Here is a 114461-nt window from a genome sequence, read left to right as displayed (position 1 = left end):
GGCTGGACGCCTACGCGCAGTCCGTCGACCAGCGGCTGAAGATGTCCGCCTGGCTGGAGCTGTTCGCCGAACGCGGCGGCCGGGTCGAGCTGCGCCAGGTGACGCCCGCCGACCTCCAGAACCTGGCCGGCTCGTACGACCTGGCGCTGGTCGCCTCCGGGAAGGGCTCGCTGGCCTCGCTGTTCGAGCGCGACCTCGCGCGCTCCCCGTACGAGCGGCCGCAGCGCGCGCTCGCCGCCAGCTACGTGCACGGCCTCGGGCCGCGCCCCGAGCACGACTTCCCGGCGGTGCGCTGCAACGTGGTGCCGGGCGTCGGCGAGTTCTTCGCGGTGCCGGCGCTGACCGCGACCGGGCCCTGCGACATCCTGCTCTGGGAGGCCCGGCCCGGCGGGCCGGCGGACGCCTTCGACGGGATCCGCGATCCGGCCGAACACCTGCGGGTGACACTGGAGTTGATGAGGACCTTCATCCCCTGGGAGTACGACCGCACCCGCTCCGGCGTCGAACTCACCGACGCGGGTGCCACGTTGGCCGGGCGCTTCACCCCGGTGGTCCGCCACCCGGTCGGCGAACTGCCCGGCGGCGGCGCGGTGCTGGGCGTCGCGGACGTGGTCGTCCTCAACGACCCGATCACCGGCCAGGGCTCGAACAACGCCGCCAAGTGCGCCGCCGACTACCTGGACGCGATCCTCGCCCACGGCGACCAGCCCTTCGACCGCCACTTCCAGCAGGCCGCCTTCGACCGCTTCTGGCGGACCGCGGGCCCCGCCACCACCTGGACCAACGCGATGCTCGCCCCGCCGCCCCCGCACGTCCTCCGCCTGTTCGGTGCGGGCGGCCAGGTACCGGCCGTGGCCGACCGCTTCGCCAACGGCTTCGACGACCCGGCCGACCTGGACGACTGGTTCCTCGACCCGGCCAGGGCGGCCGCCTACCTGGCGTCGGTCACGGCGGGCCGCTGAGGCCGCGACGGGTCGGCGAGGTCACGGCGACCCGCCGAGGTCACGGCATGGGGTCGGCGAGGTCACGGCAGATCACCGAAGGGTCAAACTCTCCCCAAGTCCCGTACGGCCACCCGTCGATCATGGTGGGTTCTTCTCGCCCCCTCACGGAGGGGGCCACCCGCCCCGGGGCAACGGGCCGGGGGAGCGATCCGGACAACAGGAGAAGAGCAGTGGCGGTCGACGGGGGCAACATGGCCCAAGCTGTGATCGATACGGCGTACAACGAGCGCAAACGGCTGCACACCGGCCGCAGCCGGACCGTCGCCGTGGTCTTCTTCGGCCTGCTGATCGCACTCGGCTTCTTCCTGGCACTGGTGGTCGGCAAGTCGGATCCGGACACCCCGCCGACCTGCGACGGCAAGACGATGACCCGGCACAGCGAGTGCCGGATCTGGTCGAGCCGCGGCGGCGGGGGCACCTACTCCTACGACGAGATGATCGACCGGCGGGAGTCCGGCAACGGGGTGTGGCGGATCGTCGGCTTCGGCGGCGCGGGCCTGGCCGCCGTCCTGATGGTCGTCTCCATCGCCAAGCTGAACCCGAACCGTCCCTGGGGCCAGCCGGTCGCCGCCGCCTGCCCGCGCTGCCGGGAGCTCAACCTGCGGGAGAAGCACACCACCCACAGCGTCACCCAGGGCCGTACGACCTACCGCTACAGCGGCATCGTCACCCTCTGCACCCCGGCCTGCGGCTTCTCCGCGATCCGCCAGCGCTGACCTGCGGCCGGCGCCTGTCCCAGGGAGGCCCGAATAGGTCCGGCCGCTCCCACCGACTACGCTCGGTCCCCGGCGAACAGGCGATGGGGTGGACCGAGTGGGCAGGTGGGAGCGGGCGCTGGACGCGGCCGGCGTGCGGGAGGCCGGGCTGCGGGCCGACTACGCCCGGCAGCGGCAGCAGATGGCCCGGTACCGACGGGAGGCCGCGCTCGCCACCGAGCTGCTGCTGCCCGCCCGGATGGTCCCGCACGTGATCGCCGCCGCCGCCTTCATGCACCGCACCGACACCCTCCTCGACAGCGGCCCGCCCGCCGAACGCCGGGCGGCGTCCGCCCGCTGGCAGCGGCAGGTCACCGACAGCCTCGCCACCGGCCGTACCGACGACCCCGAGCTGCGCCCCCTGCTGCACAGCATCGACGCCCACCCCGTCCTGCGGGACCGGGTGCTGGACTTCCTCGCCGCGACCGCGGCCGACCTGGACTTCACCGGGTTCGCCACCGAGGAGGACTACCAGGCCTACGTCGACGGGTACTCGCTGCCCGGCTTCATGGTGGTCGCCGGCCTGATCGGCCCGGACGGCGACCAACGCGACTACCGCGCCGCCTGCCGCACCTTCATCGACGGCAGCCAGCGGCTGGACTTCGTCAACGACCTCGCCGAGGACCTCGCCGACGGCCGGCTGACCATCCCCGCGCAGACGCTGGAGGAGCACGGCGTCACCCGCGCCGACCTGGAGCAGGGCCGCGACCTGCCCGCCGTCCGGGCGCTGCTCGCCGCCCTGCTCGACCGGGCCGACCGCGCCCTCGCGGATGGCCGGGCCGTCGTCGACCGGGTGCCGCCCGCCCACCGGCCGATGGTCCGCTGCATCGTCGGCGTGGAGGAGCTCACCAGCGCCGCCGCCCGCGCCGGGCTGGGCGCCCTGCTGCGCCGCTCGGCGAGCCCGGCCAAGCCTGCCGCGCTGCGCCTGCTGGCCCGTGAGTACCTCCGGGCCCGCCGCCTGCGCGGCTGACCTGATCGGATTGCGGCCGGCTGACCGGATCGCCGCATCCGGCCCGGATGACCGGCCCGGATGACCGGCCCGGATGTGGCGATCCCGTGTGTGCCGCCCCGGTGAGGGCGGGCGGAGCCGGCGTCCACAAACGGAACCTCCCTTTGTCGTAGGCGATCCGGCGGGTCCGTCAGCTCCCTGTCCCCGGCCGGACGGTCTGGCTAGCATGAGCCCGCTCAGCGAGAAGGACCCATCAACCCCAATCATTGGGAGGACCCCCATGAGTGCCTTGATGACCGCCATCCGCGACGCCGGCCCGCTCGAGATCGACGAGGACGCCATCGTCTTCGAGGACGCGTTCGACGCCGACCTCACCCCGGTCGCCTGCCTCGCCGACCCGTGGGTGACCTACGTCCCGACCCGCTTCCCCTGTGAGGTCGACTTCTGATCCCTACGGATCCGGACGAACTGACCACGGCGGGGCCGGGGGAGGACGGAAACCATGAGCACACCGCCCGACCCCGGCTCCGCCGCGGTCCCGGGACACGAGGAACTCCGGCGCCGGGTCGAGGAACTCGCCGCCCGGGCGCCCGGCCCGCACCGCCCGCCGCGCACCGACGGCCAGTGGTGGTACCTCCGGGATCCCCGGATGCCGGAGCTCGCCCACGGCTGGAAGCTGCACCTGTCCGCCCGCCCGGAGGGGTTCGCGGCGCTGCTGGACACGGTGCTCCCGATCCTCCTCCGCCGGGTCTGCGACGTGAAGTTCGCGGTGAGCACCGAGACGCTGTGGGAGCTCAACAGCGGCCGGCACGGCGCCGCCGCCGTGGGCAAGGCCGTCACGGTCTACCCCCGGCCGGAGGAAGTCCGCACCCTGGGGCTGGAGTTGGCGCAGGCGCTGGCCGGCCGGGAAGGCCCCGCGGTGGTCAGCGACCGCCGGGTGCGGCCGGACGCCCCGGTGCACTACCGCTACGGGCCGTTCCGCGTCACCGACGACGAGGCGCAGGCCGGCATGACCGGCCCGGACGGCTCGCTGTTCCCCGGCCTGGCCGAGGCCCGCTACCGCCGTCCGCCGTGGGCGGACGACCCGTTCGAGGCGCCCGGTGCCCCCGCCTGTCCGGCGACCACCCGGGTCGGCGCCGGCCGCTACCGGATCACCGCCGGCATCACCCGCGCGCCCAGCGGCCACGTCTACCGCGCCGTCGAACTCGCCACCGGGCGTGAGGTCGTGGTCAAACAGGCCCGGGCCTTCGTCGCCGAGGACGGCGCGGGGACCGACGCGCGCGGCCGGCTGCGGCACGAGCGGCGGGTGCTCGACGCGCTGGCCGGGGTGCCCGGCGTGCCCGCGCTGGTCGACTACTTCCGGCACGGCACCGACGAGTACCTGGTCAGCACCGCGTGCGGGGTGACCGACCTGCGCCGCGAGCTGCTCACCTCCGGACCGTACGGTGCCGGTGCCGGTGCCGCCCCGGCCTCCGGTGCCGCCCCGGCCGAGGGCGGACGGGACTGGTGGACGCTGGCGCGCCGGCTGCTGCGGGTGCTGGACTCGGTGCACGCGCGCGGCGTGGTGGTCTGCGACCTCAAGCCCGCCAACGTGGTGCTCGACCGGGACGGCCGGCCCGCGCTGGTCGACTTCGGCGTGAGCGCGCTGGCCGGCGACCGCCCGCCGGGCGCCACCGCCGGGTACGGCCTGCCGGGCGCCACCGGGCAGGACCCCACCGAGGACCTTTACGCGCTGGGCGCCACCCTTCACCACGCCCTCACCGGCCTCGACCCGGTGGTGATCGACCCGGACCCGGCGACCAACCGCGACCGCACCCTGGCCTGCCTGCGCGCCGCCCTCCCGGAGCCCGGGCACCCGGCGGCGGAGCTGGTCCGGGGCCTGCTGAGCTTCGACCCGGCGCGGCGCGCCGCCGCGGCCGCGCAGCTGCGGGACGGCACCGCGCCCGCCCGACGCGGCGCCCCCGTCGGCCGGCCCACGGGCCGGCCCGCGGAGGCGCTCGACCACACCGTCACCACCTGCGTCCGGATGGCCCGCGAGCTGGTCGGCGCCGACCCGGGCGCGGAGCGGCCCCGGACCCTGCTCTCGCTGTACGACGGCGCGGCCGGCCTCGGACTCGAACTGCTCCAGCACCCGGACCGCCCGGACGCCCGGGCCGCCGCCGCCGAGCTGGCCCGCTGGACGGCCGCCCACCCGGCCCTCGACCACCTGGACGGCTCGCTGTACCAGGGCCGTACGGGCGTCGACCTGTTCCTCGCCGAGGCGGCCGCCGCCCTCGGTACCGAGCCCCCGGCGCACCGCCGGTACCAGGGGACGGGCGTGGACCAGATCGCCGGCACCGCCGGGATCGGCACCGGACACCTGCTGCTCGCCGGCCTCGCTACGGCGGCTCCTGGGTCGGCGGTCCTCGGGCCGACAGCGCCCGGCCCGACAGCCCTCGGCCCGGCGGCCGAAGCGCACCGCGCGGCCGCCGCCGACTGCGCCGCCGAGCTGGCCGGCCGTCCGCTGGACGACCTCGGGGAGGAGCCCAACCCCGGCACCGCGGCCCTCGCGGAGGGCTTCGCGCACGGCCGCGCGGGCGTCGCCCACTTCCTGCTCGCGATGCCCGACGAGGCGTCCCTGCGCACCGCCCGGCACATCGTGGACGGGCTCGCCGCCGACCTCCCGGGCATCATGGCCGCCGCCCGCGCACCCGGCGCGACCCGCCGCTACCTCGCCTGGTGCCGGGGCCTGGCCGGGCTCGGCACCCTGCTGGTCCAGGCCGGCCGGCAGTACGGCGACGACGACCTGCTCGCCCTGGCCGCCGAGGCGGCCGGCACCTGCCGGACGATCGCGCCGAGGACCGCGCAGGTCTTCCGCTGCTGCGGCCTCGCGGGCGTCGGGGACCTCTTCGTCGACCTCGCCGTGGCCACCGGCGAGGCCCGGCACTGGGCGGCCGCCGAGGAACTGGCCGGCCTGATCCTCACCCGGGCCGGCGGCCCGCCCGCCCGGCCGCTGCTGCCCGGCCGCCGGCCGGACGCGGAGGCCCGCGCCTGGGCGGTCGGCACCCCCGGCGTCACCACCTTCCTGCGCCGCCTCGCCCGGCGCGGCGGGCCGGTCCCGGGGCAGCTGCCGCTGACCTGAGCAGCCGTACGGATCGGGCGGTGGCTCCGCCCGGCCCGGGGCCGCCCTGTACCGTGCCGCCCATTAGCGCGCCGCCCTGTAGCGCGCCGTCGGCCGAACGCGTGAGGCGCCGGAGGCACCGGAGGTGACGCCCCGCCAGGCCCGTGGTGCGGCAACAGGATGGGGTACGACCCGCGCCGTCGAGGCCCGGGCGGACCCGAGGAGCGCGCATGACCACGGAGCAGTCCGAACCGATGACGCCCCAGGCGGCGATGACCCTCGCGGCGATCGCCGCGACCGCCGCCACGACCCGGCCGTCGGGGGAGCAGGTGGCGCAGCAGTGCAACCGGGCCTTCCTGGGCATCAACCAGTTGCTGCCCGACTCCTCCCTCGCCACCGGGGGCACCTGGATCCTCAACTGGATCGCGATGAGCCCGGCCAACGCCAACCTGGCCTACCTGGCGCAGAACCGCGACGGCTCCAACCAGTTCGCCGTGGTCCTGCGCGGCACCGTCGGCACGGTGACCGACCTCCTGGAGGACCTGGACGTCGGCACGGTGGTCCCGTTCGGCTTCGCGGGCTCGCCGACCGACCCGGCCTCCGCCTCCAAGGGCGCGATGACGGCCTTCAGCCAGGTCCTCACCATGGACTCGGTCGGCGTAACCCTCACGCAGGCCCTCACCGGCGCCCTCGCCAAGGCGCCCGCCAACCCCACCGTCTACGTGATCGGGCACAGCCTGGGCGGCTGCCTCGCCACCATGGTCGGCGCCTACCTCCAGGCGCAGTCCTGGCCGGGGGACCCGCGGTTCGGCCTCTACACCTTCGCCGCCCCCAGCGCCGGCAACGCGGCCTTCGCGAACCACCTCACCGACGAACTGTCCTGGGTCGTCAACCAGCGCTACGTCAACAGCTGGGACATCGTGCCGCTGGCCTGGACCAGCCTCGACGACGCCAAGAAGTGGTACCCCGACGAGGGCCCGAAGGCGAACGAGGACGTCCGCGCCGTCATCTCGGCGCTCGCCGGACTGCCCGGGCCCAACGTCTACGCCCAGCCGGGCCCCGCCGTCCCGCTGAACCCGCACTACGTGACGCACGACCCCGCCCTGGTCAAGGAGTCCCTGCAGGACTTCCTGGGCCAGGTCGCCTACCAGCACGCCAACGACACCTACCTGGGCCTGCTCGGCGCCCCCGTCGTGCCCTCCGGGCCGGTGGTCACCGGCGTCAGCCCCGACACCGGCGGCAGCGGCACCCAGGTCACCGTCACCGGCAAGGGCTTCAACCCGGGCCAGGGCGTGGCCCTGGACTTCGGCACGGTCGCCTGCCCCCGGATCGCGGTCAGCAGCGACGGCACCACGATCACCACGTACCCGCCCGCCGGGGTCGGCGTGGTGCCCGTCCGGGTCACCACCTTCCTCGGTACCTCGCCTGCCGTCCCCACCGCGCAGTTCGCCTACGAGGGGACCGCCCCGGTTCGGGTCACCGCCATCAGCGAGGACCACGGCCGGACCGGCACCCCCGTCACCGTCACGGGCGTTAACTTCGGAGCCGACGCCAAGGTCTTCTTCGGCGACGACCAGGCCGTCGGGCAGGTGACCCCGCCGGACACCATCGCGGCCACCGCGCCCGCCCCGACCAAGGGCGTCGGCAAGCCCAGGACCGTCGACATCACCGTGCTCTCGAACGGCTGGTCCTCCCCGGCGGGCCCCGCCGACGAGTTCACCTACGAGGAGCCGGAGGGCCCGCGGAGGGGGTGACGCCGGCGCCGGGATCCCCGGCGGCCGTGGGAGCGCCGGTCGAGCCGGACCGGTCCTGAGCCGACGGGGAACGGGATCCCGGCCAAGATTCCCGAACCCGTATCCCGCCCGCCGCCCGCGGGCTAGAGTCATCCCCGGGCGGCGCGAGCCCGGGTCGTAGCGACCCGTCGGCGGCGCACCCACGGGGGGCCCGGCACATCCCGCAGTAATCGCTTCGCAGGCACACCGTTCCGTTCCGGCCGGCACGCCTGCCGACTCAAGGGAGAACGCCATGTCAGACACCACCGCGTCCCGCACCGAGGCCCTCGACCTTCAGGACCTCGACCTCAGCGACCTGACCGTCACCGCGCTGCGCGACACCGTCGCCCTGCCCGAGAACGGCGCCTCGTGGGGCTCCTGCTCCTGCCAGGCCTCGTCCTCCTGTGCGCAGCCGCAGGACTCGATCGCGCCGATCGTCTGACGATCGCCACTCGGGCCCGGCCCTGGGCCGAGCCTCCCGGCCAGGCCTTCCGAGGCCGACGCCACCGCACCAGGACGGGCCCGGCGCGTCCACCCGACGCGCCGGGCCCGTCCCGCCCGGCCCTCGCCCGGGCCCGCGCCGCTGGACCTGCCCCGACCGTCCCGCGAGATGCGCCCCGCCTCGGGCGGAGGGGGATCCCCGGCCAACGACCTCAGGGCCCTGCGGCGGCTGTACGAGGCCGGTCACCGCTGACCGCACCCACGGTTTCGAGCGCACCTGGGGTGACTCGGCCTCAGTCCGCGAGCCCCAGCGGGTCGGGGGCGTCGGCGAGGAGTTCGGGGCCGTTGTTGCGGACGCTGTTGACGGTGGTGGGGACGGCGCGGACGCGCAGGTCGCCGTCGGCGGGGCGGCGCAGGAGGTGGTGGAGTTCGGCGCGGTCGGTGTGGGCGGGGGAGAGCCAGGTGGCGACGTCGTCGGGGGCGATGGTGAGGGGCATCCGGTCGTGGACGCGGCCGGCGGAGTCGGTGGCGTCGGTGGTGATGACGGTGGCGGTGGCGAGCCAGGCGAGCGGGTCGTCCTCGGAGAGGGTGCGGTCGCGCCAGAACTCGTACAGGCCGGCCATCAGCATCACGCCGCCGGTGCTGAGGAAGTACGGCTGCTTGTACTTCTTGTGGCCGGCGCCGGCCGGGACCTCGCGCCACTCGAAGTAGCCGTCGGCGGGGATCACGCAGCGGCGGGCGGTGAAGGCCTTGCGGAAGGCGGGTTTGGTGTCGACGGTCTCCGAGCGGGCGTTGATCATGCGGGCGCCGCCGGACGGGTCCTTGGACCAGGACGGGACCAGGCCCCAGCGCAGCGGCCGGAGTTGGCGCAGGATCTCGCCGGTGTCCCGGTCGACGCGTTCGAGGACGGCCGGGACGGGGTCGGTCGGCGCGACGTTCCAGCTCGGCGCGAAGGTTTCGGCCGGGTCCCATCGGAGCTCTCCGAGCAGTGAGACGAGGTCCTGGGGCGTGGTGGTGGAGACGAAGCGGCCGCACATGGCCCCAAGCCTCCCATGCCGCACGGCCGAAGGTGCGGCCGACGCCGTTCAGCGGGGCGCCCGCGCCCCCGGGGTGTGGCCGAAGGCGCGGCGGAACACGTCGATGAAGGCGCTGGCCGAGGCCCAGCCGCAGCGGTGGGCCACGGCGGTGACCGGCAGGCCCTCGGCGAGCAGTACCAGGGCGTGGTGCAGGCGCAGTTGGGTGCGCCACTGGGGGAAGGTCAGGCCGAGGTCGGCGCGGAACAGCCGGGAGAGGGTGCGGTCGCTGGCGCCGACGGCGCGGCCGAGTTCGGCGAGGGTGCGGCCGTCGGCCGGGTCGGCCTCCAGCAGCGCGCACAGCGCCCGCAGCAGGGGCGTGGCGGGGGTGGGCAGGTGGAGCGGGCTCTGCGGGGACGCGCGCAGCCGGTCGAGCAGGACGGCGCGCAGCCGGGAGCGTTCGGGGCTGTCCTGTCCGGGGGTGCGGGTGTAGGCGACGATCAGTTCGCGCAGCAGGGGTTCGACGGCGAGGACGGTCGGGCGGTCGAGGCCGAGCGGGTTGTCGGCGGCGGGCAGGCCGACCAGGTGGAGTTCGAGTTCGCCGTGGGCCTGGTGGGCGTGGACGGTGCCGGCCGGGATCCACAGGGCGCGGTTGCCGGGGGCGACCCACGATCCGGCGTCGGTGGTGATGCTCAGCACGCCGCGGGCGGCGTAGGCGATCTGGTGGTCGTCGTGCCGGTGGGCGTCGATCTCGCCGCCTGAGGGCAGCAGTTGGGCCCTGGTCGGGGCGACGGGGTCGTGGCGGATGTCCGGCATCGCCTGGCAGGTTATCGGAAGTCCGACACGGGGTGTGGCCCCGAGCATGGGCGGCATGCCGAAGCGAACCTCCGACCGCGGGTCGATCCTGCTGCTCTCCGTCGGGCACTCCTGTGTGGACGTCTACCAGGGCGCGGTGGCGGCCCTGGTGCCCTTCTTTGCGGCCGAACGCCACTACGGCTACGCCGCCGTGTCGGGGGTGGTGCTGGCGGCCTCGCTGCTCTCCTCGGTGGCGCAGCCGCTGTTCGGGGCGCTCACCGACCGCCGGCCGCTGCCCTGGCTGCTGCCGGTGAGCACCCTGCTGGGCGGTGCGGGCATCGCGCTCAGCGGGGTGAGCGGCTCGTACGGGCTGACGCTGGCGTTCGTGGCGCTGTCCGGGGTGGGGGTGGCGGCCTACCACCCGGAGTCCGCCCGGGTGGCCCGACTGGCGGCGCAGCGGTCGCGGGACGGGCAGGGCGGTCCCGGTCCCGGTCCGGGTGTCCATCGGGGGATGGCCTGGTTCTCGCTGGGCGGCAACCTGGGCTTCGCCGCCGCCCCGCTGCTGGTCGCCGCCGTGGTCGGGACGGGCGGACTGCGGCTGACCCCGCTGCTGGCCCTGCCCGCGCTCGCGGGCGCCGCGCTCTGCCTGCCGGTGCTGCGCGAGCTGGAGCGGCGCCGGGCGGCCGGGGTGGTGCGGGCGCCGGGGCCGGTCGCCGACGACCGGGCCGCCTTCCTGCGGCTGTCACTGGCGGTGGTCTGCCGCTCGGTGGCCTTCGTCGGGCTGAGCACCTTCCTCCCGCTGTTCACCGCCCAGCGCCTGGGCGGTGGTCCGGCGGCGGGCACCGCGGCGCTGGTGGTGCTGTACGCGGGCGGCGCGGTGGGCTCGGTGCTGGGCGGCGCGCTGGCGGACCGCTGGGGGCGGGTCGCGGCGGCCCGTCGGTCGTACCTGGTGGCGGCGGTCGCGGTGGCCGGGGTGCTGCTGGTGCCGGGCCCGGTGCTGTACCTGTTCGTGGCGCTGACCTCGGCGGGGCTGTACGTGCCGTTCTCCCTCCAGGTCACCCTGGGGCAGGACTACCTGCCGTCGCGGGTCGGCACGGCGAGCGGGATCACCCTCGGGCTGACGGTGAGCGTCGGCGGCCTGGCGAGCCCGGCGATCGGCGCTCTCGCGGACGCCACCTCGCTGCGTGCGGGGCTGCTGCCGCTCGTGCTGATGCCGGTGCTGAGCTGGGCGCTGTTCCGCACGCTGCCGGAGCCGGTGGTGCCGGAGGTGCCGGAGGTGCGGGACACCGACGCCGATGCCGAGGCAGGCGGCCCGGCGCCGGTCAGCCGGTGACCGCCGCGACCACCTCCGCGTAGGCGTCGAACAGCCGGGGCGCGCCCGGCGCCGGGTCGGCGAGCAGCAGGGCCCAGCAGCGGGCGACCAGTGCGCGGGCCTCGGTGCCGGGCCAGGGCTGCGGCAGCAGCTCCGGGGGCAGCAGCGGGTCGGGCTCGCAGGCCTCCGTGAAGACGGCCGCCAACTCGACGGCCACGGTGAGCAGTTCGGTCTCCGACAGGCCGCCCGCGGTGAGCCGGTCGAGCTGTTCGGCGGCGAACGCGGCCAGGCGGCGGTGTCCCTCGGCGAGCTCGTCCAGCGGCCACCAGCGACGGGCGAGTTCCCGGGGCTCCGCGGTGTCGCCGCTGTGCGGGTCGCGGGTGCTGAGCAGGGTGAGGTTGCCGAGGACGCCCAGGGCGCCGGCCGCCTCCCGGACGTCCGGCTCCCAGGGGTGCGGTGAGACGTAGAGCCCGTTCTGCACCGGGGCGCCGCCGAGCCGCAGCAGGGTCTCGCGCAGCCCGTCGCGGGCGGTGCGGTCGCGTTCGGGGACGGCGAATCCGGCCAGGTGCCAGACGCCGTCCCAGGGCGCCTCGCCGCGGTCCTGGGCGTACATCAGGGCGAGGTACCCGACATCCGGCTCGATCTCGCGGCGGGTCGCGGCGGTGGCGCGCAGCAGCGCCCGGCGGCCGCGGCCCTCCTGGACGAAGCGGCCGTCGGCGGTGAGGCGCTTGATGGTGAGCCGGACCTGCTGGTCGCTCATGCCGAGCCGGCCGGCCACGGCGTAGAGGTCGCCGCAGTCGACCGTGCCGTCGGCGCGGACCATCGCGTCCACCAGTACCCGGGTCGGGATCTCCTGCATGACGGTCATCCTAGTGCGTTCATATCTGCTACGGTCGTTTTCAGAACGATCGATTGAAGGGTGAGCGATATGCGGGTGTTCGGTAGGCGCCGATGGCTCTGGGGCTCCCTGCTGTCCGTGGCCGTGCTGCTCGTCGGCGCGGGCGGCTGGGTGGTCCACCAGAACGAGTACGACCTCCAGGAGGAGCGCGTCACCGTCACCGGCGGCAGGCAGCCGCTCCAGGGCGTGCTGGCCAGGCCGACCGGCGGCCGCGGACCGTACGGACTGGTGGTCTTCGTCCACGGCGACGGACCCGTCGACGCCACCCACGACACCTTCTACCGGCCGCTCTGGGAGGCCATGGCGAAGGCCGGGTACGCGACGCTCTCCTGGGACAAGCCCGGCGTCGACGGTGCCCCCGGCAACTGGCTCGACCAGAGCATGCAGGACCGCGCCGACGAGACCCTCGCCGCGATCCGCTGGGCGAAGACCCAGCCCGGCGTCGACCCGGACCGGATCGGCCTCTGGGGAGCCAGCCAGGCCGGCTGGGTGATGCCCAAGGCCGCCCGGCAGTCGCCGGACGTGAAGTTCGTGATCGCCGTCGGCCCCGCCGTCAACTGGCTCCGGCAGGGCCGCTACAACCTGCTCGCCGAACTCAGGGAGCGGCACGCCTCGCCCGAGGAGACCGCCGCCGCCGTCGCCCGCAGCGACCGCAACCTGGCCGCCCTGCGGGCCGCTTCGACCTTCGAGCAGTACCGGGCCGCCGGCGGCGACACCGAGGGGCTCACCCCGCAGCGGTGGGCGTTCGACAAGCGCAACCACCTCTCCGACGCCACCGAGGACCTCGCCGCCCTCCGGGTGCCGGTGCAGCTCGTCCTCGGCGGCCGGGACGTCAACGTCGACAGCGACGACACCGAGGCCGGCTACCGCCGCCTCGTCACCCCCGGCCTGCTCCGGGTGCTGCGGTTCCCGGACGCGACCCACAACCTCGTGCCCAAGGACGTCGAGGACTCCGAACTGCGCAGCACCTTCCTCGCCGTCGCCGCCCCGCGCTCGCTGTTCACCCCCGGCTACCTCGACGGCATGCGCGACTTCCTGACCTCGCTCGACCACGGAAGGGCCGACCCGTGATGAAGCCGCCCGCCCTCGGCGGCGCCGGAGCGATGGGCCGGGTCGCCGCCCGGGTCGCGGCCGCCCTGCCCGGCGTCACGAACTGGTGGTCGCCGGCCGGACTCCGGGACCTGGCGCGCGCCTGCCCGGGGGTGGAGGTGGTCGAGGAGTCGCAGGGCGGCTAACGGGGCTCCGTCGCCGTCCACGGGCGCAGCTTCTCCGGGTTGCGGACCGCCCAGATGCGGGCTATCCGGCCGTCCGCCAGGTCGAACGCCGCCACCGTCGCGGTGACGCCGCCGTGCTGGGCGACCAGGCCCGGGCGGCCGTTGACGGTCCGTTCGAGGAGCGCCAGCCCGGGGGCCCGGTCGGCCATGTGGACCAGGTACCGGGCGATCCGCTCGCCGCCCACCACCGGGCGCAGGGCCGCGCCGGCCACGCCGCCGCCATCGGCCGTCATCGTGGCGCCGGGGGCGAGCAGGCCGACCAGGGCCGCGATGTCCCGGGCCTCCCAGGCCTCCCTGAACTGCCGCACCAGGCCGGCCTGCGCGCCCCTCGGCACCGCCGGGGCCCGCGCGGCCCTGACCCGGCGGCGGGCGGAGCTGGCCAGCTGCCGGCAGGCCGCCGGGGTGCGGCCGACGATCTCGGCGACCTCGGGGAACGGGTAGCGGAACACGTCGTGCAGGACGAACGCCACCCGCTCGGCCGGGGTCATCGCCTCCAGGACGACCAGGAGCGCCATGTCCACCGACTCGTCCAGGGTGACCCAGTCCGCGGGATCGGCCGGTCCGGCGCTGCCGCCGCCCGGCCCGCCGGCCCACTCGCCGCGGTCGGGCAGCGGTTCGGGGATCCACTCGCCGACGTAGCGCTCCCGCCGGGCCCGGGCCGAGCCGAGCAGGTCCAGGCAGACCCGGGTGGCCACCGTGGTCAGCCAGGCGCCCGGCGAGACGACGGCCTCCCGCTGCCGCCGCGACAGCCCGTACCAGCGGGCGTACGTCTCCTGCACCGCGTCCTCGGCCTCGGCCAGCGAACCGAGCAGCCGGTAGGCGAGGTTGATCAGCTGCCGCCGCTCGCCGACGATCACGCTCAGTTCCGCTTCGGTGGTCATGGTCGGTGCCGCTCCCTGGTCCTGTTCGTCCGTCACCCCGCCGGCCGGCCGGTCCACCGCGGTGCGGGTTCCGGCCCGGGACGGAACCGCGCCTCACACTTCGCCGGCCTGTGTCGTCGGATCAGCGGACACTACCGACCAACCGCCGCGAGGCAGAAGAGGGGACCGCATCATGGCCATGCAGACCACGGCAGGACAGCCGGTGGAAGCGTCGTCGAAGGCGGTGGTGGAACAGCGCACCCGCGCCTACCTGCGGGGCGCCGTCGCGCTCCAGACCGCCGCGATCTTCTTCCAGGCGGCCACGGCCGGCCTGCTGCTCTCCACCTCCTACGGCGAGACGCTGCACAGCGTCGGCGCCCGGGTGATGTACGGGGCGTCGATGCTGTACCTGCTCGCCGCCGTCCTGGCCTGGCGGCCGGGCGGCGGTTCGCCCCGCCCGATCCTGTACGCCACCGGGTTCCTGGTGCTCGCCTCGGCCCAGGTCGTCCTGGGCGTGGCCCACGTTCCCGCGGTCCACGTCCCGCTGGGCGTGCTGGTCTTCGGCCTGAGCCTGGCGGTGCTGGTGCGGATGCCGGCCGCCCGCCTCGTTCGGCGGACGGCCGGCACCCCGGAGCGGTGAGGTCTCTCAGGAGCCCAGGGCCCAGCTCTGGCCGGCGGCCGGGCGGGTGGTGACGGGCGTTCCGGCGGTGCCGGCGCCGGCGTCCAGGGCCAGGCCGGTGGCGACGTTGGTGATCGTGACGCCGCCGGCCGGGTCCTGGGTCAGCCGCCACTCCTGCCAGGGGTTTCCGGGCGACAGGTCGAGCAGGTAGGCGCTGTCGCCGGCCGAGGCCCCGGCGGAGAGCACGGTGTGCCGGTGCGGGCCGGTGGCGCAGTCGTCGCTGATCCGGACGGTGCCGTCGGGGTTGGAGGTGAAGGTCCACCGCTGTGCCGGGTCACCGCCGCGCCGCGGCTCCAGGTCGGTGGTCGAGCCCAGCGGCGCGGTGCACGAGCCGAGCAGCGACAGCGCGAGGCCGCCGCTGGTCAGCGTGTGGTACCCGCCGTCGTCGACCACGCCCGACGAGCCGCCCGCCGACTCGGGGGTGAGCCGGTACAGGGCCGCGCCGTGCGCCGGGAGGGCGGCGCCGAGCGGGCCGGTGACGGTCGAACCCGCGCCCGTCCACAGCTCCTTGGCCCGGTAGGCGGAGCCGCCGAGGCCGAGTTCGGCGAGGCTGGTGGCGACGGTGCGGCCGGCCGAAGGGTCCTGGTTGACCAGCAGCACGGCGGTGTCGCCGTTGGCGAGCTGCCGCTTCAGCACGAGCGGCGCGCGGCCGTCGGCCGGCTGGGCGCCGACCAGGGTGGCGGGCCGGGCCAGGCTGTCCTGGTCGACGGCGATCACCTCGCGGTTCTTCAGGATCGCCAGGCTCGCGTCGCTGATCCCGGTGGACCAGGTGTAGCCGTCCGCGCTGTGCCGGGACTGCGCGGCGGTGCGCAGGTCGGCGCCGGAGATCAGCGGCGCGGCGAGCATCGCGAGGATCGAGGTCTCCGTTCGCGACTCGTCGTCGGTGAAGGGCTTGTGGCAGGGGCAGGTGTCGGTGGTGCCCCACAGGCCGTACGGGTCCTGCCACCCGGTGAACATCATGTCGAGGTCGTTCCAGCTGCCCGGGCGGACGTTGCCCGGGTACTCCAGCGCGGTGCGCAACTGCCCGTTCCAGAGCACCCCGTCGAGCTCGCTGCTCCGGTCGCCGCCGATCCGGCACAGGTGGGCGACCTGGCCGCACCAGATGCCGGTGGGCGCGTAGCCGGGGGCGTGGAACGGGGCCGTGCCGGCGGCCTGGACCACCGGGTCGGTACGGGCCGGGTCGTCGGCGGCGAGGAGGTACGGGACGCCGGTGTGGACGGGCTGGGCGGAGACGCTGAGGGTGACCTTCGGCCTGCCCTGGGCGGCCGAGGCGGCGTCCAGGGCGCGCTGGAAGGTCCGCACCCGGGTGTAGACGGAGCGGGTCAGCTCCTTGCCCTCGCCCTGGGTCCCGTAGTCGTGGCCGTCCGGGCCGGTGATCGCCGGGCCGTACGGGCAGTCGTCGTACTTGACGAAGTCGACGCCCCAGGAGACGAAGTCGGCCGCGTCGGTGGACTCGTGGCCGAGGCTGCCCGGGTGCATCTGGCAGGTGAGGTAGGTGTCGGTGGCGTAGAGGCCGAACTTCACGCCCTTGCTGTGCGCGTAGCGGGCGAGGTACTCGACGCCGTTGACGGTGCGCCCGTCGACGACCCGCGCGGGGAAGTGGTCGGGGCGCGGGACCAGGTGGCCGGAGGTGGGGTCGTTGCCGGTGCCGTCGGTGCCGCTGACCGGGTTCCCGGCGTCGTCGTACAGCTGTAGGCCGCCGTCGGCGTTGCGGACCAGGTCGGTGGTCTGGCCGTCGCGGTGCCACAGCGACCAGCCGTCGTCGACGGTGACGGTGTCGTAGCCGGCCGCCACCAGCCCGTTGGCGGCCATGAAGTCGATGGTCTGGACGACCTGCTCCTGGGTGACCTCGGTGCCGAGGGAGTTCCAGGAGTTCCAACCCATCGGCGGGGTCAGGGCGTTGCCGTTGCCGAGCGCGGCGGCGGGGGCGGCCGTACCGAGACCGACGGCTCCCAGGCCGGCGGTGGCGAGGACGAGGGCGAGCAGGGAGGCCGCGAGACGGCGGCGGGGTCGGCGCATGTGCGCACTCCTGAGGATGTGGGGGACGTGGTGGTGCGTCAGGATGGTCTCCGGGGAGAGAACGCGGCCGGCCGGGTGGGGCCGGCCGGCCGCGGGTGGGGCGGTGTGGGGGTCAGTCGGTGACGGCGGCGGTCGCGGAGCGGCCGGGGGCCAGGGTCACGGTGGTGCAGGTGTAGGCCACGCCGTCGACGGTGGTGGTGCGGACCTCGCGCTGTTCGCCGTCGACGGTGAGGCCGGCGTGCCGCCCGGGGAAGCGGGCCTCCCAGGTGAGCGGCTCGGTGCCGGTGTTGGTGACGGTGCTGCGCCGCGCGCCGTCGTGGCGGACGGTCACCGTGCCGCCGCCCACCGGGATGCCCGCGACCTGGAGCCAGCCCATCGCTGCGGGCAGCTGCGGGGTGGTGGCGAGTGCGCGGCCGGCGGCGTCCGGGGTGACGCCGAGCAGGCCCTGGACGGTCTGGGCGAGCAGGGTGAACGGGACCTCGGGGTAGTCGCCGTTCAGCATCGCGCCGCTGACGTGCGGCTCGCCGACGCTCTCGTAGACGTGCCGCATCCACTTCCAGGCGGTGCCGCCGTCGTGGTTGGCGAAGAAGGCGTCCGGCAGGTAGGTGTAGGCCTCCAGGTTGGCCGAGCGCTCCGGGCCGGAGTCGGCGGCGTCGATGGCGGCGAGGTGGGCGTCCCGGCGCGGGCCCGGGTCGAGCAGCTGCTTGACGGGCATCAGCACGCTGGCCTCGTAGCCCCAGCCGGTGATCGGCCTGCCGGTGGTGTCGTAGCCGTGCACGACCTCACCGGGCTGCGAACCGTCCACGCTCCAGGTGGAGTTGACGTACGAACGGAGGGCCTCGGCGGCCTTCCGGTAGTCGGCGGCGGAGGCCGCGTCGCCCCGGGCGTCGGCCAGTGTCGCGGCGGCGAGGTAGGCCTGGTACTGGGCGCCGACCGCGTCGCCGGCCTCGGCGTAGGTGCGGGTGGCGTTCTCGGCGTAGCTGGCGGTGCCCGCGAAGATGCTGCGGCTGGTGGCCTGGGGGATCGGCACCCCGCCGTTGTCGACGGGGCCGGGGTGGCCGGCGATGAACGGGCCGAGGGTGTTGCGGACGTAGCGGCCCAGGCCCGGGTCCTCGGCGTAGTCCCGGTCGCCGGTCCAGCGGAACGCCTCGCCGGCCTGCTGGACGAGTTCGAACGGCGCGGGCAGCTCGCGGACGAAGCGGTCGGGGCCGCGGTAGTCGATGGCGGCGTAGCTCCGGGCGTCGAGGTTCAGCGCCCAGACCGGGTAGAGCCGGTTGGCCTCGGTGGCGGAGGCGGCGAAGCCGCGCAGCATGGTCTTGTTCTCGGCGTCCAGGCCGAGCAGGTGGGCGCCGACCAGTTGGTGGGCGAAGTCGCGGCTGTAGAAGGCGGAGCGGAACGGGTAGCCGGCCCAGTAGGTGGCGTCGTAGGTGGTGGTGCCGGTGCCGCCGGGGTGGTTCTCGTCCTGGTCGAGCACACCGGTGGCGCCCGCCTGCTGCACCCAGCTGTTGGCCTTGGCCTTCGCCCAGTCGAAGAGGGCGACCACCTCGGGGTCGGAGGAGCTGACCACCGGGTCGTTGGGGGCCGCCGGGGCGACGGCGGCGTCGTCCACGTTGACCCAACCCGTGGGGGAGGAGCCGATGGTGAGGGTCAGCCGGTCACCGGGGGCGACCTCGACCCGGGGGAGGGTGTACTTCGCGTAGAGGGGCTGTTCGGGCAGCGGGAGGGAGCGCACCACGGTGCCGTTGACGCTCACCGAGAGGCTGCCGCCGGCGCCGCCCGTCGCGATCCAGGCGGACAGGTCGTAGGAGCCCGCGGAGACGGCGGTCACCTGCTGGCTCACCGCGTGGCCGGGGCCGGCGTCGAGGTAGGCGAGGCGGCTGCCGCCGTGCGGGTTGTTGGTGGCGGTGCCGGTGTGCGCGGTGAAGGTCCAGCCGGCGGATCCCTGTTCGAGGCCGGAGCCCTGCTCGAAGCCGGGGTCGGCGAGGACCAGCGGCTCGGTGCGGGTGAGCGTCCAGCGGTGGGCGGGGCGGTTGTCGCAGTGGTGGTTCACCGGCGCAGGGTCGGCGGTGAGGCAGCCGCCGGTGCCGCGGACGGTGAGGGTGTAGGTGCCCTGGGGCGCGCGGGAGACGGTGAAGCGCTCGGCCTCGGGGGAGCTGCCGCAGTCGGCGGTGGCGGGGCGGCGGTCCGGGCCGTCGGGGGTGCCGAGGGTGAGGCAGCGGCCGCTGGCGGCGTTGACCAGGAGGTAGTCGCCGCCGGTGCGGCGCAGCTGCCAGCGCTGGCTGAGCAGCCGCCCGCAGGCCGCGCCGACCACCGGGGTGCCGGGGGCGGGCTGGGCGTACTGCGGGCCGAGGCAGCTGCCGTCCAGGGCGGAGCCGAGCCGGTAACTGCCGCCGTCGACGAGCGGTGCTCCGGCGGCGGCCGGGGCCGGGGCGGCGCCGAGCGCCTGGGCGGCGAGGACGGCCAGCAGGGCGAGACCGGTGGGTAAGGCGCGGTGGCGGGGCGGCATGGCGGAGCTACCTCCGGTCGTGAGGGGGCGAGGGCGTTGGAACGTTCAAATCAGGACGGCTGGGAAGCCAGGGTTATGATGCATCGCATGTGATGGGTGACATTTCACATGGTGGGTTCGGTCACGTCAACGGGACGCGCGGTGTCGGCTTCCGGGAGAGGGTCGGGAGAAGGGGTGAAGGTCCCTGCCCCACGGGGGTGGGCAGGGACCTTCACATACGGGGGCGGGGTGCGGGGTTCAGCCCTTCAGGGTGGCGAGCGTCTCGTCCAGGCCCGGCGCGCCGGGGCGGGGCCGGTTGAACGGGAGCCTGGAGAGCATCGAGCCCATGGCGCAGGTGTTGGTGAGCGCGGAGAACGCCAGCCCGCCGCCGACGGCCGCGGCGACCCAGCGGGCGCCCGGCAGGGCGAGGTCGATCAGCACACCGGCCAGCACCAGCGATCCGGCCACCATGCGGACCTGGCGGTCCAGCGCCCACACCCGGCGCGCACCGGCCGCCCGGTCCAGCGGCCGGCCGGCGCTCGCCCAGGCGTTGGTGCCGCCGATGAGGGTGAGGGTCGGCACGCCGGCGTCCGCCAGCTGTCGGCAGGCGTTCTCGGCGCGCGGCCCGGCGGCGCAGACCACGGCGATCTCGCCCTGTCCGGCGGCCTCGCGCAGGGTGGGCAGGGCGCGGTCGAGCTGGTCCAGCGGGACGTTCAGGGCGCCGGGGATGTGGCCCGCGGCGTACTCGCCCGGGGAGCGGACGTCGATGAGGGTGAGCTGCCCGAGGCGGGGCTGGAGCTGCTCGACGGTCAGCGTGGTCATGGCGTATGGGGTCCTCTCGGAAGGGGCGATCGGTGGGGGGTGGGGGACAGGGGTCGGGAATGCTCCGCGACCGGCTCGGCGCGGTGATCAGCTCAGCGTCGTGAACAGCATCAGCGCGGCGACGCCGAGCAGGGCGACGGCGAAGGCCTTCTGGAGGGTGCGCCCGCTGAGCTTGTCGGCCAGCCGCTTGCCGTCCCAGGCGCCGAGGATCGCGGCCCCGGTGAAGGGGGCGGCCACGGCCCAGTCGATCGCGCCGGTCGCCCCGAGGCGGGGCAGCAGGGCGGCGAGCGAGTTCGCGGTGATGACCAGCAGGCTGGTGCCGACCGCCTCGGCCATGGTGAAGGCGAGCACCGAGACCAGGGCCGGTACGGCGAGGAATCCGCCGCCGACGCCGAGCAGCCCGGTGACGGCGCCGAGCCCGGCGCCCGTCGCGGTGGAGCGGCCGGGACCTGCGGCGGAACGTTCCCGCGTCCCGGCCTTGGGCGGTACCAGCATCCGCCAGGCCGCGAGCGCCGCCAGCACGGCGAAGGCACCGGTCAGCAAGGCGCCCGGCAGACGGGCGGACAGCGCCCCGGCGGCCATGGCGGCGGGCAGTCCGGCGGCGGCGAACAGCGCGCCGGTGCGCCAGCGGACCCGGCCCGCCCGGGCATGGGCGAGCAGTCCGGTCAGCGAGGTCGCGGCGACGATCACCAGGCTGGCCGTGGTGGCCAGCGCCGGGCTGAAGTCCAGCAGGTAGACCAGGGCGGGAACGGCGAGCATGCTGCCGCCGCCGCCCAGCCCGCCCAGGGCGAGCCCGACCACCGCACCGGCGGCGAGTGCCAGCAACAGCGTGGTCATATCACGTGCCCGGCAGCGCCGGCGGTGGTGATGACCGGCAGCCCGGACAGCGCCCAGGCGTTCATGCCGCCGGTCACGTTCAGCACCTGGACGCCGCACCGGGCGAGCAGTTCCGCCGCGTGCTGGGAGCGGCTGCCGGAGCGGCAGATCGCGAGTACGGTCCGGTCGGCCGCCGCCGTCGGCAGCGGGACGCCGGCGACCAGTCCGATCAGCGGCTGGTGCAGCGCGCCGGGGGCGTGGCCGGCGGCGAACTCGGCGGCCTCGCGGACGTCGAGCAGGACGGCGGCGCCGGTGCGGGCGAGCTCGTGGGCCTCGGCGGGACTGGTCTCACCGGGCGTGTTCGGTCCGTGGGCGTTCGGACCGTGGGTGTGCGGCAGCAAGGGCATGGGGTGTCTCCAGTGGTGCAGCCCGGACCCGCAGTGGTCCGGCGAATCGGGGGCGGCGCGGGCGTCCGTGCGGGCCCGGTGGCCCGGAGCGGCGGCGTGGCCCGCGCGATCGGCGCGGTCGGCTCGGCCTCGGCCCCGCCCGTACCAGGAGCGGTGGCGGCGGCCGTCCCCCTCGATGCCCACCATAGTACCCCGGGGGGTATTATTGAAATCGTTCGGCATACCCCCACCCGTATCGGCCCGGAAGGCCGTATGCTCGCAAATATACCGAGGGGGGTATCAAGACGGCGCTGTGGCGCCCGTAGCCGCCCAGGAGGGTTCCCCGTGTACTTCGCCCAGTTCTACCTCGACTGCCTCTCCCAGGCCTCGTACCTGATCGCCGACGAGCGCACCGGTCGCGCCGTGGTGGTCGACCCGCGCCGTGACGTGGACGAGTACGTCGCCGACGCCGAGGCGCGCGGCCTGACCGTCGTCGGGGTCATCAACACCCACTTCCACGCCGACTTCCTGGCCGGCCACCTCGAACTGGCCGACCGCACCGGCGCCTGGATCGGGTACGGGCGGCGGGCGGAGACCGAGTACCCCATCCGCAAGCTGGCCGACGGCGAGCGGATCGAGCTCGGCGACGTCACCCTGCAGATCCTGGAGACCCCCGGGCACACCCCCGAGTCGATCAGCATCCTGGTCTTCGAGCAGCCCGACGACACCGTCCCGTACGGCGTGCTCACCGGCGACGCGCTGTTCATCGGCGACGTCGGCCGCCCCGACCTGCTCGCCTCGGCTGGCGTCACCGCCACCGAACTCGGCGCGATGCTCTACGACAGCGTCCACCGCAAGCTGATGGGCCTGCCCGACGAGACCCTGGTCTTCCCCGCCCACGGCGCCGGCTCGGCCTGCGGCAAGAACCTCTCCACCGAGAAGAGCTCCACCATCGGCGCGCAGCGCCTGACCAACTACGCCTGCCGGCCGATGGACCAGGACGAGTTCGTCCGCATCGTCACCGCCGGGCAGTCCGCCGCCCCCGCCTACTTCGGCCACGACGCCGACCTCAACCGCCGCGAGCGTGAGCTCTTCGACCGGGCGAACGCGGCCCGTCCGTTGTGCCCCGAGGGCTTCAAGCAGGCCCGCGCCGCGGGCGCCGTCGTCCTCGACGCCCGCAGTCCCGAGGACTTCGGCGCGGGGCACCTGCGCGGCGCCGTCAACGTCCCCCTCGACGGCCGCTTCGCCGAACAGGCCGGCACCGTCCTCACCCCCGACAGCACCATAGCGATCATCGCCCCGCAGGACCGCGAGGACGAGGTCGTCATCCGCCTCGCCCGCATCGGCTTCGACCACATCGCCGGCTACCTGCGCAACCCCGGCAACGCCCTGCCCGCCCTCGCCGACGACCTCACCCCCGCCAGCCGCCTCACCGCCGACCAACTCCGTAGCGCCCTCGCCGGCGGGCAGCCCCCCACCGTCCTGGACGTGCGCACCTGCGGCGAACGCGAAGCGGGCTCCGTCGAAGGATCCCTGCACATCGCCCTGGCCGAACTCCCCGCCCGCCTCGACGAGATCCCGACCGACCGCCCCCTGGTCGTCCACTGCGCCGGCGGCCACCGCTCCTCCATCGCCGCCAGCCTGCTGCGCCACCACGGCCACCCCGACGTCTCCGACCTCCTCGGCGGCTACGCGGCCTGGCACACCCTCACCCACCCCGCCCAGGGCTGAACCCCACCGCCCCGGCTCACCTCCGGATGGCCGCGGGAGTTCCTGAAGGTTGCCCCGCGGCCCTCAGGCCGCCACTCCCGGCGCGCCGTTCAGGGGGCGAGGTACCGCGACGGCCGGCGCGGTGGTCGTGACCCTCGGGGGCGGTCTGTGCAGCCCGGCGATGGCGCCTTCCAGGGTCAGCAGTCCGAGCGAGCCGCGGTAGTGCGCCCGCCCGATGTGACGGGCGCTGGGCTGCGCGCCGCCGGTCGAGTGTCGCGCTGGACGGGGACGTCGAAGCCGAGGCTGATCAGTCTTGCAGCCGGTCGGGGGTGGCTGCGGAACTGTAGACCGCTGGTCTCCTTCTCGAGGTGGCGCAGCACTTTGGTGGTCTGTTTCCAGCGGTGTTCCAGCGCGTCCCAGCTGGAGTCGAGGTGGTTGAGTTCGGCGATCTGTGTGGCGGTCAGTCGTGCCATGGCCGATCCGCTCCCGGGTGCCGGCCCCCGGCGCGCGGTCGCGGGCGAGGCCCCGGCCAGGGCGCGCGAGGCGGCCATGGCAGGTCCCCCGACGGGTGACGCCGGGCTGCTCACCGCGGTTCCACGATGAGCAGCCCGTCACGAGGGAGCGTCCGCCGGCCCGGTCACCGCTCGGCCGGGACCCCCGGTGGGGAGGCGCCGGCCGGGACCGCGAGTGAGCCGAGGAGCTGCGCGACCGGGTCGGCGCTGCCCGAGGCGCTCAGCTCCTGCACGAGCTCGCAGTTCCTGGCGACCCTGCTGGAGACCCAGTCGCGCAGCCACTCGGACAGCTGCGGGAGCGGCAGGTCGGACGGGGCCAGCCCGGTGAGCACGCACCCGGTCGCCGCCGCCCCGCCGACGTTGACGACCACGTCCGGCAGGACGGTGTGGCCGGCCTCGCGCAGCAACCGGCGGGCCGGTGCGGTGCAGCTCAGGTTTCCGCCCTCGACCACCAGGCGGGCCCGGACCGCCGGCACCGCCTCCTCGTCGATCGCGGAGGCGGACGCCGCCAGCACCAGCACGTCGGCGTCGACGTGTAGCCACGCCCGCCCGGCCCCGTGGGCCGTGACCCGGGCGGGCAGCCGGCTCCGGTCGATCGTGCCGTCGCTGCTGGTGAGCGCGGCGAGTTCGGCGACGGGCAGTCCGCGCTGGTCCTCGACGGTGCCCCGGACGTCGGCCACCGCCACCACCAGGTGGCCGTGGGCGGCGAGGTGGCCGGCCACCGCGCGCCCGACGGTGCCGAAGCCCTGGATCGCGACGCGCTGAGGGGTCCGCGCACCGGAGGCCCGCAGGGCACCGAGCACCGCGACGGCCACGCCGAAGCCGGTGATGTCGGCCATGTGGTCCCACAGTTCGGCCCAGCCGACGGTGAGGCGGGTGGTGCCGGGGCGGCGGGTGACGTCGTACCCGGCGGCCTCGAAGGCCAGCCGCCGGTCGGCGTAGGTGGTGCCCTGGTCACAGCCCAGGTACACCCCGCCGTGCAGCAGGGGGGCCGCGGCGCGGCCGAACCCCCGCATCACCGACTGCCGTTCGACGGCGGCATCCGGATCGGGGGCGATGCCGGCCTTGGCGCCGCCGATGGGCAGGCCGACCAGCGCCAGCTTGTGGGTCATCGCCCTGGCGAGCCCGGCCAGCTCCTGCTCGGTCACCGTCGGGGTCATCCTGGTGCCGCCCATGGCCAGGCCGTCGACCATGGAGTCGACGACGATCCAGCCGCGGGCCCGGCACTCCGGGAGGTTCAGGGTGGTGGAGAGCACGGGCCCGGTCGCCGGGCGCGCACCGTGCGGTGCGAGCGTCCGGCTCACCGCGCACCCTCCTCCGGGACGGACCGCAGGCGCAGGCTGCGGGGGCGCATGTCGGTCCACACGCGTTCGATGTGCGCGAGGCAGTCGTCCTTCGCGCCCCGTACGCCGGTCTCGTGCCAGCCCGCCGGCGTCTCGCGGTCGGCGGACCAGATCGAGTACTGCTCCTCGTCGTTGACGACGACCTTCCACTGCTCGGGTGCTTCGCTGGTCATGCCGTTACCTCCGGATGTCGGTGCTCGGGGGGTCCGCCGGGCGGCGGAGGGGTGGAGCCGGTTCGTGGCCGGCGTCGGGGCGGGTGCCGCGACGGGTGGCGAGGCGGGCGTCGAGGCCGTCCAGCCAGGCCGGCAGGCTGGGGGTGCGCAGCAGGCCCGTCCCGATGAGCACACCGGCGAAGCCCTCCTCGACGAGACGGGCGGCATCGTCGGGGGAGCGGATGGCCCCGGCGCTCACCGGACACCGGGTGCCGCTGCTCAGCACCGCGGGCAGGAGTGACGAGCTCCGTCCGAGGTCGCCCGCGCCGCGCTCGCGGTCGGCGATGTCCTTGTTGTTCACCGCGATCACGCACTCCTCGGCACGTGGCACGCGGCTGATCTCCTCCTCGGTGGTGACCTCGACGAACGGCGTCAGGCCCAGGCGCAGGCCGTGCTCGACCAGGTGGCCCAGGGTGGCGCGCGGCAGCAGCGCGGCGGTCAGCAGGACCGCGGACGCGCCGCTCTCGCGGGCCTCGTGCAGTTGGCCGCGGCGGGTGATGAAGTCCTTCTGCAGGACGGGCAGGTCCGTCGCCCGCACGACCTCGCGCAGCAGGTCCGGGGTGCCGCCGAACCACCGCCCGGTCACCACGGACAGGCAGGGGGCGCCGGCGTCCCGGTAGTCGGCGACCAGCCGGGCGGCGGACCTGCCACCGAACAGGTCGTGCCCGGCGGAGTCCTGGCGCTTGAGCTCCATGATCACCGGTCGGCGGGCGTCCAGCAGCGCCTCGATGAAGGCGGCGGTCATCCGGGACCTCCGGCCGCCCCGGGGCCGTCCGGCACCCGCCAGCCGCGCCGCACGGCCGTGATCCGGTCGGTGCTCAGCCGTCCGTCCGGGTCCCTGGCCGCGGTGTCCACGTCGATGCCGAGGAACAGGGGGTGGTCCACGACCGCCCGGTAGTCCTCCCGGTTGTCGGCCGAGATGCCCCCGGCCAGCAGGAAGGGGCGGGAGAGGCGGTCGGCGATCCCGAGGACGGCTTCGCGGTCGGCCGGTCGCCCGGTACTGCCGATCCGGCCGTCCCCGGCCACCGCGTCCAGCAGGAAGAGGTCCGTTCCCGCCCGCTCGTAGGCCGGGATCAGGGACCGCTCCGCGCGGGTGTCCGCACCGAGGTGCAGCACCTTGACCACGGTGAGGTCCGTGGTGCTCTTCAGGGCGCGGACCAGTCCGGGCGGCTGGTAGCCGTGCAGTTGGACCCACGGCACCCGCCCGGCGGCCGTCGCGGTGCGGATCGCCTCGGCGTCGTCGAGGAAGGTCACGAGGACCGGGCGCAGCCGGACGGTTCGGTGTACGGCGTCCGCGATCAGTGCGAGGTGACGGAGCGTCAGCTCGGAACGGCCTCCCGGAACGCCGTGCCACAGGCCGACGAGGTCGGCTCCGGCCCGGTCGAGCGATGCCACGTCCTCGGCCGAGGCGGCTCCGCAGATCTTGAGCAGCATCGGGCGTCACAGCCCCAACATGGCGGCGACGCGGTTGCGTTGGATCTCCGACGTGCCCGAGTAGATCGGGCCGGCGACCGCGTCGCGCAGGTCCTTCTCCAGCCCGTACTCGGCCAGGTAGCCGCTGCCGCCGAAGATCTGCACGGCGGCCAGCGCGGAGGAGAGGTTGCTCTCGCTGGCGAGGAGCTTGCTGACGGCGATGTCCCTCGTGACGTTCTCGCCCGCCGTCAGCCGGACCGCCGTGTCGTAGAGCCACTTCCGCGCGGTGTCCAGCCCGATGCTCATCTCCACGAGCTTGTGGGAGACCGACTGGTACGAGCCGATCGGACTGCCGAACTGGACGCGTTCCTTGGCGTACTCGACGCAGCGGTCGAGCCGGTACCGCATCTGTCCGGTGCTGATGACGAAGGAGCAGAGGATCTCCCACTTCATCACGTGGTCCAGGACCAGGAACCCGGACCCGACCCGGCCGATCACGGCGGACGCGGGGATCCTGCAGTCGTCGAAGTGCAGTTCGCCCAGCGGCGCGGTTCGCAGGCCCATGGTGGCGACGGGCGGCCCGATGACGAGGCCCGGGGTGTCCCGCTCCACGACGAAGGCGGTGATGCTGAGCGGGCCGCTGCTCGGGTGGGTGCGCGCGTACACCACGAACACGTCGGCCACCGGGCCGTTGGTGATGAAGGCCTTGCCGCCCCGCAGGACGAAGCCGTCGCCCTCGCGGGTGGCCGTGGTCCTCATCGCCAACGCGTCGGAGCCGCTCTCGGTCTCGCTGATCGCGTGCGCCCCGATCGTCGCTCCCGAGCAGATCCCCGGCAGGTGGCGCGCCTTGAGCTCCGGCGAGCCGAACCGCTGCAGCGGGACCCCGACGCCGACCAGGTGGGTGGCGACCGAGAAGTTCAGTCCGCCGTCACGGCACCCGGTGCCGAGTCGTTCGAGCACGTGCATGGTGGTGAGCAGGTCCTGGCCCAGACCGCCCCACTGCTCGTCGAAGGGCAGGCCGAGGATTCCGGACCTCCGGATCAGCTTCCACTTGTCCCACGGGAAGGCTCCTTCGGCGTCCCCTTCGAGGTGGCCGGAGCTGAGCTCCTCGCACCACCGGGCGATCCCGTCGCCCAGGGCGACCTGGTCGGCGTTCCACCTGATCATCTGTGAGTCCTGTCAGTATTCGGAGAAGTCGGCCGAGTCCAGGTCGTGGCGTTCGTCGCCGCGCAACGCGGGCGAGAACACGCACACCAGCCGGAGGTCCTCGTCCGGGCTCGCGATCAGGAAGTGGGCGTCGTTCCGGTCGAGCGCGTACAGGGTGCCCGGTTCGAGCGGGTGGGACGTGCCGTCGGTGTCCACGACCTCGCCCTTCCCCTCGATGCAGTAGCACGCCTCCAGGTGGCGGCGGTACTCCAGCCGCGACTTGGTGCCGGCGCGGACGGTGGTGTCCGTCATCGTGTAGCCCAGGCCGTCGGATTCGAGAAGGAACCTGCGGCTGAGCCCGTTGCCCCAGTCCACGGTCTTCACCTCGGCAAGGTGTCGGACGATCATCGGGTGTGCCTCCTAGCGGCTTGGTGAATACGGCGAAACGGTCTGAACGAAGGTGTGGAACTCCTCGACCACGTCGGCCCCTTCGGCGAGGGCGTGCTCGATCCGGGCGACCCCGGCGCTGCCGACGACCGCGGCGTCGGCGCCGAGGCCGTGCAGCAGGTCGACGTCCGCCCTGGAGCGGACGCCGAACCCGACGGCGATCGGTACGACGGTCCTCGTCCGCAGTGCGGTCAGCGCGGCGGCCAGCTCCCGGTGGTCGGCCGTGAGCCCGCCGCCGCTGCGGCCGTAGTGGGCCACCAGGTACAGGTACGCGGTGGCGCACTCGGCGGCGGCGGCCTTCACCTCGGGCGCCGACGCGGCGTAGCAGGTGGCGACCAGGGGCAGCCCCGCCTCCCGCACCGCTTCGAGGCAGTCGGCCCGTAGCCGCGGCGGCAGGCCGTGGACCAGCAGCCCGTGGACGCCGGCGTCGGCGACCCGCCGGACGAAGCCCGGCACGGTCAGGTCCCTGACCGTGTGGCTCCAGTCGGCCAGCAGTGCCACCCGCAGGTGGCGCAGCCGGGGCAGGACCCCGCCGAGGAAGTCGAGCACCTCGTCGAGTCCTACGCCGTCGGCCAGGGCCCGCTGGGCCGATCGGCGGATGACGGGCCCGTCGGTGACCGAGTTCGGAAAGGGCACCGCCAGCTCCAGGCAGTCCACCCGGCAGTCGTCGAGCATCCGCAGGACGTCGGCCAGGACGGGCAGCGGTGGATCTCCGGCGTTGAGGAACACCGCCAGGCCGGGCCGGTCCGGTGGCCGGCGGGCGAAGAACCCGCTCACCGCGCTCGCGCCGGTCGGGCGCGGAGGCGGTCGACGAGGTCGCGGGCGGCGCCGCCGCGGAGGGCGTCTTCGGCTGCCCGGATCGCCTCCGGCCACCCGTCGATCAGCCCGCTCGCGACGGCCAGTGCGGCGGCGTTCAGGCAGACGGTCCGCGTGGCGAGCGCCTTGCCCGCTCCGGAGAGCACACCGAGGAAGTGGTCGACCACGTCCTCCCCTCCTGCGGCCGGTCGTAGTTCGGCGATCGTGCCGGTCGCGGTCGCGGTCGCGGTCGCGGTCGCGGTCCTGGGGCCGGAGCCGGCAGCCTCGGCCGGCAGCCGGATCGCGTCGGTGCCGTCATTGGTGAGGACGAGGTTGTCGACGGAATCGACGAGCTCGTCGATTCCCAGCTCGTTGGAGCACAGCCATATCCTCCGGTCGGCGACGGTGGCGGCGACCTGGCCCAGCGCCGGCAGCATCGAACGGTCCGAGACGCCGACGAGCTGGGCGGAGACCGGCACCGCGGCCAGGAAGGGGCCGACGGAGTTGATGAACCCGCCGATCATCCGCAGGTCCATCGGCACGATGCTCCGGGCCAGCAGCGCCACCTCCCGCGGGTAGACGAAGTTCCCCGGGAAGGCGATGCCGAAGCGTTCCAGCTGGGCCTCGGTCCGCTCGTACGAGGCGGTCCTTCCGATGCCGAGACGGTCGAGCAGATCATGGGAGCCGCAGGTGCTCGTGTAGGCGCGGGATCCCGTCTTGACGACGCGGACGCCCATGGCCGCGGCGAGGAAGGCCGCCGCGGTGGAGATGTTGAACGTGGCCGGCCCGCCTCCGGTGCCGACGATGTTGGCCGTGCCGTCCAGCCGCGCGGTCACGGCCGGCCGTCGCTCGTCCAGCGAGCGGAGCATCGCGACCAGCGTGTCCCGATCGGGCATCCGGGTGGACAGCGAGGACAGCAGTGCCACCGACTCGCCGGGCCGGAGCGCGCCGTCACGCAGCTGGTCCCAGAAGGACCCCCACAGCTCCTGGTCGACGGCGCGGTCCCGGCGGATCAGCGCTCGCAGCACCTTGTGCATGACTAGGGGGCGTCCGTCCGGTGCGGCTGGGCCTGGTCGATGAACCTGCTGATCGAGCGGACGGAGCGGAAGCTGTCCGGGTCGAGGTCGAACTCCTCGACGCGCACGTCGAAGCGGTCCTCCAGCCAGGCGATCGTCTTGAGCAGACCGAGGCTGTCGATGACCCCGCCGTCCACGAGGTCGTAGTCGGAGTCCAGCTCGTTCGCGCCGACGTCGGGCAGGAACTCCTCGATGATGAACTGGGTGACTACCGCGGTGTGGTTCACGGGGCCGTTCCTTCGGTGGGCTGGGACGGGGAGCAGGCGCGCTCGACGGGCGCGCGGTCGATCTTTCCGGTGGACGTCCTGGGCAGCGGGTCGTCCACGATCTGCAGGGTCGAGGGGACGGCGGTGAGCGGGAGGCGTTGTGCGCAGTGCCGGCGCAGCGCCAGCGAGTTCAGCCGGCTATCCGGGGCGCGGCGGACCACGCTCCGCAGCAGGCGGCCGGCCACCGGGTCGGGTACGGCCACCACGGCCGCCTCGACGACCTCGGGATGGTCGAGCAGCACCTGTTCGACCTCGTGGGTGTTGACCCGGGTGCCGCGGACCTTGACCTGGTGGTCGTTCCGGCCTTCCAGGGTGATGCGGCCGTCCCGGTCCCGCCGGACGAGGTCACCGCTGCGGAAGTAGCGCCGTGTCTCCCCGTCGTGGTGGTGGGTCGCGAACCTGTCCGCGTCCTGGGCCCGGTCCAGGTAGCCGTCGGTCTGAAAGGGCGTCGCGACGTGGAGTTCGCCGGTGCCCGGCCCGGTCACGATCCCGCCGTCGGCACCGACGATCACCGCGTGGACGCCGGGCAGCGGACGTCCGATCGGCACCGGGCCGTCCGCCGGCTCGGTGCCGTCGACCTCGTGTAGGAAGCTGTCGTTGGTCTCGGTGCAGCCGTAGACGTTGTGCAGCCGCGCGCCGGGGAACAGGCGCGGAAGCTCGGCCAGGCAGCGGGCGGGCAGGCTGTCGCCGGTGAAGACGACGTGCTCGACGGTGTCGAGCCGCCGGCCGCTCTCCGTGGTCGCGCCGACCAGCAGTTGGTAGAACATCGGTACCGCCTGGACGAGTTGGACCGCGTGGCGGTCCAGGAGGTCCAGCAGGTGGCCCGGGTGGGTGGCCCGGGCCGGATCGACCAGGACGACGCGACCGCCGTACTTGAGCGTGGTCCAGACGTCCAGCAGGCACAGGTCGAAGGTGAGCGGGGCGTAGTTGAGGACCGTCGTCCCCCGACGGATGCCGAACCGCTCGCCGGCCCAGGTGGTGAAGCGGTCCACCGCCCCCGTGCTCAGTGGCACGATCTTCGGCCGCCCGGTGGAACCGGAGGTGGTGAACATGAAAGAGACGTCGCCGGGCTCCGTGGCGCGCGGCGCCATCGGCTCCGCCCGTTGGTCGGGGGTCTCCGGCCCGGGGCCGGGAGCCCGGTGGCCCTCCGGCGACAGGATGTGCCGGATTCCGGCTCGCTCGGCCGACGCGTGGGAGGCTCTCCCCTCCGGCGTGGGCGCCGGCAGCAACAGGAAGCGCCGCCCTTCCAGCAGGCAGGCGAGCACCAGGGCGATCGTCGAGGGCGACTTGTCGGCCGGGATGCCGATCGGCTCGTCCTCGTCCGGGGCGAGCCGGGCGATCCGCAGGCGCTCCCGCTCGGCCAGCCGGTGGAGTTCACGGTAGGTCGTCTCTTCCCCGTGCCATACCAGGGCCGGATCGCCGGGGTGGTCGGCGGCGTGCGAGACGAATGAACCCACCAGGCTCTGCTGCTGCATCATGACTTCTCCGAGTTCATGCAACAGGGTGGGCTCCATAGACAACGGATGAGTTCATGCAACGGGTTCACCGATCTCATTCGGAACAATGGAGGGCCGACACGAAAGGGGGCCCATCCGGCCGCCTTCCCGGCGAAAGAAGAATTATCACGTGCTGCCCGTCCACGGAAGTGGGGTGCTCGACCGGCATCATGACGGCACGTCAGAGCGCGTCCCGCAGTCGGCCGCGCAGATGCTAGCGGTCGAGCGTGTTCAATCTGCATAAGGATTACCGTGGTCCGGCGTAAAGATTGTCCTGACGCCTTCGACCCTCTTCTCCGTCTTGCGGTGTGAGACGGGAGCTGCCTAGTATCCGCCGTACTGTTCGCGAACCAGCGAATCGGCGAGGGGATTTTCCGGGACGCTTATGCGGTCCCGATCGCCGTGAAAGGTGGATCCGTCATGCCTGGCTCCGATCGGAGCGCGTACGCTCCGAACCCGTTGTCCTTCGCCCAGCAACGGTTATGGTTCCTCGACCGGCTGCGGCCGGGCCGGCCGGACCACAACGTCCCGACCGCGGTCCGCCTGCGTGGCCGGCTGGACCAGCAGGCGCTCGTCCGGGCGCTGACCGAAGTCGTGCGGCGCCACGAGGTGTTGCGCGGCAGGATCGTCGACTCCGAGGACGGCCCGTGCCACGTCACGGAGCCGGTCGAGACCTTCGTGCCGACGATCACCGATCTGACGCACACCCCGGTGGAGCAGGCCTGGCAGCGGGCCCGGGAGCTGGTGGCCGCCGATCTGGCGACCCCCTTCGACCTCGGGACCGCGCCGATGCTGCGGGCCCGACTGATCCGCATCGCGACCGACGAACACCTGCTGGTTCTGGTGATCCATCACATCGCCTGTGACGGCTGGTCGCTGCCGGTGCTGTGGCAGGAGTTCTCCGCCGGGTACGGCGCCGCCGTCGACGGTCGGCCGATCGTCCTGCCGGACCTGCCCGTCCAGTACGCCGACTTCGCGACCTGGCAGCGGAGCCACCAGGCCGGAACGGCACTGCAAGGCCAACTCGCCTACTGGCGTGAGCACTTGTCCGACATGACCCCGTCGGCTCTCCCGACGGACCGGACGCGCCCCGCGGTGTGGTCGGGTCGGGGCGACCAGGTCGAGATCGAGATACCGACGGAACTCGCCGACCGGATCCGCGCCCTGGGGCGCGCCCACGAGGCGACGCCGTTCATGACGCTGCTGGCCGCCTTCCAGGTCCTGCTCGCGCGCTGCACGGGACGGGCCGACGTGACGGTGGGCACCCCGATCTCCGGGCGGACCCGGATCGAGGTGGAGCCGCTGGTCGGCTTCTTCGTCAACACGCTCGTCCTGCGCGCCGACCTGTCGGGCGACCTCGGCTTCACCGACGTGCTCGCCCGGGTGCGGCGGTGCGCGGTGGAGGCCTACGCCCACCAGGACGTCCCCTTCGAGCAGCTGGTGCAGGAGCTGCGGCCCGAACGCGATCTCGGCCAACACCCGCTGTTCACCGTCATGTTCCAGCTGGAGGATCCGCCCCCGCTCCCGTCCGGCCTTCCCGGTCTGGAAGTGAGTGCTCATCAGATACCGAACGAGGTAGCCAAGTTCGACATCGAGGTCTCCCTGACGGACCTCGGCGATCGCCTCACCGGTGTCGTCCGCTACGCCGCCGACCTCTTCGAGCGTGACACGGTGCGGCAGCTCGCCGCGGGCTTCACGACGCTGCTCGACCATCTTGTCGGCGCTCCCGAACGGCCGATATCGGCCTGGGAGACCCCTCCCGGCCTCCGCGTGAGCCCCGCCGCTCCCGCCTCTCCGGCTGCTCCCACCGTGCACCCCGCGGCCCCGCGGCCCGATGCCGACCGGGCCGGCGCTCCCGCCGCCGGGACCGAGACCGAGACCGAACTCCTCGTGCTGGAGACCTGGGCCGAGGTGCTCGGAGTCACCCCGGACGGCGTGCACAGCGACTTCTTCGAGCTGGGCGGCCATTCGCTCCTCGCCTCGAAGGTCATGTCCCGACTCGGCCGGGCACTCGACCTCGAACTGCCGGTCGTCCTGCTCTTCTACCACCCGACCGTCGCCGAACTCGCCGACGGCATCGACGCGGCGCTGCTGGCGGACCTCGGCGCCGCCGAGGCGGAACCGCTTCCTGTCGGAAAGGCCCGTCACCCGTGAAGGCACAGCACAGTCGCCCCGAGCCCGGCCGACCGGCCGGTTCCACCCAGGCCGGTACACGGGCCCTGCTCGATCAACGCGTCCGCGCGGCCCGGAACAGGGCCGCCGAGGGCGAGCCGGAGGCCGCGGTCCCACCCCGCCCGGAGGGTGAGCGGGTGACGTCGTTCACCCAGGAACGCATGTGGCTGGTCGAGCGGTTGTCCGACGGCCCGGCGATGTACAACGTCCACGAGGTCTTCCGGCTGCGCGGCCCGCTGGACGTGGCCGCCCTCGGCCACAGCCTCACCGAGCTGGTACGGCGCCACGAAGTGCTGCGGACCGCCTTCCCCGAGAGGGACGGGCGCCCCGTTCCCTCGGTCGAGCCGGCCCGGCCGATCGACCTGCCCGTCACGGACCTCCGGGCCGAGCCCGCGGAACGCCGGACGCGGCTGGCCCTCGACCTCGTCCACTCCGAGATCCTGCGCCCGTTCGACCTGGCCGCCGCCCCGCTGCTGCGCGCGTCGCTGCTGCGGGTTGACGAGGACGAACACGTCCTGGTGGTGGTCGTCCACCACATCGCGGTCGACGGCTGGTCGATGCCGCTGCTGTGGGACGACCTGTCGGCGATGTACCGGAGCCGGATGGAAGGCCGCGAGCACGGGCTGCCGCCCGCGCGGATCCAGTACGCGGACTTCGCCCACTGGCAGCGGGCCCGGCTCTCCGGAGAACGCCTCCAGCACCAACTCGACTACTGGAGCGAGCAGTTGTCGGGGCTCTCGCCGCTGGACCTGCCCACCGACCGGCCGCGCGGACCGGTCCGCGCGGGCCGGGGCGAGCGGATCACCTTCACGGTGCCCGAGGAACTGGCCGAGCGGTTGCGGCTGCTGGGTCGGCGGCACGGTGCGACGATGTTCATGACGCTGCTCGCCGGGTTCCAGGCCCTGCTCGCCCGCTACAGCGGGCAGTCCGACGTGGCGGTCGGCACGCCGGTCGCGGGCCGCACCCGTCCGGAACTCGACCAGCTGGTGGGCTCGTTCATCAACACCGTGGTCCTCCGCACCGACCTCGGGGACGACCCGAGCTTCGCCGAACTGCTCGACCGGGTCCGTCGGACCGCCCTGGACGCCTACGCGCACCAGGACGTGCCGTTCGAGCGGCTGGTGCAGGAGCTGCGGCCGGCCCGCGGCCTCGACCGCAACCCGCTGTTCCAGGTGATGGTCGCCGGCCTGTCCGACCCGACCGCCTCCCTCCGGCTGGTGGGGACGGAGGTGGAACAGATGGAGGTCGACAACGGCACGGCCAAGGTCGACCTCAGCCTGGTGATAGCCGACCGGCCGAGCGGCACGGCCGGGGCTGCCGGCACGACCGGGACCGTGGCCTTCGACACCGGTCTGTTCGACCGCGCGACCGTCGAGCGCCTGGTCGGCCACTACCTCCGGCTGCTGGACGCCGCGGCCGGCGACCCCGACCGCCCCGTCTCGCGGCTGGACCTGCTCACCGAGGCCGAGCGCGAGGCGCTGCTGGTGGCCGCCAACGCCACCGACGAACCCTTCCCCACCGACGTCTGCGTGCACGAGCTGGTCGAGGAGCGGGCCCGGCTGACCCCCGACGCGGTGGCGGTCCGCTGCGGAACCGAGCGGCTGACCTACCGGGAACTCGACCGTCGGGCCAACCGGTTGGCGCGACACCTGCGAGTCAGGGGGGCACGGCCGGAACGCCTGGTCGGCGTCTGCCTGCCGCGCTCGGCGGACCTGGTGGTGGCCCTACTGGCCGTCCTCAAGTCGGGCGCCGCCTACCTGCCGCTGGACCCGGACCTCCCGGCCCAGCGCATGTCGTTCATGCTCGCCGACGCCGACGTGCCGCTGCTGATCACCCAGCGCTCCCTGGCCGACCGGCTGCCGCGACACGGTGCCGAGACGGTGTGGCTGGACGCCGACGCCCCGCTCGTCGCGGCCCTGCCCGAGGACGGGCTGCCGCCGCTCGCGACGCCCGCCGACCTGGCGTACTCGATCTACACCTCCGGTTCGACCGGCCGTCCCAAGGCCGTGCTGGTCCCGCACGAGGGCGTGGTCAACTACCTGGTGGTCCGCGGCCGGCAGCTGGACCTCGGCGGGGCCGACGTCGTCGCCTCGGTGGCCTCGATCTCCTTCGACGTCATCGTCCCCCAGGTGCTCATGCCGCTGGCCTGGGGCGCCAGCGTGGTGATCGCCCCGTCGGAGGTCGCGGTCGACGGCCCGCGCCTGACGGAGATGATGCGCGAGTTCGGCGTCACCACGCTCATGGCCACCCCGGCCACCTGGCTCCTGCTGCTGGACGGCGGCTGGCAGGGCGGCCGGTTCCAGGCGATCTGCGTGGGCGAACCGCTCCAGCCCGCCCTGGCCCGGCGGCTCCTCGACCGGGTCTCCACGCTGTGGAACGGCTACGGTCCCACCGAGGCGTCCGTCGGCTGTGTCACCCGGCGGGTGGACGCCGACCGGGACCTGGCCCGGCCGGGAGGGTCCGTTCCGATCGGCCGGCCGCTCGGCAACCTCCGGATCTACCTGCTGGACCCGGCCGGCGCCCCGGTGCCCGTCGGCGTCCCGGGGGAGATCCACATCGGTGGGGTCGGCGTCACCCGCGGGTACGCCAACCGGCCGGGCCTGACCGCCGAGCGCTTCGTGCCCGACCCGTTCGGCGCGGCCGGCGGCCGGCTGTACCGGACCGGCGACCTGGCCCGCTACCTGCCGGACGGCAGCCTGGTCTTCCTCGGCCGCACCGACGAGCAGGTGAAGATCCGGGGGTACCGCATCGAGCTGGGCGAGATCGAGGCCGCGCTGTGCGCGCAGCCCGGTGTCGCCAGGGCCGCGGTGACGGTGCGGGGCGGCGGGACGGACGCCGAACTGGCCGGCTACCTGGTGTGGCAGGACCGGCCCGGTGACCTGGCGGCCGTGCGGCGCTCCCTGCGCGAGACCCTGCCCGAGTTCATGGTGCCCACCACGCTGACCGCGCTCGACCGGATCCCGTTGACCACGAACGGCAAGGTGGACCGCGCGGCCCTGCCCGCGCCCGCCCGCCACGGCCACGAGGCCGGTGCGCTCCCGCCGCGGGACCTGCCGGAACTCCTGATGACCAGGATCTGGGAGCGCGTGCTGGGCACCCCGCGGGTCGGCGTCCGGGACGACTTCTTCGCCTTGGGCGGGCACTCCCTCAGGGCGGTCGAGCTGGTGGAGGCGATCCGGCGGGAGTGGGGCGTCACCGTGCCGCTGAACACCGTGTTCCGCCACCCCACCGTCGAGGGGCTGTGCGCGGAACTGCCCGACGCGTCGCGGGCCCTTCGCCGGCTGGTCGTTCCGCTGGCCGAAGGGGACCGCCGCCGGGCGCCGCTGATCCTGGTGCACCCGCAGGGCGGGGACGTGTGCTCCTTCCTGCACCTGGCCGGACAGCTGACCGGGAACCTCACCGGATCCTCTGCGGGCGCCCGGCCCGTCTACGGCCTGGAGGCCGTCGGCTACAACACCGACGAGCCGCCCCTGGCCACCGTCGAGGAGCAGGCGCGGCGCTACCTGCGGGAGCTGCGGTCCGTCCTGCCCGACGGCCCGTACCTGCTGGCCGGCTGGTCCTTCGGGGGGCTGGTCGCCTTCGAAATGGCCCGTCTGCTGGAGGAGCAGGGGAACCCCCCGGGATTCCTCGGGATCATCGACGTCGGGGCGCCCGCGTCCACTGGCGGAGCCGCCGACGGGTCAGGCGGGGACCTCCACGAGCTCGACGAGCAGGAGGCCCTCTCCCTGCTGCTCCACGACGCGCACGCCCGTGAGCGGCTTCCCGAGCGCGGGCGCAACGAACAACTTCGGCGCATGGCACGGGTGTTCACCGTCAACGGCGCCGCCGCCCGGCGCTACCGGTCGACGGCACGGTTGAGGACGCCGATCCACCTGTTCACGAGCGCCGAGACCCACCCCGGACTCGCCGGCCCGGTCGTGGTCCCCGCCCGGTGGCGGGATCGCACCCGGGGGGCGTTCAGCGTGGTCGAGGTCCCCGGCAACCATCACGACATGCTGTCGCCGCCGCACGTCGCAGCCTTCGCCGACGCGCTGTCGGCCATCCTGGAGGAGCTCGGATGAGCGACGGACCCGAGTTGCCGCTGTCGTCGGCGCAGTCCGGCATCTGGTTCGCCCACCACCTGCGCCCCGGCAGCGCCGCCTACAACACCGGTGAGTACGTGGACATCCCCGGGCCGATCGACCCGGAGCTGTTCGAGACGGCCGTGCGGCGGGTGGTGGACGAGACCGAGTCCCTGCGCGTCCGCCTCATCGACGGTGCCGAGGGCCCCCGGCAGGTCGTCACCGCGTCGCCCCACTGGTCGATGCACCACGTCGACCTCACGTCGGCACCGGATCCGCTGCGGGCGGCCGAGCGCTGGATGCGGGCGGACCTGTCCACACCGGTCGGACTCACCCGGGACCCGCTGTTCCGCCAGGCCCTGTTCGCCATCGCGCCGAACCGCTTCCTCTGGTACCAGCGCGTCCACCACATCGTGGTCGACGGCTTCAGCATGTCGCTCATCGCGCGCCGCGTCGCCAAGACCTACACCGGACTGGTCCAGGGCAGGGCCGGCGCAGGGCCGGCCTTCGGGCCGCTGAGCCTGCTGCTGGAGCACGACGCCGCCTACCACGCGTCCGAACAGCCCCGGCAGGACCGGGAGTTCTGGGCGGACCGGCTCGCCGGAAGGCCGGATCCCGTCAGCCTCGCCAGCCGCTCGGCGCCCGCCTCGGACGGCTTCCTGCGCCGTACCGGCAGCCTCGACGCGCCCACCCTGGCCGCGCTGCGGCGGGCCGCGCGACCCGCCGGGGCGAGCTGGCCCACCGCCTTCACCGCGACGGTCGCCGCGTACCTCCACCGCCTCAGCGGCGAACGGGACATCGTGCTCAGCATGCCGGTGACCGGGCGCACCGGCCCCTCCGCGCCGGCCGTCCCCGGCATGGTGGCGAACGTGGTGCCGCTGCGGCTGCGCGTCCACCCCGAACAGGGTCTGTCCGCACTCGTGCGACAGGTGGCCGAGGAGGTCGCAGCCCTGCGCCGGCACCAGCGCCACCGCAGCGAGGACCTGCGCAGGGAGCTGGATCCGGCCAGGTCGGAGCGGGTCCTGTTCGGGCCCGTCGTCAACATCATGTCCTTCTACTACCACCTGGACTTCGCGGGCGTCCGGGCCACCGTGCACAACCTGTCCAACGGGCCGGTCGAGGACCTCTCCTTCTCCGTCTACGACCGCTCCGACGGCACCGAGCCCCGGCTCGACGTCGACGCGAACCCCGCGCTCTACTCCGAGGCCGAACTCGCCGCCCACCAGCAGCGGTTCCTCCGCTTCCTGGACGCGGTGGCCTCCGCCGACCCGGACCGGCCGATCGGCCGGCCCGACCTCCTCACCCCCGAGGAACGGCACCGGACCGTCGAGGCCGCCAACCGCACCACGCGGCCGCTGCCGCACCCCACGGTGCCGCTGGCCTTCGCGGCCGAGGTCGCGCGCACGCCCGACGCACCGGCCGTGGTGTGCGGGGAAACCACCCTGTCCTACACGGAGTTGAACGCCCGGGCCAACCGGCTGGCCCACCGGCTCATCGCCCTCGGCGTCCGCTGCGACAGCACGGTGGCCGTGCTCATGGAACGCTCCGTCGACGTGGTGGTGTCGGTCCTGGCGATCAGCAAGGCCGGCGGCGCCTACGTGCCGCTGGACACCCGGGCCCCGACGGCCCGCCTGCGCCGCGTCCTGGACGACACCGGGGCGGCGGTGCTGCTCACCCACCAGGCGACCCGGGACCACGCGCCGTCCCTCGGCACCCCGGGTGTCGTCGCCGACGCCGACCCCGGCCTCGCCGACCAGCCGGCCACCGACCCCGTCGTACCGCTGCGCCCGGACCACCTGGCCTGCGTCCTGTACACCTCGGGGTCCACGGGCACGCCGAAGGGGGTGGCCCTGAGCCACCGCAACGTCATCAGCCTGACCGCGCAGCGCTGCTGGCGCGAGGAGGACGGCCCGCGGGTCCTCGCGCACTCCCCGCACGCCTTCGACGCGTCCACCTACGAGTGGTGGGTGCCGCTGCTCAACGGCGGCCGGGTGGTCGTGGCCCCGCCCGGCGAGCTGGCGCTCGCGGACCTCCACCGGCTCATCGTCGACCACCGGGTCGGCGCGCTCTGGCTGACGGCCGGCCTGTTCCGGGTGTTCGCCGAGGAGTCCCCCGGCACGCTGGCCGGGGTCGGCCAGGTGTGGACCGGCGGCGACATCGTGCCGGCCGACGCGGTACGGCGCGTCCTGGCCCGGTGCCCGGACGCCGTGGTGGTCGCCGGGTACGGCCCGACCGAGGCCACCACGTTCACCACGCGCCGGGTGCTCCGCCCCGGCGAGGCCGTGCCCGACGTCGTCCCCCTCGGCCGACCGGTGGACAACCGGCGGGTGTACGTCCTGGACGAGGCACTGTCGCCGGTGCCGCCGGGAGTGGCCGGCGTGCTGTACGTCGCCGGTGCGGGCGTGGCACGCGGGTACCTGAACGACCCCCGTCGGACGGCCTCCCAGTTCGTGCCGTGCCCGTTCGGCGAACCGGGGGAGCGGATGTACCGCACGGGCGACGTGGTCCGCTGGAACGCCGAGGGGGAGCTGGAGTTCCTCGGCCGCGCGGACGAGCAGGTCAAACTCCACGGCTTCCGCATCGAACTGGGCGAGATCGAGGCGGTCCTGGCCGGGCACCCCGCCGTCGCCCAGGCGACCGTGGTCGCCGGCCCGGGCGCCTCGCCCGGCAGGCGTCTGATCGGCTACGTCGTCCCGGCCGGGGCCCTGGGGCTCGACCCGGCCTCGGTGCGGGAGCACGCCGCCGCGGCGCTGCCGGACTACATGGTGCCCTCGGCGATCGTCACGCTCGACGCCTTTCCCCTGACGCCCAGAGGGAAGATCGACCGGGCCGCGCTGCCCGTCCCGGACCCCGCACCGGCACCGTCCGGGCCCGGCCCGCGCACCCCTGCGGAGCGGACGATGTGCGCGCTGTTCGCCGAGGTGCTCGGCCGGCCCGAGGTGGGAGTCGACGACGGCTTCTTCGCGCTGGGCGGCAACTCCCTGCTCGCGACCCGGCTGGTCAACCGGGTGCGGGTGCGGTTCGGCCGTGACGTCACCCTCGGCGCCCTGTTCGAGGCACCCACGCCGGCGCGCCTGGTCGAGGCGCTCAGCGAAGCCCCGGACGCCGCGGCCGTACCGGTTCTCGCACCCCGTACACGACTCTGAGCCCCTGACGGCGATCACAGGAAGCACTTTCGGCATGGTCCACACCCCTTCCCAACCGGACGAAACCCCGGCACCACCCGCGACACCGGAAGTCCCGACGGCCCCGGCACCGGGGGTGTCCCAGGTCCGCCGGTACTACCGGCTCGTCGACGCCGGCGACGTGCCCGCACTGGTCGCCCTGTTCACCCCGGACGCCCGCTACCACCGCCCCGGATACCCGCCCATGGTCGGGCACGCCGAACTGGAACGCTTCTACCGCGACCAGCGGGTGATCCGCTCCGGTGTGCACACCCTGGCCACCGTGGTCACGACCGACGACGAGGTGGCGGTGCACGGCCTGTTCCGCGGCGTGCTGCACGACGGCGGCGAGGTCGAGCTGCGGTTCGCGGACTTCTTCCGGATGACGCCGCAGGGCCGCATCGCCGCGCGGGACACCTTCTTCCACGTGCCGGCGGTCTGAGGCGCGGCCACAGCGGCCACAGCGGCACCGGCGGCGACCGCCCTCGCGGTCGCGCGTTCAACCCCGACGGGGACACTTCAGCACAGGAAAGCGGGAAGCAGTTGACCAAGACGGTCCTCACCTCCGACATCCCGGCGTTCGTCGGCACCGGACGGCCACCGTTCGAAGCCCGGGCGATCCACGAGCTGGTCGCCGAACAGGCGGCGCGGGCCCCGCACGCGCCCGCCGTCACCTGCGACGGACGGACCCTGACCTACCAGCAGCTCAACGACCGCGCCAACCGGCTCGCCGGGCGACTGCGGGCGGCCGGACTGGCGCAGGAGGACGTCGTCGGCGTGCTGGTGCCCCGGTCGCCGGAGCTGATCGTGGCCCTGCTCGCCGTCCTCATCGCGGGCGGGGCCTACCTCGGGCTCGAACCGGACGACCCGGCGGGCCGCCACGCGCTGCTGCTCGAGGACGCCGGCGCGGGCATGGTGATCACCGAGGAGGCCCGGCGGGGGCGGCTGCCCGGCACCGTCGTCACGGTGACGGAGGGCGGCCCGGTGCGGGAGCCGGCCACCGGGCCGGCGGCACCGGTCCGCCACGGCGACCCGGACCGGCTCGCCTACGTCAGCTACACCTCCGGCTCCACCGGCGAGCCCAAGGGCGTCGGCGTGCCCCACCGGGCGATCGACCGGCTCGTCCGGGGCGCGGACTGGGTGGACGTCCGGGCCGAGGACGTCTTCTTCCACCTCGCGCCGGTCGCGTTCGACGCGTCCACGTTCGAGATCTGGGCCCCCCTGGTCAACGGCTGCCGACTGGTCCTCTTCCCTCCGGTCGCCATCACGCTGGAGCACGTGGCGCGCGTCATCCGGGCCGAGCGCGTGACGGTCCTGCTGCTGACCACCGGGCTCCTCCACCAGATGGTGAGCTCCCACCCGGAGGCGTTCGCCCACGTGCGGCACGTCCTCACCGGGGGCGACGTGGCCTCGCCGGGCCACGTCCAGCACCTGCTGGCCCGCCACCCGGAGCTGCTCTTCACCAACGGCTACGGACCGACCGAGAACACCACGTACACGACCTGCTGGACCAGCAGCACCCTCCCGGAGCTGCGGAGCGTGCCGATCGGCCGCCCGATCAGCGGCACCAGGGTCGCCGTGCTCGACGACGAGCTCAGGCCGGTGCCCGTCGGCGAGTGCGGGGAGCTGTACGTGGCCGGTGCGGGCCTGGCCCGCGGCTACCTGGGCCGCCCGGCCGCGACCGCCGAACGGTTTCTGCCCGATCCGTTCGGCACCGAGCCGGGGGCCCGGATGTACCGGACCGGCGACCTCGTGCGCTGGCTGCCGGACGGCACGCTGGAGTTCGTCGGCCGCGCGGACGACCAGGTCAAGGTCCAGGGCTACCGCGCCGAACCGCGCGCCGTCGAGGTCGAGTTGGAGCGGCTCCCCGGCGTGCGGCACGCGGTCGTGCTGCCGCAGCCCGATCCGGCGGGCGGCACCCGGCTGCTGGCCTACGTCGTGCCCGCGGAATCCGGACCGGAGAGCAACGCCGACCTCGGCCGGCGGCTGCGCCACGAACTACGGGACAGGCTGCCGGACTACCTGATCCCCTGGGCGATCCTCGTCCGCCCCGAACTGCCGGTGAACCGCAACGGGAAGATCGACCGCCGGGCCCTGCCCACCGCCACCCGGGTACCGCGCAACGTGCCCAACGAGTTCGTCCCGCCCCGCACCGAGGTGCAGACGCGACTGGCCGACCTGTGGGGCGACGTCCTCGGCATCGAACCGGTCGGTGTCGACGACGACTTCTTCGACCTCGGCGGACACTCCCTGCTGGCCACCGACCTCCTGGTCGCCACCCAGCGCGAGTTCGACGTGGACCTCCCCGCGCAGACCCTGTACATGTCGCCCACCGTCGCCGAGCTGGCGACGGCCCTCACCGCGCGGATGCGGACGTCGGGCCCGGGCAGCCCGACGGACGGCCCGGTTGGGGGCCCGGCCGACCCGGCGGGGGTTCCGGCCGACGCGGCGGGGGAGGAGCAGCCCCGATGACGGCGGTTCCCCCGACCACGCGCTGCCCGGTCCTCGCCCCGCAGCCGGTCGACCTGATCGACCCCGACCTCTACCACGCGGGCGGGGCACACGAGGCGTGGCGACGGCTACGCCGCGAAGCCCCGGTGAGCTGGCAGCCGGTCGGCGACATCGGCTACTGGTCGATCGTCGGCTACGCCGAGGCCAACCGGGTCCTCCGCGACCACGCCGCGTTCACCTCCGAACAGGGCACCCTGCTCAACCTCCTCGGCAAGGGCGACCCCGCCGGCGGCCGCCAGATGGCCGCGACCGACCCGCCCCGGCACGCGCACCTGCGCGGCCCGCTGCAGCAGGCGCTGTCGATCAAGACGGTGGAGAACGACCGGGAGGCCATCCGCCGGGTCGTGGTCGAGCTGCTCCGGCCGTTGGCCGACGGCGGCCCGTACGACTTCGCCGCCGCCATGGCCACCCTGCCGATGGCGGTGATCGGCACCATGATGGCGCTACCGCGACAGGACTGGCCGCGGCTGGTCCGGCTCGCCCACGCCTGCATCGCCGCGGACGACCCGGAGTTCCAGCTCGCCGACGGCCCCCGGACCACCCTCGTGACCGCCCACCGCGAACTGTTCGCCTACTTCCAGGACCTCGTCACCGAGCGCCGGCGCGCACCGGGTGACGACCTGGTCAGCGTGCTGCTCACGATGGAACTGGACGGACGCCGACTGTCGCCGGGCGAGATCGTGTCCAACTGCTACAGCCTGCTGCTCGGTGCGACCGTCACCACCGCCCAGCCACCCGTCGCGGCGATGGCCGAACTGGCCGGGACGGGGGTCCTGGACGACTGGGCGGCCCACCCGGAACTGCTCGGCAGCGGCGTGGAGGAGGCACTGCGATGGGCGTCGCCCACCCAGCACTTCATGCGCCACGCCACCCGCGACGTCGAGGTCCGGGGCGTGCCGATCCCTGCGGGGGACGCGGTCGTCGTCTGGCTGGCGTCGGCCAACCGCGACGAGAGCGTGTTCGCCGACCCGTACACCTTCGACATCCGACGGCGGCCCAACAAGCACATCGCCTTCGGCGTCGGCGCGCACTACTGCATCGGACACACCGTCGCACGGGTGGCCCTGCGGATCCTGTTCGCCGAACTGCTCGGCCGGTTCACCGGGTTCGAGCTCGCCGGGACGCCGCGGCGGATGCGCTCGAACGTCATCGCGGGCTTCACGCACCTGCCGATCACCGCGCGGACCCGGTAGGAGCCGGCGCCACGGCCCTGTCACCGCGGCTGCCTTCATTGCCGCCGAACCCGAGAAGAAACCCCACACGGAAGGTCATCAGTGGACGCTCCGACGGCCCGTACCCGCAACAAGTGGTTCCTGCGCGAGCCGTCGCCGGTGGCACCGGCGCGGCTGTTCTGCCTGCCCTACTCCGGGTGCGGTGCGAGCATGTACCGCCAGTGGCCGTCATCTGTCGACGGCGTCGAGGTCTGCCCCGTGCAGCCGCCCGGCCGGGAGAACCGGATGCGCGAGCCCGCCCACACCACCTACGAGGCGCTGGCCGACGACCTCTGCGAAGCGCTGCGCCCCTACCTGGACCGCCCCTACGCCCTGTTCGGCCACTGCGGGTCCGCGCTGGCGGCGTACGAGACCGCCGTACGGCTGGTCCAGCGGGGCTGCCCCGCCCCGACCAGGCTGTTCGTCTCCTCCGAGGTCGCGCCGCAGGACGGCCCCTACGGCCGCTTCCTTGGCATGAGCGACGAGGAGCTGGCCGCCGAACTGCGCGGGCTCGTCGCGGAACTGGGCGGCACCCTGGAACCGAGCCTGCTCGCGCTCTACCTCGGCGTCCTGCGCAACGACGTCGACATGAACAAGCGGTACCACGTCGCCGAGCCGGTCCGGCTGCCGTGCCCGGTCACCGCCATCGGCTGGACCGAGGACACGGGCATCGCGCCGTCCCTGATGGCCGGATGGTCGGCCTGCGGCGAGACGGCCTTCGAACTCCTGGAAGGGGGCCACTACCGCTTCATCGAGGCACCGGCGGAACTGCTGGCGCTCCTGATCGCGGACCTGACGCCCACCCGCTCCCGCACGTCCTGACACCGGACCCGTCCGGGCCTCCGGCCTTCGAGGCCCGGGACGGATCGACGGGCACCCGCGGCGATCGATACACGTGCCGCGGCTGACCGGCGCCGGCGCGAAGCGCTTCGCCGTGGCGGGCGCGGCGTCCGGCGAGGGCCTGGCTGTTGGTGGCGGCCGCGGTGCGGGCGGTGGCGTTCTCCTGGTCGGCCTTCTCGGCGAGGCCATGGCGAACTGGTCCCAGGGGCCGCGGTGGTTGAGGACGGCCTGCTCCTGGCGGCCGATGGCGGCCGCGAGGGCAGGGTCGACGAAGGCGACCGCAGGAACCTGACGCCTGATCAGATGAACCGCCACAGGTGGTCGCTGGTGCCGTTGTCGTCCCAGAGCACGGCCTGCGCCCCCCAGGCGGTGGAGGCGCCGGAGATGCCGAGGACGCGGCCGCTGTTGGCGCACTGGATCCTGAACGTGTCGCCACCGCCGTGGCGCAGGCGCCACCGGTGGTCGGCGGCGCCGTTGTCGGCCCACTGGACGATCCGGGTGCCGTTGGCGGTGCCGCCGTTCTCCACGGCGAGGACCTTGCCGCTGTTGGAGTTGCGCAGGCGCAGGTAGCCGCCGGTGTCGAGGACGGCCGACCAGAGGTGGTCGGCGGTGCCGTTGTCGTCCCACTGGACGGCGAGGCCGCCGTCGGCGGTGGACATGTTCTGGACGCCGAGGACCTTGCCGCTGTTGACGTTCTGGATCCGCCTGGCGCCGACGGGGGCGAACTGCCACTGGGCGGCGGCACCGCTGCCGGGCAGCTGTACGGCAGCGGCGCCCTGGGCGGTGGAGCCGCCGGCGATGCCGAGCAGCTTGCCGGTGTGGACGTTCTGGAACTCGTGGTAACCGTTGCCGGCGTCGACGACGGTCCACCGGTGGTCGGCGGTGCCCGTGTCGGCCCACTGGAGGATCGGGGCGTTGTCGGCGGTGGACATGTCCTTCACGCCGAGGACCTTGCCGCTGTTGACGTTGCGCAGCCGCAGTGCGGTGCCGTCGACGACGAGGGCCCAGTTATGGTCGGCGGTGCCGGTGTCGGGCCACTGCAGGGCGAGGCCGCCGTCGGCGGTGGACATGTCCTGGATACCGAGGACGAGTCCGCTGGCCGCGTTGACCAGGTGGAAACCCACGCCGTCGGTCCGCCAGTAGACGGTGTAGTTGAAGCCCTGGGCGTCGTGGAACGGGCCGAGGCCGACCGTCGCCCCGTTGGCGGTGGCCGTGAAGGCGAGGGCGGTGCTGCTGGTCCGGGTGATCGTGGTGGGGTCCAGGGCGGGGAGGGCGGACAGCGCGGTGCTGCCGTAGTTGCCGGCCAGGACGGTGGGGCCGTAGGTGATCGCCGCGACACCGGGGCTGTCGGCGGTGGCCTGGAGCGCCACCCGCATGGGGAGCTTCACGGTGACGGTGTCGCCGGAGACCCAGGACCGGGTGAGGGTGGCGTACGTGCCCGGGGTGACCGCGACGCTCTGCGCGACGCCGTTGACGCTGACGCTGGCACCCGAGGTCCATCCGGGGATGCGGACGCGCATGGACCACGTCCCGCCGGCACTGCCGGTGACCGTGAGCGTCGTGGTGTCCTCGGCCGGGAAGGCGGTGGTCTGGGTGACGGTGATGCCCCGCTGGGTCCAGTTCAGGACGGACGGGAGGAACAGGTTCACCGTCAGGGTGGTGCCGTCGTGGAAGTAGATGGAGTCCATCAGCTTGGTGTTGGACTCGATGCCCGTTCCCTGGCAGCACCAGAACGTGCCGTAGTCGGTGCTCCAGGTGCTGCCGCCCCAGGCCGGGCCCTTGCCTCGGCGGCCGCCCGGGTTGAGGGAGGTGAAGTACGTGATGTGGCCGTGCGGGTCGGCCGGGTTTTGGGCGCCGATGACGTGGTTGAGCAGCGCCTTCTCGTAGAAGTCGAAGTACGAGGCCCGGTCCGGGCTCAGCTGCCACAGCTCCCGGGTCAGCTTGAGCATGTTGTAGGAGTTGCAGAGCTCGCAGGTGTCGTCGGTGAGGTAGCCGGAGATGGCGTTCGCGGGCCGGAAGTGTTCGGCCTGGCTGTTGCCGCCGATGGCGTAGGTGTGCGAGCCGGTGGTGATCGTCCAGGCGTTGGCGGCGATGTCACGGTAGCGGGTCGTTCCGGTGGCCTTGTACTCGCGGACGGCTCCGATCCACTTGGGCACCTGCGTGTTGGCGTGCAAGCCGTTGAGCTGGTCCAGGTTCGCGGCGAGCGGGTCGAAGACCGCGGCGTGGTCGAACCGCTGAGCGGTGGTCAGCCAGCGTGCGTCACCGGTCCGCTGGTAGAGGTCGGCCAGCACCTCGTTCATGCCGCCGAACTCGGTGCGCAGCATCGACTGCATCGCGCCGTAGGTGAGCGCGGCGGTGCGGCGGTCGACCCAGCCGGCGAGTGCGAGGAGCACGTCGCGGGCCTGGGTGCTGCCCAGGAGGCGCCACACGTCGAGCAGACCGGCCATGGTCTTGTGGACGCAGTAGTACGGGACGTTGCCGTTGCTCAGGTTGCCCGCTTCGAGCTTGGCGAAGTCGGACTCGGGGAAGCCCGACAGGTAGCCGGCGGAGAAGCCCGCGGCAGCGTTGTTGGCCTGGCACTTGGCGAGTTCGGCCACCATCCGGTCGGCCTTGTCGCGGCAGGTGGTGTCCCCGAGCGCGGCGGCGGCCTGGGCCCACGCCGAGAGGAAGTGGCCCTGCACGTGGGTGCGGAAGGGGAACCCCGGGTCGTCCCAACCGCCGTTCGTGGCAGCGGCGTTGGTGGACAGCCGGTGGTTCGCGCGGAAGTTGTACAGCAGACGGTCGACGTCGACGAAGCGAAGGTAGGCCAGGGTGCGGTTCTGGTTGTCGAGCCATCGGCCGCCGGTGAGCCGGACCTGGCCCAGCTCGAACGGGACCGTCGACACTCCGACGTCGGACCTGGCCGGGGGCGTCTGCGCGGCAGCGGGCACGGGATCGAGGACGGGGCCGGCGGCTGCGGCCACGGCCGCGACGCCGGTCGCCTTGAACACGGCACGGCGGCTGAAGGGGTGAGCCGGCATGGCGAACTCCACGGTGCGTGAGAGGAGGAAAGTGGGCGTGCGGAGGCCAAGGAAGCGTGGTGCGGCGCCCGCCGGTGACAAGAGTGTTAGCGCTCACAATTGGCGTGTCAATGCTTTCGACGGCAGCGCCGGCAAGGCCGTCCCCCACTCCGCGCGCTCCCGCTCCGCCCCCCTCGGAGGCAGTCGGACGGCAGCGTGCGCGATGCGCCGTCGTCCCCCCTCGCCCTCCTCCACGGCGTCAAGGCGCCCCGCCGCCTCCCCCGCACACGCCGGAACGGAACCGTCCGGACCGCCCCGCGCACCGACGGCGGGTCCATCGGCGCGGCGTTCATCACGATCAGGTTTCAGCCACCGGCTCAGGGCTTGCCCTGAGGGCTTGTAATCGATTCCAATCATGTCCACACATCGATGTAATCGATTCCACGAGGAGGTGGGGCGGCTGTGACGAGCATCAAGGACGTCGCCGCGGAGGCAGGTGTGTCCGTCGCCACCGTCTCGCGTGTCCTGAATGAGCACCCTTCGGTGAGCGAGGACGCGAGGGCGCGGGTACTGGCCGCCGTCGCGTCGCTCAGGTACCGGCCCAACGCCGTGGCGCGGTCGCTGCGTACCGATCAGACCCACACCCTGGGCCTCGTGATCAGCGACGTGCTGAATCCGTACTTCACCGAGCTCGCACGGTCCGTGGAGGAAGAGGCGCGGGCGCTGGGGTACAGCGTGATCATCGGGAACGCCGACGAGCGGCCGGAACTGCAGGACCACCACGTACGGACGCTTCTGGACCGCCGTATCGACGGGCTCCTGGTCTCGCCCACCGACGGCGGGTCGCCGCTCATGCTGGACGCCGCCCGGGCCGGGACACCGATGGTGTTCGTGGACCGGTGGATCCCCGGCGTCGACGTGCCGGTGGTGCGGGCGGACGGGCGGGGTGCCGTGCGGGATCTCGTCGCGCACCTGCACCGGCTGGGGCACCGGCGGCTGGCGATCATCGCCGGGCCGGCGGCCACCACGACCGGGCAGGAGCGCGTGGAGGCGTTCCGCGAGGCGCTGGAGGAGTGCGGCCTCGACCTGCCGGAGCAGTACATCGGCCAGGGTGACTTCCAGGCCGACAGCGGCCGGCGGGCGACCGAGCGGTTCCTCGACCTCACCGAGCCCCCGCAGGTCGTGTTCGCGGCGGACAACCTGATGGCGCTGGGCGCCCTGGACGCCGTACGCGCCCGTGGTCTGCGGGTGCCGGAGGACATCGCGCTCGCCGCGTTCGACGACATCCGCTGGTTCGTGCACACGGACCCGCCGATCACCGCGATCGCCCAGCCCACGGGCGAGCTGGGCCGGGCCGCCGTGCGCGCGCTCGTGGACCGCATCGAGGGGCGGGCGCCGCGATCCGTGACGCTGCCCGCCCGTCTCGTCGTTCGCCGCTCGTGCGGCGAGAACCCCGCAACGAACAGGAGCCAGTCGTGAGCGACGCGGACGAGTTGCTGCGCATCGAGGGCATACGGAAGTCCTTCCCCGGGGTGGTTGCGCTGGACGGCGTCGACTTCGACCTGCGGCGGGGCGAGGTCCATGTGCTGCTCGGTGAGAACGGTGCGGGAAAGAGCACCCTGATCAAGATGCTCTCCGGTGCCCACACACCCGACGAGGGCCGCGTCCTGGTCGGTGGTGAGGAGGTCCGCATCCATGGTGCACAGGACTCCGCGCGGCTCGGGATCGCCACCATCTACCAGGAGTTCAACCTCGTCCCCGATCTGACGGTCGCCGAGAACATCTTCCTGGGGCGCCAGCCGCGCCGGTTCGGGATGATCGACCGGAAGAGGATGGAGGCGGACGCCTCGGAGCTTCTGGAGCGCGTCGGCGTCAACGTGTCGCCCCGCGCGCGGGTGCGCGAACTCGGCATCGCGCGCCTGCAGATGGTCGAGATCGCGAAGGCGCTGAGCCTGGACGCGCGGGTTCTGATCATGGACGAACCGACGGCCGTGCTGACCTCCGAGGAGGTCGAGAAGCTGTTCGTGATCGTGCGCAGGCTGCGCGAGGACGGCGTCGGGATCGTCTTCATCACGCACCACCTGGAGGAGATCGCCGCCCTCGGGGACCGGGTCACGGTCATCCGGGACGGCAGGTCGGTCGGCCAGGTGCCCGCCTCCACGCCGGAGGAGGAGCTCGTACGGCTGATGGTGGGCCGGTCCATCGAGCAGCAGTACCCGCGCGAGCGGGCTGTCCCGGGCAGGGCGTTGCTGTCCGTGGAGGGACTGTCCCGGGACGGTGTCTTCCACGACGTCAGCTTCGAGGTGCGGGCCGGCGAGGTCGTCGGCGTCGCGGGGCTGGTCGGGGCGGGTCGCACCGAGGTGGTCCGGGCCGTCTTCGGGGCCGACCCGTACGACCGCGGCACGGTCCGCGTCTCCGGGGCTTCGCTGAAGCGGCACGACATCGGCGCCGCCATGACCGCGGGAATCGGGCTGGTGCCCGAGGACCGCAAGGGTCAGGGGCTCGTGCTCGACCAGTCGGTCGAGGAGAACCTCGGACTCGTCACGCTCAAGTCCGCCACCAGAGCCGGAGTCGTCGACCTCAAGGGCCAGCACGACGCCGCGGCGCGGATCGCCGGGCAGCTCGGCGTACGGATGGCCGGGCTCGGTCAGCAGGTGCGCACACTGTCCGGGGGCAACCAGCAGAAGGTCGTCATCGGCAAGTGGCTCCTGGCCGACACCAAGGTGCTGATCCTCGACGAGCCCACCCGCGGCATCGACGTCGGCGCCAAGGTCGAGATCTACCAGCTCATCAACGAACTGACGGCGGCCGGGGCCGCCGTACTCATGATCTCCAGCGATCTGCCCGAGGTGCTCGGCATGAGCGACCGGGTGCTGGTGATGGCCCAGGGCCGGATCGCGGGCGAGTTGTCCGCCGACGAGGCCACGCAGGACGCGGTCATGTCGCTGGCCGTGAGCATTCCCACTACCGAACTGGAGGCCCCCCGTGGCCGCTGAAACGCTCAAGAGCGGTACGGGCGCCGGTGGCGCCGCGACGTTGCGCCGTCTGCTGCTCGACAACGGCGCGCTGACCGCGCTGATCGTCCTCGTCATCGCCATGTCGGCGCTGTCGGGCGACTTCCTCACCACCGACAACCTGCTCAACGTCGGCGTCCAGGCGGCCGTGACCGCCGTCCTCGCCTTCGGCGTCACCTTCGTGATCGTCTCGGCGGGCATCGACCTGTCGGTCGGTTCGGTGGCCGCGCTGTCGGCGACCGTGCTGGCGTGGAGCGCCACGGCGCACGGAGTGCCGGTGGTCCTCGCGGTGCTGCTGGCGCTGGCGACGGGTGTGGCCGCCGGCCTGGTGAACGGCTTCCTGATCTCGTACGGCAAGCTGCCGCCGTTCATCGCGACGCTCGCGATGCTGTCGGTGGGGCGCGGTCTGGCACTGGTGATCTCGGACGGATCGCCGATCGCGTTCCCGGCCTCGGTCTCCCACCTGGGCGACACGCTCGGCGGGTGGCTGCCGGTGCCGGTGCTCGTCATGGTGGCCATGGGGCTGATCGCGGCGTTCGTCCTCGGCCGTACGTACATCGGCCGCTCGATGTACGCCATCGGCGGCAACGAGGAAGCGGCCCGGCTCTCGGGTCTGCGGGTGCCCCAGCAGAAGCTCGCGATCTACGCGCTGTCCGGTGTGTTCGCCGCGGTCGCCGGTATCGTCCTGGCCTCCCGGCTCTCCTCCGCGCAGCCGCAGGCCGCCACCGGGTACGAGCTGGACGCCATCGCCTCCGTCGTCATCGGCGGCGCCTCCCTCGCCGGGGGTACGGGCAAGGCCTCGGGGACGCTGATCGGCGCGCTCATCCTCGCGGTGCTGCGCAACGGGCTGAATCTGCTGAACGTCTCCGCGTTCTGGCAGCAGGTCGTCATCGGTGTCGTCATCGCGCTGGCGGTGCTGCTCGACACGGTTCGGCGCAAGGCCGGAGCCGCTCCCACGGCGATCGGGGCGCCCGGCGGTGGAAGGGGCAAGCAGGTCGCCACGTACGGACTCGCGGCCGTCGTAGCGGTCGCGGTCGTGGGTGCGACGTCGTTCCTGCACGACGATCCGAAGTCCGGCAGCCAGAAGATCGGCCTCTCGCTCTCCACGCTCAACAACCCGTTCTTCGTGCAGATCCGGTCGGGTGCGCAGGCCGAGGCGAAGGAGCTGGGGGTGGACCTGACGGTCACCGACGCGCAGAACGACGCGTCGCAGCAGGCCAACCAGCTGCAGAACTTCACCAGTTCGGGGCTCGGGGCGATCGTCGTCAATCCGGTGGACTCCGACGCGGCGAGCAACCCCGTGATGGCCGCGGGCAAGGCGAAGATCCCGGTCATCGCCGTCGACCGCGGCGTCAACAAGGCCGACGTGAACGCGCTGGTCGCCTCCGACAACGTCGCCGGCGGTGAGCAGGCGGCGAAGGCCGTCGCGGACAAGCTCGGTGGCAGCGGGAAGATCGTGATCCTCCAGGGACTGGCCGGTACCTCCGCCGCGCGCGAGCGGGCCGAGGGCTTCGCCAAGGGACTCGAGGCGTACCCGGGGATCGAGGTCGTCGCGCAGCAGCCGGCCGACTTCGACCGGACCAAGGGGCTCGACGTCATGTCGAACCTGCTCCAGGCGCACCCGGACGTCCAGGGCGTCATCGCCGCGAACGACGAGATGGCGCTCGGCGCGGTGAAGGCGCTCGGGTCCAAGGCCGGGGAATCCGTGCAGGTCGTCGGCTTCGACGGAACTCCCGACGGGCTGAAGGCGGTCGAGCAGGGGACGCTGTACGCGTCCGTGGCCCAGCAGCCGTCGCAGCTGGGGAAGATCGCCGTGGACAACGCGGTCAAGGCGATCAAGGGTGAGAAGGTCGAGGAGACCATCAAGGTGCCGGTGAAGGTGGTCACGAAGGAGACCGTGGCCGGGTTCAGCGGCTGAGACGGCAGAGGGGTGGCCGGAGTGCCCGCGGAAGCGGGGCTCCGGCTGCCCTGTTCCGGATTTCCTGATTGGGGAGTTTCATGTACGACTACGACGTCTTGGTCGTCGGGTCGGCCAACGTCGATCTCGTGATCGGTGTCGAGCGCAGGCCCGGGGCCGGAGAGACGGTGCTCGGGTCGGACCTCGCCGTCCATCCCGGCGGCAAGGGGGCCAACCAGGCGGTCGCGGCCGCGCGGCTCGGGGCGCGCACAGCGCTGCTTGCGCGGGTCGGGGACGACGAGAACGGGCGGCTGCTGCTGGAGTCGCAGCGGAACGCGGGGGTCGACACGGAGGGCGTCCTGGTGGGCGGGGCCCCGACCGGCGTCGCGCTGATCACCGTCGACCCGTCGGGGGACAACAGCATCGTGGTGTCGCCCGGTGCGAACGGGCGGCTCACACCGGAGGACGTCCGGGCCGCCGGGCCCCTGTTCCGCGCCTCGCGGGTGGTCTCGGCGCAGTTGGAGATCCCCTTGGAATCGGTCGTGGAGGTCGTGCGGCAGCTGCCGTCCGGCACGAGGTTCGTGTTGAACCCTTCTCCGCCGCAGGCGCTGCCGGCCGAGGTCCTGGCGGCCTGCGACCCGCTGATCGTCAACGAGCACGAGGCCCGGGTGATCCTGGGCGGCGGGACCATCGGCGACGATCCCGCCGAATGGGTGCGGAAGTTGCTCGCGAGCGGGCCCGAATCGGTCGTGGTGACGCTCGGTTCGGAGGGCGCGCTGGTCGCGTCCGCCGAGGAGGAGGTCGTGCGGGTCGCGTCGGTGAAGGTCGACGCCGTCGACACGACGGGTGCCGGTGATTCCTTCACCTCCGCGCTGGCCTGGAAGCTGGGTGCGGGGGCCTCGCTCGCGGAGGCCGCCGCGTACGCCGCCCGGGTGGGCGCCGTCGCCGTGACGCGGCGGGGGGCCCAGGAGTCGTTCCCCACCGCCGAGGAGGTCGAGGCGCTGTGAAGAAGCGCGGGATTCTGAATCGCCACCTCGCCGGAGCCGTCGCCGAGTTGGGACACGGTGACCAGGTCCTCGTGTGTGACGCGGGGATGCCCGTTCCGGACGGGCCCCGGGTGGTCGACCTCGCCTTCCGAGCGGGGATTCCGTCGTTCGAGGACGTCCTGGCCGGGCTCCTCGACGAGTTGGTGATCGAGGGCGCCCTCGCGGCGCAGGAGGTGCGGGAGGCGAACCCCGCCGCGGACGGGCTGCTGACCGGCTCCTTCGCCGAACTGGCGTACGTGCCGCACGAAACGCTGAAGGAGCTGAGCGCGGGGGCGCGCCTGGTGGTGCGGACCGGGGAAGCCCGGCCGTACGCGAACGTGCTGCTGCGGTGCGGAGTGTTCTTCTGACCGATGGCGTCAGGACGACTTTCGAAGGCGTCGTGGCCCCGGCGCCCGCCGCGTTCCAGCCCGCCGCGGAGTCCGCCCGGGTGGGCGGCTCAGTGGCTCGCGGCGTCGCGCAGCCGCTCGGCGGCGGCCTCGGGGCTCACGTCGGTGACGAAGGCGTCGAGTCCGGACTCCACCCCCGCCAGGTACTTGAGCTTGCCGGGCGCGCGCCGGACGGTGAACAGCTCCAGGTGCAGGGCGAGTTCGTCGCCGCCGTCCTTCGGGGCCTGGTGCCAGGCGGAGATGTACGGGGTCCGGTTCGGCGCGGAGCCGGCCGGCGCGGGGAACAACCGGTCGAAGCGGCGCAGCAGGTCGAGGTAGAGGCCGGGGAACTCGGCGCGCTGCGCCTCGTCCAGCGCGGTGAGGTCGCGCACCCGCCGGTTGGGGTAGAGGTGGACCTCGTACGGCCAGCGGGCGGCGAACGGCACGAAGGCGGTCCAGTGTTCGCCCTGGAGCACCAGCCGCTCGGGGGTGGCCCGTTCCGTGGTGAGCAGGTCCTCGAAGAGGTTGCGCCCGGTGTTCGCCCGGTGCGCCTCGGCCCGGGTGATCATCCGGGCGGTGCGGGAGGGGACGAAGGGGAAGGCGTAGATCTGGCCGTGCGGGTGGGCCAGGGTGACGCCGATCTCCTCGCCGCGGTTCTCGAAGCAGTACACCTGCCGGACCTCGGGCAGGGCGGACAGTTCGGCCGTGCGGTCGGTCCAGGCGTCCAGCACCAGGCGGGCCCTGGACTCGTCCAGGTCGGCGAAGGAGGCGTCGTGGTCCGGGGCGAAGCAGACCACCTCGCACCGGCCGTTGCCCGGCCGCAGGATGTGCAGGGGGTCGTCGTCGTGGGCCTGGACGTGCGCGGCCGAGTCGAGGGCGAGCGAGGGGAAGCGGTTCTCGAACACGACGACCTCGTAGCCGTCCGCCGGGACCTCGCTCAGGCGCCCCTCCCGGGAGGGGCACAGCGGGCACTCGCCGGCCGGCGGGTGGTAGGTCCGCTGCTGGCGGTGGGCGGCGACCGTCACCCACTCGCCGAGCACCGGGTCGAGCCGGGTCTCGGAGAGGCTCGCGGCGGGTTCGAGCGGGCGCTCGTCCACGGCGGCGCGGACCGCCCCCGGCTCCCGGTCGTAGTAGAAGAGCTCACGGCCGTCGGCCAGCTCGGTCGCGGTCTTGTGCACCGCCGTACTCCTTATGCGTGGGACGTCGGCGCGCTGTGCCGATCTTCAACAGAATCAAACATGTTCGATCGCTTGTCAACAGACGTAGACCTGAAGAGCGATAAACCGGCGCCTGTGGCACACCTCATCCGAGTCAAAGATGCTGGTGTTGACCGGGGGCGGCAATCGTGTTTGATTATGTCGAAATCGGCGCCTGCCCATCAGTGGTAATCCTGCGGGGGCCGGTACGACACGCGCGCGACGCTCGGGAGCCGAACAGATGATCGACAAGGCCGCCATCGACTTCGAGGCCGTCCACGGCGCCCGGCCGAGCGGCGTGTGGGCCGCGCCCGGCCGAGTGAACCTGATCGGCGAGCACACCGACTACAACGACGGCTTCGTGCTGCCGATCGCCCTCCCGCACACCGTCAGGGTCACCGCCCGGCGCCGCGAGGACGCCCGGGTGCGGCTGTACAGCGCCCAGGGCGACGGCACCGTCACCGAGCTCGTGCTCGACGGCCTGGCCCCCGGCGTGGTCACCGGCTGGGCCGCCTACCCGGCCGGCGTGTTCTGGGCCCTCGCCGAGGCCGGACACCAGGTCGGCGGCGCCGACCTGTACTTCGACAGCGACGTGCCGGCCGGCGCCGGACTCTCCTCCTCCGCGGCCCTGGAATGCGCCACGGCCGCCGCCCTGAACGACCTGTACGGGCTCGGCCTGACCGCACCGGAGCTGGCGCTGCTCGCCCAGCGGGCCGAGAACGCCTTCGTCGGCGTGCCCTGCGGCGTGATGGACCAGATGGCCTCCGCCTGCTGCACGGAGGGCGCCGCGCTGTTCCTTGACACCCGGACCATGGAGCAGCGGCACGTCCCGCTCGACCTGGAGGCGGCCGGTTTCCGGCTCCTGGTGCTCGACACCCGGGTCAAGCACGACCTCGGCGACGGCGCCTACGCCGCCCTGCGGGCCGGCTGCGAGCGCGCCGCCGAGCTGCTCGGTCTGGACGCGCTGCGCGACCTGCCGACCGCCGGCCTCACCGCCGCCCTGGAGCGCCTTCCCGACGACCTCGCCCGCCTGGTGCGGCACGTGGCCACCGAGAACCGGCGGGTGGCCGAGACGATCGAGCACCTGGACGGCGGCCGGATCGCCGAACTGGGGCCGATCCTGACGGCCGGACACGCCTCGCTGCGCGACGACTTCCGGGTCTCCTGCGAGGAGACGGACCTCGCGGTCGAGGCCGCCGTGGCCGCCGGCGCGCTGGGCGCCCGGATGACCGGCGGCGGGTTCGGCGGCTCCGTCATCGCCCTGGTGGCGACGGCGGACGCGGAACCGGTGGCGAACGCGGTGCGGTCGGCCTTCCGTTCGGCGGGCTACGCCGACCCGGTGGCCTTCACCGCCGTGCCCTCGCCGGGGGCGCGGCGGGTGGCCTGACCGGGCGCGGCAGGCGGCCGCCCGCTCAGCCGGCGGCCGGCACCACGACGAGTTCGCCGACCGTGTCGGCGAGCGCGCTGCGGGCCGCCGCCGGAAGGGCGTCGTCGGTGATGAAGCAGTCGACCTCCGTCAGGGCCGCGAAGCTGCTCAGGCCGACGACGCCCCACTTGGTGTGGTCGGCGACCACGACGGTGCGGCGGGCGGAGGCGATCAGCGCCCGGTTGGTCTGGGCCTCCGCCAGATTGGGCGTGGTGAGTCCGGCCTGCTCGCTGACGCCGTGCACGCCGAGGATGAGCAGGTCGACGTGGAGGGTGCGGATCGTCTGGTCCGCGAGAGCCCCCACCAGGGCCGCGGAGCGAGTGGGCGCCCCACCGGTCAACAGCAGCGACGGGACGGTCTCCTTCCCCTCGCTCTCCGCCGCCCACAGCAGGTCCGCGATCCGCAGGGAGTTGGTGACGACCGTCAGCCGCGGGATCTCCAGCAGCCGGGAGGCGACGGCGTAGGTGGTGGTGCCGGCGGACAGCGCGACCACGCTGCCGGGCTCCACGAGCTGTGCCGCCGCGTCCGCCAGGGCGGCCTTGGTGCTCTCCTCCAGCTCGGACTTGACCTCGAAGCCGGGTTCGTACGTGCTCGCGGTCCCGACCGCGATGGCACCGCCGTGCACCTTCTGCACGGCGCCCTGGCGCACCAGCGCGTCCAGGTCGCGACGGATCGTCATGTCCGACACGCCGAACTGCTCGACCAGCTCGGCGACGCGCACCGCGCCGGCCTTGCGGATGGCCTCCAGGATCAGCGCCTGGCGTTGCGGGGCGAGCAAACTCTGATCAGCCACGGAGGCCCTTTCGATCGAACGGGTGCCTGGTCGCTCCCGCTTCCTTCCGGTGGGTCGGCCCTGTCACGGTCGTGGACGGAGCGCGTGCGACGGCTCCGGGCGGGCCGGGGCGGCCGGAGCGTCCGCGTCGACGACCGGGCCGCGTCCGTTCGCGACACGGATCAGTATCCCAGGGCGCCGCCGGTGCCTCCCACGTCCCGTCGGGTAGCCCGTGGGACGGGCCCCTGCCGTACCGGCCCGGGAAGCACGGAACCGCCGGTGCCGCCGGCAGCCCGGGCCGTCGGCCGGCCACCGTCTGACCCGCCGTCGCGGGCGACGGCCGGCCCGCCGGTGGCACGTGGGGCGGGGGAACGCGCAGGGCCTCCCGGAGACCGGGAGGCCCTGCCCTCATGCCCTACGCGCGGACGCCGGCCGGTCAGGCCTTGCGGATGTCGTAGGCCACGCCGCTGCCGTAGCAGTAGCTGCTGGGGTGGTAGCTGGAGACCACCCACCCGGCGGGCAGGGGAGAGAAGGAGCACATGGTGGCGGAGGTCTGCGTGGTGATCTTGAAGAGGCCGTAGCCGACGCCGGTGCCCAGGCAGTTGCCGCTGCTGTACGAGCTCGTGACGATCCACCCGGCGGGGATCGGCGTCATGGAGCACGCGGCGGCGCTGGTGTCGTTGGCCACGTTGTGCAGGCCGTAGCCGACGCCGGTGCCGAGACAGTTGCCGCTGCTGTACGAGCTCGTGACGATCCACCCGGCGGGGACCGGCGTCATGGAGCACGCGGCGACGTTGGTGTCGTTGGCCACGTTGTGGAAGCCGTACGCGACGCCGCTGCCCGCGCAGTTGCCGCTGCTGTACGAGCTCGTGACCACCCACCCGGGCGGCTTGGGGGAGAAGGAGCAGATGACCAGGTTGGTCTGGCCCGCCGTGTCGGTGATCCCGTACGCGACGCCGCTGCCCGGGCAGCTGGCGCTGCTGTACGAGCTCGTGACCACCCAGCCGTTCGGGATCGGGGAGAAGGAGCAGATGGTCGTGCTGGCGGTGACCTGCTGCGGGGCCGCGTGCGCCTGCGCGCCGGCGGCGGTGACCACGCCCAGGATCAGCAGCACGAGTGTCACCAGGTGCGAGGTTCGGGTCCGTAACGTCTTCATGGCAGGCCTCGGGTCTTCTCTCGACGACGCTCAACGACAGCTCTGTGCAAGTGAAGTGAACGGCGGCACACGGATCGTTCACGACGGCTGAGATGCTGTCAGAGATCGTCCGGGCGCGCCAGAGTGCGGCGGGTGACTTCCTCAAGAGCGAGTGCGCGGCTGGTCCGGGCCAGGAATGTGACGGCCGGCTGCGCCTGATCGTGGCCCGCCCCGGCGGGTGCCCGAGTCAAGCGTCTTGCCTGTGGCCCGCAGGCCGTGCCGGGGCGCGGCCGGGACAACCCGACCGTTCGTCGTCGGGAGGCCCGGCCTTCGCGCAGCAGCCCGAAGCCGACGCACTCCTGCCTGTGCCGGTGCTGACGCCGCGGAGTCCTGTACGGCGATGTCGACGTACGCGTTCTCCGCCGGCTGGTCGGCCTCGTCCTCCTTGGGCAGGCCGAGGTCGCCGCACTGGTTGGCCGGTGCGCTCAGCGCGAGGGCGAGCGCGTCGCCCATCCAGGCCGCTGGCGGATCCGTCCTGCTCTGGACGACGTCCGCCGACCCGCTGTTCGCGCACTGGTTGTCGTGCGCGCTGTTGCCCGCCGTGGGGCCAGGAACCTGTCGCCGGGATGAATGCTGTCGGTAATGCGGGATATGAGAGGGATTGCGGGGCTGATCCACACCCCGCACCGCTTCGACGATCATCGATGAGGAGAGCAGCCATGGGACACGGCGGCAATGTGATCAACGAGCTGATGACGGACCACCGGGAGGTGGAGGAACTGTTCGCCCGGATCCAGGCGCTGCCGGCGGGCGACGAACGGCGCCGGGAGGTGGCGGACGAGTTCACCATCGAGCTGGTGCGCCACTCGGTGGCCGAGGAACAGCATCTCTACCCGGCCGTGCGCGAACACGTGCCGGGCGGGGACGCGCTCGCGGACAAGGAGATCGCCGACCACGAGACGGTGGAGAAGCTCCTCAAGGACCTGGAGGGCGTGGACTGCGGTGACGCCCGCTTCGGCGTCCTGGTCGACCGGGTCGTCTCCGAGGTCACGGCCCACATCCAGGACGAGGAGCGGAACCTGTTCCCCGCGCTGGCCGAGGTCTGCCCGCCCGAGCAGCTCGACGAGCTCGGCGACCGGATCCGCCGGGCCAAGAAGCTCGCCCCGACCCGCCCCCATCCGAACGCCCCCGACAACAAGCTGCTGGCCGCCGGCACCGGGCTGGTCGACCGCGCCCGCGACCTCGTCACCGGACGCGGCAGGTCCTCCTGACACCCGACGGGCCGATTCCGGAGAGAAGGAGGACCGCTGTGAGCGTCCCCGAGCGTGACGACGACCCCGAGGTGTCCGACGAGACGCGCGAGCGCTCGTCGCGGCAGCGCGACATCACCGCTCCCACCCCGCCCGACGTCCGCACCGAAGGGCAGGACGAGGAGGAGCCGGAAGCACCGGCAGCCGACACCCGAGCCCCGTGACCGCAGGACGCTGCCCCGGCTGTGCTGGCCGCAGCCGGGGCAGCGTCCTGCGGTTCCGACGGCACCTCCGGAGCTCTCTCGTCCCGCCCAGGTGACCGACTCTCCGCTACGCGGGGTGTCCGGCGTCGACGTCCTGGACGTCCCGGAAGGTCAGCGAGCTGCCGCTCGACACGGCCTCGGTATCGAGCGGTTCGAGGAGGAAACCCACGTGGTCGCCCCAGTCCGCCCGGTCGAGGACACGGCCGGCGAACCAGGCCATCGCGCCCGTCAGCACCGGGACTCCGTACGGTCCCGCCTCCCATGCGGCGACCGCGAACTTGTCGACGTCGTCACCCGTGCGACCGCCGAACAGCTCGGCGAGATCATGTCGCCGAGTCGGAAGCAGATGGACCACCAGCACCCGCGATCGTGACGCGACGGCATAGGTACGGTTCGCTTTGGAGATCCACACGGCGAAGCGCGGCGGGTGGATCGAGCACTGGCCGGCGAAGCCGACCAGACACCCCGCGTGCTCCTGCCCAGCCGTCGCGGTGACGACGTACACCGGGTAGTCCAACAGCGCGGCGAATGCGTCGAACCGGCCCATGGTGCTGCTCCTTCCGTCGGGTCCGGCGAGTCGTTGCAGGGAGCGGCGGGACCTCACGGCCGGTCGTCGCGGCGTGGCGAGACCGCTGCCTCCCCGCCTCTCAGGTCTCATGCGGTCCTCGAGGCCGGAGGTGGTCACGCAACATGACGAGGGCTCGCAGGACCGCGGCGCGCTGGACCGCGTGGCGGTCGCCGTCGGCGTCGATCCGGGTGGAGCAGGAGTGGTCCGCCGCGGCGAAGGCGATGTACACGGTCCCGGGGTCGTGCCCGTCCTGCGGCGAAGGGCCTGCGACGCCGGTGGTGGCGAGGCCGTAGGTCGCCCTCATGAGGCCCCGGACCCCGTCCGCCATCTGCTCGGCGACGCGCGCGTCCACAGGTCCACGGGCGTCCAGCAGGGCCCGGTCCACGTGCAGGACGTCCGCCTTGACGTCGGTCGCGTAGGCGGTGACCGACCCGCGGAAGACCTCGGAGGCTCCCGGGGCCTCGGTCAGCGTCAGCGCGAGCAGGCCGCCGGTGAGCGACTCCGCGGCGGCCACCGTGCTGCCCGCCGCGGCGAGGGCCGCGTGCAACTGCCGCGCGAGATGAGCGCACTTCTCATGGGGCGCCGAACTCATTCTTCCTCCGTGCTGTCCGCGAAGGCCCCTGGCGCCGAGCGCCGCCAGGAGAACGGATCCGCGGCTGCCCGCCGGAACGAGGCCGGAGCCGACTCCGGCGGGCAGCGGGGCGGTCACCGCGTCTCGCCGGCCGCCCGTTGGAGGGCCGTCCGGGCGAAGTGCAGGAAGTCGGCGGCGGCCAGGGCGGACAGGGTGGCGGTGGCCAGGCGCGTCGCCCTCGGCGCGAAGAGGGTGCCGGCAGTGATGCCGGTGGCGATCCACAGGCCGGTACAGAAGGGGCAGCTGAGCAGTTCGCCGATCGCCTTCCGGGCGCCGGTGCCGCGCACCTCCTCCTTCAGCTCGGCCGGGCCGGTGGTGCCTTCGAAGCGGGTGAACGGTGCGCGCAGCGGGCTGGTGACCGGGTCCTTGGCGAGCAGCCGGCCGAGCTGATGGGTTGCCAGCGCGCTCAACGCCACGTCCCACGGCCTCGGATCCGGCATTTTCCTGCCAGAGACCCCTGCGGCGACGGAAACGCCCGCGACGGTGGTGGCGAAGGCGCCCATGAGACCGGTGTAGGCGGCCAGCGGGCGGTCCGCGTCCCCGGCGTAGGCGCGGGCCTCGTGGTGCAGCCGCTCGTGCAGCGAGCTCCGCAGTGCGGTGGGTGACTTCACGGAATCCTCCTTGCGCGGTGGCGGGCGGCGGGGACCGCCCCTGCGGCCAGCCGGAGACGCGCCGGGGGATCCGCGGGTAGCCGGGCCGGATCTCTGCCAGGTGGCGCGCCGTGACCCCGCACAGCCCCTGGCAGAGCCGGTCCCGGGGCCGCCCGCGGCCCGTTGATGCCGTCGCCCGGGTGGGCGAAGACGTGCTCGACCTCCCACTCCCGAAGCCGCTGCGGCAGGTAGTCGGCAACCTTCATCCCTGTCCTCCTGGTGGTGGCCGTCGGGTGCGGCGGGGTTCGAGCCCGTACGCCGGCGCGGCTAACCGCCGGCGGCGGGCTCGAAACCCGCGCACCGGCGGTTGCCGGGTGCCGTGGCCGGGTTCGCGGGCCGTGGCGGAAGTATCGCGAAGGCTCGCCCCGGCGCCGTGCAGGCGTGCCCGTGGGGGTGCGGCCGGTAGCCCGCTCGGGGCACGACGCGGGCGGCTCGTGCCGCCCGGGGGTGCTGCCCGGAGGCTGTTGCGGGGGCCGGGTCGGCTTGTCCCGTTATGGGCCGGGTCGTCGGGGCAGACGGGTGGTACCGGGAAGTGGAGGCGACCAGGGAGGTGATCCGCGGTGCTGCTGTTGTGGCTGGGAGTGCTCGGCGGGTACGGGATCGGGGCCGTGGTGACGGCCCGGACTGTCTTCGAGCGCGGCCGGACCGGGTTTCTCGGTGGCGCGGCGTCCGGCAGGTCGCTCGCGGAGTTCGAACGCAGGGAACGCCAGCACCTCGAGGCGATCGCCCTGTGCTCCGGCGCGCTGTGGGTGGCCGCTGTCCCCTTACTGCTCCTCAGGCGGTTGGTGACCAGGTGGGCCCTCGCACGGACCGGCTGCCACGGCGGGAGTCCGCAGCAGGTCCGTGACCGCATCGACGAGTTGGAGCGCGCTCTGGGTGTCGGCGCCTACGCCACCGACGACGCACAGCGATGCCAGAGCTGAGCCGCCACCGCTTCGCCGTGCCGTGGCGCGGCAGGTGAGCGGCCCCCGCTGGTGTGCGGGCCGGCCCGCTCTCGGTATCGATCACGGTGATTACTCGGCGGGGTTGCGGTTATACGACCGGGCGGTTGGCGATCGTCGATATCGAAGGGAGTCTGCCATGGCGGACATCTCGCGCTTGCCCGGAGCTTCCTCGCACCTTTGGGACTGGCAGCTTCACGGCTCGTGCCGTGAAGCCGACAACGCGCTGTTCTTTCCCCCCGCGGGCGAGGGCGGCGCCGCCCGCGCGGCACGCGAGAGGGCGGCCAAGGCCGTCTGCGCCGACTGCCCCGTCCGCACGGAGTGCCTCCGCCACGCGCTGCAGACGCGCGAACCCTACGGTGTGTGGGGCGGACTCACCGAGGACGAGCGGCACCGGCTCCTGGTACCCCGTCCCCACCGTGTCACGGCGGCCGTCGCCTGACGGGACGCTCCCGCAGCGCCCGTTCGGGCTCGGGCGCTCCGCCACGCAGCCCGACGCCGGCCGAGCGCCCTGGAGCAGCGCCCGGCCGGCCGATCCGAACGCCCGTCAGCAGACGCCGGCCCGGGCGCTATGCCGTTCCCTGCCAGGAGTGGGTGCCGAGCAGGGTCTTCACGTCCGAGGCGAGGCCGTTCTCGGGGTTCACCAGGTAGCCGAGCTCGTACAGGGTGTCCTTGTCCCAGTTGGTGGTCAGCAGTCGGACGGGGACGTCGCCGGGGTGAGCCCGGAGGGCGAGTTTCAGCTCGGCGACCGTGGTGGGGGTGATGCGGGCGGCGGGGACGGTGATCTGGACGGGCGGCTTGGTGCCGAGTTCGGCGGAGGACATGTCCAGGGTGGTGATCTCCTGGCCGAAGATGCTCAGCGAACCGTCGCGTTCGTTGAGCCGGCCGCGCGCCGAGATGACGTTGTCCTCGATCATCTGGGCCGACATCAGGTTGTAGGTGGCGGGGAAGAACAGCACCTCGACGGAGGCGTCGCGGTCGGTCAGGGTGATGATCGCCCAGGCGTTGCCCGCCTTGTTGATGCGCCGGTCCACGTTGGTGACCAGACCGGCGAGGCGGACCTCGCCCTCGGTGCGGCCGGAGCCGAGGAGTTCGGCGATGGTGTGGTCGCGGTTGCGGGAGAGGATGTGCTCGGCGCCGTCCAGCGGGTGGCTGGAGACGTAGAGGCCGAGCATCTCCCGTTCCAGGCTGAGGAGTTGCCTGCGCGGCCACTCGCGGTCGGTCAGGTCGAAGTCCAGACCGATGGCCGGGGCGTCGTCGTCGCCGCCCAGGCTGCCGAACAGGTCGTCCTGGCCGATCGCCTGCTGCTTCTTGACGCCCGTCACCGCGTCGATCGCGCTCTCGTGCACGGTGCTCAGGGACAGCCGGGTGTGGCCGAGGGAGTCGAAGGCACCCGCCTTGACGAGCGAGTCGACGGTGCGCTTGTTGCAGACCACCAGCTCGACCTTGTCCAGGAAGTCGGCGAAGGAGGTGTACTTGCCCTTCTCCTCGCGGGTGCGCACCAGGGACTCGATCACGGGCACGCCGACGTTGCGCACGGCCTTGAGGCCGAAGCGGACGTCGCTGCCGACGGCGGTGAAGTCGACCACCGACTCGTTGACGTCGGGGGAGAGGATCTTGATGCCCATCTGCCGGCACTCGGCCAGGTAGACAGCCATCTTGTCCTTGTCGTCGGCGACCGAGGTGAGCAGCGCGGCCATGTACTCGGCCGGGTAGTTGGCCTTGAGGTAGGCGGTCTGGTACGAGACCAGGCCGTACGCGGCGGAGTGCGACTTGTTGAACGCGTAGCCGGCGAAGGGGACCAGGACGTCCCAGACCGCCTGGATGGCCTCGTCGGAGTAGCCGCGCTCCTTGCAGCCCGCGTGGAAGGGCACGAACTCCTTCTCCAGCACCTCCTTCTTCTTCTTGCCCATCGCGCGGCGCAGCAGGTCTGCCTGGCCGAGCGAGTAGCCGGCCAGCACCTGGGCGGCTCGCTGCACCTGCTCCTGGTAGACGATCAGGCCGTAGGTGGGGCCGAGGACGTCCTTGAGCGGTTCCTCCAGCTCGGGGTGGATCGGGATGATCTCCTGCTGCCCGTTCTTGCGCAGCGCGTAGTTGGTGTGGGAGTTCATGCCCATCGGGCCGGGGCGGTACAGCGCGGAGACGGCGGAGATGTCGGCGAACTCGGTGGGCTTCATCAGCCGCAGCAGGGCGCGCATGGGCCCGCCGTCGAGCTGGAACACGCCGAGGGTGTCGCCGCGGGCGAGCAGCTGGTAGGTGATGGGGTCGTCGATCGGGATCTTCTCGATGTCGACGTCGACGCCCCGGTTGGCCTTCACGATCTTGAGGCAGTGATCGATGATGCCCAGGTTCCGCAGCCCGAGGAAGTCCATCTTGATCAGGCCCATGGCTTCGCAGGACGGGTAGTCGAAGCCGGTGATGATCGTGCCGTCCTTGTCCCGCATGTGCAGCGGGATGAGGTCGAGCAGCGGGGTCGAGGAGAGGATGACGGCGGCCGCGTGCACGCCGGTGCCGCGGATCAGGCCCTCGATGCCCCGGCCGGTGTCGATGATCTTCTTGACGTCCGGCTCGTTCTCGTACAGCGCCCGGATCTCGGTGCCCTCGTTGTAGCGGGGGTGCTTCTCGTCGAACAGGTCGGCCAGCGGCACGCCCTTGCCCATGACGTCCGGGGGCATCGCCTTGGTGATGCGGTCGCCCATCGAGAATGGGTAGCCGAGGATGCGGTTGGCGTCCTTCACGGCGGCCTTGGCCTTGATGGTGCCGAAGGTGTTCACCTGGGCCGTGTAGGCGGCGCCGTACTTCTCGGTGACGTAGCGGACCATCTGGTCGCGCTGGCGGTCGTCGAAGTCGATGTCGACGTCCGGGGGGTTGATGCGCTCGGGGTTGAGGAAGCGCTCGAAGAGCAGGTCGTGCTCCAGCGGGTCCAGCTGGGTGATGCCGGTCAGGTAGGCGACCATCGAGCCGGCCGCCGAGCCGCGGCCCGGGCCGACGGGGATGCCGTTGTCGCGCCCGTACTGGCAGATGTCGGCGACCACGAGGAAGTAGGCGTCGAACCCCATCGGGGTGATGACGCCCATCTCCAGCTCGATCCGGTCCAGCACCTCCTGGCCGGGGTTGTCGCCGTAGCGGTGCTTGAGGCCGATCTCGATCTTCTTGCGCAGGTACGAGGCCTGGGTCTCACCCTCGGGCACGTCGAACTGGGGCATCCGGTCGACGTAGGTGAAGACCTCCTCGTACGACTCGACGCGCTCGGCGATCGCCAGCGTGTTGTCGCAGGCCTCCGGCAGCTCGCGGAAGAGCTCGCGCATCTCGGCGGCGGTCTTCACGTAGTAGCCGGTGCCCTGGAACTTGAACCGGTTCGGGTCGTCCTTGTTCTTGCCCACGCCGACGCAGAGCAGGCTGTCGTGGGCGTCGGCCTGGTCGGCGGTCACGTAGTGCGAGTCGTTGGTGGCCAGCAGCGGGATGTCCAACTGCCTGGCCAGGCGCAGTAGGTCCGCGCGGACGTCCTGCTCGATGGACAGGCCGTGGTCCATCAGCTCCAGGAAGTAGTTCTCCTTGCCGAAGATGTCCTGGTACGCGCCGGCTGCCTTCACCGCCTCGTCGTACTGGCCCAGCCGCAGCCGGGTCTGCACCTCGCCCGAGGGGCAGCCGGTGGTGGCGATGATGCCGCCGGCGTTGGCCGCGATCAGCTCGCGGTCCATCCGGGGCTTCATGTAGTAGCCCTCCATCGACGCGAGCGAGGAGAGCTTGAACAGGTTCCGCAGGCCGGTGGCGTTCTGCGCCCACATCGTCATGTGGGTGTAGCGGCCGCCGCCCGAGACGTCCTTGCCGCCCTCGCCGTCGCTGCTGGCCGGGCGCTGGCCGCCCGGGGACCAGAACACCTGCTTCTTGTGGAAGCGGGACCCGGGCGCCACGTACGCCTCGATGCCGATGATCGGCTTCACGCCGGTCTTCGCGGCGGCGTGGAAGAACTCGTACGCGCCGAACATGTTGCCGTGGTCGCTCATCGCGATGGCGGGCATGCCCTGTCTCTCCGCCTCGGCGAAGAGCTTGCCGTTCTTCGCGGCCCCGTCCAGCATCGAGTACTCGGTGTGGACGTGCAGGTGCGCGAAGCTGTCGGACACGGCGCTGTGCTCCTCGGACGGATCTCGGTACGGGAAGCGGCCCAGGCTAGCGGGTCGGCGCGTACGACGCGCCGTGCCGGAGGCCCGGGGCCGCGACCTTGACGCGTCCAGGCGTCCCGACCCCGGGCTTCCGGTTCGGCAGCGAGAGCCGGAAGACCTTGTGCCAGGCGGAGAACACCTGCTTGGGCAGCGGCCCGGTGACGTACTCCAGCTCGTACTTCTCGAACAGCGCGCGGACCTTCACCGCGACCTCGGCGTACCGGTTGCTCGGCAGGTCCGGGAACAGGTGGTGCTCGATCTGGTGCGACAGGTTGCCGGTCATGAAGTGCATGGCCCTGCTGCCGCTGATGTTCGCCGAGCCCATCATCTGGCGCAGGTACCACTGGCCGCGGGTCTCGCCGTCGATCGACCGGCGCTCGAAGACCCGTACGCCCTCGGGGAAGTGCCCGCACATGATCACCGAGTGGGTCCAGACGTTGCGGACCACGTTCGCGGTGAACGTGGCGGCGAGCGTGGTGGGGAACGACGGGCCCGACAGCAGCGGGTGGATCACGTAGTCCTTGAGCACCTGCTTGCGGATCTTGCGGCCGACGGCCCTGGCCCGCGCGCGGAACTCGGGGTTCCGGCGGCGGCGCTTGTCCAGGTTCTTGCCGAGCTCCAGGTCGTACGCCGCGATGCCGTACTCGAAGAAGCAGGCGTTGACGAGGTTCCACAGCGGCTGGCCGAGGTGGAGCGGGTGCCACTTCTGGTCCTCGTCGACGCGCATGATGCCGTAGCCGAGGTCGTTGTCCTTGCCGATCACGTTGGTGTACGTGTGGTGCAGCTCGTTGTGCGAGTGCTTCCACTGCTCGGACGGCGAGACGTGATCCCACTCCCAGGTGGTGGAGTGGATCTTGGGGTCCCGCATCCAGTCCCACTGGCCGTGCAGGACGTTGTGGCCGATCTCCATGTTGTCCATGATCTTCGCCACGGACAGGCCGGCGGTGCCGAGCAGCCACGCGGGCGGGAAGGCCGAGAACAGCAGCACACCCCTGCTGGCCAGCTCCAGCTTGCGCTGCGCCGAGATGACCTTGCGGATGTAGGCGGCGTCCTTCTCGCCGCGGTCGGCGATCACCTCGTCGCGGATCGCGTCCAGCTCGCGGCCGAGCTCCTCGATCTGCTCCGGGGTCAGGTGGGCGGTGGGGTCGATGGCGGTCAAAGGCGCTCTACCGTTCGATGTCGCAGGGGCCCGCCGCGGCGGACACGCAGGTCTGGATGAGGACGCCCGGCTCGGCCTCGGTGATCTCGCCGGTGCGCAGGTCGCGGACGGCGCCCGCCTTGAGCGGCGTGACGCAGCCGAAGCAGATGCCCATGCGGCATCCGGAGGGCATCAGCACGCCGGCCTCCTCGCCGACGTCCAGCAACGGCGTGGCGCCGTCCGCGGCGACGGTCCTGCCGGTGGCGCTGAACGTGACCTCACCGCCGCCGCCCTCGCCTTCGCTGCCGTCACCGGCGACGACGCGGGGGCGGAAGCGTTCGGTGTGCAGGCGCTCTCGGACGCCGTGCTCGGCCCAGTGCTCCTCCGCGGCGTCGAGCAGGCCCGCGGGCCCGCAGGCCCAGGTCTCGCGCTCGGCCCAGTCGGGCACGAGTTCGCCGAGCCGGGCGACGTCGAGCCTGCCGTCCGTGCCGGTGTGCACCTCGGTGAGGCGCAGCCTCCGGTCCGCGACCAGGCCGTGCAGTTCGTCGCGGAAGATCACGTCCCGCGGCCGCGGCGCGCAGTGGACCATGACGACGTCGTCGAACTCGGCGTCGCGCAGCATGCCCATCACGGGCGTGATGCCGCTGCCGGCCGTCAGGTAGAGCACCTTGGCGGGCTCGGCCCGCGGCAGCACGAAGTCACCGGTCGGCTGGTCGAGCTGGACCAGCGTGCCCGGGGCCGTCCGGTGGACCAGGTGATTGCTGACCTTGCCGTCCGGGACCGCCTTCACGGTGATCGTGATGCGGCCGTCCGGGCGGTTCGTCGGCGAGGTGAGGGAGTAGGCACGCCACAGGCGCCTCCCGTCGACGTCGACCCCGATCCGCACGTACTGGCCGGCCGTGTGGCCGCGCCAGCCCCGTCCCGGCCTGATCACGATCGTCGCGGCGTCGGCCGTCTCGGGGTGCACGGCCTCGATGCGCCCCCGCAGATCGGCGCCCGCGCGCAGCGGGCTGACCAGGTCGAGGTAGTCCGACGGCAGCAGCGGCGTCGTGACCATCTCCAGCAGTTTCCACGCCCTGCTGCGGAGGGTTGCACTCGTCATGGCTCCAGCTTGCTGCGCCTGGGGGCGTAAAGTCCTGACCGTAGGACGTGAATCTGGTCGGCCGAATTGTTCGTAGGAAACAAGAACGTGAGCCATGCAATCCGGAGGGCCGGCGAGCCGGCCCTGGACGAGGCGACGGTCGCCGCGCTTCGGGCCGCTCTGACGGCCACCGCCGACGAGGTCGTCGAGGCGATCATCGACGAGGTCCCTCCCTATGCCAACGCCCTTTCGGGCCGCATGGGCGGCACCATCCGCCGAGCCGTCCGCACCGCCCTGGGGCACTACCTGGACCTCGCGAGCGGGAACGCCACGGGGGGCGACGCCGGTGACGCGGCCTACGAGCTGGGCCGCGGCGAGGTGCGCGACGGCCGTTCGATGGACGCCCTGCTCAGCGCCTACCGGGTCGGCGCCCGCGTGGCCTGGCGGTGCCTGGCGGCGGGTGCCGTACCCGCGGGCCTGCCCGCCGCCGAGGTCGCCAAGTTCGCCGAGCTGACCTTCGCCTACATCGACGAGCTGTCCGCCGCGAGCGCCGCGGGCCATGCCGACGAACTGGCCGCCCAGGGGAGGGCCCACGAGCGCCACCTGGAACAGCTGGCCCGCGACCTGCTCGCCGCCGCGAGCCCGGACGTGCTGCTGGCCTCCGTCCAACGGGCCGGGTGGCAGCCCCCGGTCTCGCTGACCGCGGTCCTGCTGCCCGCCGACCAGGCCCGGCCCGCCTACCGCTCGCTCGACCCGGGCACTCTCGTCCTCGACGACCTGCCGGACGCCACCGGTGTGCTGCTCGTCCCCGATGCCGACCGATCGCACCTCCTGCGACAGCTGACCGGCCGCACCGCCGTGGTCGGCCCGGCACGGCCGTGGAACCGGGCGTCCGCCTCGTACGCGCGAGCCGTCCGCGCGCGCTCCCTCTCCTCCGACATCCGCGACACCGAGGACCACCTGCCCGAGCTGGTGCTGAGCGCCGACCCGGACGCGTTGGCGGACCTGCGGGCCCGAGCCCTCGCGCCGTTGCGGACCCTGCCCGTCACGACCGCACGCCGGCTGGAGGAGACGTTGCGGGCGTGGCTGCTGCACCAGGGCAGGCGGGACGAGGTGGCGGCGGCGCTGTTCGTCCATCCTCAGACGGTCCGGTACCGGATGTCGCAGCTGCGGGAGCTGTTCCCGGATCTCGCGTCGCCGCACCGTGTCCTCGAACTGACCCTGGCGGTGGGTCTTCGGACCGGCTGACGCGTACGTCGATCCGACGGTCTCCCGGCCGGTCGCCGCGCGCCCGGTGTCGATCCTGTGGAATGCGAGGTGGCGTGCCGCGCGGTGCACTACGGTCACGGGTGTCGAACACGGTGACGGACAGGGGCGGTCGGATGTTGACGGAGGGACTGGTCGCGCTGGCCGCGGCCGGAGGCACGGCGGTCGTCCAGGCGGCCGGGACCAGCGCCTGGCAAGGCTTGCAGCAGTCGGTCGCCCGGTGGTTCGCCCGGGGCGACGGTGAGCGTGAGCGCGTCGAGCTGGAACGGCTCGACCGGAGTGCGGCCGCGCTGCGAACCGCGCAGGACGACGAACGGGCCGGCGTGGGCAGCGGGCAGCAAGGCGCCTGGCAGGCCCGCTTCGAGCAGGCACTGGAGAACCTCGGCGACTCCGAGCGCGAGGAGGCCGCCGAGCTCCTGCGCGCCCTGCTGCGGACGCACGCCCCGGCAGGCGGAGCGCAGGCGCCCGCCGAAGGCCCGGCGATCCACGGCAACGTGGACATCCGGGCCGATCACGGTTCCGTGGCAGCGGTGCAGATGCGTGACGTCACCGTCGGAACCCCTCCGCAGCCGGGTCCGCAGCAGGGCTGAGCGGGCTCGGAGGCGGTGAAGCCCCGAACGGCACGGCAGGCACGGTCATCTCGGCCACCACGGGTGGCCTCGCGGTCGGGCACGCCGACACCATCACGTACTACGCCTCCGCGCCGGACGCGGGGGACGGTCATCGCGCCGCGCGAACGGTCGGCCCCGATCACCGGCTGGACTCGTACCTGCGAGCCGTCCGGTCCGCGGCCGACCAACTTCCGCAGCCGGGGCTGGTGCCCGAGATCGACGCGCCGGCACTGGCCGATGTCTACGTGCCCCGGCGCCTCTCGATCCGGACCGAGCGGGTCCCCGTGGCCGCCGACCAGGTCCTCACCCGCGCGGCCTCGATCCGGGTCCTGGTGGCCGGACCGGGTTACGGCAAGTCGACGCTGCTGCGGCAGCACCTGCTGTCCGCCTCCCGGCACCTGCTGACGGCGGAGGCCGACCCCGGCAGCCCGGCGCTCGCCCTCCCCGTACTGGTCCGGGCCGGCGACCTGCTCGGTGCGCCCGTGCTGGCGCCCGCCCTGGCGCGCGCGGTGACCGAGGAGTACGGCCCCTTCGGACTGCGCGAGGCGCTGACCGAGGACTTCTTCCGCTGCCCGCCGCGTCCCGGCGCACGGTGGCTGGTGATGGTCGACGGCCTCGACGAAGTGCCTGAGCAGGCGGCCCGGCTGTCCCTCCTCGACCGCCTCGCCCGCGAGGCCAGGCAGACGGACTCGCCCTACCGGTTCCTCGTCGCGACCCGCCCCCTGCCCGGCGGCGAACTCGACCGGCTGCCCCGCGCCGCCGACATCCTCACGCTGGAGCCCTTCACGGACGCCGACGTGCGCACCTACGTGCGCAGACGTCTGCACGCCCGACCCGACGCCGACCGTCACGTCCGGGCGTTCCTGGACGGTGTCCGCCGGACCCGGCTGGAGGAACTGGCCCGTATCCCGCTGATGACCGCCATGCTGTGCCACCTGTACCAGGCCGACACCGAGCGCCCCCTGCCCGACGGCCGGGCCGGGGTCTTCCGGTCCTTCGTCGAACTGCTCTACGAGGAGAACGTCCACAAGGGCGTCAGCGACCTGCACGACCAGGCTGTCCGGATCCTGGTCAACCGCTACCAGATCCCGGAGGACCGCCGCACCGTCGAGAGGGCCGCGGAGCGGGCCCGGGAACACCTGCCGCTCCTCATCGACCACCTGGCCCACGAGCGGATCAGCGGGAACCGGGCCCCGGCCACCGCGATTCTCGCCGCCCACCCGCACGCCCGTCGGCCGGACAAGGTCAAACCACCGCTGTGGGACGCACTACTGGCCTCGCTGCTGCGCTCCTGCGGCCTGCTGGCCGGCCAGGGCGGTGACCTCGAGTTCCTGCACCCCACCCTCCAGGAGTACCACGCCGCACGTCACGCCACCCGCGACCCCCGGGCCCGCACGCTGCTCTTCGACCGGCTGTTCCCCGCCCAGGGGCTGCGCGACAGACTGCGCCGAGCGAGCCGGCGTACGTCCGACCTCGAACCCCTGGATCCGCTGGGTCTGCAACCGTCCTACCTGGGCTTCCTCCTCGACGCGCTGCTGGCCTCCGAGGGGCCGCCGGCAACGGCTACGCTGCGGGCCGTGGAGGGCCTCTTCGGAACCGCGGATATCACCGCGTACCACCTGCTCAAGGCGCAACTCCAGCTCGGCACCAGCCTCCCGCGTCCGAAGGTCGCACAGTGGCTGACCGCGTACGCGAACAGCCCCGCCGCCGACGACCGCAGTCGGGTGGAGGCCGCCTGGGACCTCGCCGAGCTGGAGGGCCACCTCGCCGACGGCGCGCGACTGCTGACCCGCCTCGCCGGTGACCGCGCCCTGCACCCGGACCACCGCAGCTGGGCCGCCGAGATCCTGGCCGGGCTGGCGGGCCACGGAACCGCCGGTGCCACGATGCTCCTCCGGCTCATCGACGAGGAGGCGCCCTACAACGCCCCGGAGAACCTTCTCGCCGGCGCCCGAGTACTGGCCCGGCTCCCCAGCGTCGGCTTCCTCGGCGTGCAGCTGCTCACCGAGTGCGCCACGGACCCCGAGACCGAGGACCACCTCCGCTGCACGGCGGCCCGCTACCTCACCGAACTGGAGGAGCACCACGAGTCCGGTGCCGCCCTGCTGCTCCACCTCGCCCAGTACGGCTCCATCACCGCCGCGCGGTACCTCTCCAGGATGGATGAGCCCCACCGGGAGGACGGAGTGGGCCTGCTCACCGCGTTCGCGGGAGACGGCGCCACGACACCGGGCGACCGGGCGAGGGCGGCCACGGCACTGGCTGCTGTGCCCGGCTACCAGGACCGCGCGGTGCGCCTGCTCACCGAGCTGGCCCGGGAATCGATCGCCGGAAGCCACTCACAACTATCGGCCGCCGAGCACCTTGCCGCGGTGGACGCGGAAGCAGCCGCGGAGCTCGTCCTGCCCGTCCTGTCCGGCCGCAGCCTCCATCCGGACAACCGGCTGCGCGTACTCCTGCTCCTGGCACGGTCCACCACCCACCAGGGCGAGGCCGTTCGACCGCTCGCCGGCATCGCGGCCGACCCGGCCACGGATGTGCACCACCGCATGGACGCCGCCTCGGCGCTGGCCGAGCTGGACGAGTACCGCGAGGAAGCGGTCGACCTGCTCCTCGGCATCGCCCGGGACGGGGGCGTCGACGTCTGGGACAGGATCGCCGCTGCCTCCAGACTCGCTCAGTGGGGCGAGGAACGCTCGGCCGAGCTGCTGTCGGCCTTCGCCACGGATCCCGCGGTGCTCTCCGACCTCAGGATCACCGCGGCCGGCTCCCTCGCTCTGCTGGACACCCACCGCGCCGAGGGCCTGCGGATCCTGAGCGCCTGGGCCAACGACCCCCGGGCTGACAAGGAGCTCCGGACCCGGGCCGCTACCTCGCTGACCGTCTCCGACCTCTACCGGATCCGCCGCTGATGCCTGTCCGGCCGCTCGGCGGGGACGGCGCGGCGGCACTCTCCTCGCCCCCTCCACGGCGCCGCTCGGAACGCACCGGCCGAGGGCTATGCCGCGGCGCAGCCCTCGGTGTCCAGCAGCTCGGTGAGCGAGGCCCGGTGCAGGGCCATGACGGGTTCGAGCAGGTCGGGGTGACGGAGCAGGACGGCGGCTTCGCTGTCGCGGGCGCCGGGCCGGGCCAGGCGCCGCAGGCCGGGGGCCCGGGCTTCGGCGGGGAGCCCGGTCGCGGCCGGCAACCGGTGGGCGCGCGCGGTGACGGCCGGGTCGGCCAGGAAGCACGCGGCCCAGCTGACGACGGTCTCGTCCACCCAGGTGCGCCAGGCGGCGTACGCGGGCTCGGCCTCGTTGCCGGTGAGCCGGTCCAGCCGGTCCGATCCGCCGGGGCCGAGCAGGTGCAGCAGTTGCACGTCGAGGTCGCCGGGGTAGCGTAGGTGGGCCGCGAGGCTCGCGGCCTGGCGGGCTTGCGCCTCGGCCAGCGCGGCGTTGAGCGCCCCTGGCGGCGGCGGGTAGGCGGCCAGCAGCCAGCGGGCGGAGGCTGCTATGACGGGGGTGAGGTCGGTGGGCACGGCGATCGGTCCCTCGTGGGCGGGCTCGCCGGTGTCCGTGGTGCGGGGCGGAGCGAGCTGCTCGTATGCGGGGCTTCGCTGCCCTGCTGCTGGCCGACCAGTGTAGGCGGGCGGGCACGGCGGACGGCATGACCTGCGTCACGGCCTGCCCGAACGGCCTGCCCGAACGCACCGGCCCGGGGCAGACCCTGGAACGGGCCGGCCCCGGGCCGGGTTCTCGCGGGCAGGTGGGTCAGGACCTGCCACGGCCGGTGACGAAGTCGCGGGCGCGGTCGACCAGCCCCGCGCCCGGGGCGAGCAGCTTGCTGGCCCCGGGGCTGCTCGGGGCGGCCGGGTGCGGGCGGGTGGGGGCCATCGCCTTCGCGCGGCGGACCTTGTCCCCGAGGTCGTTCAGCTGCTCGGGCGTACAGGCCTGGGCCAGCCTGGGGAACAGGTTGTTCTCCTCGTCCTGGACGTGGCTGGTCACCTCGTCCATGAGCTCCCGGAGCATGGCGCTCATCTGGGTGTCGGCCGTGTCCATCTGCTCCAGTTTCTTGAGGAGCTTCTCCACCGTCTCGTGGTCGGCGACCTCCTTGTCCGCGAGGGCGTCCCCGCCCTGGACGTGCTCGCGCACCGCCGGGTAGAGGTACTGCTCCTCGGCCACCGAGTGCCGCACCAGCTCGATGGTGACCTGGTCCACCAGGTCCCGCAGCTCCTGCCCGCGCCCCGTCATCGCCCTGAGCCGGGCGAACATCTCCTCCACCTCCCGGTGGTCGGCCTGCAGCTCCGCGATCACGTTCCCGCCGTGCCCCATCGTGTTCCGCCTTCTCTGTTCGCGGCCGGGTCCGTCCCGGTCCGAAGGGCAGTGATCCCCGTCTCGGGCGTGGCACCCGGGCGAGTCGCCCGCCGCTCACCCGATCGGCTCCGGACCGGGGTGGCGCAGGCCGAGCGGTCGCGGGGCTACAGTCCGGGGGCGTAGGGGGCGATGCCGATGATCAGGATGTCGCGTCGGCCCTGGTCGCCGTCGTCGCCGAGGCGGACGGGGCCGACGTAGTGGCTGACGCGGCAGTCGTGGACGCCGTAGCCGTCCAGCGGCTCGGTCAGGACGAAGCGGTCCAGGAGGTCCTCGGGCGCCAGCGCGTCGGGTTGGCGCCCGGCGCTCCCGGGGGTGGCGATGACGTTCTCGCCGCCCTCGACGTTCCGTCGGCCGATCAGGTGGGCGAAGGTGAAGGTGGCCGGTGAACCGCCGTCCTGGTGCAGGCAGTTGGGCGAGGAGACGGCGACCTGCCCCTGGCCGTGCACACCGAGCGAGATCAGGTGGACGCCGACGTAGACGGGCGCGCGGTGCAGGTCCTCCAGCCACAGGGCGTGGCCCAGGTCGGCGCGGATCAGGGCGTCGAGCAGCCGGTTGTCGTGCAGGGCCGGCGGGATGTCGGGCAGCCGGCGGCGCACCCTCGGGTACTCCGGGTTGTGCTCGTCCTGCCAGTACTCGGTGACGGTGCCGAACTCCTCGTCGGGCGCCCCGGGGATGTACGACAGCTCACCGGTCCACGGCAGGTGGACGGCGTGCGAGTAGCGGCGGAACCGGTGGGTCTCCCGCGCGTACGGGTCCGCGGGCAGGTCCCCGTAGGCCTCGGCCAGCTCGGCGAAGTCCGCCGCCATCGCACGGGTGTCGATGCCCAGGTCGGCGGCGCCCAGTCGGGCGTAGCCGTCCCGGCGGACCCGGACCGCCTGCTCCTCCGCCGGCGCCCCGGCCACCCGGCCGGACATGTTCGCGAGGTCGTCCATCGGCTGCTCCCTACGGTCCTGGTCGGTCCTCGGCACGGGTCCGCTTCCCGGCCCGTGTCCGACCGCCTCTCTCCACGCTGGCACGCCCAGGGTGGACACACCGCCGGGGCGTCCCCCGTGCGGATGAGTGCGGGGCCGCGAAGGCTCCGGCTCCGCGGCTGCGGCCGGGTTCTCGGACGGGAGCATGCAGCGCGCCAGGTCGTCCACGACCGCGCGCAGGCCGCCCCGCCGCTGCACGGCGCGCTGGCGGTGGGCACCGCTGCCCCGGGCGGCCAGCCGGTCGACGAAGTCCGCCGCCCGTTCCAGGTCCCCCAGGTCCTCCAGCGCGGCGCCGATGTGCTCCAACAGCCGCCGGGCCCGCTCCGGCGCGGGCAGCATCCGCCCGCTCAGCGCGTCCGCTCCCGGCCCCGGCCAGCCGTCGCGGGTGGCGTACCAGTACGCGCCGCGCAGCAGCTCACCGCTCGGGGCCGGGCCCGGATCGCCCGCCTCCACGAGACGGGCGGAGGTCACCACCAGTCCCCGGACGACGGCGGCCAGCGCCACCGAGTCGGCGGCCTCGGCCGGGACGTCCATGCACCGCACCTCCAGCGTCGGAAACCGTGGGTGGGGCCGGGTGTCCCAGAACGGCAGCTCGGCGAAGGAGCTCCCGCCGACCTCCGCCATCGCCGCGGCGATGCGCCGGTAGTCGTCGAAGGACCCGACCCGCGGCGGCGGACCGAGGGAGGGGAAGCGCAACCGCAGCACCGAGCGCCAGCTCGCGTACCCGGTGTCCCGGCCGGCGTGGAAGGGCGAGTTGGCGCTCATCTCCACCAGCAGCGGCAGCCAGGGGCGCAGGTGGTTGCCGGCCAGGGCCGCCACCTCCCGGTCGGGCAGGCACACGTGGACGTGCAGGGCGCAGACGGCGAAGTCGTCCATCAGGGTCCGGAACAGCTCCACCCCGTCGCGGTACCGGGGGTGCTCGCCCACCGGTACCGCGCCACCGCCCCCGAGCACGGGCGTCGCGCTCGGGCACACCGCCACCCCCTCGGCCGCGGCGCAGACGGCGAGGTCACGGCGCAGCCGCGTCAGCCGGGTGGACAGCTCGGCCATCGTGGCGCACGGCGGCGTCCGCCCCTCGATCTGGAGATCCGTGAACTCCCCGGACACCTGGTCACCCAGGACCCGGCCCGCCCGCGCCGCCAGCCGTGGTCCGGCCGGCACGACGGCGCGGCTGTCGGCGTCCACGAGGAAGTACTCCTCCTCGACTCCCACCGTCGGTGGCGACCCGCCTCCCGGCTCCGCGCCCCGTGCGGGAGCAGGGTCCCGGTCGCGTCGTACCGTGTCGTCGTCCACGCCACCAGGGTCGCCCGCGCGCCGCCCGCCGTCATCCGGTACGCGGTCCGAGCCGGGCGGCCGACCGATCTGCCCCCGCACCGGCCGCGTGCCGGGCGCCGGGCCGGGTTCCCCGGAGTCAGGCCGCGACATGGGCGCCGTGGACGAGGGGTGCGCGCAGGGACGTCCGCCCGGCACGCCAGGACACGAGCAGGTGCTCCGCGAACCGGTCGCCGACCACACCGGCGGCGGCGATGCCGAAGGCGATGTCCTGCGCCAGTTCCGGTTCCACGGCGAGCAGTTCCTCGATGACACCGCGGCGCACCAGCTGCTCGTGGACGGCGTCGGCCTCGACGTGCTCGCGGTAGAACAGGGTGCCGTCCGCGCCGCCGCCCAGCCGTTCCAGGGCCCGGGCGAGCCGGGCCGAGCCGGGCGATGAGGTGATCTCGATGGCCGCGAACTGTCCCACGGCCGCGCCGCGGAGCGCGCGGTGCAGTCCGAAGAGGGTCATGAGGTTCACGACGGCGAGCATGGGGGCGGGAACGAGGTCCCGGTAGTGCCCGTAGCCGGGGTCGAGGCCGAAGGCGGCCATCATCCGGGCGTAGAGCAGCCAGTGGGCGCGGTCCGGGCGGCCGGCGCCGTACTCGTCGTAGGCGACCGCCATCAGGGTCGCCTGCGCGGGGCCGTGGATCCGCGGCAGGACCCACAGTTGCGGGTCCGCCTCCTTGAGGTGGTAGACGGACCGGTGCACCAGGTACTCCCGGGCGTGCCGCCGTTCCCCCTCGGCCAGCAGGAAGTGCGAGGGCCCGCTGCCCTCGGCCGGCTCCACCAGTAGCTGTTCCAGCAGCTCCGGCAGGGGCGGTACCGGTTCCGTCTCGGCGCGGACCGCGGCCAGGAAGGCGTCCTCCAGCCCGCGCCGCAGGGTGAGCAGGGCGGGATCCCACTCCCAGCCGGGGTGGACGCCCGGCAGGCCGCGGTCGTGGAGCTCGTAGCAGAGGTGCAGTGCCAGCTGGTGGTCCTCGCCCCAGGGGTCGTCGAAGGGGCCGCCCGGCACGGGGCCCCCGGCCGGGCCGGGCGGCGGCCCGGCCGTCACGAGGTCGAGCACCGCCGCCGACAGCGGCCCGCGCGGCTCGGGAAGCCGTGGGCCGGCCGGACGGACCGGCCCGCCACGGCCGGGCACCGGTGCCCGCTGCTCGCGTCCGCCCATGATCTCCGCCTCCTCGCCTCTCACTGCCGCCCGCCGGAGCGGCGAACCCGCAGGACCGGGCGCCGGCGGGCGGTCACGGTGTGCCGCGACGGCCCGCCGCGCCCGTCTCGCTCATCTGCGCCGCCCCAGGCGTACGCCTCCCAGGACCAGGGCGACGACGAAGAGCACCGCGCCGATGACCAGCAGCCACAGCAGGCCCTTCACCAGTGCGCCGACGAAGCCGAACACCACGGCGATGAGCAGGATGAACAGGAACAGTGCCACGACGGCTCCTCCCTTCTCGGTTCCCTCGCTTCGGTCGTTCCGGTACGCGGATCCACCCGCTGGTTCCGACGTCTGCCCGCAAACGGACTTCGTACGCACCGGGAGGGAACACCGGCCCGTGCGTAGGAACATGAGCGGGCCCACGAGCCGCCACCCCGGCAGCGCCCGAGGCTGCCGCCAGGGGTGTGACGGGGAGCCGTGCGCCGTGTGGGCGCCGCCGGGGCGGGGGAGTCTGGTGCGATGGAGAGGGAGATCACCGTACGGGTCGACGGCACCGCGCGCCGGCTGACCGTCGACACGCGCACGACACTGCTCGACGCGCTGCGCGAACGGCTCGGAGTGACGAGCCCGAAGAAGGGTTGCGACCACGGACAGTGCGGCGCCTGCACGGTGCTGTCCGGCGGCCGCCGCGTGCTGGGCTGCCTCACGCTCGCGGTCACCCAGGACGGCGCCGAGGTCGTCACCGCCCAGGGCCTCGCCGCCGACGGTCTCCACCCGGTGCAGCAGGCCTTCGTCGACTGCGACGCGCTCCAGTGCGGGTACTGCACCCCCGGACAGGTCGTCTCCGCCGTCGGGGTGCTCGACGAGTTCGCGCAGGGCTGGCCGAGCGCCGTCACCCGGGGCCCGGGCGCACCCGAGCCGGGGCGCGCCGAGGTGGCCGAGCGGATGAGCGGCAACCTGTGCCGCTGCGGGGCCTACGTCAACATCGTCACCGCCGTGCTGCGGGCAGCGGGCCGGCCCGCCACCGATCCGGAGGTGTCCGGGTGAGACCGTTCGACTACCACCGCCCCGCCGACGCCGCGGACGCCGTGCGCAGCGTCGTGGGCCGTCCGGACGCCGTCTTCCTCGGCGGCGGGACGAACCTGGTGGACCACCTCAAGCTGGGCGTCGCCCGGCCCGGCCTGGTCGTCGACGTCTCCGGCGTCCTGTCGACCGGGGTCGAGGAGCTCGGCGACGGCGCCCTGCGGATCGGCGCGGGTGTCAGCAACAGCGCGCTCGCCGCGCACCCCCGGGTGCGCGAGTGGTTCCCGGTGCTGTCACAGGCACTGCTGTCGGGGGCGTCGGGGCAGCTGCGCAACATGGCCACCACCGGCGGCAACCCGTTGCAGCGCACCCGCTGCGTCTACTTCCAGGACGTCACGACCCCGTGCAACAAGCGCGAGCCGGGCTCGGGCTGTTCGGCGGTCGGGGGATGGACCCGCAACCACGCCGTCCTCGGCGCCTCCGAGCACTGCATCGCCGTCCATCCCTCGGACATGGCGGTGGCGCTGGCCGCGCTCGGAGCGCAGGTGCGGGTGCTCGGCCCGGGCGGCGAGCGCACGATCCCGTTCGTCGGCCTGCACCGGTTGCCCGGCGACGCGCCCGAGCGCGACACGGTGCTGGAACACGGCGAGCTGATCACCGCGATCGACCTGCCGGGACAGCCGATCGCCCGCCGCTCGGCCTACCGCAAGGTACGGGACCGGGCCTCGTACGCGTTCGCCCTGGTCAGCGTGGCCGCGGCGCTCGACGTCCAGGACGGGGTGGTGGCGGACGCGCGGATCGCGTTCGGAGGCGTGGCGCACGCTCCCTGGCGCGCGTACCGGGCCGAGGAGGCCCTGCGGGGCGCTCCCGCCACGGAAGCCGGCTTCCGGGCCGCCGCGGACGCGGAACTCGCCGCCGCCCGGCCGGTCGAGGGGCTGGGCGGCGGCAACGCGTTCAAGATCCCCCTGCTGCGCCGCACCCTCGCCGCCACGCTGCGCGGCCTGACCGGGAAGGACACCCCGTGACGCTCCCCGACGAGCCGGCCGCCATCGGCCGCGACCTGCCGCGCCGGGACGGCGCCGTCAAGGTCCTGGGCACCGCCACCTACGCCCACGAGACCCCGCTGGCGGACGCCGCCCACCTGTCCGTCGTGCAGGCCACCGTCGCCCGGGGGCGCGTCACGGAACTGGACACCGCGGCGGCCGAGGCGCTCGACGGGGTCGTCGCCGTGCTCACCCACGACCGTGCGGAGCGGCTGGCGTCCGTCGAGGACCGGGAGCTGGCGGTCCTTCAGGACGCGGAGGTCGCCTTCCGCGGCCAGGCCGTCGCCGTGGTCGTCGCCGAGACCTCCGAGGTGGCGACGCACGCGGCCGCCCTCGTCCGGGTCGGCTACGCGCAGCGGGCGCACGACACCGAACTGCGGGCCGACCGCGAGGACCTGTACGCGCCGCGGACGGTGAACCCGGACTTCCCCACGGACACCGCCGAGGGCGACGTGGACGCCGCGATGGCGGCGGCGGAGGTGACCGTCGACGAGACCTACAGCACCGCGCGGAACCACAACAACCCGATGGAACCGCACGCCACGGTGGCCCGGTGGGACCCGGCGGGCCAGGGCTTCCTCACCCTGTGGGACTCCACCCAGGGCGTCCACTCGACGCGGTCCGCCCTGGCGGAGGTGTTCGGCCTCGACGAGGCGCGGGTGCGGGTCGTCTGCCCGTACGTCGGGGGCGGGTTCGGCTCCAAGGGGCGGCCGCACGTCAACGTGGTGCTCGCCGCGATGGCCGCGAGGGCGGTCCCCGGGCGGCCGGTGCGGCTGGCGCTGACCCGGCGGCAGATGTTCGACCTGACCGGGTACCGCACCCCCACCATCCAGCGCTGCCGCCTCGCGGCCGGGCGGGACGGCACGCTGTCCGCGGTCGCCGTCGACGTCGTCGAACAGACGTCGCGCATCAAGGAGTTCGCGGAGCAGACCGGCGTCCCCGCGCGCATGATGTACGCCGCGCCGAACCGGCGCACCACCCACCGGCTGGCCGCCCTCGACGTGCCGGTGCCGTCCTGGATGCGCGCGCCGGGCGAGTGCCCCGGGATGTTCGGCCCCGAGGTGGCGATGGACGAGCTGGCCGAGCGCCTCGGCCTGGACCCGGTCGAGCTGCGGATCCGCAACGAGCCCGCCGTCGAACCCGGTTCGGGCAAGCCGTTCTCCAGCCGTGGCCTGGTCGGCTGCCTGCGGGAAGGGGCCGAGCGGTTCGGTTGGGCCGGGCGCGACCCCCGACCGGGCGTGCGCCGCCGGGGCGACTGGCTGGTCGGCACGGGGGTGGCGGCCTCGACCTACCCCGTCAGCCGGATGCCGACGTCGACGGCGACGATCCGGCGGGAGGGCGGGGGCTACGTGGCCGAGATCGGTGCGGCCGACCTCGGCACCGGGACCTGGACCACCCTGGCGCAGATCGCCGCGGACGCGCTGGGCGTGCCGGTGGAGCGGGTGGAGGTGCGGATCGGCGACACCGACTACCCGGTCGCGTCGGTGGCCGGGGGTTCCTCCGGTATGACGACGTGGGGTTCGGCCGTGGTCGAGGCCGCACGTGCGCTGCGTGCCCGGTACGGGGCCGAGCCGCCGGACGGCGCGCAGGCCTCGGGGAGCGTCGGGCCGGCGGACGACCGCTACGCGATGCACGCCTTCGGGGCCCAGTTCGCCGAGGCGCACGTCCACGCCGACACCGGCGAGCTGCGGGTGGCGCATCTGCTGGGCGTGTTCGCCGCGGGCCGGATCATCAACCCCCGTACGGCGCGCTCCCAGTTCGTCGGCGGGATGACGATGGGGCTGTCCATGGCCCTGTACGAGAGCGGCGTACTCGACCCGCGGACCGGACACGTGGTCAACCACGACCTCGCCGAGTACCACATCGCGGCGAACGCGGACGTCGACAGGATCGAGGCGCACTGGCTCGACGAGCACGATCCCCACGTCAACGCCATGGGCTCCAAGGGCATCGGGGAGATCGGCATCGTCGGGACGGCCGCCGCGGTCTCGAACGCGGTGTGGCACGCCTGCGGGGTACGGGTCCGGCACCTGCCGATCACGCTGGACAAGGTCCTGCCCGCGCTGGAGGAGCGGGCCGGGTGACGCGCGGAGGCCGTCGGGGGGCCCGCGGCTCGGCCTCCGGCACCGGCGGCCTCGGCAACTCCGGTGCTGTGAAACGCCCGTGTTAGCCTGACTGGCATGATCATGAGGGGGCCCGGACAACGGTCGTCCAGCGCGCCGGCCTCCGGTGCGCAACGAGCCCTGATCGCCGCCTGTTTCGTCAGCAGGGTGGGCAACGGTCTCTTCAACACCGCCGCCGTCCTCTACTTCACCCTCGTGGTGCACCTGCCCGCCGCGCAGGTGGGGGCGGGCCTGACGATCGCCGGTCTCTGCGGTCTGGCGGTCGGGATACCGGCGGGCAACCTCGCCGACCGGTACGGGCCGCGCACGGTCTGGCTGACCTCGCTCGCCCTACAGGCCGTCACCATGGCGGCCTTCGTCCTCATCGACAGCTGGCCGGCGTTCACGCTCGTCGCCACCCTGGACCGGCTGGCCGCCGCGGCGGGCGGCGCCTCGGGCGGCGCACTCATCGCCAGGGCCGGCGGTGAACGGCCCGCCGCCTTCCGGGCCAGGCTCCGCACCTTCACCAACCTCGGTGTCGTCACGGGCACCCTGGGCGCCGCCCTCGCGATCCAGACCGACACCCGCGCCGCGTACACCGCGCTGATCCTCGCCAACGCCGCCAGCTTCGCCGGCGCCGGACTGATCGCGCTCCTCGGCCTGCCGAACTACCCGCCGCTGCCCCGGCCCGAGGAACACCGGCAGTGGTCCGTCCTGGCCGACCGGCCGTACGTGTCCTTCGTCGCGCTCTACAGCGCCATGGGCCTGCAGTACCAGACCGTCTCCCTCCTGCTGCCGGTCTGGCTCAGCGCCCACACCGACGCGCCGCGCTGGACCGTGGCCGCGGTCTACGCGGTCAACAGCGGTGTCTGCGTGCTGTTCCAGAGCAGACTGGGTTCCAGGGTGGAGACCCCCCGGCAGGGCGGTCGCTCCTTCCGCCTCGCCGGGCTCCTGTTCCTCGTCAGCTGCCCGTTGATGGCACTGACCGCCGACGTCCCCGTCTGGGTCGCGCCGGTGCTCGCCGTCCTCGCCGTGTGCGTCCACAGCATCGGCGAGGTGTGGGAGTCCTCGGCCGGCTACGCGCTCGGCTTCGGCCTCGCACCCGACCACGCCCAGGGGCAGTACCAGGGCCTCCTCGGCATCGGCTTCAACGCCGGCCAGGCCCTCGCCCCCGTCATCCTGACCGGGGGAGTCCTCGCGCTCGGACACCCGGGATGGCTGCTCCTCGGCGCGTTCTTCGCGGCCCTGGGCGCGGCCGGGCCTCCGGTGGCCGCCTGGGCCGAGCGGAGCCGCCCCGGGAAGCCGGACCCGGGAACCCCGGGGGAAGGCCGGGACGGCGAATCCCCGCTGCTGCGGGCCGAGTAGCGGGCGAGGGCCGGTCACCGTCGGGACGGCCGGACGGCGGGGGTCACCTCCGGCGCGCGCGCAGGACGCCGGTCAGCATCGGAAGGGTGAACTCGCCGGCGCCGGTCTCCGGGCGGGCGGCGAGATAGGCGCGGGACTCGTCCAGCAGGGCCTCGCGCTCCTGCTCCGGCATGACCAGGACGCCCGCCTTCGTGCCGAGGGTCGCGACGAGGGAGTCGGCGGTCCGGCGCTGTCCGTGCGGGAACTCGGCCTGCTCCGCGGAGTCGAACCAGGCCTCCCCGCCGGACCTGGGGAGGTGCATCCGCGCCGTCTCGGTGCGCCAGCCGGCGGGCAGGTCGCGCGGACCGATGGCGGCGGGGCCGGTGACCCGGGCGAGGCCGGCCACCCAGTCGACGCCGTCGTCGAAGACGTTCCACAGGCCGGCCAGGACGCCGCAGGGCGCGAGCACCCGGGCGATCTCCGGCCCCGCGAGGTCCATGTCGAACCAGTGCATGGCGTTGCCGGACACCACGGCGTCGACGGCGCCGTCCGGCAGCGGGATCGCCTCGGCGCTGCCCGGCAGCGCGCGGACGGCCGGGAGCGAGCCGCGCAGTTCGGCCAGCATCGCCGGGTCGGGTTCGACCGAGACCACGTCGTGGCCCAGCGCGGCCAGCGTGGCGGTGAGCTTGCCCGTTCCCGCGCCGAGGTCGAGCACCCGCGGGCCGGGCGCGGCTTCCAGGGCCCACCGCACCGCGGCCCGCGCGTAGTCCGGGCGGTGCTCGGCGTAGGCGGCCGCCGCCCGGCCGAACGACGAGCCGTGCAGCCGCCGTTCGTCCTGGGCCGATGCCCGCCCGGTGGGCGCGGGGCGGCGTGCGTCGTGCTGGTGGTGCTCGGTGGTGCGGTCGGTCCCCGTCATCGTGGCTCCATCCGGTCGGCGGTCCGCGCCGGGTGCGCAGCGCGCGGTGGCCGTCCGGGGTCGACCTGACCCGGACGGCAAGAGCTATCGGCTCGATGTATCGAACCGATACATCGTGACCCTAGGTACCGGCGGGCTCCCGCACAAGGGTCCGCTTCCGCTGACCGGTGATCAGGGCCGGTGGCCGGTGGTTGCGCTGACGCGGTGACGATCGAGCTGCGCGTGCCGTCCACCGTCTCCTGCTACGGCGAGGAGGTACCGCCCCCGGACTGCGGGGGCTGATCGCGCTGTCGGCGGGGGAGGTGCGGGTCGGGGGCGGCTGGTGGACGGGCTGCGGCCGGAAGAGGGGCCCGAGCGGCCGGAGAAGGCGCTGCAGGTGCTGGTGTCCCCGGCCCGGCCACCCGGGCCGCCGGGGGAGCAGGGGAATTGAACGCGTTCAGAAGAGTGGGCTAGGCTGGCTCCGAGGCGCCCGGGGAACCGGGGAACCGAGGTACGAGGGGGAGCCCATGAAGGTCGTCATTCCCGGCGGATCCGGCGCGCTCGGAACGCTGCTCGACCGGAGCCTGACCGCCGCCGGACACCAGGTCGTCGTCCTCAGCCGCAGGCCCGCCGGGCCCCGGCAGATCGGCTGGGACGCGCGGACCCTCGGCGCCTGGGCGGCGGAGGTCGACGGCGCCGACGTCGTGCTCAACCTCGCCGGGCGCAGCGTCAACTGCCGCTACACCGAGGCCAACCGGCAGGAGATGATGGACTCGCGGGTGCAGTCGACCCGGGTCGTCGGCGAGGCCGTCGCGGCCGCCCGCGGCCGCCCGCCGCCTGGCTCCAGATGAGCACCGCCACCGTCTACGCCCACCGCCACGACGCCCCCAACGACGAGCGGGACGGCCTGATCGGCGGCAGCGAACCCGACGCCCCGCCCGCCTGGCGGCACAGCATCGACGTCGCCCTGGCCTGGGAGCGCACCCAGGCGGAGGCCGACACCCCGCACACCCGCCGGGTCGCGCTGCGCACCGCCGCCGTCCTGGGCCCCGAGCGCGGCGGCTCCCTGGACGCGCTCTCCTGGCTGGCCCGGCTCGGCGCCGGCGGCCCGGTCGCGGGCGGCGCCCAGTACGTCTCCTGGATCCACGAGCGGGACTTCGCCCGCGCCGTCGAGTTCCTGGTCGCCCGCGAGGACCTCACCGGCCCGGTCAACCTGGCCGCCCCCCACCCGCTGCCCCAGCGCGAGTTCATGCGCGAGCTGCGCAGTGCCTGGGGCATGCCGCTGGCTCTGCCCGCCACCCGCTGGATGGCCGAGCTGGGCGCCTTCGCGCTGCGCTCCGACACCGAGCTGCTGCTGAAGAGCCGGCGCGTCGTCCCGACCCGACTGCTCGACGCGGGCTTCACCTTCGACCACCCGGCCTGGCCGCAGGCCGCCCGCGACCTCGTCCGGCGGCTGCGCGGACGGTAGGGTCCGGTCCGGCGGCGCGGCGGTTCGTCACGGGGCCGTCACAGCTCCCCGCCGGGGCTTGCCCGGGCCGGGCGCCCCCGGGAGCGTGGAGCCGCACGCGACGGGCGAACCGGGGGCGGGACGGGATGCGGACGATACGGCTGCGGTACGCGCGGCTGCGGGGCGAGAGCCTGGGAGCCGGCTGTCTGCTGGGCCTGGTCACGCTGATCGCGCTGACGGAGTCCGGTGCCACCGCCCCGGCGACGGGTGTGCCGATCGCGGCCGTGGTCGCCGCCGCGGTGGCGGTCGGGACGCCGTACACCTGCCGGCTGCGGGAGGAGGCGGACGGCCTCACCGTGGTCCGGCTGCTGGTCGCCCGGCGCTACGCCTGGTCGGAGATCCGCGGGCTGCTCATGGAGTTCGACGAGGAGGACGAGAGCGGCGTCCGCCGGCTCACCCTGCGGCTGCGCCTGGCGGACCCGCCGGGCCGGTTCTGGGGCCCGCTGTTGGGCCAGTTCACCGTCACCGACGAGGACCGGCCGCGCGGCATCGAACCGCGCGCCCTGGCCGAGCTGTTCGCCCTGTTCGGCCGGCACGGACTGCCCGTCGACCGGCCGGAGTTCGCCGACGCGGTGCTCTCCCTCCACGGGCTGCCCCGGCTGCCGTCCCCACCGGTGCGGACCGTGCCGGTCGGGCCGGTGCCCACGCCGGCGGAGGCCTACGCGGACGCCCCGGGCGTGGAGGAGGAGCAGCGGGACCTCGCGGCCTGCCGGAGCACCGTCAAGAGCCCGCCCCGCAAGCGGCGCGAGTACCTGCTGCGGATCGCGGCGCGGTCCGACCGCGTGGCGCTGGGTGGCGGGGACGCGGACGTCGAGCAGGTGGCGTCGGCGCGGATCGCGGCCGGGTACCTGACCGAGCACGACGGCGCCACCGCCGACGGCGACGAGGCCCGGGCGTACGTCCGCCAGCAGTACCTGGACTGGTCCCGGGCCTCCGCCGAGCCGCGGAACGGCCGGGGGCGCTGACCGCCGGAGGCCCGGGAGTCCGCAACCGGGCCGCGACGGCCGGCCGGGCCGTGCGTGAACGTCACGGGCCGGCCGGGGGCGTCACAGCTGGGCGGTGAGGGCGACCAGCAGGGCGGCGAGCCCCGCGGCCAGCCAGGCGACGTAGTCCCCCAGCAGGCCGGAGTGCAGGCGGCGCAGCGGCAGGACGAGGGCGCGGTGGAGGCCGCTGGTGCCGCGCGCGGGGGCCCGGCGGACGGCGGCGGTGGCGAAGCCGACGGCCAGCAGCGCGGAGAGCAGGCCGAGCCCGAGGCCGGAGGCCGTCCACCAGGCCTCCGGCGCGGCGGCCGCGGGTACGGGCGGGCGCCCGAGGGTGTCGGCGAGGTAGGCCTCGCGGCCGGTGAAGGCGGCCGCGCCCGCCGCGAGGGCCCGGCCGACGCCGGGCAGGACGCCGACGGCCAGGCAGCCGGCCAGCAGCAGCGCGGGGGCCAGGACCATCGGCGGGGGCAGCCGCCGGCCCGGCGCCCGGATCTCGGGCTCCTCGCCCTCGCCGGTGGTCGCGGCCACCTCCGGGTGCTCCTTCGGCGGTGCGCCGACCCCGCCGAAGACCCGCAGGGCCGCCCGCAGGACGGCGCCGCCGGTCAGCGCCGACACCAGGACGAACACCGGGGGAAGCCAGGCCAGTCGGTGCCCGGCGGCCTCCTCGGCGACGGCCTTGCCGAGCCCGGTGCCGAACGGCGGCAGCCCGGCCAGGGCCAGCGCCCCCAGCACGAACAGCAGCCCGGTGGCGCGCAGTTCGCGGGCCCGTCCGTGCAGCCCGTGCTCGTCCACCGAGCCGTACCGGTCGAGCAGCACGCCGGTGAGGCCGAACAGCGCGGCCTTGGCCCCGGCGTGGCCGGCCACGTACACCGCGGTGCCGGCCAGCCCGGCCGGGGTGAGCAGGGCCGCGCCGGTCAGGAACAGCCCGACGTGTCCGACCGTGGAGAACGCCAGCAGCCGCTTCAGGTGCCGCTGCTGCCAGCACATCACGGCGCCGACCAGCGCCGTCAGCACCCCGGTGGCCAGCAGGGTGTCCCGGACGACGGCGTCCGGCAGCCCGCCGGCCCCGGCGAAGACCACCCGGTGGATCCGGGCCACGCCGTACACCCCGAGTTCGACCATCACCCCGGACAGCAGCATGCACACCGGGCTCGGGGCGACGGCGTGCGCGTCCGGCAGCCAGAAGTGGAAGGGCGCCGCGGCGGCCTTCACCAGCGGACCGGCCAGGACCAGCACGAAGGCGACGACCAGCAGGGCGTCCGGGCCGCGGCCGGGCGCGGCGAGCCGGTCCAGCTCGGCGCCGATCTGGGCCAGGCCGAGCTCGCCGGTGCGGGCGTAGAGCAGGCCGATGCCGAGCAGCGAGAGGTAGGCGGCGGCCGAGTTGACCAGCCCGAAGGCCAGCGCGCCGTGCAGCGGGCGCGGGTCCTCGATCCGGAAGCCGGTCAGCGCGTACGCGACGGCGCCCATCAGCTCGAAGAAGACGAAGGCGTCGAAGAGGTCGCCGGTGAGCGCGAAACCGCACATCCCGGCCTCGAAGAGCAGCAGCAGCGCGGGGAACAGCCCGCCGCGCTCGCCGGAGGGCTCGTCGAAGTACCGCCAGGCGTAGCAGAGCACGGCGAGCACGAGGACGGCCGCGAGCAGGGCGAGGCCGCTGCCGAGGCGGTCGGCGACCAGCACGATGCCCACGCTGTGCCCACCGCTCGGGGTCCAGCCGCCCAGCCAGGAGACCGCCCGGCCGTCCGGGCCGGTCCGGGCCCACAGCAGGGCGAGGCAGACGACGTCGGCGGCGGCCAGGGCCGTGGCCAGCACGTCGCGGCCGAGCCGGGGCAGCCAGCGGCCGGCGACGGCGGTGAGGGCCGCGCCCAGCAGCGGGACGGCGACGGCCAGCGGCAGCAGGTCGGCGGTGCGCACCGGTCGTCACCCCCGCAGCCCGGTCAGTTCCTCCGGGTCCACCGTGCCGTGGCGCTTGCGCAGTTGGATCACGAGGGAGAGGAGCAGCGCGGTGACGGTGGCGCCGACCACGATGTCGGTGAGCGTCAGCGCCTGGACCACCGGGTCCACCACCGGGGCGTCGGTCGGCAGGTCGGAGAAGACCGGGGCGGTGGCGTCGCGGCGGTACCCGACCGCGAGCAGCAGGACGTAGGTCGAGGACTGGGCGACGGCCAGACAGCCGACCGCCTGCACCAGGTTGCGGCTGGTCACCAGGCCGTACAGGCCGGCCAGCAGGATCCACCCGGCCACCAGGTAGGGCAGCGTGCTCATGCCTCCTCCCCCCGGGGCGCGACCTCGACGGCCTGGTCCAGGAAGTGGGCGAGCAGCACCACCACGCCGGAGGCGACCTCGACCCCGACGACGGTGTTGACGACGGCCACCAGCCCGCTGGAGGAGAGCTGGTTGAAGGTCCCGAGCGGCAGGGTGTTGGCGAGGTAGCCGGCGCCCTGGGCGAGGCCGACCAGGCCGAGCGCGGCGAAGGCGCCGGCCGCCAGCGCGTCCGCGACGTCCAGCGCGGCGAGCGGGCGGACCCGCTTGAGCACCCGGTAGTCGGCCGCGACGTACGCCAGGTGCAGGGCGGTGGCCAGGGCGACGCCGCCCTGGAAGCCGCCGCCCGGGCTCAGCGCGCCGTGCGCGACGAGGTAGCCGCCGGTCAGGACGGTGACCGGCAGCAGCGCGGCGCCGAACAGCCGGGTGGTGGGCAGGACGGGCTCGGCGGCGGCGCGGCGCTTGCGCTCGTCCCGGGCCAGCCGCAGCAGGATGCCCGCGCCGAGTACGGAGCCGAACAGGATCGACTCCTCTCCGAGGGTGTCGAAGGCCCGCTGGTCGAAGTTGACGGAGGAGACGATGTTGGCCGTCCGCCGCTCCAGCCCGGCCGCCACCGCTCGCTCGCCGTACGGGTGCCGGGCGCCGCCGAAGCCGGGCAGCTCACCGGCGGCGGTGACCAGCGCGGCGGCCAGTACGGAGGCGGCGAGGAGGAAGAGCCCGAGCCGGGCGGTCCGGTTCACTCGGCGCGGTCCGGGCGGTGTTCGTCGGTGTGCTCCTCGCGGCGCACCCGGCGGACGGTCAGCAGGATCAGCAGCGGGGTGATCGCGCTGCCGACGCCGAGCTGGGAGAGCGCGACGTCGGGCGCCTGGAGCACGGTGAAGAGCAGCGCGAGGCTCAGCCCGAGCAGGGCCAGCACGGCGGCCTGCCGGACCGGGTCGCGGGTGAGCGCGGCCGCGGTGGCGGTGACGGCGGTGAGCAGCAGGGCGATCACGATCAGGGCGTCGGTCACGGCCGTGCCGCCGCCCGGCCCACGGCCATGGTGGTGACGGTGCCGCCCGCCGCCAGCAGCAGGCCGACCACCAGCAGCTTGACCGCCGCCCGGCCCGGCCCGGTGTCCACGGCGAGGGCGAGCGCGACCAGCGGGGCGCCGAGCACGGCGGCGGGCGAGAGGGCGTGCAGGCGCAGGTGGCGGCCGGGGAGCACGGCGAGCGCGAGGGCGGAGAGCAGCAGCGCGGCCGTGCCCGCGCAGAGCAGGACGAGTGCCACGGCGTGCCGCCCCATCAGTGCTCCTCGCCGGCCAGGAAGCGGGTGAACACCAGGGTTCCGGCGGGTGCCAGTACGGCCAGGTCGAGCGCCAGGTCGGTGTACGACGGGCGGCCGAAGCCGTGGGCGAGCAGCAGCAGCACGACGGAGGTCACCAGCGCGGCGAGGTTCAGCCCGGCCAGGCGCCGCCGCGCCTCGCCGGTCAGCCCGAGCAGCAGGCACGGGGCGATCCCGCCGACGGCCAGCACGGCCGCCGCCAGCAGCCAGGCGTTCACTCCGGCGCCTCCGTCAACGCGCGCTCCAGGGAGGAGGGTTCACGGCCGAGCGCGTGCACCAGCAGGCTCTGGCCGTCGACGTCCACCACGTACGCGCCGGGGGTCGAGGAGAGCAGCGCGGACGCCCAGGCGGGGCCGGTGCCGGGGGCGAGCCGCACGGCGCGGAAGCCGGACCGGCGGTGGCCGGGGGAGAGCACGGCGAGCGCCAGCCGACCGGTGTCGGCCAGCAGGGTCCGCGGGAAGGCCCGCAGCGCCCGGGCGAGGCGGGCCGAGCCGCCCGGGGTGGCGCCGGAACTCCGCCGGACGGCGATCGCGCCCAGTGCCCCGAGCAGCGCCACGCCGCCGCCCACCGCCACCTCCAGCGGTGTCACCGAGCTGATCAGCACGATGTTCAGCAGCAGCAAAAGTCCCCACCAGAGCAGGAGTTCGGCCACCGTCCGCATCGAGTCACCCCCTGTACCGGCCGTCCTGGCAGCGCCGCCGTCGCGGCGAGCGGCCCCAGGTGTACCGTCCGGCCGGTGACGGCGTCCCGTGCGCAACGCCGACGCGCGCGGGATCGGCGGGCCGGACCACCCGTTCGCCGGAGCGCGAAGCCGGAACCTCCGATGATCGGCCCGGCTCCCGGCTCTGGGCCCTGACTTCGGCCCTGCGCAGCGGTTTCGGCTTCGGCTCAGGCCCCGGAAGCCCGGATCACGACCGGCGTACGAGCGCCCTCGCCGCGGCGCCGAGCAGCGCGGCTCCGCCGACGGCGAGCAGGCCGTGGTGCTGGGAGGCCCACAGCTGGGCGCTGCGCTCGCGGGCCTCGGCGTCGAAGCGGCCGTGCGCGCCGTGGTCCTCGGAGGAGTCCACGGGCGTCCAGAGGTTGGAGGGGTCGTCCGCCCGCCGGGGCCCGTCCTCCTGCTGGGCGTCGATGCCGGTGCGGGCGAGGTAGCGGTCGAGCAGGCCGGGCGCGAGGGCGTTGGCGACCAGGGTGGCGGCCGTGCTGGCGCCCACCCAGTACTCCCGCCGCCCGGGGTGGTCGGCCGCGAACCGGACGGCGCGGGCGGCGAGTTCGGGCTGGTGGACGGGCGGCACGGGGCGGGCCCGGCCGGACAGCCGGTTGAGCACCCAGTCGAACTGCGGGGTGTTGACGGCCGGCAGCTGGACCATCGTCACGCGCACCGCCGAACCGTCGGCGAGCAGTTCGCAGCGCAGCGCCTCGTGCCAGCCCTGGAGGGCGTGCTTGGCGCCGCTGTAGGCGGTCTGCAGCGGGATGCCCCGGTAGGCGATCGCCGAGCCGACCTGCACGATCGTGCCGTGGTCGCGCGGCAGCATCCGGCGCAGCGCGGCGCGGGTGGCGTTGACGTACCCCAGGTAGGTGACCTCGGTGACCCGGCGGAACTCGTCCGGGCTGATCTCGGTGAAGGGCGCGAAGACCGAGACGAAGGCGTCGTTGACCCAGACGTCGATCGGTCCGAACTCGGCCTCGGCGCGGTCGGCGACGGCCTCGCAGGCCTCCGGATCGGCCACGTCGGCCAGGACGGTGCGCACCGGCGAGCCGGCCGCCTCGGCCTCGGCCGAGGCGGCGCGCAGCCCGGCCAGGCCCCGGGCGACCAGCACGAGCCGGTCGCCCCCGGTGGCGAAGGCGCGGACGCAGGCCCGGCCGACGCCGGCGGAGGCACCGGTGATGACCACGGTGCGGGGTTTCGAACGCGTACGGATGCTCATGGCGCGCGTCTTGCCCCGCCGTCCCCGTCGAAACCCGGTGGACGCCCTGCCCCGCCGTCCCCGCCGTCCCCGCCGTCCGCGCCGGAACCCGGCGGGGGCCGGTCCCGGCCGGGGGCGTCGTCCGCGGGCCGGGTGGACCGCGAGTCGTGCCGGTGCAGGTGCCGCACGGGGATCAGTAGCCAGCAGGTCGCGAACCAGAGCATGACCGCCCCGGTGATCCAGCCGGACGCCGCCGAGCCCGTCGCCGTGCGCAGCAGGAGCAGCAGGGCGGAGCCGATGGTCAGTGCGAGCAGCAGCAGGCCGACGGCCACCAGCCGGGCCGCCGCGTCGACCAGTTCGGGCTTCAGACGGTGGCCGGCGAAGATCCGGTGGTAGGCCACCGGGGCCGCGAGCGCGCCGGTGGCCAGCGCCCCGAGGACGACCGTGGCCACGTACAGCCCCCGGTCGAAGTCGCCGAGCTGGGCGAAGCGCGGCATGAAGACGACGCTCAGCAGGAACCCGAACAGCACCTGCGAGCCGGTCTGGGCCACCCGCACCTCCTGGAGCAGGTCCGTCCAGCGCCGGTCCGCCCGCTCCTCGGGCGTCTCCCGCCGTCCCGTCCAGCGGCGGTCGGCACTGGTGTCACGGTCGGTGTCCGGTGCCGTCATGGCGATCGCCTCCGCCTCCTCTTCGTCGGTGCGGCTATCCGCAGCCGCGCCCGCCAAACCCGGCCGGCGGGCGGCCCGCCCCGCCGACTTTCCGGCCGGAAGGCGTTTCCGGCCCCCCGCAGCGGATAACCGCGCTGCGGGGGGCCGTCGCCGTGAAGGACTCAAGGAGGAGCACCGTGTCCCCGAAGGTTTCCGACCAGATCCTCGAACGACTGCGCGACTGGGACGTCCAGTACGTCTTCGGCTACCCCGGCGACGGCATCAACGGGCTGCTCGCGGCCTGGGGCCGGGCCGACAACGACCCCGTCTTCATCCAGGCGCGGCACGAGGAGATGGCCGCCTTCGAGGCCGTCGGCTACGCCAAGTTCTCCGGGCGCACCGGCGTGTGCGTGGCGACCTCCGGGCCCGGCGCGATCCACCTGCTCAACGGCCTGTACGACGCCAAGCTGGACCACGTGCCGGTGGTCGCCCTCGTCGGGCAGACCGACCGCAGCGCGATGGGCGGCTCCTACCAGCAGGAGGTCGACCTGCTGAGCCTGTACAAGGACGTCGCCGCCGAGTACTGCCAGATGGTCACCGTCCCCGAGCAACTGCCCAACGTCCTGGACCGGGCGATGCGCACCGCCGCCGCCCGGCGCACGGTCACCGCCGTCATCGTGCCCGCCGACGTCCAGGAACTGGACTACAGCCCGCCCGAGCACGCCTTCAAGATGGTGCCCTCCAGCCTGGGCAGCCCGCACTGGACGACCGTCCCGGAGGAGGACGAGCTGCGCCGCGCCGCCGACGTGCTCAACTCCGGCCGGAAGGTCGCCATGCTGGTCGGCCAGGGCGCCGCCCACGCCCGCGGGCAGGTCGAGCAGATCGCCGAGGTGCTCGGCGCCGGCGTGGCCAAGGCCCTGCTCGGCAAGGACGTGCTGCCCGACACCCTGCCGTACGTCACCGGGTCGATCGGACTGCTCGGCACCCGCCCCTCCTACGAGCTGATGCGGGACTGCGACACCCTGCTCACCGTCGGCTCCAGCTTCCCCTACAGCCAGTTCCTGCCCGAGTTCGGGAAGGCCCGGGCCGTACAGATCGACCTCGACCCGTTCATGGTCGGGCTGCGCTACCCCTACGAGGTCAACCTCGTCGGCGACGCCGCCCGCACCCTGGACGCCCTGCTGCCGCGGTTGGCCCGCAAGGAGGACCGCGACTGGCAGCGCACGGTCTGCGACAACGTCGAGCGCTGGCGCGACGTGATGGAGCGGCGGGCCGGGGTCGAGGCGAACCCGATCAACCCCGAGTACGCCGTCCACGCCCTGGACCACCTGCTGCCCGACGACGCCATGGTCACCGCCGACTCCGGCTCCGCCGCCAACTGGTACGCCCGCCACCTGCGCTTCCGCGGCCGGATGCGCGGCTCGCTGTCCGGCACCCTGGCCACCATGGGCCCGGGCGTGCCCTACGCGATCGGCGCCAAGTTCGCCCACCCGGACCGGCCCGCCATCGCCATCGTCGGCGACGGCGCGATGCAGATGAACGGCCTCGCCGAACTGATCACCATCGCCAAGTACTGGCAGGAGTGGGACGATCCGCGCCTGGTGGTGGCGGTGCTCAACAACCGCGACCTCAACCAGGTCACCTGGGAGATGCGGGCGATGCAGGGCGCGCCCAGCTTCCTGCCCTCCCAGCAGCTCCCCGACGTCGACTACGCCGGCTTCGCCCGCAGCCTCGGCCTGGGCGCCGAACGCGTCGACGCCCCGGGCCCCGTGATCGACGGCTGGCAGCGCGCCCTCGCCGCCGACCGGCCGTACGTGCTGGAGCTGGTCACCGACCCGGCCGTCCCGCCGATCCCGCCGCACGCCACCTGGGACCAGATCCAGGCCGCCGCCGAATCCGTGCTGCGCGGCGACGCCGACCGCGTCGCGGTGGTCCGCCAGGGACTCAAGGCCAAGATCCAGGAGCTCCTGCCCTCCTTCGGAGGCCGGCATGGGCGTCACTGACCCCGCCCGGCGCGCCGGCGAACTCGCGCTGCGCAACATCCGCACCGGCCGCTTCCAGCGCTCGCTGGCCCTGGCCACCGCCGCCGGCTCGGTGATCACCGCCGCCGAGATCTACCTGGAGCACGACCGGGCGGGCTTCGGCAACCGCGTCATGTGGTGGCCGGTGTGGCTGGGCCCGGTCGGCGCCGCCGCCGGGATCGCCGGAGCGTGCAGCCCGCGCGCGGCGCACACCCTGCTCCCGGTCGCCTCCGCCGCCATCACCGCCAACGGGCTGCAGGGCACCTACCTGCACGTGCGGGGCATCGCCGAGAAGCCCGGCGGCTGGGCGATGGCCCGCTACAACGTCGAGATGGGCCCACCGCTGTTCGCCCCGCTGCTGATGAGCCTGGTCGGAGGGATGGGACTGCTCGCCGCCCTGCTGCGCCGGGAGACCCGCGATGCCTGAACCCCGCTTCCCCGGCTACGACGTGCTCGGCCAGGCGCGGCACTGGGACCGCGAGACCGCCGCCGTGGTGCTGTCCCGGACCGGCCCGCAGCCGCCGCTGCGCTTCTTCACCCCCGCCGAGGAGACCACCGCCCGCGCCCTGCTCGACCAGCTGCTCGACCACCCCGAACCCCCGCTGCTCGCGATGATCGACGCCCGCCTCGCCGAACGGGAGACCGACGGCTGGCGCTACGCCGACCTGCCCGAGGACGACGAGGCCTGGCGGCGCAGCCTGCGCGCCCTGGACGAGGACGCCGACGGCTCCTTCGCCGACCTCACCGAGGTCCAGCAGCGGGCGCTGCTCGGCCGCGTCCAGGAACTGGACGGCGAGCGCTGGCACGGCCTGCCCGCACGGCACGTGTGGAGCCTGTGGACCCGCTACGCCTGCACCGCCTACTACTCCACCCCCACCGCCTGGAACGAGATCGGCTTCGGCGGCCCCGCCCACCCCCGCGGCTACCTGCGCCTGGGCGCCGGGCTGCGCGAGCCCTGGGAGGTCGCCGACGCCCACTCCCGCCCGCCGCGCCCGCCCGACCACCAGCCGCCGCGCCCCGTCCCGCCCGCCACCGACCCCGGCCGGCACTCCCGGCTGCGCGCCGCCGCCGCGACCGTACGGGCCAACGCCGCCGCCCAACGCGAGGCCCGCCGGCGCAACGCCTCCGCCTGGCTCCTGCCGTCCGACGGCCGCGGCTTCGACCACGCCCTGGTGCGCGACATGCGGCGCCACCAGGACGCGGACGAGGTCGACCTGGTGATCGTCGGCTGCGGCGCGGGCGGCGCCACCCTCGCCCAGCGGATGGCCCGCCGGGGCTGGAGCGTGGTCGTCCTGGAGGCCGGGCCGTTCTGGGACCCGCTCGCCGACTGGGTCAGCGACGAGGCCGGCTCCCACCAGCTGTACTGGACCGAACCCCGGGTCATCGACGGCACCGACCCGGTGCCGATGGGATCCAACAACTCCGGCCGCGGCGTGGGCGGTTCGATGGTCCACTTCGCCGGGTACGCGCCGCGCTTCCACCCGTCCGACTTCCACACCCACACGGTCGACGGCGTCGGCGCCGACTGGCCGATCGACTACGCCGACCTGCGGGAGTCCTACCGCCGGCTGGAGCAGGAGCTGCCCGTCGCCGGCCAGTACTGGCCCTGGGGCGAACCCCACCCCTACCCGCACCCGCCGCACCCCGTCGGCGGCAACGGCGAGGTGTTCCTGCGCGGCGCCGCCGCCCTCGGCATCCAGGCCCGGGTCGGCCCGGTCGCCATCACCAACGGCCGCTTCGGCCGCCGACCGCACTGCGTCTACCGGGGCTTCTGCCTCCAGGGCTGCAAGGTCAACGCCAAGGCGTCCCCGCTGATCACCCACGTCCCCGACGCCCTCGCGCACGGCGCCGAGATCCGGGCCGACTGCATGGCCGCCGCCGTCGAACTCGACCACGACGGACTCGCCCGCGGCGTCCGGTACTTCCACCAGGGCCGCGAACACCTCCAGCGCGCCCGCACCGTCGCCGTCGCCGGGTACGCCATCGAGACCCCGCGCCTGCTGCTCAACTCCGCCTGCCCGCGCTTCCCCGACGGCCTGTGCAACGACCACGACCTGGTCGGCCGCTACGTCATGGTGCAGGGCGCCCCGCAGACCTCCGGCCGCTTCGAGGAGGAGATCCGCGCCTACAAGGCCCCGCCGCCCGAGGTCACCACCGAGCAGTACTACGAGACCGACCCCAGCAAGCCGTACCGGCGGGGCTTCACCATCCAGAACATCTCCCCGCTGCCCATCACCTGGGCCGAGCACGTCGTCGCCCAGGGCCACTGGGGCGCCGACCTGCGCGCGTACCTGTCCGACTACGTGCACTGGGCCACCCTCGGCGCCATGGCCGAACTGCTGCCCCAGCCGGACAACCGGGTCACCCTCGCCGAGGAGACCGACCGCCTCGGCCTGCCCGTCGCGCGGTTCTCCTTCTCCCAGTGCGAGAACGACCGCATGCTCATCCGGGCCGCCCGCGAGGTGATGGAGTCGATCCTGCGCGCCGCCGGGGCCGACGAGGTCATCACCATCGACCGCTACGCCCACCTGGTCGGCGGCTGCCGGATGGCCGCCGACCACCTGAGCGGCGTGGTGGACCACCGGCTGCGCACCTTCGCCGTGCCCAACCTGCTGATCACCGACGGCAGCGTGCTCCCCACCCAGGGCAGCGCCAACCCGGCGCTGACCATCATGGCCCTGGTCGACCGCGCCGCCGGCCTGCTCGCGGCGGGGCAGCGGTCCGGACTGCGAGCGCCGGCATGACCGCCGTCGAACGGATCGGCGTCCAGGTCTTCAGCGTCCCCACCGACGCACCGGAGGCGGACGGCACCCTCGCCTGGGACAGCACCACCCTCGTCCTCGCCGAAGCCGTCGCCGGCCCCCACACCGGCCTCGGCTGGACCTACGGCGCACCCGCCACCGCCGCCGTGATCAGCGGGGAACTCGCCCCGCTGATCACCGGCCGCGACCCGCACGACACCAGCGGCGCCCACGAGGCGATGAACCGCGCGGTGCGCAACACCGGCCGCCCCGGCCTGGTCGCGGGCGCGATCTCGGCCGTCGACCTCGCCCTGTGGGACCTGCGCGGCCACCTGCTCGGCCTGCCGCTCGCCCGACTCCTCGGCGGCGCCGCCCGCCCGGTGGCCGTCTACGGCAGCGGCGGCTTCACCACCTACTCCGCCGGGCGGCAGGAACGCCAGCTGCGGGACTGGACCGAGGAGCAGGGCATCCCCCGGGTCAAGATCAAGATCGGCGAGTCCCGGGGCACCCGGGAACACCGCGACCTCGAACGGGTCCGCGCCGCGCGCTCGGCCATCGGCGACCGGGCCGAGCTGTACACCGACGCCAACGGCGGCTACCGGCGCAAACAGGCCGTCCGGATCGGCGGCGCGCTCGCCGACGAGGGCGTCAGCTGGTTCGAGGAGCCGGTCTCCTCCGACGACCTCACCGGCCTGCGCACCGTCCGCGACGCCGTCACCCCCGACGTCACCGCCGGGGAGTACGGCTACGACCTCGCCTACTTCGCCCGGATGATCCCGACCGTGGACTGCCTCCAGGCCGACGCCACCCGCTGCGGCGGCCTCACCGGCTGGCTGCGCGCCGCCGCCCTCGCCGAGGCCCACGGCCTGGACGTCTCCGCCCACTGCGCCCCCCACCTGCACGCCCACGCCGCCGCGGCCGTCCCCAACTGCCGCCACCTGGAGTGGTTCCACGACCACGTCCGGATCGAACGGCTGCTCTTCGACGGCACCCTCGACCCGGGCGGCGGCACCGTCACCCCCGGTGCCGACGGCGCCCCCGGCCACGGGCTGCGCCTGGCGCCCGCCCGGGCCGCCGGGTACCGGGTCGGCTGACCGCGCGAACGCGTCGGCGTACCACCGGACGTCGGCGAACGGCCGGAAGTCGGCCAACGACCGGAAGGAGAAATCGGTGACCACGACCCCAGCAGCACTCTTCGACGTCGACGGCACCCTGCTCGACACCGTGTACTTCCACGCCCTCGCCTGGTGGGAGGCCCTTCGGCAGCACGACCGCACGGTGCCCACCGCCCGGGTCCACCGGGCCGTCGGCATGGGCTCCGACAAACTCCTCGACCACCTGCTCGGTTCGGAGCGCGACCACGGCGACGACGACGCGATCACCGCCGCCCACGACGCCCTGTACGCCCGGTTCTGGCCGCTGATCCAGCCGCTGCCGCGCGCCGCCGAACTGCTGCACGCCTGTGCCGACCGGGGCTGGCAGGTCGTCCTCGCCAGCTCGGCGTCCGAGCGGGAACTCACGGTTTTGCGCCGCGCGCTCGACGCCGACGACGTGATCGCCGCGGCCACCTCCGCCGACGACGTGAGCGCCACCAAGCCCGCCCCCGACCTGCTCCGGATCGCCCTGGACCGGGTGGGCGCCCGGCCCGAACACGCCGTGTTCGTCGGCGACACCGTCTGGGACGTCACCGCGGCGGGCCGGGCGGGCGTGCCGTGCGTCACGGTGGAGAGCGGCGGCTTCGCCGCGCAGGAACTCCTCGGCGCGGGCGCGGCCGAGGTCCACCGGGACACCGCCGAGCTGCTGGCCGACCTCGACCGCGGCCTGCTCGCCCGGCCGGCGGGCTGATCCCGGACCGGCCGCCGGGCGCCCCCAGACCGGCCGCCCGGCCCCCCTCAGGCGCCGGGCGGCCCGGCCAGGCGGGCCGCGCATTCCAGCAGCATGGCGTGCACGAACGCCTGGGGGAGGTTGCCCCGCTGCTGGCGCTGGGCGATGTCGTACTCCTCCGAGAACAGGCCCGCCGAGCCGCACAGCCCGCGGGTGGCCTCGAACCAGCGGGCCGCCTCGACGGTGTCGCCCTGCTGGTGCTCGGCGAGGGCCATCAGGAAGCCGCACAGGACGAACGCGCCCTCGGCCTCGGCGAGCGGGCCCCCGCCGTGCCGGAACCGGTAAGCGTAGTGCCCGTCGGTGAGTTCGCGGCGGCAGGCGCGCAGCGTGGCGACCGTGCGCGGGTCGTCGGCGGCCGGGGTGCCGCGGACGGGCGGCAACAGCAGCGCGAAATCGGGCGCCGGATCGCCGGGGGAGCGCTGCCAGCGGCCCGACGGGTGCCGGGCGCGCCGGGAGGTGTGGGCGAGGATCCGGTCGGCCAGCGCGCTCCACTCCGCGGCGAGCCCGTCCGGCACCCCGGCCGGGCCGGCCGCCCCCGGGCGGGAGATCGCGCGCAGCCCGGCGGCGCAGATGAGCCGGCTGTGCGTCCAGGCGCGATCCTCCAACTCCCAGATCCCGGCGTCCGGTTCGCGCCACCGCTGGGCGATCGTGGTGGCGGCGGTGCGCACCGCCGCCCGGGCGGACGGGTCCAGCCGGTCGTGCCGGGCGGCCGCCGCGTAGAGCAGCAGCGTCTCGCCGAAGACGTCCAGCTGGAACTGCCGGGTGATCCGGTTGCCGATCTGGTCGTGGCCGCCGGGGTAGCCGGGCAGGTCGACCGTCCGCTGGTCGGGCACCTTCCCGCCGGTCACGGTGTAGGCCGGGGCCAGCCGGGGGCCGTGCTCGTCGAGCCGAGCGGTGGTGAACCGCACGGCCTCGTCCAGGAGTTCGTACGGTCCGCAGGCGGCCGCCGCCTGGCCGGCCAGGCACTGGTCGCGGATCCACACGTAGCGGTAGTCGTAGTTGCGGCCGGCCTCCGCGCGCTCGGGCAGGCTGGTGGTCGCGGCGGCGACCATGCCGCCGCCCCCGGGGGAGGTGAGCCCGCGCAGCACGGCGTAGGAGAACCGGGCGTCGCGGCCGTCGAGGGTGTGCCCGAGGCCGGGCACGGCCGCCCGCCAGGCGCGTTCGGTGGCCCGCCAGGCCCGCTCCGGGTCCGGCGGCGGGCCGTCGAGGGGGCGGTCGGCCGCCTCCAGGACGAGGTCCAGCCGTTCGCCAGGGTGCAGGACGGTCTCGGCGGTCAGCCGACCGCCCCGGCCGGGACTGGCCGCGCCGGCGCCCGTCCAGCGCAGCCGCAGCGGCCCGGCGCGCAGCGACCAGCCGTCCGCCGTCCGGCGCGGCTCGCGGTCGCGCCGGGGCCCGAAGCCCGACCCCGGCTCCAGGACCGTCCGGAAGCGCACCGGGGCGTACTCGGCGGTCAACCGGCGCAGCAGCACGAGCCGGTGCGGGTCCGCGGGCAGGGCCAGCGCCTCCCGGCACTCCAGGATGCCGTCCCCGGCGACCCACCGGCTGCGGCGGATCAGACCGCCGTCCTCGTAGTAGCCGCCCGGCACGAACCGGCCGACCGGTGTCACCGCGTACACGCCGCTGCCGCCGATCAGCCCGGCGAACAGCGGCTCGGAGTCCCAGCGGGGCGCGCACAGCCACGCCACCTCGCCGAACGGGCCCACCAGGGCGCCGCGTTCGCCGTCGGCGAGGAGGGCGTACTCGCGCAGGCTCCAGGGCGGGAAGGCCTTCACGGCGCGCTCCCCGGCGCTCAGGCCACCTGCGGCAGGATCTGCTCGCGGTAGAAGTCGAAGAACCCCTCCTGCTCCTGGCCGATCTGGCCGACGTACACCTCGTCGAAGCCTGCGCCGACGTAGGCGCGCAGCTGGTCGGCGTGCGCCCGCGGGTCGTCGCCGCAGACCACCGACCGGGCCACCATTTCCTCGGTCACCAGCTCGGTGGCCTGCTCGAAGTGGCTGGGCGTGGGCAGCACCTGGGCGAGTTCACCGGGCAGCAGCTCGGTCGGCCAGAGCCGGTGGACGGTCTTGACCGCCCGCTCGCGGTCCTCGGACCAGCACACCTTCACCCCGCCGATCACCGGGCCGGTGCCACCGGCCGCCCGGTAGCGGCCGACCAGCTCGGTGTCCGGGCTCATGGTGACCAGGCCGTCCGCGAACTCCGCCGCGCGCTCGGCCGCCCTGGGACCGAAGGCCGAGACGTACACCGGCAGCCGGTTCGCCTTCGGGGGCGTGTAGAGCCGGGCGTTCTCCACCGTGTAGTGGGTGCCGCGGTGCGACACCAGGTCGCCGGTGAACAGCTCCCGCATCACCTCGACGGCCTCCTCCAGCATGTCCGCCCGCACCGCGAACGGCGGCCAGCGGTCGCCCAGGACGTGCTCGTTGAGCGCCTCGCCGGTGCCGACCCCGAGCCGCAGCCCGCCCTCCAGCTGCACGTCCGCGGTGGCCGCCGCCTGCGCCGTCACGGCGGGGTGCAGCCGGACGGTCGGGCAGGTGACCAGGGTGGTCACCGGAAGCCGGACGACCTGCGACAGCGCGCCGATCACGCCCCAGACGAACGGGCTGTTGCCCTGGGCGTCGTTCCACGGGTGGTAGTGGTCGGAGATCGCCAGCCGGGTGAAACCGGCCCGCTCCGCCAGCCGGGCCTGCTCGACCAGCTGGGCGGGGGTGAACTCCTCGCAGGACAGGAAGTAGCCGAACGCGGTCATGGCAGCCTCGGTTTCGTCGACGGGCCTTACCCGGAGCGGCTTTCCTGGTCCGGCGCCGCCAAACGCCCCGCGCGGCAGGACGGGGCCTCGGGCGCCCGCCGGGCTCCCGGGTTCGGCCTGGGTCCGGCCCGGGTTTGCCCCGGTGCCGCGGGGTAGGCGTGCGACATGGAGGACATCGGACCCCCGGCGGACGATTCCGCCGTCGACGACACGGAAGCACTCGACCTCTGCGACCACTGCGGACGGGCCGTCGCCACCGCGGACCTGCTCGGCGCCCTGGTGCCGGACTCCTCGGCTCTGCACTCCACCCAGTCCGCGCTGGACGGCAAACGGCTCGTCCTGGCCTGCTGCGTGGACCACCTGGCCACCCTGATCGCGGACTACCGCCACCGGCCCTTCGTCCCCGAGGAACAGTGGGCGGGGAAGGTCTGCCGGGCCCTCGCCGACTGCGAGGGCGCCGTCCCGCTGAGCGTGGTCGCCCGCCTGACCGGCCTCTCCGAGCAGCAGGCGGTGGAGGGCGTGGAGTGGCACAACGCCCGCGCTCGCGAGTGGCGCCGGCACTACGGCGACCCGGACGACGACTGACCGGACGGCGTCGCTGCGTTCCGCTGCGGGGGAGGGGTTCGACGGCGCTCCCCGGTCCCGCGGTGTGCTCCACCAGCCCCGCGAACTGCGCCCAGAACGTCGGGCCCGACCGGCTCGTCCGGCGCGTGGACCGCGACGCCGTCCAGTGCGGACGGGGTGCCGGGGAGCGGCGTCTACGACTCCAGCAGGTGGTCCAGCACCCGGCCGAAGACCAGGCGCCCCGCCCGCGCGAGGACGGGATCGAGCAGCGGGCCGACCGGCCGGGGTGGGCCGGCGACCGTCAGCTCCTCCGTCCAGACCGCCGCGCTGCCGCCGCCGACCGCCCGGACCCGCAGCTCGGCCCAGCCGTGCACGGGATGGCCGCGCTTGACCAGCCGGCACCGCCCGTCCCGGCCGGGGCCGGGCGCGACCAGCTCGGTGAGCTCCATCGGGTCGTCGAAGCGGAGCGGCCCCAGGGCCGTCCGGGCCAGGACGACGTCGCCCGCCGCCCGACCGGTGCCGCGGACCACCGACACCCGGGTGAACGGCACCCGGTCCCCGTGCCGGGGCCAGGCCGTCAGCCGCTCCCAGCACTCGGCGGGCGACAGCGGCGTGCGGCGGATCAGGACGAAGCGGGCCACGGCAGCCACCCTAAGGCGTGTCTGACAATTCGCGTCGGATCAGGGCGCGGCGTTGGGGTGCGTGCATCGCAAGGCGGAGGAGGGAGCCACTGCGGTGGGGGCACCTCCCGGCCGAAGGCTGGGGGCCATTGGTGACCGACGACAACGCGGCGAGGTGCGTGCCCCGGCGTCGCGCACCCGGCGGGAATTGTCAGACACGCCTTAGTACTGCCGTGGTACGTGCTGCGCGGGGTCCGGGCAGGCGGGTGCGCGTTTCGGCGGTGCGCTGCCGGGGTGGCCCCGGACGGCCCTTCACCGCCTCCTGACACTGGAACGGAACCTGTCCGTCCTGTCACCGGCCCTTGGCAAGGCCAGGACCAGCCCCGGCCCGACAGAGCACTACTCGTCAGGGGAGGCGTCGGAATCAGGCGGCAGACCGACTTCCTCCCGGTCCTCCTCGAGCCGTTCGTCGAGTTCCTCCTCGTCGGGGCGTCGGGGCATTCCTCGGCCGTGGTCGGTTTCCGGGTTGCCCTCGACCTCGGCGTTCGACTTGTGGTGACCCATCTCTTCTCTCCTCACCAGAGGGGTGGAGGGGACGCGGCACATGTCAGGCGGTGCCGACGGCAGGCGAGTCATCGGCATTCCTCCGTCGACTCCAGTGGCATGTGCCGGAATCTCCGTATTCGCCTGACTTCATGCTACGAGCTTCGCATGGCAGGGCCGACCGCACGATGCGTACCGGTCGGCCCTGCGAAGGGTGGCCCGATCAGGGTGCTCAGCGACTCGAAGGCCGCAGGTCGGCCGTCATTTCGAGCAGGCGGATCACCGCGGCGTCGGCGTCTGGGCGGTGGATGGCGTACACAGCGGTCTCCAGGTGGCTCGCCCGCCCCTGGAGCGGGACCAGTCGCACGCCGGAGACGGCGAGGTGTTGCAGGCTCTCGGGCGCGAGGCTCACGCACAGGCCTGCGGACACATAGCTGAACAGGCCGCTGAGGTCATCGGCGATCGCCACTTCACGGGGAGTGAACCCCGCATCGCGGCAAGCGAGTTGAAGTTGTTCGGCGAGGACGGGCAGCGCCGTCGGGTCAGGCAGCACGAAGTCCTCGTCCGCCAGCTGGGCGAGGTCGATCCCCTGGGCCCGGGCCAGCCGGTGGTCGCACGGCACGGCGGCAGCGATCCTCTCGGTGACGATGACCTTGCTGACGAGGTCGTCGGAGAGCCGCCCCGGGTCGCGCACGAAACCGAGATCGAGCATGCCGCCCCGCACCTGGTCGACCACACCCGCCGACGAGCCGTGCTGGAGGTGTACGCGGAGCCCCGGCAGCTGCTCGGCTGCCGCTCGCAGCATCGCGGGAAGGTAGACGTGGCTCAGGAGGCTGACGTAGCCGACGCGGACACCGCCTTCCAGGCCCGAGGCGACCCGCCGGGCCCGGGCGACCGCGGCGGTCTGAAGGTCGAGCAGCCGCTGTGCGTCGGCGGCGAACACCTTCCCGGCCGCGGTCAGCTGCGCACCTCCCGGGCCGCGGTCGAGCAGCCGAGCACCCACCGTCCGTTCCAGGCGCTGGATCGACTGGCTGAGTGGTGGCTGGCTCATGCCGAGACGTTCGGCGGCCCGGCCGAAGTGCTTCTCCTGCGCCACCACCAGGAACTGTTCCAGCAGGCGCCGCGACAGATTCATATCGTCTTTGATATTGGCCATAAGGCAATCATATATTGGACAGACTTCCTCCCCCGGGTGTCGACTAGGACGTGAACCGGTCGCCGAGTGCGGACCTGGTCCTCTCGCGGCTCGGCCGACTTGCCGCCCTGTCCCCTGGCTCTTCTCCTGAAGGCAGGGACGGCGCCCGGCCGCGCCCGAGTCTCTGTCTCTCTGTCGATCCTCTGAGGTGGGTTTCATGGCGGTCGTGACGATCGTGGGTGCCGGGGTCATCGGTATCTCCTGGGCGCGTCTGTTCGGCGGGGCCGGTTGGGAGGTGCGCATCAGCGACCCGCGGCCCGACTTGCAGGAGCTGGTGGAACGTGAACTGGCGGGCGTGCCCGTGACGGCGACCGCCGACCTGGCCTCTGCGGCGGCCGGAGCGGACTTCGTGCAGGAAGCCGGACCCGAACGGATCGAGATCAAGGAGGAGATGTTCGCCACGCTGGCCGCGCACACGGGCGACGGCGTGGTGCTGGCCTCGTCCTCCTCGTCCCTGCTGCCCTCGGTGATCGCCCAGGGAAACCCGGCGGCCGACCGGATCGTGATCGGCCATCCCTTCAACCCGCCTGAGTTGATGCCGCTGGTGGAGGTGGTGCCGGGGCCGCAGACGGCCACTCGGACCGTCGACCGGGCGGTCGAGGTCTACCGGGCGCTCGGCAAGCTGCCGATCCGGCTGAAGAAGGAGATTCCCGGCTTCGTCGGCAACAGACTCCAGAAGGTCTTCAACGAACAGTGCACCTACCTGGTGCAGCAGGGCGTGATCGACGTGCAGGAGCTCGACGAGCTGGTGCGGGCCTCGCTCGGTCTGCGCTGGGCCGTGACGGGGCCGTTCGAGAGCGGGGTCCTCGGCGGCGGCCCCGCCGGCATGCGCCACCTCGTGGAACACGTCGGCTCACAGTTGACCTTCGAGGACGGCAGCCCGGACCCGGCCCGGATGGGCGAGGTCCTCGACGCGGTCGAACGGGCCTACGGCACGGGCCGGCCGGCCTACGAACGCCTCGTCGAGCTGCGTGATGGACGCACCCGCGCCGTCCTCGAGCCGCTGGGTTGGACGAAGCCCTCCTCCGACGGTGGTCGGCGGTAGGGGAAACACCCGATCGGACCCGCGCGGCTACTTCTTCCGGAGGTCGCCCGAGAATCCGCCGACCAGCAGGTGCAGGCTGCTGTCCGGATTGCGGGTGTACACCTGGTCGTACGGGACGGCGGCGCAGCCGCTGAGCGCGTTCATCGGCGCGGTGCGCAGGACCACCCGGTCGGCGGTGACCTGGACCAGGTTGGCGGTCGCGTCGCAGTAACGGGTGCCGACGCCTTCGTTGTTGTGGATCTGGGCGACCGGGTCGCCGGGCCGGCCCTGGGTGATGGTGATCGCGAAGTCCGCCCTGACCAGGGTCTGCGGGCTGCCCAGGGTGCCCTGCCAGGAGCCGAGGAAGGCGGCCGGGATCTCGCCGGCCGGCGTCGGGGCGCCGGAGGTGGCGACGGGTGAGGGCGAGGTGCTCCCGTCGCCCGTGGCCGGGGTGCCGGTGGCCTTGTCGCGCGTGGCCAGGAACACCGAGGTGCCCACCAGGGCGAGGGTGAGGACGGCGGCGACCAGCAGCGCGCCGGGGCCGGGCCGACGGCGGGCGGCCTGGGGCGCGTGCGGGTACGGGGGGTGGTAGGGCGGGGGCTGCGTCGGGGAGTACGGCGTCAGGGTGCCTGGCGTCGGTGTTCCCGGGGTCGGCGGGGCGGCGGGCCACGGCTCCGCCGGGCCGAACTGCCCGGTGGGGACGACAGGTTGGGCGGGTGAGTCACCGTCCAGGTCCAGCAGTTCGACGGCGAGCGAGGCCAGCGCGGCGGCGATCGCGGGCGGCAGCCAGTCCCGGCGCCCCAGCCGCTCGCCCGCCGTCGGGTCGGTGGCCGTCAGCCGCTCTCGCAGCTGCGCCGGAGTGGGGCGGCGGGCCGGGTCCTTGGCCAGGCAGTCCGCCACCAGGGTGCGCAACTCGCGGTCGGATATGTCGAGTTCGGGCTCGTCGTGGATCACCCGGTAGAGCAGTACGGCCGCGCTCACCCCCGAGCCGAACGGCGCGGTGCCGGTCGCGGCGTGGGCGAGCACGGCGCCCAGCGAGAAGACGTCCGAGGCGGGCCCGGTGCTGCGGCCCTCGGCCTGCTCGGGGGAGAGGTAGCCGGGGGAGCCGACCACGAGGCCGGACCGGGTCAGCGCGGTCGCCGCGTCCAGCGCCCGGGTGATCCCGAAGTCGATCAGGCGCGGACCGTCCAGCGCCAGCAGCACGTTGGAGGGCTTGACGTCCCGGTGCACCAGCCCCTGGGCGTGCACGGCCTCCAGCGCCTCGGCGAGCCCCACCCCGAGCGACCGGACGGCGGCGACGGGCAGCGGGCCGAAGTCCCGTACGGCGGTGCCCAGCGAGGGCCCGGCGACGTACCCGGTGGCCACCCAGGGCTGGGCGCCCTCGGTGTCCGCGTCCAGCACCGGGGCCGTCCACCGGCCGCCCACCCGCCGGGCGGCGGCCACCTCGTTGCGGAACCGTACCCGGAACTCCCGGTCCGCCGCGTACTGTTGGTGCACCAGCTTGACCGCCACCGTGCGGCCGCCCGCCGTGCGACCCAGGTAGACCCGGCCCATCCCGCCCGCACCGAGTCTCCGCAGCAGGCGGTACTCGCCCACCTGCCGCGGATCCCCGTCCTCCAGCACCTCCACGCCGACTCTCCCCTCGCCGCGCCCGTCCGTCCTCCACGCCAGACGGTACCGCCGGGACGCCCGGTTCCGGTCCGGGTCGGTGGCATGGACCAGGAAAGGGCGGGGCGGCGGGTGGACGACCGGCGGCTCAGCTGCGGGAGGCTCCGCTGGGTGCCTTGCCGGACTCCTCCGTCCGGGTCGGGCCCGCGGGGGCCTCGCCGACGGCGGCGCCGGACCCGTTGGCGCCGTGACCGTTGGCGCCGGGCCCGGCCGCGCCGTTTCCGTTCGCCTCGTGCATGGCCGCGCCGTGCTTCCGATCAGCGAGTGCGGCGGGCCCCGGCAGGTGCGCCTGGTGGTCCGGCGGGTAGAACTGCCGGGCCCAGTGCCGCATCGCGCCGATAGGCCCGTCGCCCGGGGCGAGCCGGGGCGGGGACACGTACCGCTTGGTGGACCAGATCGGGAAGTCCGCCGAGGTGAACTCCAGGTTGCGCTTGAACATCGGGCCCGACAGCAGCCGGGTGACCGCCCGGCTGACCACCCGGGCGACGGCCGGCGGCAGCCCGGACGGCTCCGACATGACGAAACGGCTGGCCTGCCGCAGCTGCATCCGGCCCGGGGCGACCTGGGTGGCCATGACCAGTGAGCAGATCTCCAGGCCGAGCGAGGGCGTGTGCACGTCGGTGTGCAGGGCGGTGAGGCCGTACCCGTCCACGTCGACGTGGACCTCGCGCATCCCGAGCAGCGGGAAGGTCTCCCGGACGAGCATCGAGATGTGGAAGCTGGCGCCGTCGAACTCGACCGGCGCCGCCAACTCGCCCTGCGGCCAGCCGTGCAGGGTGACGAAGTGGCCCAGGTCGAAGGAGTTCTCCATGACGTCCTGGGCGTAGCCGGGCATCTCGAAGGAGGCGTACCGCAGTGGCTGCCGCCCGTCGCCGAGCCGGTGCCAGGCGGGGATCTCCCAGTCCGGCTCCCGGCCGTCGTGGTGGCGCCAGACGAACACCGCCTCGTTCACCTCGCGCACCGGCAGCTGGGTGAGCGCGGCCTTGGGCGCGGTGGTGCCGTACCCGGTGCGCACGCAGCGGCCCTCGGCGTCGAAGGCGAACCGGTGGAAGGGACAGACCAGGTCGTTGCCCTCGACCGAGGCCAGGCCGAGGTGGGCGCCCAGGTGGGGGCAGTACGGTCGGATCGCGCGGAGGCGGCCGTTGCGCAGCCGGTACAGCACGACGTCCTCGCCCGCGAGCTGGCGGGTGAGGACGGTGCCGGGCTTGAGCTCGGCGGAGAAGGCGAGTGCGGACCAGCCGTCGGGATAGGGCAGCGCCGGTGGCAGGGCGACGTCGGCCGCGGTCGGGCGGTTGCTGACGGGGTGGACGTGCTTGGACACGCGCATGAAGTCTCCTGTCGGTCTGCCCGGCGCCGCCCCTCCCAGGCGATTAGCGCTCGAACAGAATGGAATTCAGATGCTATCCATGGATCGGGAGCACGTGCACGGACAATCTCCCCAATGAGCAACAAGTCTGATGATCACTCAGATTTGTGCGTTCAGGGCTTCGATTGATCCCGGCCACTCGCCCGACCCGGCGGCTCGGGCGTGTTCGAGCAAATCCATGACCCCGAACCGGCAGGTGTGCGTTCTCGGCCGCTCGCGCATTTTCCTCCCCGCCCTTTCCGGTTGCGGGATTCCCAACGGTCTCCGACCTGCCCTTCCTCGCCGATGATTTCGGCGTCCAGGTGCTGGGGGGCACGTTTCCGTGTCGTCGGCCGGCCCGCGGGTCGAGTGGACGGTGTTGAGGACGGTCAGGGCCTGTCGGTTCCCGTCCGGGGCCGCCGGACCCGGCGTGCGTCGACGCTGTCCGCGCCCCGGCTGCCCCCGCGCGCCTTACCGTCCCGGGTGGTGCTGCGTCAGGATGGTCAGCTGGTCGTATCCGTGGTCTGCAGGAGGAGGCAGTGTGGGAGAGCACTCGAAGCCGGCGAAGGACCCGGGCCAGGGGACGCCGCCGCCGGGCAACGCCGATGGCAAGGTCGCCACGCCGCCGCCGGGCAACGGCAAGCACAAGAAGAAGTGATCATGGGTGACGACGTGAGGCCCGGTTGCCGGGTGGACCTGGAAGCGGAGATGGCGCGGGCCGGGGCGTGGCCGGAGGATTCGCCGTGGCTGCGGGAGGCCTTCGCCGTGCTGCCGCGCGAGCGGTTCGCCCCGGGCCGGCTGTGGCGGTGGGACGGCTGGGCGTACGTGGCGGTGGAGTTGTCGGCCGACCCGGACGGGTGGCTGGCCGAGCTGTACGCCGGCATTCACGCGCCGGCCGTCACCCAGCTGTCCGGTGGCTTGCCGTCGTCGTCGCTGTCCGCGCCGTCCGTGGTGGCGGACATGCTCGACAGCCTGCGGCTGGAGCCGGGGCACCGGGTGTGGGACGTCGGCACCGGGCAGGGCTGGACGGCGGCACTGGCCGCGTGGCGGACCGGACCGGGTCTGGTCGTCTCCACGGAGGTCGATGAGCGGCTGGCCGCCTTCGCCCGTGGCCGGCTCGCCGCCGCCGGACTCGATGTCGAGGTGGCGGTCGGCGACGGTACCGCCGGCGGACCGCCGGGCGGCGGTCGGGTCGACCGGCTGCACGCGACGTACGCGGTCGAGGCGGTGCCGTGGTCGTGGGTGGAGGCGGTACGTCCGGGCGGGCGGATCGTCTACCCCTGGGGACGGCTGGGGTACGTCGCGCTCACCGTCGCTGACGGCTCTGTCGCGCACGGTTGGGTCCACGGCCTGGCGCAGTTCATGGGCGATCGCACCGGTCCGGCGCAGGCGAGCACCGGGCGCCCGGCCTACGCCGCGGTACGCGGCGACGCGGAGCCCGAGGCCAGCAGGGCTCTCGACCGCGACCAGGCCGCCTTGGAGGACTGGAACCTGCGGTTCGCGCTGCGCGTCGCCGTCCCGGACGCCGTGCTCTCCATCGAGCAGGGCGCGGACGGACCGGTCGCCCTGGTCCACGACGGCGACCTCGTGGGCCGAGCTCGGCCCGGGGCCGGACGGGAGATCGGTGCTGTGTCAGGGTGGGCCACGCCGGCTCGGCGACGAGCTGGTGCTCGCCTGGGCCCAGTGGGACGGTCTGGGCCGCCCGGGCCCGTACGACTACGGCGTCAGCGTCACCCCTGACGCCCAGTGGGTGTGGCACGGCGACCCGCAGGACGGTCCGCGCTGGCCGATCGGAGGCCGGCTGCCAGCCGCACGGTAGCTGATCGACCCGGTGCGCGGCGGGAAGGGCGACCGTCGTCGGGGCCGCGCTCGGGCTCCGTACGCTCGCCCCTGCCGTCGGCCTGGCAGCCCGTCAGTCCGTCGGCCCGTCAGTCCGTCGGCCCGGCGGCCCGTCGGGCAGGTGCGGTGCGCCGGGTTGTGCGCCGGTGCGCCAGGTCGATGCGTTCTCCCAATTCACGTGGTGAGACGGCGAGTTGGCGAACCGGACGGATGTGGTGGAGCATAGGCCGGGCCCGGTCTGTTGCGGTGCGCTTGCGCCGCGGCCGAGGCGCCGTACAGCTGCTGGGGAGGAGGCGGTCCGGTGACTGCGGAGCGTCCGTTTCTGGTCCGGGGGAAGGCGGTGCCCCTGGCCAGGTACCTGGCGGAGGAGGACATCGAGGGCCTGGTGGCCTGCTCGTGCATCGGGAACGAAGTCAGCATCGACCTCGCGGACACCAGGATCCTGGTGAGCCTGGTCGATGTCGCCGACATGGTGAGGCTCAACTTCCACATGGTCCAGGACGGCCCGGCCAAGCCCCGCTCCTGGTCGCGCCGGGTGCCCGTCGGCACCGGCCCGCGCGAGATCGCGTCCCGGATAGCGCTGGACGTGCGGGCCCTGGAACGCGAACTCGCGCCGCTGCGCCGGCGCCCGCCCCGGACGGTGCCGGCGCGGCACCGTCCGGGCTGAGCCCGGCGGGCGGCGTCCACGGGCCCGGGCCCGGTCGGGCCGGCGGCCGTGCGGGCGACGGTAGTTGGGCCGGGCCATCCGGAGGGTGGCATCCCACTTGTCGCGCGTGGAAACGTTCTTCCGTCGTACGTCTGGCCGTTGCCCGCTACGACCGGTAGGGATCTGGTGGCGCTGCTAGGTCCTGTGTGAGGTTGTGATCAATCTTGGGGTTCTGCCCTCTTCTGAGGGCAGAACCCAGTAGGACTGTGGCCGTGACACGTAGGCAACTCACTGATGATCAGTGGATGTTGGTCGAGCCCTATCTGCCGGTCGGCAGGTTCGGGCCGTACCCCGAGCGGCTGCGGGAGCAGTTCGAGGGGATGATCTGGCGGTTCCGCTCCAGTGCCCAGTGGCGCGAGATGCCTTCCGAGTTCGGCCCGTGGCCGACGGTCTACGGCCGTTTCCGGGCCTGGCGGGACGCCGGCATCTTCACCGCCCTGCTGGAGGGCCTGATCGCCGAGGCCGCCCGCCTCGGGAAGGTGGACCTGTCGCTGGTCAGCGTGGACTCCACGTCCGTCCGTGCCCATCACGACGCCGCCGGGATGCTCGTCGGCGAGGACGTCATGCAGGCCCTGGAGGAGGCGGCGCGC

Annotated in this window: 99 protein-coding genes and 2 pseudogenes (1 of these 101 running past the window's edge); 48 read left to right on the top strand and 53 right to left on the bottom strand. The window is 73.8% G+C overall.

Going from position 1 to position 114461, the window contains the following annotated elements:
- The 7 genes from ACZ7RU_RS28005 to ACZ7RU_RS27975 all read left to right on the top strand — a co-directional run.
- Positions 1-962, top strand: the 3' portion of a protein-coding gene (locus ACZ7RU_RS28005; RefSeq protein WP_470343739.1) for a styrene monooxygenase/indole monooxygenase family protein. It extends 277 nt beyond the left edge of the window; only the last 962 of its 1239 coding nucleotides appear in the window; the start codon falls outside the window, past its left edge; the stop codon is at positions 960-962.
- Positions 963-1174: 212 nt separating this feature from the next.
- Positions 1175-1720 (top strand): hypothetical protein, encoded by a 546-nt coding sequence (locus ACZ7RU_RS28000; RefSeq protein WP_470343738.1) that lies wholly within the window; start codon positions 1175-1177, stop codon positions 1718-1720.
- 97 nt (positions 1721-1817) lie between these two features.
- Positions 1818-2729: a phytoene/squalene synthase family protein gene (locus ACZ7RU_RS27995; protein ID WP_470343737.1), complete on the top strand. Its 912-nt coding sequence runs from the start codon at positions 1818-1820 to the stop codon at positions 2727-2729.
- Between the two features lie 259 nt (positions 2730-2988).
- On the top strand, positions 2989-3156 hold the full coding sequence (locus ACZ7RU_RS27990) for an SflA family class IV lanthipeptide (protein WP_470343736.1): 168 nt from the start codon (positions 2989-2991) through the stop codon (positions 3154-3156).
- A gap of 54 nt (positions 3157-3210) precedes the next feature.
- Positions 3211-5829: a class IV lanthionine synthetase LanL gene (lanL, locus tag ACZ7RU_RS27985; protein ID WP_470343735.1), complete on the top strand. Its 2619-nt coding sequence runs from the start codon at positions 3211-3213 to the stop codon at positions 5827-5829.
- Positions 5830-6038: 209 nt separating this feature from the next.
- Entirely contained in the window at positions 6039-7562 is a 1524-nt protein-coding gene (locus tag ACZ7RU_RS27980) for a lipase family protein (protein ID WP_470343734.1), read from the top strand.
- Positions 7563-7833: 271 nt separating this feature from the next.
- The gene (locus ACZ7RU_RS27975) at positions 7834-8022 is read left to right on the top strand and encodes a thiazolylpeptide-type bacteriocin (RefSeq protein WP_387755892.1); all 189 of its coding nucleotides are present in this window, start codon (positions 7834-7836) and stop codon (positions 8020-8022) included.
- 292 nt (positions 8023-8314) lie between these two features.
- Here the strand turns inward: ACZ7RU_RS27975 and ACZ7RU_RS27970 are convergent, their stop codons facing one another.
- Positions 8315-9058: an SOS response-associated peptidase gene (locus ACZ7RU_RS27970; RefSeq protein ID WP_470343733.1), complete on the bottom strand. Its 744-nt coding sequence runs from the start codon at positions 9056-9058 to the stop codon at positions 8315-8317.
- Between the two features lie 48 nt (positions 9059-9106).
- Entirely contained in the window at positions 9107-9850 is a 744-nt protein-coding gene (locus tag ACZ7RU_RS27965; RefSeq protein WP_470343732.1) for an AraC family transcriptional regulator, read from the bottom strand.
- 55 nt (positions 9851-9905) lie between these two features.
- On the opposite strand from ACZ7RU_RS27965, the gene ACZ7RU_RS27960 reads away from it, so the two are divergent.
- Positions 9906-11162, top strand: coding sequence for an MFS transporter (locus ACZ7RU_RS27960; RefSeq protein ID WP_470343731.1), 1257 nt, complete (start codon positions 9906-9908; stop codon positions 11160-11162).
- On the opposite strand, the gene ACZ7RU_RS27955 is transcribed toward ACZ7RU_RS27960, so the two are convergent.
- The gene (locus ACZ7RU_RS27955) at positions 11152-12000 is read right to left on the bottom strand and encodes a PaaX family transcriptional regulator C-terminal domain-containing protein (protein WP_470343730.1); all 849 of its coding nucleotides are present in this window, start codon (positions 11998-12000) and stop codon (positions 11152-11154) included. The genes ACZ7RU_RS27960 and ACZ7RU_RS27955 overlap by 11 nt on opposite strands.
- Positions 12001-12069: 69 nt before the next feature.
- Here ACZ7RU_RS27955 and ACZ7RU_RS27950 point away from each other — a divergent pair, with 69 nt between their 5' ends.
- Both ACZ7RU_RS27950 and ACZ7RU_RS27945 read left to right on the top strand, forming a co-directional pair.
- Positions 12070-13110: an alpha/beta hydrolase family protein gene (locus ACZ7RU_RS27950; protein ID WP_470343729.1), complete on the top strand. Its 1041-nt coding sequence runs from the start codon at positions 12070-12072 to the stop codon at positions 13108-13110.
- Complete coding sequence (locus tag ACZ7RU_RS27945) at positions 13107-13274, top strand: hypothetical protein (protein WP_470343728.1); 168 nt, start codon at positions 13107-13109, stop codon at positions 13272-13274. The genes ACZ7RU_RS27950 and ACZ7RU_RS27945 overlap by 4 nt, the downstream gene beginning before the upstream one ends.
- On the opposite strand, the gene sigJ is transcribed toward ACZ7RU_RS27945, so the two are convergent.
- Entirely contained in the window at positions 13271-14194 is a 924-nt protein-coding gene (gene sigJ, locus ACZ7RU_RS27940) for an RNA polymerase sigma factor SigJ (protein ID WP_470343727.1), read from the bottom strand. The genes ACZ7RU_RS27945 and sigJ overlap by 4 nt on opposite strands.
- A 172-nt stretch (positions 14195-14366) precedes the next feature.
- Between sigJ and ACZ7RU_RS27935 the strand changes: the two genes are divergently transcribed.
- Positions 14367-14813 (top strand): hypothetical protein, encoded by a 447-nt coding sequence (locus tag ACZ7RU_RS27935; RefSeq protein ID WP_470343726.1) that lies wholly within the window; start codon positions 14367-14369, stop codon positions 14811-14813.
- 6 nt (positions 14814-14819) lie between these two features.
- Here the strand turns inward: ACZ7RU_RS27935 and ACZ7RU_RS27930 are convergent, their stop codons facing one another.
- From ACZ7RU_RS27930 to ACZ7RU_RS27910, 5 genes are all read right to left on the bottom strand, one after another.
- Complete coding sequence (locus tag ACZ7RU_RS27930) at positions 14820-16871, bottom strand: alpha-galactosidase (RefSeq protein WP_470343725.1); 2052 nt, start codon at positions 16869-16871, stop codon at positions 14820-14822.
- Positions 16872-16983: 112 nt separating this feature from the next.
- A complete protein-coding gene (locus ACZ7RU_RS27925) occupies positions 16984-19377 on the bottom strand; it encodes an RICIN domain-containing protein (protein ID WP_470343724.1) in 2394 nt (797 codons plus the stop codon).
- Positions 19378-19614: 237 nt separating this feature from the next.
- Positions 19615-20178 carry a rhodanese-like domain-containing protein gene (locus ACZ7RU_RS27920; RefSeq protein ID WP_470343723.1) on the bottom strand — a complete coding sequence of 188 codons (564 nt, stop codon included), beginning with the start codon at positions 20176-20178 and terminating at the stop codon, positions 19615-19617.
- An 87-nt stretch (positions 20179-20265) separates the two neighbouring features.
- Positions 20266-21015 carry a sulfite exporter TauE/SafE family protein gene (locus tag ACZ7RU_RS27915; protein WP_470343722.1) on the bottom strand — a complete coding sequence of 250 codons (750 nt, stop codon included), beginning with the start codon at positions 21013-21015 and terminating at the stop codon, positions 20266-20268.
- Positions 21012-21401 carry a rhodanese-like domain-containing protein gene (locus ACZ7RU_RS27910; RefSeq protein WP_470343721.1) on the bottom strand — a complete coding sequence of 130 codons (390 nt, stop codon included), beginning with the start codon at positions 21399-21401 and terminating at the stop codon, positions 21012-21014. Before ACZ7RU_RS27910 ends, ACZ7RU_RS27915 begins: the two co-directional genes overlap by 4 nt.
- Before the next feature lie 324 nt (positions 21402-21725).
- Between ACZ7RU_RS27910 and ACZ7RU_RS27905 the strand changes: the two genes are divergently transcribed.
- Positions 21726-23111 carry an MBL fold metallo-hydrolase gene (locus tag ACZ7RU_RS27905; RefSeq protein ID WP_470343720.1) on the top strand — a complete coding sequence of 462 codons (1386 nt, stop codon included), beginning with the start codon at positions 21726-21728 and terminating at the stop codon, positions 23109-23111.
- Between the two features lie 176 nt (positions 23112-23287).
- Here the strand turns inward: ACZ7RU_RS27905 and ACZ7RU_RS27900 are convergent, their stop codons facing one another.
- The 11 genes from ACZ7RU_RS27900 to ACZ7RU_RS27850 form a co-directional block, all read right to left on the bottom strand.
- A complete protein-coding gene (locus tag ACZ7RU_RS27900) occupies positions 23288-23563 on the bottom strand; it encodes a hypothetical protein (protein WP_470343719.1) in 276 nt (91 codons plus the stop codon).
- A gap of 164 nt (positions 23564-23727) precedes the next feature.
- Entirely contained in the window at positions 23728-24906 is a 1179-nt protein-coding gene (locus ACZ7RU_RS27895; RefSeq protein WP_470343718.1) for a Glu/Leu/Phe/Val dehydrogenase dimerization domain-containing protein, read from the bottom strand.
- Positions 24903-25118 carry an MbtH family protein gene (locus ACZ7RU_RS27890; RefSeq protein WP_470343717.1) on the bottom strand — a complete coding sequence of 72 codons (216 nt, stop codon included), beginning with the start codon at positions 25116-25118 and terminating at the stop codon, positions 24903-24905. Before ACZ7RU_RS27890 ends, ACZ7RU_RS27895 begins: the two co-directional genes overlap by 4 nt.
- A 4-nt stretch (positions 25119-25122) precedes the next feature.
- On the bottom strand, positions 25123-25902 hold the full coding sequence (locus tag ACZ7RU_RS27885) for an indole-3-glycerol-phosphate synthase (RefSeq protein ID WP_470343716.1): 780 nt from the start codon (positions 25900-25902) through the stop codon (positions 25123-25125).
- The gene (locus ACZ7RU_RS27880) at positions 25899-26591 is read right to left on the bottom strand and encodes a phosphoribosylanthranilate isomerase (protein ID WP_470343715.1); all 693 of its coding nucleotides are present in this window, start codon (positions 26589-26591) and stop codon (positions 25899-25901) included. Before ACZ7RU_RS27880 ends, ACZ7RU_RS27885 begins: the two co-directional genes overlap by 4 nt.
- A gap of 6 nt (positions 26592-26597) precedes the next feature.
- Positions 26598-27737, bottom strand: a complete 1140-nt coding sequence (locus ACZ7RU_RS27875; RefSeq protein WP_470343714.1) for an acyl-CoA dehydrogenase family protein — start codon at positions 27735-27737, stop codon at positions 26598-26600.
- A gap of 12 nt (positions 27738-27749) precedes the next feature.
- Complete coding sequence (locus ACZ7RU_RS27870) at positions 27750-28124, bottom strand: ectoine synthase (protein WP_470343713.1); 375 nt, start codon at positions 28122-28124, stop codon at positions 27750-27752.
- Positions 28125-28136: 12 nt separating this feature from the next.
- Positions 28137-28940, bottom strand: coding sequence for a tryptophan synthase subunit alpha (gene trpA, locus ACZ7RU_RS27865; protein WP_470343712.1), 804 nt, complete (start codon positions 28938-28940; stop codon positions 28137-28139).
- Positions 28937-29995, bottom strand: a complete 1059-nt coding sequence (locus ACZ7RU_RS27860) for an anthranilate phosphoribosyltransferase (protein WP_470343711.1) — start codon at positions 29993-29995, stop codon at positions 28937-28939. Before ACZ7RU_RS27860 ends, trpA begins: the two co-directional genes overlap by 4 nt.
- A gap of 2 nt (positions 29996-29997) precedes the next feature.
- A complete protein-coding gene (locus tag ACZ7RU_RS27855) occupies positions 29998-30261 on the bottom strand; it encodes an acyl carrier protein (protein WP_470343710.1) in 264 nt (87 codons plus the stop codon).
- Complete coding sequence (locus ACZ7RU_RS27850; protein ID WP_470343709.1) at positions 30258-31775, bottom strand: AMP-binding protein; 1518 nt, start codon at positions 31773-31775, stop codon at positions 30258-30260. Before ACZ7RU_RS27850 ends, ACZ7RU_RS27855 begins: the two co-directional genes overlap by 4 nt.
- A gap of 441 nt (positions 31776-32216) precedes the next feature.
- Here ACZ7RU_RS27850 and ACZ7RU_RS27845 point away from each other — a divergent pair, with 441 nt between their 5' ends.
- From ACZ7RU_RS27845 to ACZ7RU_RS27815, 7 genes are all read left to right on the top strand, one after another.
- Positions 32217-33950 carry a condensation domain-containing protein gene (locus tag ACZ7RU_RS27845; RefSeq protein ID WP_470343708.1) on the top strand — a complete coding sequence of 578 codons (1734 nt, stop codon included), beginning with the start codon at positions 32217-32219 and terminating at the stop codon, positions 33948-33950.
- Between the two features lie 155 nt (positions 33951-34105).
- Positions 34106-38029, top strand: a complete 3924-nt coding sequence (locus ACZ7RU_RS27840; RefSeq protein WP_470343707.1) for a non-ribosomal peptide synthetase — start codon at positions 34106-34108, stop codon at positions 38027-38029.
- The gene (locus ACZ7RU_RS27835) at positions 38026-41175 is read left to right on the top strand and encodes an amino acid adenylation domain-containing protein (RefSeq protein ID WP_470343706.1); all 3150 of its coding nucleotides are present in this window, start codon (positions 38026-38028) and stop codon (positions 41173-41175) included. The genes ACZ7RU_RS27840 and ACZ7RU_RS27835 overlap by 4 nt, the downstream gene beginning before the upstream one ends.
- A gap of 115 nt (positions 41176-41290) precedes the next feature.
- A complete protein-coding gene (locus ACZ7RU_RS27830; protein ID WP_350515195.1) occupies positions 41291-41635 on the top strand; it encodes a nuclear transport factor 2 family protein in 345 nt (114 codons plus the stop codon).
- A 101-nt stretch (positions 41636-41736) separates the two neighbouring features.
- Positions 41737-43665 carry an amino acid adenylation domain-containing protein gene (locus ACZ7RU_RS27825; RefSeq protein ID WP_470343705.1) on the top strand — a complete coding sequence of 643 codons (1929 nt, stop codon included), beginning with the start codon at positions 41737-41739 and terminating at the stop codon, positions 43663-43665.
- Positions 43662-44897, top strand: a complete 1236-nt coding sequence (locus tag ACZ7RU_RS27820; RefSeq protein ID WP_470343704.1) for a cytochrome P450 — start codon at positions 43662-43664, stop codon at positions 44895-44897. The genes ACZ7RU_RS27825 and ACZ7RU_RS27820 overlap by 4 nt, the downstream gene beginning before the upstream one ends.
- A gap of 81 nt (positions 44898-44978) precedes the next feature.
- Complete coding sequence (locus ACZ7RU_RS27815) at positions 44979-45737, top strand: thioesterase II family protein (RefSeq protein WP_470343703.1); 759 nt, start codon at positions 44979-44981, stop codon at positions 45735-45737.
- A gap of 317 nt (positions 45738-46054) precedes the next feature.
- Here ACZ7RU_RS27815 and ACZ7RU_RS27810 read toward each other — a convergent pair whose 3' ends face one another.
- Both ACZ7RU_RS27810 and ACZ7RU_RS27805 read right to left on the bottom strand, forming a co-directional pair.
- The gene (locus ACZ7RU_RS27810) at positions 46055-46204 is read right to left on the bottom strand and encodes an RICIN domain-containing protein (protein ID WP_470343844.1); all 150 of its coding nucleotides are present in this window, start codon (positions 46202-46204) and stop codon (positions 46055-46057) included.
- A 15-nt stretch (positions 46205-46219) separates the two neighbouring features.
- Positions 46220-48775: pseudogene (locus ACZ7RU_RS27805) on the bottom strand (beta-L-arabinofuranosidase domain-containing protein); the annotation flags it as partial.
- Between the two features lie 441 nt (positions 48776-49216).
- Between ACZ7RU_RS27805 and ACZ7RU_RS27800 the strand changes: the two are divergent.
- The 5 genes from ACZ7RU_RS27800 (at position 49217) to rbsD (ending at position 55058) form a co-directional block, all read left to right on the top strand.
- Positions 49217-50233: a LacI family DNA-binding transcriptional regulator gene (locus ACZ7RU_RS27800; RefSeq protein WP_470343702.1), complete on the top strand. Its 1017-nt coding sequence runs from the start codon at positions 49217-49219 to the stop codon at positions 50231-50233.
- Entirely contained in the window at positions 50230-51750 is a 1521-nt protein-coding gene (locus ACZ7RU_RS27795) for a sugar ABC transporter ATP-binding protein (RefSeq protein WP_470343701.1), read from the top strand. The genes ACZ7RU_RS27800 and ACZ7RU_RS27795 overlap by 4 nt, the downstream gene beginning before the upstream one ends.
- Positions 51740-53686 carry an ABC transporter permease/substrate-binding protein gene (locus ACZ7RU_RS27790; protein WP_470343700.1) on the top strand — a complete coding sequence of 649 codons (1947 nt, stop codon included), beginning with the start codon at positions 51740-51742 and terminating at the stop codon, positions 53684-53686. Before ACZ7RU_RS27795 ends, ACZ7RU_RS27790 begins: the two co-directional genes overlap by 11 nt.
- A gap of 80 nt (positions 53687-53766) precedes the next feature.
- Entirely contained in the window at positions 53767-54672 is a 906-nt protein-coding gene (locus tag ACZ7RU_RS27785; protein ID WP_470343699.1) for a ribokinase, read from the top strand.
- On the top strand, positions 54669-55058 hold the full coding sequence (gene rbsD / locus ACZ7RU_RS27780; protein WP_470343698.1) for a D-ribose pyranase: 390 nt from the start codon (positions 54669-54671) through the stop codon (positions 55056-55058). Before ACZ7RU_RS27785 ends, rbsD begins: the two co-directional genes overlap by 4 nt.
- A gap of 89 nt (positions 55059-55147) precedes the next feature.
- On the opposite strand, the gene galT is transcribed toward rbsD, so the two are convergent.
- Positions 55148-56254 (bottom strand): galactose-1-phosphate uridylyltransferase, encoded by a 1107-nt coding sequence (gene galT, locus ACZ7RU_RS27775; RefSeq protein WP_470343697.1) that lies wholly within the window; start codon positions 56252-56254, stop codon positions 55148-55150.
- A gap of 259 nt (positions 56255-56513) precedes the next feature.
- On the opposite strand from galT, the gene galK reads away from it, so the two are divergent.
- The gene (gene galK / locus ACZ7RU_RS27770; RefSeq protein WP_470343696.1) at positions 56514-57659 is read left to right on the top strand and encodes a galactokinase; all 1146 of its coding nucleotides are present in this window, start codon (positions 56514-56516) and stop codon (positions 57657-57659) included.
- Positions 57660-57684: 25 nt separating this feature from the next.
- On the opposite strand, the gene ACZ7RU_RS27765 is transcribed toward galK, so the two are convergent.
- A complete protein-coding gene (locus tag ACZ7RU_RS27765; RefSeq protein ID WP_470343695.1) occupies positions 57685-58491 on the bottom strand; it encodes a DeoR/GlpR family DNA-binding transcription regulator in 807 nt (268 codons plus the stop codon).
- A 415-nt stretch (positions 58492-58906) separates the two neighbouring features.
- Entirely contained in the window at positions 58907-59593 is a 687-nt protein-coding gene (locus ACZ7RU_RS27760) for a hypothetical protein (protein WP_470343694.1), read from the bottom strand.
- A gap of 731 nt (positions 59594-60324) precedes the next feature.
- Between ACZ7RU_RS27760 and ACZ7RU_RS27755 the strand changes: the two genes are divergently transcribed.
- Positions 60325-60876, top strand: coding sequence for a hemerythrin domain-containing protein (locus tag ACZ7RU_RS27755; RefSeq protein ID WP_470343693.1), 552 nt, complete (start codon positions 60325-60327; stop codon positions 60874-60876).
- A gap of 38 nt (positions 60877-60914) precedes the next feature.
- Complete coding sequence (locus ACZ7RU_RS27750) at positions 60915-61079, top strand: hypothetical protein (protein ID WP_470343692.1); 165 nt, start codon at positions 60915-60917, stop codon at positions 61077-61079.
- Between the two features lie 106 nt (positions 61080-61185).
- On the opposite strand, the gene ACZ7RU_RS27745 is transcribed toward ACZ7RU_RS27750, so the two are convergent.
- The 3 genes from ACZ7RU_RS27745 to ACZ7RU_RS27735 form a co-directional block, all read right to left on the bottom strand.
- Positions 61186-61665 (bottom strand): flavin reductase family protein, encoded by a 480-nt coding sequence (locus tag ACZ7RU_RS27745; protein WP_470343691.1) that lies wholly within the window; start codon positions 61663-61665, stop codon positions 61186-61188.
- A 100-nt stretch (positions 61666-61765) separates the two neighbouring features.
- Complete coding sequence (locus ACZ7RU_RS27740) at positions 61766-62278, bottom strand: CinA family protein (RefSeq protein WP_470343690.1); 513 nt, start codon at positions 62276-62278, stop codon at positions 61766-61768.
- Positions 62279-62391: 113 nt separating this feature from the next.
- Positions 62392-62928, bottom strand: a complete 537-nt coding sequence (locus tag ACZ7RU_RS27735) for a DUF1360 domain-containing protein (RefSeq protein ID WP_470343689.1) — start codon at positions 62926-62928, stop codon at positions 62392-62394.
- A 599-nt stretch (positions 62929-63527) separates the two neighbouring features.
- Here ACZ7RU_RS27735 and ACZ7RU_RS27730 point away from each other — a divergent pair.
- Complete coding sequence (locus ACZ7RU_RS27730) at positions 63528-63890, top strand: hypothetical protein (protein WP_470343688.1); 363 nt, start codon at positions 63528-63530, stop codon at positions 63888-63890.
- A 157-nt stretch (positions 63891-64047) separates the two neighbouring features.
- Positions 64048-64350, top strand: a complete 303-nt coding sequence (locus tag ACZ7RU_RS27725; RefSeq protein ID WP_470343687.1) for a WhiB family transcriptional regulator — start codon at positions 64048-64050, stop codon at positions 64348-64350.
- A gap of 127 nt (positions 64351-64477) precedes the next feature.
- Here ACZ7RU_RS27725 and dnaE read toward each other — a convergent pair whose 3' ends face one another.
- From dnaE to ACZ7RU_RS27710, 3 genes are read right to left on the bottom strand one after another with little or no spacing between them, the layout of a single operon-like run.
- Complete coding sequence (gene dnaE, locus ACZ7RU_RS27720) at positions 64478-68032, bottom strand: DNA polymerase III subunit alpha (RefSeq protein WP_470343686.1); 3555 nt, start codon at positions 68030-68032, stop codon at positions 64478-64480.
- Positions 68033-68078: 46 nt separating this feature from the next.
- A complete protein-coding gene (locus ACZ7RU_RS27715; RefSeq protein WP_470343685.1) occupies positions 68079-69230 on the bottom strand; it encodes a fatty acid desaturase family protein in 1152 nt (383 codons plus the stop codon).
- Positions 69231-69237: 7 nt separating this feature from the next.
- Positions 69238-70311 (bottom strand): ferredoxin reductase, encoded by a 1074-nt coding sequence (locus tag ACZ7RU_RS27710; RefSeq protein ID WP_470343684.1) that lies wholly within the window; start codon positions 70309-70311, stop codon positions 69238-69240.
- 87 nt (positions 70312-70398) lie between these two features.
- Here ACZ7RU_RS27710 and ACZ7RU_RS27705 point away from each other — a divergent pair, with 87 nt between their 5' ends.
- The 3 genes from ACZ7RU_RS27705 to ACZ7RU_RS27695 all read left to right on the top strand — a co-directional run bounded on the left by ACZ7RU_RS27705 (position 70399) and on the right by ACZ7RU_RS27695 (position 75079).
- Positions 70399-71538 (top strand): PucR family transcriptional regulator, encoded by a 1140-nt coding sequence (locus ACZ7RU_RS27705; RefSeq protein WP_470343683.1) that lies wholly within the window; start codon positions 70399-70401, stop codon positions 71536-71538.
- Between the two features lie 134 nt (positions 71539-71672).
- The gene (locus ACZ7RU_RS27700; protein WP_470343682.1) at positions 71673-72146 is read left to right on the top strand and encodes a hypothetical protein; all 474 of its coding nucleotides are present in this window, start codon (positions 71673-71675) and stop codon (positions 72144-72146) included.
- Positions 72147-72373: 227 nt separating this feature from the next.
- Positions 72374-75079 carry an NACHT domain-containing protein gene (locus ACZ7RU_RS27695; RefSeq protein ID WP_470343681.1) on the top strand — a complete coding sequence of 902 codons (2706 nt, stop codon included), beginning with the start codon at positions 72374-72376 and terminating at the stop codon, positions 75077-75079.
- Between the two features lie 86 nt (positions 75080-75165).
- Here the strand turns inward: ACZ7RU_RS27695 and ACZ7RU_RS27690 are convergent, their stop codons facing one another.
- From ACZ7RU_RS27690 to ACZ7RU_RS27670, 5 genes are all read right to left on the bottom strand, one after another.
- Positions 75166-75684, bottom strand: a complete 519-nt coding sequence (locus ACZ7RU_RS27690) for a hypothetical protein (RefSeq protein WP_470343680.1) — start codon at positions 75682-75684, stop codon at positions 75166-75168.
- A 232-nt stretch (positions 75685-75916) separates the two neighbouring features.
- Positions 75917-76477 carry a hemerythrin domain-containing protein gene (locus ACZ7RU_RS27685; RefSeq protein WP_470343679.1) on the bottom strand — a complete coding sequence of 187 codons (561 nt, stop codon included), beginning with the start codon at positions 76475-76477 and terminating at the stop codon, positions 75917-75919.
- A 146-nt stretch (positions 76478-76623) separates the two neighbouring features.
- A complete protein-coding gene (locus tag ACZ7RU_RS27680) occupies positions 76624-78702 on the bottom strand; it encodes a YbdK family carboxylate-amine ligase (protein ID WP_470343678.1) in 2079 nt (692 codons plus the stop codon).
- A 199-nt stretch (positions 78703-78901) separates the two neighbouring features.
- Entirely contained in the window at positions 78902-79969 is a 1068-nt protein-coding gene (locus tag ACZ7RU_RS27675) for an iron-containing redox enzyme family protein (protein WP_470343677.1), read from the bottom strand.
- Between the two features lie 111 nt (positions 79970-80080).
- Complete coding sequence (locus ACZ7RU_RS27670; RefSeq protein WP_387755976.1) at positions 80081-80233, bottom strand: hypothetical protein; 153 nt, start codon at positions 80231-80233, stop codon at positions 80081-80083.
- A gap of 240 nt (positions 80234-80473) precedes the next feature.
- Here ACZ7RU_RS27670 and ACZ7RU_RS27665 point away from each other — a divergent pair, with 240 nt between their 5' ends.
- The 4 genes from ACZ7RU_RS27665 (at position 80474) to ACZ7RU_RS27650 (ending at position 85487) form a co-directional block, all read left to right on the top strand.
- Positions 80474-81001: a (2Fe-2S)-binding protein gene (locus tag ACZ7RU_RS27665; RefSeq protein ID WP_470343676.1), complete on the top strand. Its 528-nt coding sequence runs from the start codon at positions 80474-80476 to the stop codon at positions 80999-81001.
- Positions 80998-82002 carry an FAD binding domain-containing protein gene (locus tag ACZ7RU_RS27660; RefSeq protein ID WP_470343675.1) on the top strand — a complete coding sequence of 335 codons (1005 nt, stop codon included), beginning with the start codon at positions 80998-81000 and terminating at the stop codon, positions 82000-82002. Before ACZ7RU_RS27665 ends, ACZ7RU_RS27660 begins: the two co-directional genes overlap by 4 nt.
- Positions 81999-84104 carry a xanthine dehydrogenase family protein molybdopterin-binding subunit gene (locus ACZ7RU_RS27655; RefSeq protein ID WP_470343674.1) on the top strand — a complete coding sequence of 702 codons (2106 nt, stop codon included), beginning with the start codon at positions 81999-82001 and terminating at the stop codon, positions 84102-84104. The genes ACZ7RU_RS27660 and ACZ7RU_RS27655 overlap by 4 nt, the downstream gene beginning before the upstream one ends.
- Before the next feature lie 96 nt (positions 84105-84200).
- Positions 84201-85487, top strand: coding sequence for an MFS transporter (locus tag ACZ7RU_RS27650; RefSeq protein WP_470343673.1), 1287 nt, complete (start codon positions 84201-84203; stop codon positions 85485-85487).
- 43 nt (positions 85488-85530) lie between these two features.
- Here the strand turns inward: ACZ7RU_RS27650 and ACZ7RU_RS27645 are convergent, their stop codons facing one another.
- A complete protein-coding gene (locus ACZ7RU_RS27645; RefSeq protein WP_470343672.1) occupies positions 85531-86382 on the bottom strand; it encodes a class I SAM-dependent methyltransferase in 852 nt (283 codons plus the stop codon).
- Positions 86383-86888: 506 nt separating this feature from the next.
- Here ACZ7RU_RS27645 and ACZ7RU_RS27640 point away from each other — a divergent pair.
- Both ACZ7RU_RS27640 and ACZ7RU_RS27635 read left to right on the top strand, forming a co-directional pair.
- Positions 86889-87829: pseudogene (locus ACZ7RU_RS27640) on the top strand (TIGR01777 family oxidoreductase).
- 125 nt (positions 87830-87954) lie between these two features.
- Positions 87955-88833, top strand: a complete 879-nt coding sequence (locus ACZ7RU_RS27635; RefSeq protein ID WP_470343671.1) for a hypothetical protein — start codon at positions 87955-87957, stop codon at positions 88831-88833.
- An 81-nt stretch (positions 88834-88914) separates the two neighbouring features.
- Here ACZ7RU_RS27635 and ACZ7RU_RS27630 read toward each other — a convergent pair whose 3' ends face one another.
- From ACZ7RU_RS27630 to ACZ7RU_RS27590, 9 genes are all read right to left on the bottom strand, one after another.
- Positions 88915-90759, bottom strand: a complete 1845-nt coding sequence (locus ACZ7RU_RS27630; RefSeq protein ID WP_470343670.1) for a complex I subunit 5 family protein — start codon at positions 90757-90759, stop codon at positions 88915-88917.
- Positions 90760-90765: 6 nt separating this feature from the next.
- Entirely contained in the window at positions 90766-91110 is a 345-nt protein-coding gene (locus ACZ7RU_RS27625) for a sodium:proton antiporter (RefSeq protein WP_470343669.1), read from the bottom strand.
- Positions 91107-91847 carry an MnhB domain-containing protein gene (locus tag ACZ7RU_RS27620; protein WP_470343668.1) on the bottom strand — a complete coding sequence of 247 codons (741 nt, stop codon included), beginning with the start codon at positions 91845-91847 and terminating at the stop codon, positions 91107-91109. Before ACZ7RU_RS27620 ends, ACZ7RU_RS27625 begins: the two co-directional genes overlap by 4 nt.
- Complete coding sequence (locus ACZ7RU_RS27615) at positions 91844-92116, bottom strand: Na(+)/H(+) antiporter subunit B (RefSeq protein ID WP_470343667.1); 273 nt, start codon at positions 92114-92116, stop codon at positions 91844-91846. The genes ACZ7RU_RS27620 and ACZ7RU_RS27615 overlap by 4 nt, the downstream gene beginning before the upstream one ends.
- Positions 92113-92388 (bottom strand): monovalent cation/H(+) antiporter subunit G, encoded by a 276-nt coding sequence (locus tag ACZ7RU_RS27610; protein ID WP_470343666.1) that lies wholly within the window; start codon positions 92386-92388, stop codon positions 92113-92115. Before ACZ7RU_RS27610 ends, ACZ7RU_RS27615 begins: the two co-directional genes overlap by 4 nt.
- Positions 92388-92645 (bottom strand): monovalent cation/H+ antiporter complex subunit F, encoded by a 258-nt coding sequence (locus ACZ7RU_RS27605; RefSeq protein ID WP_470343665.1) that lies wholly within the window; start codon positions 92643-92645, stop codon positions 92388-92390. Before ACZ7RU_RS27605 ends, ACZ7RU_RS27610 begins: the two co-directional genes overlap by 1 nt.
- Entirely contained in the window at positions 92642-93088 is a 447-nt protein-coding gene (locus ACZ7RU_RS27600; RefSeq protein ID WP_470343664.1) for a hypothetical protein, read from the bottom strand. The genes ACZ7RU_RS27605 and ACZ7RU_RS27600 overlap by 4 nt, the downstream gene beginning before the upstream one ends.
- A 247-nt stretch (positions 93089-93335) precedes the next feature.
- Entirely contained in the window at positions 93336-94352 is a 1017-nt protein-coding gene (locus ACZ7RU_RS27595; protein ID WP_470343663.1) for an SDR family oxidoreductase, read from the bottom strand.
- Complete coding sequence (locus ACZ7RU_RS27590; protein WP_470343662.1) at positions 94349-94999, bottom strand: DUF6328 family protein; 651 nt, start codon at positions 94997-94999, stop codon at positions 94349-94351. Before ACZ7RU_RS27590 ends, ACZ7RU_RS27595 begins: the two co-directional genes overlap by 4 nt.
- Before the next feature lie 176 nt (positions 95000-95175).
- Between ACZ7RU_RS27590 and ACZ7RU_RS27585 the strand changes: the two genes are divergently transcribed.
- From ACZ7RU_RS27585 to ACZ7RU_RS27565, 5 genes are all read left to right on the top strand, one after another.
- Positions 95176-96981, top strand: a complete 1806-nt coding sequence (locus ACZ7RU_RS27585; RefSeq protein WP_470343661.1) for a thiamine pyrophosphate-requiring protein — start codon at positions 95176-95178, stop codon at positions 96979-96981.
- Entirely contained in the window at positions 96968-97426 is a 459-nt protein-coding gene (locus ACZ7RU_RS27580) for a hypothetical protein (RefSeq protein WP_470343660.1), read from the top strand. Before ACZ7RU_RS27585 ends, ACZ7RU_RS27580 begins: the two co-directional genes overlap by 14 nt.
- Positions 97419-99743: a GMC family oxidoreductase gene (locus ACZ7RU_RS27575; RefSeq protein WP_470343659.1), complete on the top strand. Its 2325-nt coding sequence runs from the start codon at positions 97419-97421 to the stop codon at positions 99741-99743. The genes ACZ7RU_RS27580 and ACZ7RU_RS27575 overlap by 8 nt, the downstream gene beginning before the upstream one ends.
- Positions 99740-100834, top strand: coding sequence for an enolase C-terminal domain-like protein (locus ACZ7RU_RS27570; protein WP_470343658.1), 1095 nt, complete (start codon positions 99740-99742; stop codon positions 100832-100834). The genes ACZ7RU_RS27575 and ACZ7RU_RS27570 overlap by 4 nt, the downstream gene beginning before the upstream one ends.
- Before the next feature lie 76 nt (positions 100835-100910).
- Entirely contained in the window at positions 100911-101585 is a 675-nt protein-coding gene (locus tag ACZ7RU_RS27565; protein WP_470343657.1) for an HAD family hydrolase, read from the top strand.
- Positions 101586-101632: 47 nt separating this feature from the next.
- Here ACZ7RU_RS27565 and ACZ7RU_RS27560 read toward each other — a convergent pair whose 3' ends face one another.
- Entirely contained in the window at positions 101633-103396 is a 1764-nt protein-coding gene (locus ACZ7RU_RS27560) for a glycoside hydrolase family 15 protein (protein ID WP_470343656.1), read from the bottom strand.
- A 17-nt stretch (positions 103397-103413) separates the two neighbouring features.
- Positions 103414-104367 carry a TIGR03557 family F420-dependent LLM class oxidoreductase gene (locus tag ACZ7RU_RS27555; protein WP_470343655.1) on the bottom strand — a complete coding sequence of 318 codons (954 nt, stop codon included), beginning with the start codon at positions 104365-104367 and terminating at the stop codon, positions 103414-103416.
- Positions 104368-104532: 165 nt separating this feature from the next.
- Here ACZ7RU_RS27555 and ACZ7RU_RS27550 point away from each other — a divergent pair, with 165 nt between their 5' ends.
- Positions 104533-104952, top strand: coding sequence for a hypothetical protein (locus tag ACZ7RU_RS27550; RefSeq protein ID WP_470343654.1), 420 nt, complete (start codon positions 104533-104535; stop codon positions 104950-104952).
- A gap of 173 nt (positions 104953-105125) precedes the next feature.
- Here the strand turns inward: ACZ7RU_RS27550 and ACZ7RU_RS27545 are convergent, their stop codons facing one another.
- The 3 genes from ACZ7RU_RS27545 to ACZ7RU_RS27535 form a co-directional block, all read right to left on the bottom strand.
- The gene (locus ACZ7RU_RS27545; RefSeq protein WP_470343653.1) at positions 105126-105572 is read right to left on the bottom strand and encodes an SRPBCC family protein; all 447 of its coding nucleotides are present in this window, start codon (positions 105570-105572) and stop codon (positions 105126-105128) included.
- A 378-nt stretch (positions 105573-105950) separates the two neighbouring features.
- Complete coding sequence (locus ACZ7RU_RS27540; RefSeq protein ID WP_470343652.1) at positions 105951-106115, bottom strand: hypothetical protein; 165 nt, start codon at positions 106113-106115, stop codon at positions 105951-105953.
- Positions 106116-106326: 211 nt separating this feature from the next.
- Positions 106327-107229 (bottom strand): LysR family transcriptional regulator, encoded by a 903-nt coding sequence (locus tag ACZ7RU_RS27535; RefSeq protein WP_470343651.1) that lies wholly within the window; start codon positions 107227-107229, stop codon positions 106327-106329.
- 217 nt (positions 107230-107446) lie between these two features.
- On the opposite strand from ACZ7RU_RS27535, the gene ACZ7RU_RS27530 reads away from it, so the two are divergent.
- Positions 107447-108334: a 3-hydroxyacyl-CoA dehydrogenase NAD-binding domain-containing protein gene (locus tag ACZ7RU_RS27530; RefSeq protein WP_470343650.1), complete on the top strand. Its 888-nt coding sequence runs from the start codon at positions 107447-107449 to the stop codon at positions 108332-108334.
- Between the two features lie 27 nt (positions 108335-108361).
- On the opposite strand, the gene ACZ7RU_RS27525 is transcribed toward ACZ7RU_RS27530, so the two are convergent.
- Both ACZ7RU_RS27525 and ACZ7RU_RS27520 read right to left on the bottom strand, forming a co-directional pair.
- Entirely contained in the window at positions 108362-109942 is a 1581-nt protein-coding gene (locus tag ACZ7RU_RS27525; protein WP_470343649.1) for a serine/threonine-protein kinase, read from the bottom strand.
- 127 nt (positions 109943-110069) lie between these two features.
- Positions 110070-111308, bottom strand: a complete 1239-nt coding sequence (locus ACZ7RU_RS27520; protein ID WP_470343648.1) for a Rieske 2Fe-2S domain-containing protein — start codon at positions 111306-111308, stop codon at positions 110070-110072.
- A 678-nt stretch (positions 111309-111986) separates the two neighbouring features.
- On the opposite strand from ACZ7RU_RS27520, the gene ACZ7RU_RS27515 reads away from it, so the two are divergent.
- The 3 genes from ACZ7RU_RS27515 to ACZ7RU_RS27505 all read left to right on the top strand — a co-directional run.
- Positions 111987-113066: a methyltransferase domain-containing protein gene (locus ACZ7RU_RS27515; RefSeq protein ID WP_470343647.1), complete on the top strand. Its 1080-nt coding sequence runs from the start codon at positions 111987-111989 to the stop codon at positions 113064-113066.
- A gap of 400 nt (positions 113067-113466) precedes the next feature.
- Complete coding sequence (locus ACZ7RU_RS27510) at positions 113467-113832, top strand: hypothetical protein (protein ID WP_470343646.1); 366 nt, start codon at positions 113467-113469, stop codon at positions 113830-113832.
- 251 nt (positions 113833-114083) lie between these two features.
- Positions 114084-114461 (top strand): transposase (locus ACZ7RU_RS27505; protein ID WP_470343645.1); only part of this gene is annotated, 378 nt, incomplete at its 3' end.

The sequence above is a fragment of the Kitasatospora sp. NPDC114501 genome, assembly GCF_055633695.1.
The sequence above is the reverse complement of the archived record's forward strand: the minus strand, read 5'-3'. Positions and strand labels throughout refer to the sequence as shown.

Bases quoted from the DNA above. Each gene is read 5' to 3' on its own strand.
- ACZ7RU_RS27990 (WP_470343736.1), top strand. From the start codon at position 2,989: ATGAGTGCCTTGATGACCGCCATCCGCGACGCCGGCCCGCTCGAGATC.
- lanL (WP_470343735.1), top strand. From the start codon at position 3,211: ATGAGCACACCGCCCGACCCCGGCTCCGCCGCGGTCCCGGGACACGAG.
- ACZ7RU_RS27980 (WP_470343734.1), top strand. From the start codon at position 6,039: ATGACCACGGAGCAGTCCGAACCGATGACGCCCCAGGCGGCGATGACC.
- ACZ7RU_RS27975 (WP_387755892.1), top strand. From the start codon at position 7,834: ATGTCAGACACCACCGCGTCCCGCACCGAGGCCCTCGACCTTCAGGAC.
- ACZ7RU_RS27970 (WP_470343733.1), bottom strand. From the start codon at position 9,058: ATGTGCGGCCGCTTCGTCTCCACCACCACGCCCCAGGACCTCGTCTCA.
- ACZ7RU_RS27965 (WP_470343732.1), bottom strand. From the start codon at position 9,850: ATGCCGGACATCCGCCACGACCCCGTCGCCCCGACCAGGGCCCAACTG.
- ACZ7RU_RS27960 (WP_470343731.1), top strand. From the start codon at position 9,906: ATGCCGAAGCGAACCTCCGACCGCGGGTCGATCCTGCTGCTCTCCGTC.
- ACZ7RU_RS27955 (WP_470343730.1), bottom strand. From the start codon at position 12,000: ATGCAGGAGATCCCGACCCGGGTACTGGTGGACGCGATGGTCCGCGCC.
- ACZ7RU_RS27950 (WP_470343729.1), top strand. From the start codon at position 12,070: ATGCGGGTGTTCGGTAGGCGCCGATGGCTCTGGGGCTCCCTGCTGTCC.
- sigJ (WP_470343727.1), bottom strand. From the start codon at position 14,194: ATGACCACCGAAGCGGAACTGAGCGTGATCGTCGGCGAGCGGCGGCAG.
- ACZ7RU_RS27935 (WP_470343726.1), top strand. From the start codon at position 14,367: ATGGCCATGCAGACCACGGCAGGACAGCCGGTGGAAGCGTCGTCGAAG.
- ACZ7RU_RS27930 (WP_470343725.1), bottom strand. From the start codon at position 16,871: ATGCGCCGACCCCGCCGCCGTCTCGCGGCCTCCCTGCTCGCCCTCGTC.
- ACZ7RU_RS27925 (WP_470343724.1), bottom strand. From the start codon at position 19,377: ATGCCGCCCCGCCACCGCGCCTTACCCACCGGTCTCGCCCTGCTGGCC.
- ACZ7RU_RS27920 (WP_470343723.1), bottom strand. From the start codon at position 20,178: ATGACCACGCTGACCGTCGAGCAGCTCCAGCCCCGCCTCGGGCAGCTC.
- ACZ7RU_RS27915 (WP_470343722.1), bottom strand. From the start codon at position 21,015: ATGACCACGCTGTTGCTGGCACTCGCCGCCGGTGCGGTGGTCGGGCTC.
- ACZ7RU_RS27910 (WP_470343721.1), bottom strand. From the start codon at position 21,401: ATGCCCTTGCTGCCGCACACCCACGGTCCGAACGCCCACGGACCGAAC.
- ACZ7RU_RS27900 (WP_470343719.1), bottom strand. From the start codon at position 23,563: ATGGCACGACTGACCGCCACACAGATCGCCGAACTCAACCACCTCGAC.
- ACZ7RU_RS27890 (WP_470343717.1), bottom strand. From the start codon at position 25,118: ATGACCAGCGAAGCACCCGAGCAGTGGAAGGTCGTCGTCAACGACGAG.
- ACZ7RU_RS27885 (WP_470343716.1), bottom strand. From the start codon at position 25,902: ATGACCGCCGCCTTCATCGAGGCGCTGCTGGACGCCCGCCGACCGGTG.
- ACZ7RU_RS27880 (WP_470343715.1), bottom strand. From the start codon at position 26,591: ATGCTGCTCAAGATCTGCGGAGCCGCCTCGGCCGAGGACGTGGCATCG.
- ACZ7RU_RS27875 (WP_470343714.1), bottom strand. From the start codon at position 27,737: ATGATCAGGTGGAACGCCGACCAGGTCGCCCTGGGCGACGGGATCGCC.
- ACZ7RU_RS27870 (WP_470343713.1), bottom strand. From the start codon at position 28,124: ATGATCGTCCGACACCTTGCCGAGGTGAAGACCGTGGACTGGGGCAAC.
- ACZ7RU_RS27860 (WP_470343711.1), bottom strand. From the start codon at position 29,995: ATGCACAAGGTGCTGCGAGCGCTGATCCGCCGGGACCGCGCCGTCGAC.
- ACZ7RU_RS27850 (WP_470343709.1), bottom strand. From the start codon at position 31,775: ATGCAGCAGCAGAGCCTGGTGGGTTCATTCGTCTCGCACGCCGCCGAC.
- ACZ7RU_RS27845 (WP_470343708.1), top strand. From the start codon at position 32,217: ATGCCTGGCTCCGATCGGAGCGCGTACGCTCCGAACCCGTTGTCCTTC.
- ACZ7RU_RS27835 (WP_470343706.1), top strand. From the start codon at position 38,026: ATGAGCGACGGACCCGAGTTGCCGCTGTCGTCGGCGCAGTCCGGCATC.
- ACZ7RU_RS27820 (WP_470343704.1), top strand. From the start codon at position 43,662: ATGACGGCGGTTCCCCCGACCACGCGCTGCCCGGTCCTCGCCCCGCAG.
- ACZ7RU_RS27785 (WP_470343699.1), top strand. From the start codon at position 53,767: ATGTACGACTACGACGTCTTGGTCGTCGGGTCGGCCAACGTCGATCTC.
- galK (WP_470343696.1), top strand. From the start codon at position 56,514: ATGATCGACAAGGCCGCCATCGACTTCGAGGCCGTCCACGGCGCCCGG.
- ACZ7RU_RS27755 (WP_470343693.1), top strand. From the start codon at position 60,325: ATGGGACACGGCGGCAATGTGATCAACGAGCTGATGACGGACCACCGG.
- ACZ7RU_RS27745 (WP_470343691.1), bottom strand. From the start codon at position 61,665: ATGGGCCGGTTCGACGCATTCGCCGCGCTGTTGGACTACCCGGTGTAC.
- ACZ7RU_RS27740 (WP_470343690.1), bottom strand. From the start codon at position 62,278: ATGAGTTCGGCGCCCCATGAGAAGTGCGCTCATCTCGCGCGGCAGTTG.
- ACZ7RU_RS27725 (WP_470343687.1), top strand. From the start codon at position 64,048: ATGGCGGACATCTCGCGCTTGCCCGGAGCTTCCTCGCACCTTTGGGAC.
- ACZ7RU_RS27710 (WP_470343684.1), bottom strand. From the start codon at position 70,311: ATGACGAGTGCAACCCTCCGCAGCAGGGCGTGGAAACTGCTGGAGATG.
- ACZ7RU_RS27700 (WP_470343682.1), top strand. From the start codon at position 71,673: ATGTTGACGGAGGGACTGGTCGCGCTGGCCGCGGCCGGAGGCACGGCG.
- ACZ7RU_RS27685 (WP_470343679.1), bottom strand. From the start codon at position 76,477: ATGGGGCACGGCGGGAACGTGATCGCGGAGCTGCAGGCCGACCACCGG.
- ACZ7RU_RS27675 (WP_470343677.1), bottom strand. From the start codon at position 79,969: ATGGGCGGACGCGAGCAGCGGGCACCGGTGCCCGGCCGTGGCGGGCCG.
- ACZ7RU_RS27665 (WP_470343676.1), top strand. From the start codon at position 80,474: ATGGAGAGGGAGATCACCGTACGGGTCGACGGCACCGCGCGCCGGCTG.
- ACZ7RU_RS27650 (WP_470343673.1), top strand. From the start codon at position 84,201: ATGATCATGAGGGGGCCCGGACAACGGTCGTCCAGCGCGCCGGCCTCC.
- ACZ7RU_RS27645 (WP_470343672.1), bottom strand. From the start codon at position 86,382: ATGACGGGGACCGACCGCACCACCGAGCACCACCAGCACGACGCACGC.
- ACZ7RU_RS27635 (WP_470343671.1), top strand. From the start codon at position 87,955: ATGCGGACGATACGGCTGCGGTACGCGCGGCTGCGGGGCGAGAGCCTG.
- ACZ7RU_RS27625 (WP_470343669.1), bottom strand. From the start codon at position 91,110: ATGAGCACGCTGCCCTACCTGGTGGCCGGGTGGATCCTGCTGGCCGGC.
- ACZ7RU_RS27610 (WP_470343666.1), bottom strand. From the start codon at position 92,388: ATGGGGCGGCACGCCGTGGCACTCGTCCTGCTCTGCGCGGGCACGGCC.
- ACZ7RU_RS27600 (WP_470343664.1), bottom strand. From the start codon at position 93,088: ATGCGGACGGTGGCCGAACTCCTGCTCTGGTGGGGACTTTTGCTGCTG.
- ACZ7RU_RS27595 (WP_470343663.1), bottom strand. From the start codon at position 94,352: ATGAGCATCCGTACGCGTTCGAAACCCCGCACCGTGGTCATCACCGGT.
- ACZ7RU_RS27590 (WP_470343662.1), bottom strand. From the start codon at position 94,999: ATGACGGCACCGGACACCGACCGTGACACCAGTGCCGACCGCCGCTGG.
- ACZ7RU_RS27580 (WP_470343660.1), top strand. From the start codon at position 96,968: ATGGGCGTCACTGACCCCGCCCGGCGCGCCGGCGAACTCGCGCTGCGC.
- ACZ7RU_RS27575 (WP_470343659.1), top strand. From the start codon at position 97,419: ATGCCTGAACCCCGCTTCCCCGGCTACGACGTGCTCGGCCAGGCGCGG.
- ACZ7RU_RS27570 (WP_470343658.1), top strand. From the start codon at position 99,740: ATGACCGCCGTCGAACGGATCGGCGTCCAGGTCTTCAGCGTCCCCACC.
- ACZ7RU_RS27555 (WP_470343655.1), bottom strand. From the start codon at position 104,367: ATGACCGCGTTCGGCTACTTCCTGTCCTGCGAGGAGTTCACCCCCGCC.
- ACZ7RU_RS27550 (WP_470343654.1), top strand. From the start codon at position 104,533: ATGGAGGACATCGGACCCCCGGCGGACGATTCCGCCGTCGACGACACG.
- ACZ7RU_RS27540 (WP_470343652.1), bottom strand. From the start codon at position 106,115: ATGGGTCACCACAAGTCGAACGCCGAGGTCGAGGGCAACCCGGAAACC.
- ACZ7RU_RS27535 (WP_470343651.1), bottom strand. From the start codon at position 107,229: ATGAATCTGTCGCGGCGCCTGCTGGAACAGTTCCTGGTGGTGGCGCAG.
- ACZ7RU_RS27530 (WP_470343650.1), top strand. From the start codon at position 107,447: ATGGCGGTCGTGACGATCGTGGGTGCCGGGGTCATCGGTATCTCCTGG.
- ACZ7RU_RS27520 (WP_470343648.1), bottom strand. From the start codon at position 111,308: ATGCGCGTGTCCAAGCACGTCCACCCCGTCAGCAACCGCCCGACCGCG.
- ACZ7RU_RS27515 (WP_470343647.1), top strand. From the start codon at position 111,987: ATGGGTGACGACGTGAGGCCCGGTTGCCGGGTGGACCTGGAAGCGGAG.